This is a genomic window from Oscillibacter sp. 1-3 (assembly GCF_000403435.2).
Classification (GTDB): domain Bacteria; phylum Bacillota; class Clostridia; order Oscillospirales; family Oscillospiraceae; genus Oscillibacter.
The window spans coordinates 328855-431301 of the sequence record NZ_KE159709.1 but is presented as its reverse complement, the minus strand read 5'-3'; the positions used below and the strand labels follow the sequence as shown (position 1 = coordinate 431301).

The 102447-nt window shown below is 53.5% G+C and carries 118 protein-coding genes, 1 tRNA gene and 6 pseudogenes (1 of these 125 only partly in view); 75 read left to right on the top strand and 50 right to left on the bottom strand.

The window, feature by feature from the left end; genetic code table 11:
- The 3 genes and pseudogenes from C816_RS14720 to C816_RS14710 form a co-directional block, all read left to right on the top strand.
- Positions 1-339 (top strand): annotated as a pseudogene (locus tag C816_RS14720) (group II intron reverse transcriptase/maturase); the annotation flags it as partial.
- 92 nt (positions 340-431) lie between these two features.
- A pseudogene (locus C816_RS14715) lies at positions 432-1970 on the top strand (type IV secretory system conjugative DNA transfer family protein); the annotation flags it as partial.
- Between the two features lie 3 nt (positions 1971-1973).
- Complete coding sequence (locus C816_RS14710) at positions 1974-2228, top strand: helix-turn-helix domain-containing protein (RefSeq protein WP_016323194.1); 255 nt, start codon at positions 1974-1976, stop codon at positions 2226-2228.
- Positions 2229-2608: 380 nt separating this feature from the next.
- Here C816_RS14710 and C816_RS23805 read toward each other — a convergent pair whose 3' ends face one another.
- Both C816_RS23805 and C816_RS14705 read right to left on the bottom strand, forming a co-directional pair.
- Complete coding sequence (locus C816_RS23805; RefSeq protein ID WP_016323193.1) at positions 2609-3496, bottom strand: hypothetical protein; 888 nt, start codon at positions 3494-3496, stop codon at positions 2609-2611.
- 12 nt (positions 3497-3508) lie between these two features.
- A complete protein-coding gene (locus tag C816_RS14705; RefSeq protein WP_016323192.1) occupies positions 3509-4879 on the bottom strand; it encodes an esterase/lipase family protein in 1371 nt (456 codons plus the stop codon).
- Between the two features lie 173 nt (positions 4880-5052).
- On the opposite strand from C816_RS14705, the gene C816_RS23800 reads away from it, so the two are divergent.
- Genes C816_RS23800 through C816_RS21960 form a run of 4 tightly spaced genes read left to right on the top strand, consistent with a single transcriptional unit; the run spans position 5053 to position 7366 of the window.
- Positions 5053-5334, top strand: coding sequence for a hypothetical protein (locus tag C816_RS23800; RefSeq protein WP_155979030.1), 282 nt, complete (start codon positions 5053-5055; stop codon positions 5332-5334).
- A 35-nt stretch (positions 5335-5369) separates the two neighbouring features.
- Positions 5370-6080, top strand: coding sequence for a DUF434 domain-containing protein (locus C816_RS14700; protein ID WP_016323191.1), 711 nt, complete (start codon positions 5370-5372; stop codon positions 6078-6080).
- Between the two features lie 34 nt (positions 6081-6114).
- Entirely contained in the window at positions 6115-6789 is a 675-nt protein-coding gene (locus tag C816_RS14695; protein ID WP_016323190.1) for a PoNe immunity protein domain-containing protein, read from the top strand.
- A gap of 19 nt (positions 6790-6808) precedes the next feature.
- Complete coding sequence (locus C816_RS21960) at positions 6809-7366, top strand: SMI1/KNR4 family protein (RefSeq protein ID WP_016323189.1); 558 nt, start codon at positions 6809-6811, stop codon at positions 7364-7366.
- Between the two features lie 265 nt (positions 7367-7631).
- Here C816_RS21960 and C816_RS14685 read toward each other — a convergent pair whose 3' ends face one another.
- From C816_RS14685 to C816_RS14675, 3 genes are all read right to left on the bottom strand, one after another.
- Complete coding sequence (locus tag C816_RS14685; protein WP_016323188.1) at positions 7632-7943, bottom strand: type II toxin-antitoxin system RelE/ParE family toxin; 312 nt, start codon at positions 7941-7943, stop codon at positions 7632-7634.
- Positions 7930-8199 carry a type II toxin-antitoxin system Phd/YefM family antitoxin gene (locus tag C816_RS14680; protein ID WP_016323187.1) on the bottom strand — a complete coding sequence of 90 codons (270 nt, stop codon included), beginning with the start codon at positions 8197-8199 and terminating at the stop codon, positions 7930-7932. Before C816_RS14680 ends, C816_RS14685 begins: the two co-directional genes overlap by 14 nt.
- 112 nt (positions 8200-8311) lie before the next feature.
- Entirely contained in the window at positions 8312-8659 is a 348-nt protein-coding gene (locus C816_RS14675; RefSeq protein ID WP_016323186.1) for a helix-turn-helix domain-containing protein, read from the bottom strand.
- A gap of 132 nt (positions 8660-8791) precedes the next feature.
- Here C816_RS14675 and C816_RS14670 point away from each other — a divergent pair, with 132 nt between their 5' ends.
- From C816_RS14670 to C816_RS14510, 35 genes and pseudogenes are all read left to right on the top strand, one after another.
- The gene (locus C816_RS14670) at positions 8792-9262 is read left to right on the top strand and encodes a hypothetical protein (RefSeq protein WP_016323185.1); all 471 of its coding nucleotides are present in this window, start codon (positions 8792-8794) and stop codon (positions 9260-9262) included.
- A 143-nt stretch (positions 9263-9405) separates the two neighbouring features.
- Positions 9406-9798 carry a helix-turn-helix domain-containing protein gene (locus C816_RS14665; protein WP_016323184.1) on the top strand — a complete coding sequence of 131 codons (393 nt, stop codon included), beginning with the start codon at positions 9406-9408 and terminating at the stop codon, positions 9796-9798.
- A 124-nt stretch (positions 9799-9922) separates the two neighbouring features.
- Complete coding sequence (locus tag C816_RS14660; RefSeq protein ID WP_016323183.1) at positions 9923-10480, top strand: RNA polymerase sigma factor; 558 nt, start codon at positions 9923-9925, stop codon at positions 10478-10480.
- Positions 10477-11103: a hypothetical protein gene (locus tag C816_RS14655; protein ID WP_016323182.1), complete on the top strand. Its 627-nt coding sequence runs from the start codon at positions 10477-10479 to the stop codon at positions 11101-11103. The genes C816_RS14660 and C816_RS14655 overlap by 4 nt, the downstream gene beginning before the upstream one ends.
- Positions 11104-11188: 85 nt before the next feature.
- Positions 11189-11752, top strand: a complete 564-nt coding sequence (locus C816_RS14650; RefSeq protein WP_081646370.1) for an RNA polymerase sigma factor — start codon at positions 11189-11191, stop codon at positions 11750-11752.
- Positions 11753-11901: 149 nt separating this feature from the next.
- On the top strand, positions 11902-12339 hold the full coding sequence (locus C816_RS14645) for a hypothetical protein (RefSeq protein ID WP_040655685.1): 438 nt from the start codon (positions 11902-11904) through the stop codon (positions 12337-12339).
- A gap of 194 nt (positions 12340-12533) precedes the next feature.
- A complete protein-coding gene (locus tag C816_RS14640; RefSeq protein WP_016323180.1) occupies positions 12534-13295 on the top strand; it encodes a DUF4367 domain-containing protein in 762 nt (253 codons plus the stop codon).
- 50 nt (positions 13296-13345) lie between these two features.
- On the top strand, positions 13346-13783 hold the full coding sequence (locus C816_RS14635) for a DUF3879 family protein (protein ID WP_016323179.1): 438 nt from the start codon (positions 13346-13348) through the stop codon (positions 13781-13783).
- 177 nt (positions 13784-13960) lie between these two features.
- A complete protein-coding gene (locus tag C816_RS24325) occupies positions 13961-14290 on the top strand; it encodes a hypothetical protein (protein ID WP_161910675.1) in 330 nt (109 codons plus the stop codon).
- Positions 14287-15285, top strand: coding sequence for a DKNYY domain-containing protein (locus C816_RS14630; RefSeq protein WP_207636933.1), 999 nt, complete (start codon positions 14287-14289; stop codon positions 15283-15285). Before C816_RS24325 ends, C816_RS14630 begins: the two co-directional genes overlap by 4 nt.
- Before the next feature lie 30 nt (positions 15286-15315).
- On the top strand, positions 15316-15849 hold the full coding sequence (locus C816_RS14625; RefSeq protein ID WP_016323177.1) for a hypothetical protein: 534 nt from the start codon (positions 15316-15318) through the stop codon (positions 15847-15849).
- Positions 15843-16517 (top strand): hypothetical protein, encoded by a 675-nt coding sequence (locus C816_RS14620; RefSeq protein ID WP_016323176.1) that lies wholly within the window; start codon positions 15843-15845, stop codon positions 16515-16517. The genes C816_RS14625 and C816_RS14620 overlap by 7 nt, the downstream gene beginning before the upstream one ends.
- 148 nt (positions 16518-16665) lie before the next feature.
- On the top strand, positions 16666-16881 hold the full coding sequence (locus C816_RS23795; RefSeq protein WP_155979028.1) for a DUF7668 domain-containing protein: 216 nt from the start codon (positions 16666-16668) through the stop codon (positions 16879-16881).
- Positions 16878-17630, top strand: a complete 753-nt coding sequence (locus tag C816_RS14610; RefSeq protein WP_242832209.1) for a hypothetical protein — start codon at positions 16878-16880, stop codon at positions 17628-17630. The genes C816_RS23795 and C816_RS14610 overlap by 4 nt, the downstream gene beginning before the upstream one ends.
- A 43-nt stretch (positions 17631-17673) precedes the next feature.
- Positions 17674-18471, top strand: coding sequence for a hypothetical protein (locus C816_RS14605; protein ID WP_016323173.1), 798 nt, complete (start codon positions 17674-17676; stop codon positions 18469-18471).
- Positions 18472-18507: 36 nt separating this feature from the next.
- The gene (locus C816_RS14600) at positions 18508-18912 is read left to right on the top strand and encodes a hypothetical protein (protein ID WP_016323172.1); all 405 of its coding nucleotides are present in this window, start codon (positions 18508-18510) and stop codon (positions 18910-18912) included.
- 5 nt (positions 18913-18917) lie between these two features.
- On the top strand, positions 18918-19184 hold the full coding sequence (locus tag C816_RS14595) for a hypothetical protein (RefSeq protein ID WP_040655681.1): 267 nt from the start codon (positions 18918-18920) through the stop codon (positions 19182-19184).
- A gap of 11 nt (positions 19185-19195) precedes the next feature.
- Entirely contained in the window at positions 19196-19621 is a 426-nt protein-coding gene (locus C816_RS14590; RefSeq protein WP_016323171.1) for a hypothetical protein, read from the top strand.
- Positions 19622-19642: 21 nt separating this feature from the next.
- Complete coding sequence (locus C816_RS14585; protein ID WP_016323170.1) at positions 19643-20188, top strand: hypothetical protein; 546 nt, start codon at positions 19643-19645, stop codon at positions 20186-20188.
- Positions 20185-20952 carry a hypothetical protein gene (locus C816_RS14580; RefSeq protein ID WP_016323169.1) on the top strand — a complete coding sequence of 256 codons (768 nt, stop codon included), beginning with the start codon at positions 20185-20187 and terminating at the stop codon, positions 20950-20952. The genes C816_RS14585 and C816_RS14580 overlap by 4 nt, the downstream gene beginning before the upstream one ends.
- A 66-nt stretch (positions 20953-21018) precedes the next feature.
- Positions 21019-21978, top strand: coding sequence for a helix-turn-helix transcriptional regulator (locus tag C816_RS14575; protein WP_016323168.1), 960 nt, complete (start codon positions 21019-21021; stop codon positions 21976-21978).
- 75 nt (positions 21979-22053) lie between these two features.
- Positions 22054-23361, top strand: a complete 1308-nt coding sequence (locus C816_RS14570) for an SMI1/KNR4 family protein (protein WP_016323167.1) — start codon at positions 22054-22056, stop codon at positions 23359-23361.
- A 151-nt stretch (positions 23362-23512) separates the two neighbouring features.
- A complete protein-coding gene (locus C816_RS14565; RefSeq protein ID WP_016323166.1) occupies positions 23513-23902 on the top strand; it encodes a helix-turn-helix domain-containing protein in 390 nt (129 codons plus the stop codon).
- Positions 23899-24501, top strand: a complete 603-nt coding sequence (locus tag C816_RS14560) for an ImmA/IrrE family metallo-endopeptidase (RefSeq protein WP_016323165.1) — start codon at positions 23899-23901, stop codon at positions 24499-24501. Before C816_RS14565 ends, C816_RS14560 begins: the two co-directional genes overlap by 4 nt.
- Before the next feature lie 46 nt (positions 24502-24547).
- A complete protein-coding gene (locus C816_RS14555; RefSeq protein WP_016317159.1) occupies positions 24548-24766 on the top strand; it encodes a hypothetical protein in 219 nt (72 codons plus the stop codon).
- A 526-nt stretch (positions 24767-25292) separates the two neighbouring features.
- Positions 25293-25679 (top strand): hypothetical protein, encoded by a 387-nt coding sequence (locus tag C816_RS14550; RefSeq protein ID WP_242832208.1) that lies wholly within the window; start codon positions 25293-25295, stop codon positions 25677-25679.
- 572 nt (positions 25680-26251) lie between these two features.
- Positions 26252-26626 (top strand): type II toxin-antitoxin system PemK/MazF family toxin, encoded by a 375-nt coding sequence (locus C816_RS14545; protein ID WP_016323163.1) that lies wholly within the window; start codon positions 26252-26254, stop codon positions 26624-26626.
- Positions 26627-26736: 110 nt separating this feature from the next.
- Positions 26737-26892 (top strand): hypothetical protein, encoded by a 156-nt coding sequence (locus C816_RS24320; RefSeq protein WP_016323162.1) that lies wholly within the window; start codon positions 26737-26739, stop codon positions 26890-26892.
- 111 nt (positions 26893-27003) lie between these two features.
- Positions 27004-28593 (top strand): recombinase family protein, encoded by a 1590-nt coding sequence (locus tag C816_RS14540; protein ID WP_016323161.1) that lies wholly within the window; start codon positions 27004-27006, stop codon positions 28591-28593.
- A complete protein-coding gene (locus tag C816_RS14535) occupies positions 28593-29447 on the top strand; it encodes a recombinase family protein (RefSeq protein WP_016323160.1) in 855 nt (284 codons plus the stop codon). Before C816_RS14540 ends, C816_RS14535 begins: the two co-directional genes overlap by 1 nt.
- A complete protein-coding gene (locus tag C816_RS14530; RefSeq protein WP_016323159.1) occupies positions 29444-31072 on the top strand; it encodes a recombinase family protein in 1629 nt (542 codons plus the stop codon). The genes C816_RS14535 and C816_RS14530 overlap by 4 nt, the downstream gene beginning before the upstream one ends.
- 13 nt (positions 31073-31085) lie before the next feature.
- Positions 31086-31835 carry a metallophosphoesterase family protein gene (locus C816_RS14525; RefSeq protein WP_016323158.1) on the top strand — a complete coding sequence of 250 codons (750 nt, stop codon included), beginning with the start codon at positions 31086-31088 and terminating at the stop codon, positions 31833-31835.
- A 125-nt stretch (positions 31836-31960) separates the two neighbouring features.
- Positions 31961-32347 (top strand): annotated as a pseudogene (locus C816_RS25705) (DUF1016 N-terminal domain-containing protein); the annotation flags it as partial.
- A gap of 94 nt (positions 32348-32441) precedes the next feature.
- On the top strand, positions 32442-32921 hold the full coding sequence (locus tag C816_RS24310; RefSeq protein ID WP_016323157.1) for a low molecular weight protein-tyrosine-phosphatase: 480 nt from the start codon (positions 32442-32444) through the stop codon (positions 32919-32921).
- Entirely contained in the window at positions 32918-34012 is a 1095-nt protein-coding gene (locus C816_RS14510) for a virulence RhuM family protein (protein WP_016323156.1), read from the top strand. The genes C816_RS24310 and C816_RS14510 overlap by 4 nt, the downstream gene beginning before the upstream one ends.
- Positions 34013-34166: 154 nt before the next feature.
- On the opposite strand, the gene C816_RS14505 is transcribed toward C816_RS14510, so the two are convergent.
- From C816_RS14505 to C816_RS14495, 3 genes are all read right to left on the bottom strand, one after another.
- Positions 34167-35312, bottom strand: a complete 1146-nt coding sequence (locus C816_RS14505) for a tyrosine-type recombinase/integrase (RefSeq protein ID WP_016323155.1) — start codon at positions 35310-35312, stop codon at positions 34167-34169.
- A 141-nt stretch (positions 35313-35453) separates the two neighbouring features.
- Entirely contained in the window at positions 35454-37391 is a 1938-nt protein-coding gene (gene mobP3, locus C816_RS14500) for a MobP3 family relaxase (RefSeq protein WP_016323154.1), read from the bottom strand.
- Positions 37379-37801, bottom strand: coding sequence for a hypothetical protein (locus C816_RS14495; protein WP_016323153.1), 423 nt, complete (start codon positions 37799-37801; stop codon positions 37379-37381). The genes mobP3 and C816_RS14495 overlap by 13 nt, the downstream gene beginning before the upstream one ends.
- A 492-nt stretch (positions 37802-38293) precedes the next feature.
- On the opposite strand from C816_RS14495, the gene C816_RS14490 reads away from it, so the two are divergent.
- The 3 genes from C816_RS14490 (at position 38294) to C816_RS14480 (ending at position 40313) form a co-directional block, all read left to right on the top strand.
- Positions 38294-39187 carry an IS110 family RNA-guided transposase gene (locus C816_RS14490; RefSeq protein WP_016323152.1) on the top strand — a complete coding sequence of 298 codons (894 nt, stop codon included), beginning with the start codon at positions 38294-38296 and terminating at the stop codon, positions 39185-39187.
- Positions 39188-39478: a transposase gene (locus C816_RS14485; RefSeq protein WP_256378423.1), complete on the top strand. Its 291-nt coding sequence runs from the start codon at positions 39188-39190 to the stop codon at positions 39476-39478.
- A gap of 406 nt (positions 39479-39884) precedes the next feature.
- Positions 39885-40313 (top strand): magnesium transporter, encoded by a 429-nt coding sequence (locus C816_RS14480; RefSeq protein ID WP_371254391.1) that lies wholly within the window; start codon positions 39885-39887, stop codon positions 40311-40313.
- Between the two features lie 256 nt (positions 40314-40569).
- Here the strand turns inward: C816_RS14480 and C816_RS14470 are convergent, their stop codons facing one another.
- The 13 genes from C816_RS14470 to C816_RS14410 form a co-directional block, all read right to left on the bottom strand.
- Positions 40570-41544, bottom strand: coding sequence for an SIS domain-containing protein (locus tag C816_RS14470; RefSeq protein ID WP_155979026.1), 975 nt, complete (start codon positions 41542-41544; stop codon positions 40570-40572).
- 21 nt (positions 41545-41565) lie between these two features.
- Entirely contained in the window at positions 41566-42573 is a 1008-nt protein-coding gene (locus tag C816_RS14465; RefSeq protein WP_016323147.1) for an SIS domain-containing protein, read from the bottom strand.
- 12 nt (positions 42574-42585) lie between these two features.
- Positions 42586-43323, bottom strand: a complete 738-nt coding sequence (locus C816_RS14460) for an amino acid ABC transporter ATP-binding protein (RefSeq protein WP_040655828.1) — start codon at positions 43321-43323, stop codon at positions 42586-42588.
- A gap of 41 nt (positions 43324-43364) precedes the next feature.
- A complete protein-coding gene (locus C816_RS14455) occupies positions 43365-44111 on the bottom strand; it encodes an amino acid ABC transporter permease (RefSeq protein WP_016323145.1) in 747 nt (248 codons plus the stop codon).
- 36 nt (positions 44112-44147) lie between these two features.
- Positions 44148-45053: a transporter substrate-binding domain-containing protein gene (locus C816_RS14450; RefSeq protein ID WP_016323144.1), complete on the bottom strand. Its 906-nt coding sequence runs from the start codon at positions 45051-45053 to the stop codon at positions 44148-44150.
- Positions 45054-45082: 29 nt separating this feature from the next.
- A complete protein-coding gene (locus tag C816_RS14445; RefSeq protein WP_016323143.1) occupies positions 45083-45985 on the bottom strand; it encodes a PfkB family carbohydrate kinase in 903 nt (300 codons plus the stop codon).
- 6 nt (positions 45986-45991) lie between these two features.
- Positions 45992-46726, bottom strand: a complete 735-nt coding sequence (locus tag C816_RS14440) for a GntR family transcriptional regulator (protein WP_016323142.1) — start codon at positions 46724-46726, stop codon at positions 45992-45994.
- 2 nt (positions 46727-46728) lie between these two features.
- Positions 46729-48087, bottom strand: coding sequence for an MATE family efflux transporter (locus C816_RS14435; protein WP_016323141.1), 1359 nt, complete (start codon positions 48085-48087; stop codon positions 46729-46731).
- Between the two features lie 122 nt (positions 48088-48209).
- Positions 48210-49061 carry a PfkB family carbohydrate kinase gene (locus C816_RS14430; RefSeq protein WP_016323140.1) on the bottom strand — a complete coding sequence of 284 codons (852 nt, stop codon included), beginning with the start codon at positions 49059-49061 and terminating at the stop codon, positions 48210-48212.
- 82 nt (positions 49062-49143) lie between these two features.
- Complete coding sequence (locus tag C816_RS14425; RefSeq protein WP_016323139.1) at positions 49144-49893, bottom strand: GntR family transcriptional regulator; 750 nt, start codon at positions 49891-49893, stop codon at positions 49144-49146.
- Positions 49894-49906: 13 nt separating this feature from the next.
- Complete coding sequence (locus C816_RS14420; RefSeq protein WP_016323138.1) at positions 49907-50677, bottom strand: GntR family transcriptional regulator; 771 nt, start codon at positions 50675-50677, stop codon at positions 49907-49909.
- A gap of 390 nt (positions 50678-51067) precedes the next feature.
- Complete coding sequence (locus tag C816_RS21955) at positions 51068-51856, bottom strand: HAD family hydrolase (RefSeq protein WP_016323137.1); 789 nt, start codon at positions 51854-51856, stop codon at positions 51068-51070.
- Positions 51853-52677: a BtpA family protein gene (locus tag C816_RS14410; RefSeq protein WP_040655676.1), complete on the bottom strand. Its 825-nt coding sequence runs from the start codon at positions 52675-52677 to the stop codon at positions 51853-51855. The genes C816_RS21955 and C816_RS14410 overlap by 4 nt, the downstream gene beginning before the upstream one ends.
- A 110-nt stretch (positions 52678-52787) precedes the next feature.
- Between C816_RS14410 and C816_RS14405 the strand changes: the two genes are divergently transcribed.
- The 6 genes from C816_RS14405 to C816_RS14380 all read left to right on the top strand — a co-directional run bounded on the left by C816_RS14405 (position 52788) and on the right by C816_RS14380 (position 60472).
- A complete protein-coding gene (locus C816_RS14405; protein WP_016323135.1) occupies positions 52788-54464 on the top strand; it encodes a sensor histidine kinase in 1677 nt (558 codons plus the stop codon).
- Complete coding sequence (locus C816_RS14400; protein WP_016323134.1) at positions 54461-55240, top strand: response regulator transcription factor; 780 nt, start codon at positions 54461-54463, stop codon at positions 55238-55240. Before C816_RS14405 ends, C816_RS14400 begins: the two co-directional genes overlap by 4 nt.
- Positions 55241-55461: 221 nt before the next feature.
- Positions 55462-56553 (top strand): extracellular solute-binding protein, encoded by a 1092-nt coding sequence (locus tag C816_RS14395; RefSeq protein WP_016323133.1) that lies wholly within the window; start codon positions 55462-55464, stop codon positions 56551-56553.
- 76 nt (positions 56554-56629) lie between these two features.
- The gene (locus C816_RS14390; protein WP_016323132.1) at positions 56630-57700 is read left to right on the top strand and encodes an ABC transporter ATP-binding protein; all 1071 of its coding nucleotides are present in this window, start codon (positions 56630-56632) and stop codon (positions 57698-57700) included.
- Positions 57701-57705: 5 nt separating this feature from the next.
- On the top strand, positions 57706-59358 hold the full coding sequence (locus C816_RS14385; RefSeq protein ID WP_016323131.1) for an ABC transporter permease: 1653 nt from the start codon (positions 57706-57708) through the stop codon (positions 59356-59358).
- A gap of 13 nt (positions 59359-59371) precedes the next feature.
- The gene (locus tag C816_RS14380) at positions 59372-60472 is read left to right on the top strand and encodes an SIS domain-containing protein (protein ID WP_016323130.1); all 1101 of its coding nucleotides are present in this window, start codon (positions 59372-59374) and stop codon (positions 60470-60472) included.
- A 30-nt stretch (positions 60473-60502) separates the two neighbouring features.
- On the opposite strand, the gene C816_RS14375 is transcribed toward C816_RS14380, so the two are convergent.
- Positions 60503-61288 (bottom strand): histidinol-phosphatase HisJ family protein, encoded by a 786-nt coding sequence (locus C816_RS14375; protein ID WP_016323129.1) that lies wholly within the window; start codon positions 61286-61288, stop codon positions 60503-60505.
- A 133-nt stretch (positions 61289-61421) separates the two neighbouring features.
- Positions 61422-62417: an SIS domain-containing protein gene (locus tag C816_RS14370; RefSeq protein WP_016323128.1), complete on the bottom strand. Its 996-nt coding sequence runs from the start codon at positions 62415-62417 to the stop codon at positions 61422-61424.
- 255 nt (positions 62418-62672) lie between these two features.
- Between C816_RS14370 and frlC the strand changes: the two genes are divergently transcribed.
- Genes frlC through C816_RS14350 form a run of 4 tightly spaced genes read left to right on the top strand, consistent with a single transcriptional unit; the run spans position 62673 to position 66194 of the window.
- On the top strand, positions 62673-63488 hold the full coding sequence (gene frlC, locus C816_RS14365) for a fructoselysine 3-epimerase (RefSeq protein WP_016323127.1): 816 nt from the start codon (positions 62673-62675) through the stop codon (positions 63486-63488).
- Positions 63489-63503: 15 nt separating this feature from the next.
- Entirely contained in the window at positions 63504-64349 is an 846-nt protein-coding gene (locus C816_RS14360) for an amidohydrolase family protein (protein WP_016323126.1), read from the top strand.
- 13 nt (positions 64350-64362) lie between these two features.
- Entirely contained in the window at positions 64363-64788 is a 426-nt protein-coding gene (locus C816_RS14355; RefSeq protein WP_016323125.1) for a secondary thiamine-phosphate synthase enzyme YjbQ, read from the top strand.
- A 44-nt stretch (positions 64789-64832) separates the two neighbouring features.
- Positions 64833-66194 (top strand): MATE family efflux transporter, encoded by a 1362-nt coding sequence (locus C816_RS14350; RefSeq protein ID WP_016323124.1) that lies wholly within the window; start codon positions 64833-64835, stop codon positions 66192-66194.
- Between the two features lie 449 nt (positions 66195-66643).
- On the opposite strand, the gene C816_RS14345 is transcribed toward C816_RS14350, so the two are convergent.
- Together C816_RS14345 and C816_RS14340 are read right to left on the bottom strand one after the other, a co-directional pair.
- Positions 66644-67687 (bottom strand): IS30 family transposase, encoded by a 1044-nt coding sequence (locus tag C816_RS14345; protein ID WP_016323123.1) that lies wholly within the window; start codon positions 67685-67687, stop codon positions 66644-66646.
- Positions 67688-67802: 115 nt separating this feature from the next.
- Positions 67803-68045: a helix-turn-helix domain-containing protein gene (locus C816_RS14340; RefSeq protein WP_016323122.1), complete on the bottom strand. Its 243-nt coding sequence runs from the start codon at positions 68043-68045 to the stop codon at positions 67803-67805.
- 166 nt (positions 68046-68211) lie between these two features.
- On the opposite strand from C816_RS14340, the gene C816_RS14335 reads away from it, so the two are divergent.
- On the top strand, positions 68212-68922 hold the full coding sequence (locus tag C816_RS14335; protein ID WP_016323121.1) for a hypothetical protein: 711 nt from the start codon (positions 68212-68214) through the stop codon (positions 68920-68922).
- 46 nt (positions 68923-68968) lie between these two features.
- Here the strand turns inward: C816_RS14335 and C816_RS14330 are convergent, their stop codons facing one another.
- Positions 68969-69253: a hypothetical protein gene (locus C816_RS14330; protein ID WP_016323120.1), complete on the bottom strand. Its 285-nt coding sequence runs from the start codon at positions 69251-69253 to the stop codon at positions 68969-68971.
- A 499-nt stretch (positions 69254-69752) separates the two neighbouring features.
- Here C816_RS14330 and C816_RS14320 point away from each other — a divergent pair, with 499 nt between their 5' ends.
- The 4 genes from C816_RS14320 to C816_RS25360 all read left to right on the top strand — a co-directional run bounded on the left by C816_RS14320 (position 69753) and on the right by C816_RS25360 (position 71615).
- Positions 69753-70328 carry a hypothetical protein gene (locus C816_RS14320; RefSeq protein WP_016323118.1) on the top strand — a complete coding sequence of 192 codons (576 nt, stop codon included), beginning with the start codon at positions 69753-69755 and terminating at the stop codon, positions 70326-70328.
- 46 nt (positions 70329-70374) lie between these two features.
- Positions 70375-70836, top strand: coding sequence for a hypothetical protein (locus tag C816_RS14315; protein WP_207636932.1), 462 nt, complete (start codon positions 70375-70377; stop codon positions 70834-70836).
- Between the two features lie 217 nt (positions 70837-71053).
- Positions 71054-71353, top strand: coding sequence for a hypothetical protein (locus C816_RS14310; RefSeq protein WP_016323116.1), 300 nt, complete (start codon positions 71054-71056; stop codon positions 71351-71353).
- A gap of 136 nt (positions 71354-71489) precedes the next feature.
- The gene (locus C816_RS25360) at positions 71490-71615 is read left to right on the top strand and encodes a hypothetical protein (protein ID WP_016323115.1); all 126 of its coding nucleotides are present in this window, start codon (positions 71490-71492) and stop codon (positions 71613-71615) included.
- Positions 71616-72007: 392 nt separating this feature from the next.
- Here the strand turns inward: C816_RS25360 and C816_RS14300 are convergent, their stop codons facing one another.
- From C816_RS14300 to C816_RS21935, 19 genes are all read right to left on the bottom strand, one after another.
- Positions 72008-72430 (bottom strand): hypothetical protein, encoded by a 423-nt coding sequence (locus C816_RS14300; protein WP_016323114.1) that lies wholly within the window; start codon positions 72428-72430, stop codon positions 72008-72010.
- Between the two features lie 14 nt (positions 72431-72444).
- On the bottom strand, positions 72445-74079 hold the full coding sequence (locus C816_RS21950) for a glycoside hydrolase family 73 protein (protein ID WP_016323113.1): 1635 nt from the start codon (positions 74077-74079) through the stop codon (positions 72445-72447).
- 10 nt (positions 74080-74089) lie between these two features.
- Positions 74090-74488, bottom strand: a complete 399-nt coding sequence (locus C816_RS14290) for a hypothetical protein (protein ID WP_016323112.1) — start codon at positions 74486-74488, stop codon at positions 74090-74092.
- 17 nt (positions 74489-74505) lie between these two features.
- Positions 74506-74814: a hypothetical protein gene (locus C816_RS14285; protein ID WP_016323111.1), complete on the bottom strand. Its 309-nt coding sequence runs from the start codon at positions 74812-74814 to the stop codon at positions 74506-74508.
- A gap of 6 nt (positions 74815-74820) precedes the next feature.
- Positions 74821-75297 (bottom strand): putative ABC transporter permease, encoded by a 477-nt coding sequence (locus C816_RS14280; RefSeq protein WP_016323110.1) that lies wholly within the window; start codon positions 75295-75297, stop codon positions 74821-74823.
- A complete protein-coding gene (locus C816_RS14275; protein WP_016323109.1) occupies positions 75294-75782 on the bottom strand; it encodes a DUF4376 domain-containing protein in 489 nt (162 codons plus the stop codon). Before C816_RS14275 ends, C816_RS14280 begins: the two co-directional genes overlap by 4 nt.
- Positions 75779-77497 (bottom strand): DUF6273 domain-containing protein, encoded by a 1719-nt coding sequence (locus C816_RS14270; protein WP_016323108.1) that lies wholly within the window; start codon positions 77495-77497, stop codon positions 75779-75781. Before C816_RS14270 ends, C816_RS14275 begins: the two co-directional genes overlap by 4 nt.
- Positions 77497-78615, bottom strand: a complete 1119-nt coding sequence (locus tag C816_RS14265) for an RNA-directed DNA polymerase (protein WP_016323107.1) — start codon at positions 78613-78615, stop codon at positions 77497-77499. Before C816_RS14265 ends, C816_RS14270 begins: the two co-directional genes overlap by 1 nt.
- 368 nt (positions 78616-78983) lie before the next feature.
- Positions 78984-79412 carry a four helix bundle protein gene (locus C816_RS14260; protein WP_016323106.1) on the bottom strand — a complete coding sequence of 143 codons (429 nt, stop codon included), beginning with the start codon at positions 79410-79412 and terminating at the stop codon, positions 78984-78986.
- Entirely contained in the window at positions 79367-79639 is a 273-nt protein-coding gene (locus tag C816_RS23785) for a hypothetical protein (protein WP_016323105.1), read from the bottom strand. The genes C816_RS14260 and C816_RS23785 overlap by 46 nt, the downstream gene beginning before the upstream one ends.
- Positions 79633-80511 carry a phage tail protein gene (locus tag C816_RS21945; protein WP_016323104.1) on the bottom strand — a complete coding sequence of 293 codons (879 nt, stop codon included), beginning with the start codon at positions 80509-80511 and terminating at the stop codon, positions 79633-79635. The genes C816_RS23785 and C816_RS21945 overlap by 7 nt, the downstream gene beginning before the upstream one ends.
- Positions 80512-80514: 3 nt before the next feature.
- Complete coding sequence (locus tag C816_RS21940; RefSeq protein ID WP_016323103.1) at positions 80515-81435, bottom strand: phage tail protein I; 921 nt, start codon at positions 81433-81435, stop codon at positions 80515-80517.
- Positions 81428-82516: a baseplate assembly protein gene (locus C816_RS14245; RefSeq protein WP_242832207.1), complete on the bottom strand. Its 1089-nt coding sequence runs from the start codon at positions 82514-82516 to the stop codon at positions 81428-81430. The genes C816_RS21940 and C816_RS14245 overlap by 8 nt, the downstream gene beginning before the upstream one ends.
- 28 nt (positions 82517-82544) lie before the next feature.
- Positions 82545-82862, bottom strand: coding sequence for a hypothetical protein (locus C816_RS14240; RefSeq protein WP_016323101.1), 318 nt, complete (start codon positions 82860-82862; stop codon positions 82545-82547).
- Between the two features lie 15 nt (positions 82863-82877).
- Positions 82878-83279, bottom strand: coding sequence for a phage tail protein (locus tag C816_RS14235; protein WP_016323100.1), 402 nt, complete (start codon positions 83277-83279; stop codon positions 82878-82880).
- 4 nt (positions 83280-83283) lie between these two features.
- A complete protein-coding gene (locus C816_RS24560) occupies positions 83284-83556 on the bottom strand; it encodes a hypothetical protein (protein ID WP_207636931.1) in 273 nt (90 codons plus the stop codon).
- Positions 83557-83621: 65 nt separating this feature from the next.
- Complete coding sequence (locus C816_RS14230) at positions 83622-84659, bottom strand: phage late control D family protein (protein WP_016323099.1); 1038 nt, start codon at positions 84657-84659, stop codon at positions 83622-83624.
- Positions 84656-84865, bottom strand: coding sequence for a tail protein X (locus C816_RS14225; RefSeq protein ID WP_016323098.1), 210 nt, complete (start codon positions 84863-84865; stop codon positions 84656-84658). Before C816_RS14225 ends, C816_RS14230 begins: the two co-directional genes overlap by 4 nt.
- Positions 84858-88157, bottom strand: coding sequence for a phage tail tape measure protein (locus C816_RS21935; protein ID WP_016323097.1), 3300 nt, complete (start codon positions 88155-88157; stop codon positions 84858-84860). Before C816_RS21935 ends, C816_RS14225 begins: the two co-directional genes overlap by 8 nt.
- 473 nt (positions 88158-88630) lie before the next feature.
- Here C816_RS21935 and C816_RS14215 point away from each other — a divergent pair.
- The 3 genes and pseudogenes from C816_RS14215 to istB (C816_RS14205) all read left to right on the top strand — a co-directional run.
- Positions 88631-88810: pseudogene (locus C816_RS14215) on the top strand (helix-turn-helix domain-containing protein); the annotation flags it as partial.
- A gap of 142 nt (positions 88811-88952) precedes the next feature.
- The gene (istA, locus tag C816_RS23780; RefSeq protein WP_016320838.1) at positions 88953-90158 is read left to right on the top strand and encodes an IS21 family transposase; all 1206 of its coding nucleotides are present in this window, start codon (positions 88953-88955) and stop codon (positions 90156-90158) included.
- Entirely contained in the window at positions 90151-90948 is a 798-nt protein-coding gene (gene istB, locus C816_RS14205; protein ID WP_016320839.1) for an IS21-like element helper ATPase IstB, read from the top strand. The genes istA and istB (C816_RS14205) overlap by 8 nt, the downstream gene beginning before the upstream one ends.
- Before the next feature lie 144 nt (positions 90949-91092).
- Here the strand turns inward: istB (C816_RS14205) and mobC are convergent, their stop codons facing one another.
- Both mobC and C816_RS14195 read right to left on the bottom strand, forming a co-directional pair.
- Positions 91093-91422 carry a plasmid mobilization protein gene (mobC, locus tag C816_RS14200; protein ID WP_016220880.1) on the bottom strand — a complete coding sequence of 110 codons (330 nt, stop codon included), beginning with the start codon at positions 91420-91422 and terminating at the stop codon, positions 91093-91095.
- Between the two features lie 243 nt (positions 91423-91665).
- A complete protein-coding gene (locus tag C816_RS14195; RefSeq protein WP_016323095.1) occupies positions 91666-92022 on the bottom strand; it encodes a helix-turn-helix transcriptional regulator in 357 nt (118 codons plus the stop codon).
- Between the two features lie 164 nt (positions 92023-92186).
- Between C816_RS14195 and C816_RS14190 the strand changes: the two genes are divergently transcribed.
- The 8 genes from C816_RS14190 to C816_RS14160 all read left to right on the top strand — a co-directional run bounded on the left by C816_RS14190 (position 92187) and on the right by C816_RS14160 (position 98536).
- Positions 92187-92795, top strand: a complete 609-nt coding sequence (locus C816_RS14190) for a class I SAM-dependent methyltransferase (protein ID WP_016323094.1) — start codon at positions 92187-92189, stop codon at positions 92793-92795.
- A 74-nt stretch (positions 92796-92869) separates the two neighbouring features.
- Positions 92870-93430, top strand: a complete 561-nt coding sequence (locus tag C816_RS14185; protein WP_016323093.1) for a TetR/AcrR family transcriptional regulator — start codon at positions 92870-92872, stop codon at positions 93428-93430.
- Between the two features lie 76 nt (positions 93431-93506).
- Positions 93507-94121 (top strand): methyltransferase family protein, encoded by a 615-nt coding sequence (locus C816_RS22885; protein WP_016323092.1) that lies wholly within the window; start codon positions 93507-93509, stop codon positions 94119-94121.
- Between the two features lie 87 nt (positions 94122-94208).
- The gene (locus C816_RS14180) at positions 94209-95534 is read left to right on the top strand and encodes an MATE family efflux transporter (protein ID WP_016323091.1); all 1326 of its coding nucleotides are present in this window, start codon (positions 94209-94211) and stop codon (positions 95532-95534) included.
- Positions 95535-95935: 401 nt separating this feature from the next.
- Positions 95936-96379, top strand: coding sequence for a sigma-70 family RNA polymerase sigma factor (locus C816_RS14175; protein ID WP_016323090.1), 444 nt, complete (start codon positions 95936-95938; stop codon positions 96377-96379).
- On the top strand, positions 96360-96611 hold the full coding sequence (locus C816_RS14170) for a helix-turn-helix domain-containing protein (RefSeq protein WP_016323089.1): 252 nt from the start codon (positions 96360-96362) through the stop codon (positions 96609-96611). The genes C816_RS14175 and C816_RS14170 overlap by 20 nt, the downstream gene beginning before the upstream one ends.
- Before the next feature lie 435 nt (positions 96612-97046).
- A complete protein-coding gene (locus tag C816_RS14165) occupies positions 97047-97250 on the top strand; it encodes an excisionase (protein ID WP_016323088.1) in 204 nt (67 codons plus the stop codon).
- An 89-nt stretch (positions 97251-97339) separates the two neighbouring features.
- Positions 97340-98536: a tyrosine-type recombinase/integrase gene (locus tag C816_RS14160; protein WP_016323087.1), complete on the top strand. Its 1197-nt coding sequence runs from the start codon at positions 97340-97342 to the stop codon at positions 98534-98536.
- A gap of 233 nt (positions 98537-98769) precedes the next feature.
- Here the strand turns inward: C816_RS14160 and C816_RS14155 are convergent.
- Positions 98770-98845: transfer RNA gene (locus C816_RS14155), tRNA-Pro, on the bottom strand.
- A 134-nt stretch (positions 98846-98979) separates the two neighbouring features.
- Here C816_RS14155 and C816_RS14150 point away from each other — a divergent pair.
- From C816_RS14150 to C816_RS25700, 4 genes and pseudogenes are all read left to right on the top strand, one after another.
- A complete protein-coding gene (locus C816_RS14150; RefSeq protein ID WP_016323086.1) occupies positions 98980-99693 on the top strand; it encodes an ISAs1 family transposase in 714 nt (237 codons plus the stop codon).
- A 189-nt stretch (positions 99694-99882) separates the two neighbouring features.
- Entirely contained in the window at positions 99883-100071 is a 189-nt protein-coding gene (locus tag C816_RS24555) for a hypothetical protein (protein WP_207636930.1), read from the top strand.
- Between the two features lie 401 nt (positions 100072-100472).
- A pseudogene (locus C816_RS22880) lies at positions 100473-100954 on the top strand (ATP-binding cassette domain-containing protein); the annotation flags it as partial.
- Entirely contained in the window at positions 100955-101245 is a 291-nt protein-coding gene (locus tag C816_RS25700; protein WP_016323084.1) for a hypothetical protein, read from the top strand.
- On the opposite strand, the pseudogene istB (C816_RS14140) reads toward C816_RS25700, so the two are convergent.
- Both istB (C816_RS14140) and C816_RS14135 read right to left on the bottom strand, forming a co-directional pair.
- A pseudogene (gene istB / locus C816_RS14140) lies at positions 101208-101874 on the bottom strand (IS21-like element helper ATPase IstB); the annotation flags it as partial. The gene C816_RS25700 and the pseudogene istB (C816_RS14140) overlap by 38 nt on opposite strands.
- Positions 101867-102447: the 3' portion of a Mu transposase domain-containing protein gene (locus C816_RS14135; RefSeq protein ID WP_081646363.1), read on the bottom strand. 271 nt of this gene lie beyond the right edge of the window; only the last 581 of its 852 coding nucleotides appear in the window; its start codon lies beyond the right edge, outside the window; it ends in the stop codon at positions 101867-101869. The pseudogene istB (C816_RS14140) and the gene C816_RS14135, both read right to left, overlap by 8 nt.

The window sequence follows — 102447 nt, the reverse complement described above, 5'->3', positions numbered from 1 at the left end:
GGGAAATGGAACAAGCTCAATAATTTTGAGTTTATCATGAACAGGGCTTATGCCCTCAACCGCGACAAGCTTAAATGCCGTGTCTGCGGAGGGTGGCTCATTTCTGGTACTCCATATGCCCATCGCATTAACCCTAATCTCCCATTGAACAAGGTAAACAGGGTCAACAATCTGGTTTCACTCCATAAGAAATGCTTTATGGCGGTAAATGACCCCAACTATGATATTAACCAATTTGATGTAAAAGCTCAAAATAAAATCATCGGTTATAGGGAAAAACTGGTTATTTCACATACACGCAACAATCAATCTGCATTGATGGAGCGCCGTGTGCGGTGAAAGTCGCATGCACGGTGCGAAGCGGGGGAAAATCCGCTCTGACTGCTGCTCTCTCATGAGGGCAGTAAAAGCGGCGGATTACCTATCGCTATCTGATGATCGGCGCGTCCGGCGTGGGCAAGACGGCGTTCTTTCTCTACCCAAATATGGAGTACGCCTGCGCCAGCGGGATGAGCTTCCTGGCCCTTGATACAAAAGGGGATTTGGCCCGGAACTATGGCGCTGTGGCCTTGCAGCACTACGGCTACAAGGTGGCGGTGATCGACCTGCGCAATCCCACCAGGTCAGACGGGTACAACCTCCTCACGCTCATCAACCGCTACATGGACATCTGCCGGGAGCAGCCCACTAATCTGGCGGCGAGAGCCAAAGCGGAGAAGTACGCCAAAATCTTAGCGAAGACCATTATAAACCCGGAAGGAGACGCTTCAAACTACGGCCAGAATGCGTTTTTCTACGATGCCGCCGAGGGACTGCTCACAGCGGTAGTCCTCCTTCTGGCGGAGTATCTGCCGCCTACAGAGGAGGCTCCCCAGGAGCGGCGGCACATCGTCAGCGTGTTCAAGCTGGTGCAGGATCTGCTGGCGCCCAGCAAGACCGCCAAGGGCAAGAACGGCTTTCAGGTCATGATGGACACACTCCCCGACACGCACAAGGCACGGTGGTTCGCCGGAGCCGCTCTCAACTCGGCGGAACAGGCCATGGCCTCGGTCATGTCTACGGTGCTGTCCAGGCTGAACGCCTTCCTGGACTCCGAGCTGGAGCAGGTGCTGTGCTTCGACAGCGCCATTGACGCGGAAGCCTTTGCCTCCCAGAAGTCCGCCATCTTCCTCGTCCTGCCGGAGGAAGACCCCAGCAAGAACTTCATGGCGGGCCTGATAATCCAGACCCTCAGCCGGGAACTGTTCTCTGTTGCGGATGAGAACGGCGGCAAACTGCCCAACCGAGTAGTGCTGTTCTGCGACGAGCTGGGCACCATGCCCGCCTTCGATATCCTGCCCCTGTTCAGCGCCGGCCGGTCCCGCAAGCTGACTCTGGTTCCTATCATCCAGTCGCTGGCCCAGTTGGAGAAGAACTACGGTAAGGAGGGCGCAGAGATCATAGTAGATAATGTGCAGGATACGATCTTCGGCGGCTTCGCCCCCAATTCCCAGACCGCTGAGGTGCTGTCCAAAGCCCTGGGCAGCCGCACGGTCATGAGCGGATCGGTGAGCAAGGGCGGTGGGAAAGACAGTGCCAGCCGCTCCCTCCAGATGATGGAGCGGCCTCTCATGACGCCGGATGAGCTGAAGTCCATCCCCAAGGGCCAGTTCGTGGTTATGAAGACAGGGACACACCCCATGCAGACACGGCTCAGGCTCTTCCTGGACTGGGGCATCTCCTTCGGTGATCCGTATCTGCTGCCGGAGCGGGCCGCGCGTACCGTGGCCTATGCCAACAAGCAGGAGCTGGAGCAGGCGATCTTCCGCTGTCACCACGCACAGCCAGCGGAGAGCGATACCCCTCCCGCTCCCCCGGTTCCTCCGAAAACTCCAACTGCCAGAGGCGGCGCGTCCTACGCTCAGGCCAGACGCACCAGGCGGGAGCCGCCTCCCCCCGTGGTTGTCCGCACAGATGGGGGGCAGGAGTAGTCTATGGGATACTTTGAGAAGATCTATCAATCCGATCTGAACCACCGGGCCAGGGCTGTGTATATGTACCTGAAGGATCATGCCGACAGCGAGGGCAAGTGCTGGCCGGGGATACGGACCATCTCCGCCGAGCTGCGGCTCTCACGTTCCACTGTCAAGCGGGCCCTGGATGATCTGTGCAGGGCGGAGCTAATCTCCAAGGAGCGGCGCTTTCGTGAGAATGGAAGCCTCAGCTCAAATTTGTACCGGCTGAAGTAGCTGCAAAAATAATAAGTTCTCCGCCAGGGGGTCATTGCGCCCTGGCGGAGAACCGAGGGTGGGTCCACTGTGAACCAACCAGAAGGGCCCACTCTAAGGGAGAGTTTAAGACAGAGAAAATGACAAACACGCTCTAAGGGTCGTTAGGATAGACACTGCTCTGACAGAAAGCCGAGCAAAGCCGACAGGGAGTGGCAGAACTGAAAGCCATACATACCCCAAAATCCCGCAGCCATGAAATCACCTCCTATGGGGCGATTTTACGGCATCAGGCCGTGTTGCTGCTACCAACTATTCCGCAACTATGGGTTGCAAGCTGTGTTTGAGCCGGTTTTCGCAACAATCTATGTGACAAATTACCGAACTTTCAACGTCAAAATTTAATATGACCTCCACTTTTTGTAATCAATACATTTATATCCAATTAAAGAAAAATCCTCTATAACCTTTTGAATGCTTCCCAAATCATACGCACAGATCTGTCCAAGTACAGTGTCAAACATATCATTTGGGTCAAAATCTCGTGATATTGAACAAAAGCTATTTATTCCGAGCCATACTTGGTCAAGAGGCGTGCTGAACCATGCCTCCTGGTATCCATGTTTTAATAAGATGCTTTGAATTTTTTCAACTTGTATTTTGAAACCTAATTCTTCCAAATCCTTATCTGATAGATTGCTGTCGTTCCAAACCTTGGCTTCAGGAGAGAGATTATATGGAGGTTTGTGCATATGGAACTCCAATTCATATGCCAACTGACAAGGAAACTGTTTCCAACCAAATGCTAAAAATGCTTGGCAACATAAATACTGGCGAAAGCTATCAGCCATTTTTATGTCATTGTGATACGGCCTGATAAGTATAAGAGAAATATCATCGGAAGGCAAAAAAGAAAAAGAAAGTTGTTCTGAATTATCAATATCTTGACTACCAATCGTCAAGTAAAGATTATTTGAAGAATCACATAAAAGACAGTCTTTATGGAGCATGTTATCTGCTGAATAATATGCGATTGATATTGGCTTATCAGGGAAAGAAACATAAGAGTTCCCACCCCATCGACGAAGAAATATTTCATAGTCAACTGGTAGACGTTTTCCGTCACCATTCAAATCATAACATTTTTTTATGGCGGTAATCGTTTTAGCAGATGCTCCTTTCATTCCCTGTAGCCATTCGGGTTCTGTCATAGAGATAAATTCTTCTAATGCTTCAATCCATCGTTCAGAACTATCATTTTTAGGGATGATAATAGAATGTTTTTCCATACTTTTTACACCTCAATACCCCCGGCGTTTCAAATCCGCCGCCAGCTTTACATAGAACTCCCGCACATCGAAGCCCCGGATGTTCTCCCGGTTCAGATCCACCACATCCCCGTGGGAGATGCCCCGCTTCCCCTGGGGCTCCAGGAGGGTGAACCGCTCCCCCCACTTGGCCGACTCCACAGATACCAGCCCATCGTTCAGGCCGTCGAAATGCTTTACGATGGGATAGGTCATGTTCAGCGGGAACTTGCCATGCCGGGCCTTCTTGCAGTAGGACATGACGCTCTCATACACCACGCCGGGAGCGTCGAGCGTCACCTCGTTCCGGGCAAGGCAGGCGCTCTCCGTCAGGTCGGTCACCGCCGCCAGGAAGTCTGGGTTGGGGTCGCCCACCTGTTTCATCGTGGCGTTGTAGGCTGCGGCGATTTTCAGCCGGGCGGCCTGGGGGACCTTGCCCAGCAGATACTCGGCAAAGATGCAGCCCCGGTGCGGGGTGTTAATGGTGGTCAGGGTCGCCACATAGGGGGCCATCCCGCAGTGGGCGATAGCGGCCCGGCTGTCCAGCCCGCCCTTGGAGTGGGCGATGATGTTCACCTTCCCACAGCCGGTTTCCTCCACGATCTGCCGGATGCGCTCCGCCAGCTCCTTCCCACTGTCCTCCACCGCCGCTGCGGACTGCTGCTGGCCGTAGTAGACCGTGGCCCCGTTGCGGATCAGCTCCCTGGGGATGCGGCCCCAGTAGTTGAGGTAACGGAAGTCCCGGAAGAACACGCCGTGGACCATCAGGAGGGGATACTTCGTCTTGCAGACCTCGCTCTCCGCCCGAACCGCGTCCAGCTCCCACTTCTGGGTCTCAAACTCCACTTCGTCACTGCAAAGGCGGAGAATCTTTGCCAGATACCAGAGGTTCACCAGGGGAATCCACCCGCACAGCGCCGCCAGAACGCGGTGCTTGATGCCCAGCTGTACCGAGGTGAGGTAGACCCGGACCATGCCGTTCCAGAAGACCACGGCCAGCAGGAGCACTGCCAGCAGCACGCCCATCGCGCCCCCAAAATACCCCCACCAGTCAAGGAAGCTGTCCTTCGCAATATCGGCACGCAGTACGTTCAGCCAGAGAAGCTGGAGCAGGACAGTGGCCGTGGCGGTCACGCAGAACAGCCACAGCAGCTCACAGCCCTCCGCCAGCCGCTGGATGCGCTTGGTGGGGCCGGACTTCGGGATAGGCCGGAGATTCACCCATAGGAACGCCGCCGCCAGAGGCAGAAACAGCCACCCGGCGCCGGGAACCGACCATTTAGCGTACAGCAGCCAGACCAATGGCAAGGCGTTCGCCGCCGCCGTCAGCAACAGGCCGTAGATGATCCGCCTGACATATTTCATAGAGCCGCCTCCCGTTCAACAGCGCCCACTGGCGCTTTTCTGCGTTTATAGTAGACCTTGCCAACGGGGTTGTCAAGTTGGGAGGCCGGACGGTTCTATCAGAAATCGGATTGAATTAGAACTGGGATGATGGTATAATTAGGGTGATAAATAGGAGTTTGGGGGAAAGGAAAATGGATACATTGGCATTTTATATATATCCGCTGCCACAAGGAACTTCATTTACTGCTAATGATCTTTCCGTTTCCGATAATGTAAGAATACTGTTTGATTATATGCAAATCTTTTTAGCTGTAATTTCAAAAGAAGGATGGGAGTTTTTGATACAGCAATATGGATATGATGGGCTTTTTGAAATAAACAGCAAATCAGGCTGGATAGATTGCGAAAGATTAGATGAGTTTATAGAAGTATTGGAATATGAAAAAGAAACATCACCTGATACATTGAAATGACTCAGAAGGAACAAATATAAAGGGCTGAAACCACCATGGAAACCGTCAAACGCGGCTATGTGCCGAAAGATACCGTTGAATTTGGCCCCAAGGCCACAGCCAAGCTGACCGCCGCCGCCCAGGATCTGGCGTTCCTGCTGGACCGGGGCTACGACACCAAATCCGCCTCCACCTTCGTGGGCAACCACCACCTGCTCTCAGAGCGCCAGCGGCTGGCCCTGGCCCGGATCACCTCTCCCCGCGCCGCCCTGGAGGAGCGGGAGCGCAAGCGGATCCGGGAGGCCCCGGCGGCCCTGGTGCTGGACGGCTTCAACACCATCATCACCCTGGAGGTGGCTCTGTCCGGCTCCCTGCTCCTGGCGGGCATGGACGGCACCATCCGGGATCTGGCCGGACTGCGAGGGAGCTACCGCATCGTGGACAAGACGGTGCGGGCCGTGGAGCTTCTGCTGGCCCGGCTGGAGGCCCTGGAGGTCAAGGAGGCCCTGTTCTATCTGGATCAGCAGGTGTCCAACTCCGGCCGCCTCCGGTCGCTGCTGCTGGACAAGGCGGCGGAGCGGGGCGTCCAGGTGCAGGTGGAGCTGCACCCCAGCGTGGACGGCGTTCTCTCCCGCCTGGAGAACGTGGTTACTACAGATGCCATCATCCTGGACAAGTGCGGCAGCTGGTATAACCTGAACCGGAAGCTGATCGAGGAGACCATCTCGGAAGCGTGGGTGTTTTGGCTGGAGACATCAAGCATCTGAAATTGCCATTGACAAAGTTGTGGGAGGAACAATTATGCGAGACACGATAAAACCGCAAGATTATTTTCTGGCAAGAATACAGGCAGATACTGCACGCATAAAGAGATTTGAGGAAACCCTCAAAAACACAGAGCCGTCTAATGAGCGAGGCATTCGGCTCGGGAAATCTCAGCTATCAAAATTGTACTTGGATTGTGCGAAAACCTCATATTCTATGGGTGCTGAGCTGGGCGAAGTGTATTCGTATTACATTCAGTCCATAAATTATTACAAGGACACCTGTACGCCGGCAGACAGCTTGTATGGTGTAATTGATTATTTGTCGATTGGCGTGTTGTTCCATAGATCAAAACAGGAATTTCTCTCTGCTTTAGAAATAATGGCAGAAAAATTCAATTCCCAGGATGGACTGATTTGCTGCTTGATCCAATATTTACAGGACAAGCCTCTGGAAATGCGGCAATCTAAACTCGGCTATTTCAACGATCTGGCGGAGAGTGATGACAAGATGGCGGTACTGTCCTCGGAGTTATCACATTGGTATCAGCATCACAAAAGCGCATCCTGGTACGATTCTCATAAATCTAAGAACAATACATATCGCGGGTACTGGTGCTTTGAAATCGCCGCACTATCAAAAATATTCGGAATTGATGACAAAGACTTTGCGCTTAATCCATACTACCCGTATGATCTGGCACACAAGTAAAGTAACAGGAGACGAGGATATGCTTATCGCTAAGTTTGGAACTGATGGCGTTTCTGACGAAATATCAAAAATCGAGAGCCGATACAGCATCACATTCCCGAAACAGTACAAGGATTTTCTGCTGCGCTATAATGGCGGCTACACCCCAAAAACCAAATTCAGAGCAAAAGGGATCTCGTCAGACATCAAAGGGTTTTATGGTTTAGGTGCAGTTGGCCTGTCCATAAGCCAAGAAATGATTTCGGCATGGATACCTCAGAAGTTGTTTCCGATTGCCTGTGACTCTTTTGGGAATATCCTTTTTATTTGTTTCGCCAGCGACAACTATGAAAGCATCTTTTTTGGCGACCATGAAAAAGGCATGAAACTTTCGCTGATTGCGAATGATTTTTCCTCATTTATTCGTGCATGTAAAAGCGATAAACTACCAGAAGCGGCCCTGCGTTCCATTGAGGAGCGAAAAGCCGCGTTGATTGAGAGAGGGCGGGGCCACATTATTACTCCTGCACTGATTGAGATGTGGCAAGTAGAACTTGATAAGTATGGTAATATGCGGCAGGAAGAAGTGGTGGTATAGTGTTGGCGTTATAACTTCCGCTGGAGGGAAACAAAAAGCAACCCCCCGCTGACAGGCCCTTAATAGGCTTGACAGCGGAAAATCCATTCTTGTAGACTGTCCTGGAGGTGTGAGGCTTGCGGCTGGAGGTATTAAACATCTAAAATTGCCTTTAGGACTGTTCAGCAACTTCCGGTTCGCTGTGGTGCCAATTGGAAAACCGAAATGCCTATATTTACATTCAAAATAAAAGTACGGATATCCGTCGGGATATCCGTACTTTTATCTATTTAAGCAGTTTGGGATAGTCCGTTTTCCCGTTTACCACACGATAGATGGTCACCGTATCATCAATGAGCCGGTAAACCGCAACATAGGTCTTTGTCAGCACCAGCTTCCGGTAGTTCAGCGCCGCCAGCTCCGGATCAGGGTGGATCGGCCCCAGCATCGGAAAGTCCTGAAGCCGTCCGATCTGCTCACGGATGGAACGATAGATCTCCCTGGCAGACGCCGGGCCGACCTGTTCGGCGTGGAACCGGACGATCCCCAGAATGTCCGTCTCCGCCGGATGCAGATACGCCAGCTTATACTTTGCCATTCAGCAGCGCCTCCACCTTGGCGTCCAGCGCCTCCTGTGTGACAGCCGGCACCCCAGCCAGACGCGCCGCCTCAGCCGCCAGGATGCTTGCCCGGTGCGCCAGCATCTTCTCCCGCTCCTCATACGCCTCAATGCTCATATAAACGCCATCGGCCTCGCCCTTGTTGGTGATGAAGATCGGTTCGCCGGACTCACGAGCCAAAAGTGAGATCTGCAAATATTCGTTGCGCAATGCGGTGGACGGTCTGATCGTCATATCTGCTCCCCCCTATGATTTTTATGCCCTTAGTATATCATCTTCCTGATAGATATGCAAGCCCGTAAAGGGACGATCCGAAACAGCGGGATGAAGCACAGAGAAAAGAGATCTACCGCTCCGTGATGTTCAGCCGACGCAGGGAGGCTTTCAACGCAAGAACGGTGTCGGTGATCAGCTTGACTTCCTCATCGCTGCAATCCGCTACCAGCTCCCCCAGCCAGCTGTCCCGCACAGGCCGGGCCTGCTCCACGTCCATGCACAGCAGCTCGTCCATAGAACAGCCCAGTGCGTTGACAATATCCACCGTGACCTGAAGGCTGGGGATGCTGTTGCCGGTCTCAATGTGGCTGATATGCGTGACCCCTACCCCAGCGGCCTCCGCCAGCTTTTCCTGCGTCAGTTTTTTCTCCAGGCGTACCGCACGAATGCGCAGCCCAACCGTTTTATAGTCAATCATACCGCAAGTATCCCCCGAATTTTTAGATACTTGTATTGTAAGTGCAACTTGGCTATGTTATAATAACCCGTAAGTGCAACAGACTTTATAAGCATAGCTGCGGAGAAAAATCTGACAAGGATATGGAGAAAAATGAGTACCTGCTTTTTCATTGGTCACCGGGATGCTCCAGACAGCATACTCCCCTCCCTGTCCGCCGCGATAGAGACACGCATCGTGGAGGATGGCGTGGATCAGTTTGTGGTTGGCAATTATGGTAGGTTTGACTTGCTGGCGGCACAGGCCGTCCGGAAGGCGAAGAAGCAGCACCCGGATATCCTGTTGTTCTATCTGCGGCCCTACCATCCAGCGGAGCGGTCCTTTACTCCCGCCGGTTTCGACGGCTCCTTTTATCCGCCAGGGATGGAGACAGTCCCGCGGAAGCTGGCAATCGTCCGAGCCAACCGATACATGGTGGACAACAGCCAGTTCCTCATCGCCTACGCCCGGTACACGGTCAGCAATGCGTGGGAGCTGGTGGAGTACGCCATGAAAAGAGAGAAAAAGGGGCTGATTCATGTAAAAAATCTGGCGAGGGTGTCTGAGTATAGTGTCCTTGTATAGATACTTTTTCTCGATTTTTGTATTCCATTTCTCGTTGCAACCAGCAAAGTTGCGCGATAGTTGGTAGAAAAAGCAGAGTGAGTTTGCTATAGTATAATCGCTGATAGGCCTATCGCAAATTTGTAATCAGAAGGAGTGTCACTATGAAATTCTTACCAGCGAAGATTGCTATATGTGTTCTCATTCTTTGCATCATTGTTGCAGGATGGGGCGTTATCATCCCTTACGGAATCATTGTGGGAGTTCTCTATATTTCCTATTTGCTGATAAAAGCCCTAAGAACTTATAACAAATCAAGTGAGGTGCGCGAAGAAAAGAGAGTATCCAAGAAAGCATTGGGAGAAGTAATCAAAAATCATCGGACCAATAACAAAATGACACAGGAGTTTGTGGCGGAATATTTAGGGGTCAGCCGACAGGCGGTGTCAAAATGGGAAGGCGGTATTTCTGATCCCAGCACATCAAACCTGATAGCTTTGGCGAAGCTGTTTGATACCACTCCAGAAGACCTATTAAAAGAAGCAAGAGAGTCGTAGGTTTGGCGGATTGGTTTGGTTATACCATCTGTAGAAAATTTTTTGAAAACTGATGTAAGGTTTGCCTGCCTTTTGCTGTCTTATAGGGTGAAGGGACCTTCAAAAGGCAGAGAGGTGGGATCGCATGGAAGATCGCCAGATTATAGAGCTGTACTGGCAGAAGAACGCGGACGCTATATCCGAAACATCCAGCAAATACGGGGCCTACTGCTTCACCATAGCGGATCACATTCTGAACAATGCGGAGGACTCCGAGGAGTGCGTCAACGACACCTGGCTCCACGCCTGGAACGCGATGCCGCCCCAGAGGCCCAATGTGTTGCGGATGTTCCTGGCAAAGATCACCCGCAATCTGTCCGTCAACCGCTTCAACGCCCGCAGCGCGGAGAAGCGCGGCGGCGGGGAGATCATCCTTGTGCTGGATGAACTGGCGGACTGTCTGGCCGGCGGGACGGACGCGGAGGCGGCATACGAGGTCAAGGAGCTGGAGGAGTGTATCCGGCGCTTCGTCCGGGGCCTGCCGGAGCGGGACGGGAATGTGTTCGTGCGCCGGTACTTCTTCACGGAGCCGGTGGCCTCTATCGCCGGGCGGTATGGCCTGACAGAAAACAATATCTCAGTGATCCTGAGCCGGACACGGAAGAAACTCAGAGTAAAACTTGCGAAAGAGGGGTATTCATGAGAAGCATAGACATATACACCGCTGTTCGTGCAGTGGATGACGATATTCTGGAGCGTAGCGAGGATACCATTTGTGGACGCAAGGCGGGACCATATAGCCGTCATAAATGGATGATCGTTGCGGCAGCAGTAGCGGTACTGATGCTGGTGGGCTATACTGCCATGCCAATGATTTTTGAGATGTTGAACGGCAGCTCTGTAGAGTGGGACGACAACCACTTGTTTGTGTCGGGAGTTGCCAACGACATGGCCGAGGTAAGAGACGGGCGAGTTTACTTCACCCTTGATAATTCAGATATTACGGAATACTGCTCTGAAACGACCTATTTTCGTTATGATTTTGTTGATGAGCAACATATTGCCCATGTTATCTTGGTTGGAGGCGAGATAGATAGTATTGGATGGACGGAAATTCTCTTTTTCGAGGGAGGCAAGCGGCTCAGCCATTCTGCGCTCCAGACCCAGGACGGTAACGAGCCTGCATGGTATGTTACAGGCAATGCCGAAGTAAATAGGGACTACGGGTACGTTGATCCACACAGGAACACAGAACAGGGTGAAGAGTATTCCGCAGATATAGAAAAGGTAATTCCAGACGAACCCAGCGAACCGGATGCGCCATAGGTGCGCATAACCTCCCCTTAACCCCGCAAATCTTAACTTTTCGCCCCATTTGCCGATAATAGATAAGAGGTTATATACCTGAACCATGCCCAGATTCCGGGAACGGGAGGGACTGCCGATGCTGGTCTATTATCTGCAAATGCTCGACACGCCGGAGGAAAAGATTCGGTTTGAGCAGATTTATCTGAAATACCGGGGCCTCATGTACCATGTGGCGGAGGACATCCTGCACAACCGCCAGGACGCGGAGGACGCGGTGCATAACGCTTTTTTGCGAATCATCAAAAAATTTTCCAGGTTTCAGAACACTCCGGCAAAGGATCTGGCCCCGCAGGTTGCGGTCATCGCCAGAAATGAAGCCATTTCGCTCCAGAGAAAGCAGAAGGGAGAAGCCCCGCTGGAGGATTGGGACGGCCTTGCCGAGCCGTCGGAGTCCATCAGCGACTACCATGCGCTGGTGGACAGCTTTGCCCGGCTTCCCCGGACCTACCGGGCCGTCATGGAGATGAAACTGCTGTCCGGGTACTCCGATGGAGAGATCGCCGCCAAGCTGGGCCTGAGTAAAACGGCGGTCAGTACCCGGATCAGCCGGGGACGTCAGCTTCTGCGGGATATTGTGGAGCGGGAGGGGTTCTTGTTGGAGGCGTAGAATATCCTCCGCGCCAAAAGGCCGCAAAAATTTTTCAGATACTTTGGGTTTTTCTGTGAGAATCCGCCTCCTCACCGCGTTAAGCATAGTGAGGGGCGGATTTTCGCTTTTGAGATTTTACCGAATTATTTCAAACTGTGAGGTGCGATATGAAAAGAAAACATCTTGGGATATTCTTATGTGTTATTGCTATCGTTGGGGTTCTATTCACAGTGGTATTACAGAAAAAAGACTCAAAGTCGGAAATTTTTAGTTATGTCCGAGAAAATCAAGCGCATTTATCACAATTCGTTAGTGACACTATGGAAGTAGGCAAAATAGTTTCAACATATAGGAATTGGTCGGTGGACTACTATGAAGATGTTGGAGCGATGGAGTTTTTGACAAATAGTTTTGGTATAGGACCCGCAACCACATACGAAGGATTTTATTATTCTGAAAATGATATACCAATCGGTTTTCAAGGGGTAAAGTTAAATTTTATTCAGAATGAGGATGGATGGACATGGCAGGAAGCAGACGGAGATAACTATGAGCAAACTGAGAGGATTATAGCACATTGGTTCTGGTTCAAAATAAGTTTTTGACGTTTCAAAAGGTGCATACCTATGAAAATAATCAGACCCAGTGCGATAACATTATCGTAAAAAATTTTTCTCAAAAATTTTTGAAAATCCTGTGAGAATCCGGCCTCTCGCTGCGTTAATCATAGTAGAGGGGGATTTTGTGGCTGCCGGGCAGTCACGCCCCAGTGCGATACAACGAGAGAGGAGGGATTCCCGTGACAGATCAGGCATTGGACGACCTGGCCCGCCGGGTAATGCTGGACGCGGCCCGTCTGGAGTACGGTAATCTTCTGGAGGAACTGCCGGAGCATGACTTTTCCCCGGAGTTTGAGCGAAAGATGAAGAATCTGATTCGTCAGGCTGACCATCCTGCCCGGCACAGATTGCTGCGGACCGGGCAGCTTGTCGCGGCGCTGGTAGCGCTCCTGCTGCTGCTCACAGTGGCAACCGCCGCCGCTGGCTATGATATATGGCGGATGCTGGCCGAGTGGACGGCGGAGCAGATCACCCTCGCGCCGGGGCAGATCGAATACATAGACCCGGACGACCTACATATCCCAGAGGAGCCGGGAGAGTACACGGATCTCCAAGAGGCACTGACGGCTTACGGCTTAAACCGTTCTGTAGTTCCCAAATGGCTACCAGAAGGGTTTGTGCTGTATGATCTGGTGATATATGGTGATGAGGCCAGTAAGGATATCGTATTTCACTCCTCTTATCAGCGGAGCGAGGATTTTTTGATCGTTCAAGTGAATATCTATCTGGAAGACGAAAATCAAGGACCGGATAATTTTTGGGATTTTCAAAAGGATGAAGGAGACCCTATCCCTTACGAAGCGGGGGGCATCACACATCTGCTTACTACCAATGCTGGACGCCCTGTGGCACTCTGGGCCAACGGTCCGGCAGAGTGTTATATCGGCGGAAATATTACCATGGAGGAGCTGAAGCAGATGATAGATTCTATTTATGAGTAATGGGTAACATCAGTGAAACGCAATCATCAAATCATCAGGAGGTTACTTTTATGACAATCACACAGATGGTACAGAACCGCCAGCAGCAGCGCATCGGGGAGCTGGCCCAGAAGCAGCAGGGCAAGCCCCATGTCAACCCCTACGGCACGCCCGGCATGAGCCTGAACGACGCCGGCGACTTCCGCAAGATGGTCCCCGTGGACGAGGGCGTGGTGCAGCAGGTCAAGCAGATTGCCTTTGACCATATGAAGAACGGCTACGGGGTCAGCGACGGCGAGGACATCAGCAAGGTCATTCGGGACTATACCATGTCTCTTGCGCCGGAGCAGCGGCTCAGCGCCTCCTGGACGCTGAATGAGATCTTCCACAGTGAGGCCACCCGGCTGGGCGAGTACGTCCACCAGCAGGACCCCAGCTGGGACTGGGGCAAGCCCTTTGATACCAGCATCCTGGACGGCTACCGGCAGGGCGTGGATATGCAGGCGTAACGCCGATAGACATCATTGATTCCCTGATTATTGAATTAGAACAATCTGCCAAGCACAGTATACAGGCTACTACAAAAACAATCGTCCATTCATTTCAAACTTTCAGAAAGGAGGATGGGATCATGCCTAACAACAATAATCAAAGGAAAATTGAAATTAAAGGGAGAACAAACAGCTATGGCAGATATTCAGCTTCAACCAGGCGAGTCAGTAGTCGGCCAAGGGATGATGGCCTACTGGGAGCCAGTTTTGGGGAGTTCATGCGATGTATGGCGTGGAACAATTTTTGTTACAAACCAAAGGGTGTGTTTTCAAATTTCCTGGACAACCCACATGGAAATTGAATTGAGACGGTCAGAAATCAAAGGCTTTATAGTTGGAAAACATCTGTTTGCAACCAAAGTGACGATACATAGCAGATCAGGAGAAAAGTGTACATTTACTGGTTTTCCTGTGAAAAAACTGCAAGGCTGGCTTCGGAGTTTGGGCATCCCCCAATTAAAATGATTGGAGATAAAGAGGTTAATTCCATGGGATATGCGCGTATTTTGAAAGACAACGATGGAAAACCATCCGGTTACCGCGAGTGTGACGGCGAAGTGGCTTTTATGCCGAAACAGCAATCATATGAAAACATTTTCCGCCGTGTCAAAATTGAAGTTGACACAATGGAAGTCCTCAACCATGATTTTATAAAAGACAAGCAGCGTGTCTACCGAAGAGGCGTGCTACTGCGCGGTATCACGCCGGAGGGCTTCCACGTCTTTAATCCGGCCTATATCGGCAACCACCAGGTTATTTATACTCCATACGGTGATGCAAAGATCGCGCATCCAGAAGCCTTTGAGGTGTTGGATGATGGTGTTGGCATGTATGGCCCGGCGGGTTATGGAAGAGATTCTGAATTTGTGTATTTTTTTACTCACTCTACTGAAACCAGCTATGCTGTCCGGCTGAAAACGTGTAAAAATCCGGTTGCCTTTACAATCCTGTCTGACGGTTATACAAAAGATGATGAACGTGTATATTATTGTCAAGTAACGGTAAAAAGGGCAATTCCGCAGTCCTTTACTGTACTTCGTGATGGATATGCCCGGGATGATAAGCACATCTTTTGGAGAGATCAACTATTAAAAACCAAGGTGCAGGATTTTACGATATTAGGGGATGGCTATGCCAGCGATGGCAAGAAGGTGTTTTACAATGGCACACTGCTTGACGCAGATGGTGCGGCATTTACTTTGCTGGGATATTCCTATGCCAGCGATGGAGTGCGGGTATTTGGGGAGGGGGAACTCTTGGATACCACACCGCAGGCATTTACCCTGTTAAGTGACGGATACGCCTGTGACGATAAGCACGTCTTTTGGAGAAACCGCTTATTGAATGTAGATCGGAACTCTTTCAAAGTGCTGGAAGATGGTTATGCAGAGGACAAGTACCATTATATTTACAGAATGGTAGTAACAAAGAAGAAGGATGTGGAGGCGAATCACTTATGAGTATTGTTAATGTTTTCCCAGGAGGTACTTATGCGCAGACTGAAAACCATCATCCCCGTAGCCGGGATATTGCTGCTGATCCTCTCGGCGGCATCCTTGTACGTTGCCGTGCAAGCCTTGTTGGAAATCCGCCCGGCGGAGGACTACGAAGATATAGGAGTCCTCACCTTCCAGCCCTATGACGTTCTGCCGGTCCAGGTGAAGAACACCGGGGCCAGCAGCCGTGACCGCCGCATGAACTCCACCAAGACCGTCTACATGGTCTACTACCGGGCCACGGACGGCAGCGGCTACAATTGGAGCAATGAGGCATTTTCTAAGGATCACGGCCAGCGGGTCGTGGAGGCCGGGGAGACGGTGCAGCGCCGGGTGCTGCGTATCCCGGCGAACGGAACTTACATTACCGTGGAGCCGGAGCAGAGCGCCGGGAGCTACACCGCCGGACTCCGGCAAAAGTACACCACTATCTTTGCGCTGGCGGGGGCCTATGTCCTGCTGTATGGGTTAGGGTGGTGTGTCTTGATATTCACAAAAAAATCAAAGAGAGGTTCGCAGGTATGGTAAAACAGAAAAGGCAATTACAAAAGGGGGCCGCGCTTGCCCTGTCGCTTTTGCTCCTGCTCGGTTCGCTGGCAGGCTGTGGGGGCAAGCCGCAGAAGGATGCGTCCAGCGCGGACGGGCCGACAAATACATACACGCCCCCGGTGAATGAGGATGGGTATATTGTTGTTACAATGCCCATTACGCTTACTGGTGGAAACACCGCAGAAGAATTAGAGGCACAACATCAAGCACTGATTGTTGGAATGAGCGAGGAAGAAATCGCAAAGCTCTATTGGACGAATATCACCGCAAATGAGGACGGGAGCTTTAATTACATTCTCACGCCCGAACAATTCCAGCGGATAAAAGAGACATCCTATATGTCGGGGAAACTGATTGATGCCGCAACAAATACTTTCCCGGCGGAGTTTATCAAAGCTACAGAATATGCAGACATCGACAAGGACGGAATACCGTGGGCGCTGGCCGTATCCGTTGATAAAAAACTGTACGAAAGTTCGGAACTGGTAAATTCTCTCTATGTAACGGTAGGTCCGTCTATCTACATCGGAATGTATCAAATTCTCTGCGGCGTCCCCGGTGATGAATGGGCCGCCCATGTGACTGTGAAAGACGCTGATACCGGTGAGGTCATTTCAGAACACGACTTCCCCACCCGCGGTGAGTGAGCAGATGCGGAAGGAAGAAACGTCTGAAATCAGAAAGAGTGCTCAGATATGCAAAATCGCAATGGAGTGCATTGTCAGCGGCCATTATAGACCGCTGGAAGATCGCCACGCTCTTACAAGAGTATCCGAACAGGATATCAGGCGCGTTTTGAAGGAGTACAACTCCAAGGAGCTGCCCGTTATGCCCCCGGACACCTATTTTGAAGAATCGGCGTATGTAGGCGAATACCGGGACGGCTCCGGCTGGTATGTCGATATTAACCTCTGGTATCCTGATGGGGAGAGCGACCTGACACTGCAACTGGATATTAGGAAACGTGGAAACCATCTGGCGTTTATCATTGATGATCTTCATGTGCTTTGAGCACCAAGAAAGAGAGGTTTGCAGGTACGATGAAACAGAAAAGACGATACCAAAAGGGGGCTGCGCTTGCCCTGTCGCTTTTGCTCCTGCTCGGTTCGCTGGCAGGCTGTGGGGGCAAGCCGCAGGAGGATGCGTCCGGCGCGGACGGGGCAAATACCCCCTCCGACAATAACACCGAATACAGACCCTCCAGTGTGAATTATGTGTCGCCCACAAACAGCTATACCCCAGACACAAATGCGGATGGATATATTGTTGTCACGATGCCATCCTCTATTATCTGGATTTCTGGTGCTACGGCATCAGAGTTAGCCGCAGATTTCCACAGCACAAATCCCCCTGATGAACGTATTACGGACATCGTGGCAAATGAAGATGGAACAGCGGACTATCTTTTTACCCCAGAACAATTTGAACACTTCAAAAAAGACACTTATGATACTGGATGTTATGCGTATGGAGTGGGCAATTTTCCGCAGTCTATCAAAACCGTAGAGTATACTGAGATTGACGAAAATGGAATACCTTGGGCCGCTGTTGTTACTATGGATGCTGCGCTTTATACTGCCAGCGACATGGACGCGCTGCTGGGATATTCATACGGTGTAGCGTGGCCCGCAAACTATATAGGCCAGTATCAAATTTTCTGCGGCATCCCCGGTGATGAATGGGCCGTCCATGTGACCGTGAAAGATGCTGACAGCGGCGAGGTGATTTCAGAACACGACTTCCCCACCCGTGGCGAGTGAGCCAAAAACATGGGAGCATTTCTTTCGATAGGGGAGATCGGTTATGAAGAAATTTCGCAAATGGATACCGCTGTTTTTATTTCTGGGGCTGCTCCCGGCCCTGCTGACCGGCTGCAATCCGGAGTCGGGCACATCTTACGAGATCATCTACCCATCCGGCCTGTCCCGCGGGCCGTGTGACTGGGAAGACGTTGTGCCGGTGGAAGGTGCGCCCTATCAGTTGACGAGTGGGAAATCAGAGAATTTTGAGAAAAACCGCTCCTATGATTTATGGGTTCTGGATGAAAACGGCGAAGTGTTGTATGAGTACCCGGAGCTGGGCCATAGTGTGGTCCGCGGTGAGGCGGGTGATCAGGAAAATACCGTTTGGGTGAGCTGTGAACTGTGGAACACACCCCATCACTCTGGATACCTCGATGGCTGTCTGAAAGAAAGTACGTTGCTGCTGCTGGATATGGAAACCGGAGATATTCTGTTCCAGGCCGAGGTGGGGGAAAACGAATGTTACATCACTTCAAGGGAAACGCGGTGCTATTTTTACAAGCCGGGTGAGCCGGAGAGCGAAAAACTGTTTGGCCTGCTGAAAACGCCTGCCCAAAGTGCGGAACTCTACTACCGGGACACTGGGGACTGGGCAGAGCCGCATACCGTTTACACTTTTGACTATGTGGACGAACCCAATATGGATGGCAGCGGCGTAGAGGATCGTGCCAAGTTTTATCTCTCAGAAAATCAGATCAGGGTAGCCTGGACATCCTATGAATCAGTTGGGAACAAAAACTGGGAGTATTTAGAGAAAAAGGTTTATGAGATCCCACTTGCCGAAAGTGCTGGCGAGTGAGCCAATTCCAATAGTGCGGACGAGGAGGATTTGGGTATGGAAAACTTGGAGTATTCAAGACTGAAATTTTCAACGCGCTATACTTCGGATGAAGCTCAGGCCATTTTGGTAAGATTTATGGAGCGATATGTTGACAAAGAAAAATTCAAACGATATGTTTTGATGTGGAACTCATTTATTTGTAAGCCCATATGCCTGCCATTGAAGGCTGTTCAAGATATAGCACTCCCATCTGATAAAGAGGTTTTCTTTTACGATGAAAGAGAAAAGATGCTCTATGGCACAACAATAAAAGATGTTGTATGCTTTGTAGAAAATCTTGAGCCTTGGGATCAGGTCGATGCTTGCGTTTTCGATGGAGATATGAATTGGGTTGTAGCGGTTACACACGAAGACGCGATATTATGTTTGGGAAACATTAACATTGGAAAGTTTGAGTAAAGCACATGGATATTTTTGAGCGGTACAAATATGAACACCAATTCAAGGTGGGATGGTGTCCCATTTGCAATCAAGGCTGGCAGGTTATTATGAAAACGGCGGATGGAACATTGGCGGTCTGTTGTGAAGAATGTATGTCAGCGTGGCCGTCGCCAGAAGACATCAACGATCCTGCTAAAGCCACCTTTGACGAATTTGGACTGGAAGGAATGCCTACACATCAAGAAATTCTTGAACAGGGATGGGACAAATTTCTTACCACAGAGAACTAAGGGGGACAAATATGTTTGAACATAGGTATGGTATCAAGTTAAAAACAGCCACTGCGGATGCGGCGATTCTAAAGTTGCTCCGCAAGCACTTTCCCAATCAGTCCCTATCAGAACTTCGAGGCAAGATCCAGGCCCGTGATTATGTATTCCTCTCCGACATGGAGAAATATGACGGTGAGCGCCGGATGGCAAAGCTGTTGAGGGAATTTGACAAGGCCGGTATTGAAACGGAGCTATTTGAGGAACACAGGTACACTCCTGCCCCATGGCAGTCAGAGCCTATGAGCCGTGAATTTTTTCATAATATACTCCAGCGCAACCGGGAGATTGAGCGGGAGACAATGCTTGGCATAGAGCGTGAGGTGGAGGGCTTCGTCAGTCCGGAGGCCATGGCGGACATTGAGGAAGAACTGCGAAATCAAGACGAGGAGTACTGACCTTATGAGGGAACAGAGCGTATGAAACGCGAAGAAGACGATTTTGCCGCTTATAGGTGGCAGCAGAAGAACCAGGCCGCGCCCTTTTCCTACATATACCCGCAGATGCCGCCCCGGTTCCGCTGGTGCCGCCGCTTCGCCCAGGCGCTGTTCCTGATAGAGTGGGGAGGCTTTGTGGCGCTGGTTCTCAGCAACTTTCCAGCGGGTGTTGTGGCGTTGCTCTGGGGCAAGGAGGCTCTGCTGGAGGGAGTTGGAGCCATGGCGTTCCTGCTCTCTATGGTATCCTTTGCGCTGCTGCCCCTGGCCTTCCTCGCCAGATGGCTGAGGCATACGGCGAAACTCTTTTGGCACTGCCCTTGCTGCGGACAGCCTTTCCCCTACTACGCCCCGGATGGTAGGCATGAGGAAATGCGGAACAAGGAGTGCTGCTATACCCTCCGGCAGATGCGGATCGGATGTGTGAAGACAAAGCTCTGCCCGCTGGTGATCCCATCGGAGTGCCCGGCGTGCAGACAGAAGTTTTTTAAGATGGAGCAAAGTAATCTAAATGGAGGAAGAACATTATGAGCTTTCGGTATGATTTAACCGCAGTTGAAATCCTAAAACTATTAGGCTATACAGAACCAGTTGGCAAAGATACTCTTTTGCAGGCAGAGCGTGAAAAGAATCTGAAGCTGCCTCCCGCATTGTTTGAATTTTGGAGTTTGGCGGCGGACAGCACCTTATTTGAGACCGCCGACATCTGGACAAAAAGGCGGGACTTTTGCTGGTTCTCGTATGACAGTATCCAGGAATGGATCGACGGAGATAAGGAATATTGGGAAAAGGACCCCCAGAAATATGCCGATAACGAGTATTATCAGCTTTACAAACTTCCCAAAGTAGAATGGGGCAGTTATGTCCCTAACTATTTGCAGATCGGAAGCGACTATGGTGCCGGAATATCAAAATTCGGAATTTGCCTCGGAGAGATCGAACAAGTTGATCCCCCTGTCTACATTCTAATCGAAGAAAATTCCATAACGGAGTGGAACATGCTTGATAGTCATTTGTCTGCTTTTTTGATGCGCTCCATTTGCGATGTCTTATGTTGCGGGGAGTATGATACAGCCACTCTCGTTCTGGAAGAAATGGGCTGGACTGTGGATGAAGCATATCAAGAGGATTTTCCCACTCTTGACATGGATGCTTTATTAAAGCAGAAATCTGAGTATGGAGCGGATGCCGTTTGTGGCTGTGCATACGACGAGGAAAAGCATCTGCTGATCGTTGCCAAAATTGATAGAGGCGACAGTAGAAATAGCCGAATTATGACATATCAAAAGCAGTAGGACGGTTGAGCTTAACGCCGAGAAAAGCCATAGCTGAAAACGCATTCCAACAACCGGAGGTGACCTATGAAGAACGAAGCGCAAATTCGGATATTGCTGCTCCAGCAGTATCTTTGCACCCTTACAGATGAGGAGCACGCCGCCTCCGTTTCAGACATCCTCCAATTCTGGGAATCCCACGGTATCCAGGCCGGCCGCAAGAGTGTGTACAGCGACATCCAGATCCTGATTGACCAAGGCGTGGACGTTGTCTGTGTCAAGAGCACCCAGAACCGCTACTTCGTCGGCTCCCGCCTGTTCGAGCTGCCGGAGCTGAAGCTGTTGGTGGATGCGGTGGAGTCCTCGCACTTCATCACCAGGAAGAAAAGCGCCAGCCTGATCCGCAAGCTGGCCTCCCTCACCAGCCAGGAGCAGGCCAAACAGCTCAACCGCCCTGTCTACATGGAGGGCACAGTGAAGCAGGACAACGAGGCGATCTACTATGCGGTGGACATGATCCACACCGCCATCCAGGAGAAGCGGCGGATCGCCTTCCAGTACATAGAGTACACCGCAGAGAAAGAAAAAGTCCTCAAGCACGACGGCTATCGGTACGAGTTCAGCCCCTATGCCCTGATCTGGAGCCGGGACTATTACTACGCCGTGGGCTGGTCGGAGAAACACGGCAAGCTGGCCCAGTTCCGTGTAGACCGCATGACCGCTGTGGAACTGCTGGTGCAGGAGGCCATACCAGCGCAGGACTTCGATCCAGCAATGTACGTACACCAGGTGTTCGGGATGTTCGGCGCTGACATCCGGAGGATAACACTGCTGTGCGAGAACAGCACCATGCGCAGCGTTGTTGACCGTTTTGGAGAGGAGGTGCAGACAGAGATCGTAGACGGGGCGCACTTCCAGACCACCGTGGATGTTGCGCCCAGCCCGCCCTTTTTCGCCTGGGTCTTTACTTTTGGCGGGAAAATCCGTATCATGGAACCGGAGGAGATTGCGGCGAAAATGAGAGAGATGGCAATGTGGCTACAATGATAAGTCTCCATCCAAATTTACAGTTGAATGGAGATAAGAGCATTGAGCAGTTAATAGAAAGGAGATCACTTAGTCATGCAATACCAAGTCAGTATCCCAACATTGATGGATTTTTTCTGTCAAGGGGAACATCAAGGTTTCTCTGAGGCGGATATTCAAACAGCAGAGAAAACTATCGGTGTAGCTCTTCCAACTATTTACCGGGATTTTCTGAAAACGTATGGCCTCGATCCCATCAACAACCGACACAATCATATCAACTGCCCACCGAAGGGAATTGTCACTTCTTATTCTTATATTCAAGATACCTTGGAAGATTGGGTGGAGGAATTTCAGGAGGCTAAGGAACAGGGCCAGGAAAATCGTTATAAAGACAACGGCTATTTTGCTCTATGGCAACTTCCACAAGAAAAGTGGTCTGCAATCACAGATAATTATGTCTTGCTCTGGTGTGAAAATCAGGGCGTCTGGAATGCTGGCTATCGGTTGAGCGACCTGCAAGCTGGTTTATCTGACCCGCCGCTGTATATCTCCACCAACGACGACTACATCTCTTTTGCAAAGTGCGCCGATAATCTGGATGCCTTCCTGCTGTCCATGCTTTGGGATGCAGCCTATGGCTACAACGGAGGCGTTCGGCTGACAGATTCTACTCAGATTAATTCCGCTTTGTCTCAGGCGGGGATTGACCGCAAGCTCCTGGAGTTTCGGGGCCTGTTATCTGCCTGCCTGGATGATAAGCGGGAGACGTTGTACCTTTATTACAACAACGGGGAATATCAGGAATTATGCACCGCCAATCGGAACAAACCCGCACCGCAGGCAAAGCCTGTTTTTGAAAAGCCAACCCTGAAATATGTTCCCAAGGGTCCATATCATATTGAAGTGACCTTTGATCAAGGCATTGACCCGCCAAACAGCACCCACATTCATCCTTTGATTGCGCGGGTAATAGAGAGAATGTATGGAAAGAGATTATTAGTTCGCTACGACTGGATGAAGGCGATAGGAAAAACAAAGGGACTAACTCTGGATTTAAGAGATGTGATTATAGAACCGGACGGTACAGCCCACGCTCCAATTCCTGTCAACTTACCATCGAGTTTTTATCTGGACCCGGCGGATTGGTCTATTATTGAGGAAATGCCTAATCTGCAAACCCTTCGTATTGAAAACCTCATTGTAGATGACTTTTCTTTTCTCTCTAAATGTAAAAATCTTAAGATGCTCTCCCTCTACAACACAAATTTCACAGATTGCCGAATGTTGCTGAAACTGCCAAAGTTAGAAGAAGTTGATCTTCGTTTCTGCCCATTAGAGCACGAAGAAGTTCTTCAAACATTGGATATCCGACAGGTTGGATTGGCAAAGGAACAGCAGTAAGAAATAAAAACGTGACAAAATTTGTCGAAACCTCGTGAGGTGTTCCCAACTGGGGACACCTCATTTTTGCCCTCTTGCCAATCGAACAGAGACACGATATACTATGGTCAAGCCGTTTACTACCGGGTAAACGATAAAGGGGGTATGCAAAATGAATCAGACATTCGGCGCCTTTGTCCGCCAGAAGCGGATGGCGCTGGGAATTTCCCTCCGGGGGCTGGCCGCACGGCTGGGCCTGTCTCCCGTATATATGAGCATCATCGAAACAGACCGTAAACCTGCGCCGGCCAAGGAACATCTGGACAGGCTGGCAGAGGAACTGCATCTGAGCAAGGAGGAGCGGGAACTGTTTCTGGATCTGGCAGCCGCATCCCACAAAATGAAGGTCCCGGCAGACCTGCCGGAGTACATCATGGAGCGGGACATCGTCCGCGCCGCTCTGCGCACCGCCAAGGAGGTGGATGCCACTGACGAGGAGTGGCAGGAGTTTATTGACCGTATCACTAAACGGACGTCCAAGAACAGGAGGGATGGACCATGACAAATATCTATTATCAGGAACAGGTGCTTGAAAATATTGCGCGAAAGGTGCTGTGCGGCTATGATTCCGCGCTGTACTACGGTTCCCCTGCCGCCGTCCCCATTGAGGAGATGATCGAGGCCCACGGCGTATCCCTGGAGTACCAGTATCTCCGGAAGAATGGCCGCATCCTGGGCAAGACCATTTTTGACGAAGGGCTGGAGGCGGTGTATGACATGGAAAACCGGGAGTACACCCTCTTCCCTGTCCGAGCCGGCACCATTCTCATTGACGCCTCGCTCTGTGAGGAGGACGCCAGCACAGGCCGTCTGCGCTTTACCTGCGCCCACGAGCTGGCCCATTGGATACTCCACAAAAAGCTGTACACCGGCACAGGCCGGAGCGCGGCTATGATTACAGAGCAGTCCGAGACTATTTTGGAGATACAGGCCAATATGCTTGGCTCCGCCATCCTTATGCCCATCGCCCAAATCAAGCGGTGCTTCTACCAGCTCCGGGGAGGCCGTCAGGACGGCCAGCTCATCGACGATATGGCCGATGTGTTTCAGGTGTCCAGGCAGGCCATGCGCATCCGGCTCACCAACCACCGACTGCTGTAAAGTTTTATCGTTATGTTCACTAAAAAGGGAACAGCAGGAGGTGGAAATGAAGGAGAAGGAATCCCGCACGATCTACTGCCCGGTTTGTCACCGGGGCCGTATTCTGGACGCGGCAAGCCAGACAGATCCCGCGCACCTGCGGCTCTTCGGGCCACGGCAGTCCGCCAAGGCGGAGTGGTTCACCAAATGTCCAAAATGCGGGGCACAGATCGGCATGATATTTCAGAGAGAAGTAAATATTGAGCAGCAGCAGGCGGGAGCGTGATCCCGTCTCTCCCTCAACCCCAATACTTAGTCAAGCGCACCAACCGCCCGTCATCACCGAGCAGGCAGCGTATCACATCGCACTACACTGCCTCTCCTGACCGGCCCCGCCCGATACTCGGGCCGCGGCAGGCCGGGATATCAGGGATGTAACTACGGGAGCCATCGCGTTCGGAGCCTTACAGGTAGCTTTTTAGCTATGTGTAAGGCTCCTTTTTTGTTGTCCTTTTCGCCAGCTGAAAGGCGGAAAGGATTTTTATGTCTCTGCACTTTTGGCAGCCCTATACAGCGAAATACCCGTGACCTCCAATCTCAAAACCGCACCTTTCCCCCAAATTTTGAGATTGGAGATCACCCAAATGAAATTTACATATTTGGTCTATAAGCAGGTCAACGGTACCCGGCAGCTTGCCGCTGCGACACAAGAGGAGTGGGACGCCATTCTGAAGGAAAACAGGCGGCTGCCGTTGGAGAGACGCCGGCTCTTTGTAAAAGACTGCTTTGAAGACGGCGGAGAACTGGACTGCATGTATATTGAGGCAACCGCCGCTGAATATCGGGAGTGGAACAGCAAAAATACGGTCAGCCAGAAGAAACGCAAGATTGGTATGAGTTATACGCATCAGTCTCTGGACACAGGAGTTCCGGATACTGATGTAGAGACGCTGCATGAATGTGTTCCCTCTGAATTCAATCTCGAGGGCATTGTAGCGGATCAGGTTCTCATCGAAGAATTGAAGCGCGCGTTACGGGCCTGGAAGCCCTGGGCGGAGGAGCTGATGGATCTCTACATGGCCGGGGCAAAGCGTTCCTGCACAAACGGTTTATGTAAAAAATACCAGCTCACCGACCGGGCTGTTCAAAAGCGAAAAGCGGCCTTCGAAAAATTTGTTTTAGATTTTTTGAAAAAATAAGTTCGGTTTCAGGCTCCGGAGGTTGTAGTAAAGGGATGAGAGGGCAAACTCGGCTCCTCTCTCTGCTCTTTGACAAATACCGCAGCCCTGCGGTCATATCCGGCAACTGGAATACGTTCCCTGACGGTCCGTGTGAGAAACGGAAAGCGATATGGAGGATGCGCCAAGACCACCTGTAGGAGAAAGCGAATTGCAGTGAATTTCACTTCTGCTATCAAAGACGGCCAAATAAGGTGCCCAGCGGTCCCCATCCATCCCAAAACAGCCCTGGCAAGCTGTTTCGCAATGACCCCGTCAGAACACAATGATACTCCTGCCCAGCCACAGCCCTGCTACGCAGGATCACGCAATGGGGGCAGCTCGGAGAGAACCTCGGAGGGGTGAGACGCCCGTGATGTGCGCCAGCACAGTTCCAGACTGCCGCCCAAGGCTCGGGAAGTAGTGTCGAATAGAGCCAGCAAATGATCAACGATAAGAAAGCGGGGCCGCTCTCCGCAAAAAGGATAGCAATATCTTTGCGCCAACCTGCGCAGGAGCGGCCCCGTCTTTTCAAAACAGAGGAGAAAACGACTATGGATTTCAAGAGGACCCGTCCCATTCAGCGGGGCGATATCTATTACGCCGATCTCACGCCGGTCACCGGCTCGGAGCAGGGAGGCATCCGGCCTGTCCTGATCCTCCAGAACAACGTGGGCAACCACCACAGCCCCACCGTCATCGCCGCCGCCATTACGGGGTACGTCAAGGGCAAACGCCAGCCCACCCATGTGCGGCTCAAGGGCGCGGCCTGCGGCCTGTTCCGGGATTCCACTGTCCTGCTGGAGCAGGTTCGGACGCTGGACAAGTCCCGTCTGGGCGAGTACATGGGCAGCGTGGGCGAGGACAAGATGCGGGAAGTGGACGCCGCGCTGCACGTCAGCGTGGGGCTTGCGGAAACATATTGCTAAAATATATACATAGCGGAGACAGTGTGTCTCTGCTGTTTTATTTATCAACTCATTGGGGCCGCTCACGGCTCCCGATGAGCGGCCCTCATACGAAGGAGGGCGCTAATATTATGACCACAAAGGAATTGCGGGACAACGTCACCTTTCTCTCCGCTCTTCGGATGCTGGAGGGCATGGCGGAGCGAAAGCTCCTGTCGGAAGCGGAGACGGAGCGGGCCAGGACCGAGCTGAAGCGGCGGCTCCGGCCCACCTTGATTTTTGCTTGAGAACAGGTACATTCTGCTTGGTTTTGGGGGCTGTTTTTGGTTGGTATTGGTGAATAGCTGTTTCAAAAAACTTGTGATATTGTGTGTCGCAGAAAGGAGGTCAAAAAAGATATGGTACAGACAAACACTACTGCCGCAAGGCGTCCGAGAATTACCGTCATTGACCCCAGGAAGCCCGAGGCGGCGAAGCTCCGGGTTGCGGCATACGCCAGGGTCAGCAGCGACTCGGCTGACCAGCTCAACTCCTACATGGCCCAGGTGGACTTCTACACCAAGTTCATCTCCTCCAGGGAGGACTGGGAGCTGGTAGACGTCTACGCCGACGAGGGGCTGTCCGGACTGGAGGCCCGGAAGCGTGAGGAGTTCAACCGCATGATCGCGGACTGCCGTGACGGGAAGATCGACCGGGTGCTGGTCAAGTCCACCTCCCGCTTCGCCCGGAACACCACGGACTACATCCGGTATGTGCGGGAACTGCTCCGGCTGGGCATCTCCATCTGCTTCGAGAAAGAGAACATCGACACCGGGAAGATGACCACCGAGCAGATCGCCCAGATCTACGGCGCTTTCTCCCAGATGGAGTCCACCAACCACTCCAACAATATGAGGGTCAGCGTTCGGATGCGGATGGAGAAAGGGATCTTCGTCCCTCCCTCCACTCCCTACGGCTACCGGCTGGCGGGACGGGAGCTGGAGATCGTCCCCGAGGAGGCGGAGATCGTCCGGTATATCTACAACGCCTACCTCAAGGGCCAGGGGACGGCGGATATCGCCCATGAGCTGAATGAGCTGGGGGCTGTCCGGGGCCATGGCCGGGAGGGATGGCATCCAAACACGGTGCAGTACATCCTGACCAACGTCTCCTACACCGGCGATATGCTCTGGCAAAAGAGCTTCGCCACCGATACCATCCCCTTCCGGCAGGTGCCGAACCGGGGACAGAAGCCCCGGTACTTCGTGGAGAACTGCCACCCGCCCATTGTGTCCAAGGAGGACTTCCAGAGGGTGCAGGACCTGATGGCCCTTCGCCGGACGCAGTTCGCCGGTAACGCCTCCAAGCCGGAGGCGTCGGTCTACAGCAAACGGATTGTCTGTGGAGACTGCGGCTCCGTCTGCCGCAGGAAGGTCACCAACGGCAAGACCTACTGGGTGTGCAACCGCCATGACGACGCCAAGTCCCGCTGCCCCGTCCCCCAGGTGCCGGAGGCGGAGATCACAGCGGCTCTGCTTCGGCTTTACCACAAGCTGAAAGCGGATGGCGGCACGATCCTGCGCACCGTGCTGGAGCAGCTCCGGGAACTGCGGGAGCGGGAACTGCGCACAAACTGCAAAATCAGCGACATCGACAAAGAAATCGCCCGTCTGTCTGAGCAGAATCTCGTACTGGTTCGACTGAAGTCGAAAGGGTACGTTGATCCTGCTCTTTATTTATCCCAGCAGGGTGAGATCGAACAGAAGCTGAGGACGCTGAGACGGCTGCGCCGGCGCATCATGGACTCCACCGGCGAGGACACCCAGATCCAGGACACCGAGATCATGCTGGACTGCCTGGAGGACGGCCCCCAGTGGCTGGGGGAACCCAGCCAGGAGCTGTTCGAGTCACTGGTCAGGCGGATCGTGATCGTCTCGGCGGACACCCTGAAATTCACCCTGCTCAACGGCCTGGAGCTGACAGAGCGGATTGGAAAGGCGGTACGGTAATGGCATGGCAGAGAAAGACCCCCTTCGGCTACATGGTGCGGGGCGGCGAAACCGTCCCCTGCCCCACGGAGGCTGACGCAGTTCAGAACATCTTCACCCGTTACCTGGCGGGGGCCTCCTTCGGCAGGATCGCGGAGGAGATGAGCAGAGGGAACATCCCCTACCACCAGCATACCAGCCAGTGGAATAAGCACATGGTCAAGCGGATTCTGGAGAATGGGAAGTATCTGGGGACAGACGTCTATCCCCGGCTCATCAGCGATGAGGAGTTCCTCGCGGCGCAAATCCAGAGGGAGGACAAAACTGACTACGCTCCCTGCCCCGCTGCGCTGAATCCTGTTCGGGAGAAAGCCGTGTGCGCGGTATGCGGAAGCAGAATCGCGCGGGACACCAAGTCCCATGGACGGCCCCGCTGGGTCTGCCCGGACTGTGGTGCCATCGTCCACATCAGCGATGAGGAGGTGCAGAAACGGATATCCCATCGGCTCCGCCATCTGGCGGACACCCCCGACCTGCTGACCCAGCCTCCCATACCGGAGGCTGTCCCCTCCACGGACGCCCTGCGCATCCAGAATGAACTGAACCTGTGCTTCAACCGCCCGGACATCAACCCCGACTACACGAAGACGCTGATCTTCGCCGCCGCCGCGGAGCGGTACGCCGTCCTGCCGGATCTCACGCCAGTCCATGACATGGAGGCACTTCGGGAGCGCCTGGAAACCGGTCCCGTCAGTGACAGCAACCTGCGGGAACTGCTGGCAAAGGCGGTAAAGGCCATCCGCATCGGCGGACAGGATTACATAGAACTGGAACTGACCAACGGAACGATGATAGGAAAGGAGCAAACCACATGACTACACAACAGACTCCCCAGAAGCGGCGGATCACCGTCATTCCTCCCAATCCCCAGCTTACAGAGCGGGACATTCACAAGAAGCACCTCCGGGTAGCTCCCTACTGCCGGGTATCCACGGACAGCGAGGAGCAGCTCAACAGCTACAACGCCCAGATCGCCTACTACACCGAGAAGATCGCCGCCACACCGGAGTGGACTATGGTCCGCCTGTACGCGGACGAGGGCATCACAGGCACGTCCATGAAGCGGCGCAAGGAGTTTTTGAAGATGCTCCGGGACTGCGACCAGGGTAAAATTGACCTCATCATTACCAAATCGGTGTCCCGCTTCGGACGCAACACCCTGGACGGTCTGGACACCGTCCGGAAGCTGAAGCGGAAGGGAATCGGCGTCTTCTTCGAGAAAGAAAATGTCAACACCCTCTACATGGACAACGAGATGATCCTCACCTTCATGATGAGCCAGGCCCAGGCGGAGAGCGAGTCCCTCAGCGGAAACGTGAAGTGGGGCCACCGGAGGAACTTCAAGGACGGCAAGGTTTACTACCACTACGCCAGCTTCCTCGGCTACCGCAAGGGGCCGGACGGCCTGCCGGAGATCGACCCCGATGAGGCGGCCATCGTTCGCAGGATCTTCGCCCGATACCTGCTGGGCCAGAGCGTCCACCAGATCTGCCGCGACCTGATGTCGGACGGCGTCAAGACCGCCCAGGGCAGTGATTCCTGGCATGACAGCGTGGTGAGGAAAATGCTGCAAAACGAAAAATACATCGGGGACGCCCTGCTCCAGAAGACCTTCATGGCGGACCTCTTCACCCATGAGCAGAGGAAGAATATGGGGGAGCTGCCCCAATACTACGTCCACGAGTGCCACCCCGCCATCATCGACCGGGACACCTTCCAGCGGGTGCAGGAGGAGCTGGCCCGGCGCTCCAGCCTGCGAAAGACCTCCTCCAAGGCCAAGACGGAGCTGGGCAAATACTGCGGCAAGTATGTCCTCAGTGAGCTTCTGGTCTGCGGTGAATGCGGCAGCCCCTACCGCCGGGTGGTGTGGAGCCGGCCCGAGGGTAAGCGGATCGTCTGGCGGTGCATCAACCGCCTGGAGCATGGGAAAAAGATCTGCAAGAAGTCCCCCACCTGGAATGAGACGGACATCCAAGCCGCTGTGACCGCCGCCATGAACGAGCTGTTCCACGCCCAGACCGCAAAGGAGGCGCTGGAGGCCAGCATCACCGCCGCCCTCGCCGGGGAGGATGGGGAGCTGTCCCTGCCGACGCTGGAGGCGCAGATCCGCAGCCTCACGGAGCGTCAGCTGGAGCTGTTCCAGCTGGCCGTCAGCGCCGGCCCCGACTGCCTGGAATATGACGAGGAGATCCAGCGGGTGAATATAGCGAAGACTTCCCTGATGGCGAAGAAAGCGGAACTGGAGCGTGAGGGCCGAACCGCCGCCGCGTTCGACCGGAGGATGGAGGACATCGCCAACGAGCTGGAGCAGACGGCTGGGACCATTACGGAGTTTGACGAGGTCACCGTCCGCCAGCTGGTCAGCAATATCAAGGTGGTCAGCGAGGACACCCTGCTCATCTGCTTCAAGGATGGGACGGAGATCACCCAGACGATATAGGGAGGGAGACAGCATGATCTATATCACCGGCGACACCCACGGCGGCTTCCAACGGTTTAACACCAAAATTTTTCCACAGCAGAAGCAGATGGGCCACAGCGACTATGCAGTCATCACAGGAGATTTCGGGGGCGTGTGGGACGATTCCCCCAGGGAGGCATACTGGCTCAACTGGCTGGAGGAAAAGCCGTTTACCACCCTCTTTGTGGACGGGAACCACGAAAACTTCGATAGGCTCGGTGAGCTTCCCGTCCACCAGTGGCAGGGAGGGAAAGTCCACTACGTCCGGCCCCATGTGCTCCACCTGATGCGTGGGCAGGTCTTCGAGATTGATGGCACATCCTTCTTCACCATGGGCGGCGCTGCCTCCCACGACATCCAGGACGGCATCCTTGATCCGGCGTCCCCCGATTTTGAGCGGGAATACTGGTTCAAGCGCCGGACACGGCAGATGTTCCGGGTGAAGGGAGTCTCCTGGTGGCCCGAGGAGCTGCCCTCAGTGGAGGAATATGAGGAGGCCGTCAGGAACCTGGAAAGGGTCACCTGGAGGGTGAACTGCGTCCTGACCCACTGCGCCCCCACCAGCATCCAGCAGAAGCTGGATCGAAACTACACCCCGGACCGGCTGACGGACTTCCTCCAGATGGTCAAGCGGCGGTGCCAATTCGATTACTGGTTCCTGGGCCATTACCACCGGAACTGCGTGGTGGATGACCGCTTCATCATCCAATGGAAACAGATGGTGGAGTTGCAACGGGAATAACAGCGGCATCACCGCCCGATACCGCTAAGGAGCAAGCCCTCGGATGACCGAGGGCTTGCTCGTTGGCGATTTCAAATAACAGAGGATAAAAAACAGGCGCACCCGCGCCGGAAAGGAGAAGCTGAATGAACGTCAGAAAGCCTGTCGACTACAGCGCCATGTTCGCGGCGCTGGACACCCTGATGGCGGCAAACCTGCCACAGATGGAACTGTACTGTGAGATTGGCCGGCTGGTCAGCGGCAGGCCGGAGAAAGGCGCCGCTGTCGCCGCTGCGGAGTATCTGTGCAGCGCATACCCTGACGCCTCCGGCTTCTCCCCCCGGAACCTGCGTCGGATGCGGGAGTTCTACCGCGCCTATGAGAGCGCACCGGAAGTGCTGGGTGAGGCCATGACCATCGGCTGGACACAGAATGTGGTCATCCTGGAGGCGGAATTGTCCATCCAAGAGCGGGCGTGGTATATCCGGGCCGCTGGACAGTTTGGCTGGTCGAAGCTGGAACTCCAGCAGAGAATCGTGGATCATGCTCATCTGGAAATCGTCCTCGACTTTGCGGATGAAGTGTGCTATACTGAAGAAAACACCGCCAGCATGGAGTGTATAGCCAATGACAAAGATCCTGTTTGTGTGCCATGGAAACATCTGCCGCAGCCCAATGGCCGAGTTCGTGATGAAAGACCTGGTAAAGAAAGCGGGGCTGGAGTCGGAATTCCTCATCGAGTCCGCAGCCACCAGCACCGAGGAGATCGGCAACCCAGTCTACCCTCCGGCCCGCCGCAAGCTGGCCGAGCATGGTATCGACTGCGCTGGCAAAACAGCCCGCCAGTTGAGGAACGAGGACTACGAGCGGTACGACCTCCTGATTGGAATGGATCGGGCCAATCTGCGAAATATGCACCGCATCTGCGGTGGCGATTTCGATGGCAAGCTGCATCTGCTGATGGAGTTTACCGACTGCCCCGGCGATGTAGCCGATCCTTGGTATACGGGTGACTTCGAAACTACCTGGCAGGATGTGTCAGTTGGGTGCAGCCGGTTGCTGGGTTGGCTCATAAGCCGGGATCAGAGCGGGGAGATCGTAAAATGAGCGAGCGGATAAAAAAACAGAAAGATAACATCACAATTCGCTCCAGTGCCGCTGAATATCTTACTTTTGTAGCGTCCACAGGCGATAGCGCAGAAAGCATCGAAATGCGTTACGAGGATGAAAATATCTGGCTTACACAAAAGATGATGGCGGAGCTGTACAATGTAGATGTACGAACCATCAATTACCACATCGGCAAGGTGTTCAAGGATTCCGAGTTAGAGGAGAGGTCAACTATCCGAAAATTTCGGATAGTTCAATCTGAGGGGAGCCGTCAGATCAGCCGCGAGGTAAATCACTATAATTTGCAAATGATTATTGCCGTGGGCTTCAAAGTGAACAATGAACGTGCTGTTCAGTTTCGCAAATGGGCCAACGCCATTGTGAAGGACTACACGATTAAAGGCTGGGTCATGGACGAGGAACGGCTGAAAAATGGCGGTACCGTTCTGACAGAGAAATATTTTGAGGAACAGCTGGAAAAAATCCGGGAGATACGGCTGTCTGAGCGGAAATTCTATCAGAAAATCACAGACATCTATGCCACAGCTCTTGACTATGACAGAACGGCAAAAACGACTAAGGATTTTTTCGCAAAAGTCCAGAATAAGATGCATTTTGCTGTTCATGGACATACCGCCGCTGAAGTGATATACTATCGGGCTGATGCGGACCAGCCGCATATGGGTCTGACCTCCTGGAAAGAAGCGCCTCTTGGCAAGATTATGAAAAGCGATGTATCTATTGCCAAAAACTATCTGACAGAGGATGAATTGTATTCATTGGAACGTATCGTGTCCGCCTATCTTGATCTGGCAGAAGACCGGGCGCGGCGGCGTATTCCCATGACAATGGAGGATTGGGCAAAGCGGCTGGACATTTTCCTGATGGCCGATGACCGGGAAATCCTGACGAATGCTGGAACAATCACTGCCGAGATTGCAAAAGCTCATGCCGAAAGTGAATTTGAGAAGTATCGGATCATTCAGGACAGATTATATGAGAGCGACTACGACCGCTTTCTTGCTATGGAACAAGGTGCGGCCTCCGATGAGGATGGGCAATCCGGTCAAGGGATGACATTGCTTTGAAATATGAAAAATCGATTTTGTCGCCTTAGTCCAAAACCACGGAAATTCGTTGAATTTCCGTGGTTTTGGTCTTGTTTTCTATGCTTTTAGGGGCGGTTTGATTTTACGGTGCCCATCTGACCCAAGCCGTGACCCATACGGGAATTCGGAGCGGTTAGGGCTGGAGAGTACCGGAGAGGAAATTCCCCACTGCGTTCGCCGCCCGCTTCTGCATGGAGGTGGTGACGTGGGCGTAGGTGTCCAGGGTGAAGCCCGCCGAGTAGTGGCCCAGCATGGCGGAGAGGGTTTTGACATCTACTCCGTTTTGCAGGGCCAGCACCGAAAATGTGTGACGAAGGTCGTGGAAGCGTATCCGCTCCAGTCCTGCCCGTTTCAGAACCCTTTGGAGCATGTGCAGAACGCTGTCCGGGGACATCGGGCCTCCGTATGGAGAGGGGAATACGTACTCGTCTTTCTGCTCCATGCCCTTGAGGACTTTGATGGCGTCCGCTCCTATCGCTATGCTACGGTAGGAGTTTTTTGTCTTCAAGGGCGCTTCTATCACTTTTCCGTTTTGACGGAGGATCTGCCGCCGGACATGGATGATGCCCTTGTCCAGATCAATGTCGCTCCATTTCAACCCCAGCAGTTCTCCCCGCCTGAGGCCAGTTGCGAGGTCGATGTAGTACAGCTCAAATACACCGCTGCGCCGTGCCTCCTCGAAGAAGGCGCCCAGACTCTCCAGCGGCAGGATTTTCATTTCCTTCCTCTCCAGCTTTGGCAGGACACAGCCTTTCGTAGGATTAGCGGGGATCAGGTATTGTTCTACGGCGCAGTTCAGGGCGGAGGAGATCATCTGGTTGATGTTGCGTACCGTCTTGACGCTGAGGCCCTTGGGCTTGCTGCGGGACTCCGTGCATTCCACCCTGCCGTTCTCCAGCAGGTGTTTGTATAACCTCTGGAGGTTCATCGCCGTCAGCTTTTCCAGAGGAATATCCCCGAGGGCAGGCTTGATGTGGTTTTCAATAAAACCCTGGTAGGTCTTGTGGGACGAGGGGCGAACTTGCAGCTTGGCATAGTTCTCCATCCAGGTGTCCAGCCACTGGCCTACAGTGTAGCGCTCTGTCCGCAGGGACTGGACGCCGCTCTTCTCAATTGCCGACTTGAGTTTTGCCTTGACTTCCGCCTGGGTCTTTCCCAAGACATTTTTGTAGATCGTCCTTCCGGTCACCGGATCACGGCCCGCAGTGTAGCGTCCCTCCCAGCGGCCATCCTTTCGCTTGCGGATACTTCCTTCTCCATTGGCACGCCTTTTCGACATAACGTATCGCCTCCTTTGTCAGCAACACACCATACCAGCACCTTGCAGAAATATCCAGCCGCTACATGCGGTATTATCAAAAAATTCACATTTGCTGGTTTGGAACTTCTCTTTGTTTATAGCGATGCAATTTTTGAACAGTCACATAGACATCGACGGACCTTGGTACTCCTCGTGATCATCTACCTTGTGACCCATGGCGATTTTCTTCTCACGGATTCTCCGCATGAGTTTGCTCTCTACATGACTACCCGACGGGTTGGGCGGTGGAAGCGTTTCCCAAAAAATATTGCTGACGTGACGGAGGAGCCCCAAAGTACAGAGGAGAACAGACGGATCACGCTGCCGATGGTCCAGGAGGAACTGTGCATAGCTGTTGCCTTGAGCGGCAGACTGCGTCAGCCAGTATTCCGCTGTGCCTTGATCTTGTCCTACTTCTTTCCCCTGGAGGTATAGCTTGCCGAGGACATACTGAGCGTATTGATTTCCCTGACTGGCGGAGGTGCTTAGCAGCCGAACCGCCCTTTCAATATCTTTTGGAACCCCATCGCCCAGAAGACACATCTTCCCGAGGCGGTATTGAGCGTACTGGTTTCCAAACTCACAGGCACGCTCATACCACGAGACTGCTTCACCCATTCGTCCTTGTCTCTGGAGAAACCTTCCCAGAGCGTACTGTGACTGTACGCCCCCTATCGCGGCAGAGCGTCGGAACCATTTCTCCGCCTTTTCATCATCTGGTAGCACGCCAAGGCCATCCCGGTACGCCTTGCCCAAGTGATATGCGGTCGTGGCAACGCCCTTGTCCCACAACTGCTCCAACGTTTTTACCGCTTCTCTTTTTTCCGCCCACGTGACATTGTCATCGCAGAGCAGTGCTGCCGCTTGGCGGTATTTCAGCACTTCGCCGTATTCAGCGCCTCGCGGCAGAACTTCAAAAACCGCTTCCGGCTCATCGTTTATCTCCGCATCCTCAAAGGTGAACATGCCCAATCGTAGATTCTCTGCCTCCTGGATTACCAGATTCTTGATCGCGCGGAACTCTTCCTGCTGTGAGAGCGGCAGCCGCCGGCGAGGCGTGTCCTTGTAGTAGTTCTCCAGTTCATCACGCAGACCGTTCCAGACCTCATAGCACTCCGCTACCTCCGGGAGTTTTGCTATCTCATCCACGACAGCGTCCACCTGAGCCTTGACGGACTTTTTCAAATAGCCGTAGACCTTTTTGCCCTTGGCAGCTTCCAGAGACTGCGCCAACTCCAGCATCTTCATTTCGATCACAGGGCTGTCGCAGAAGCCTGTTTGCATCTTCTCTATCAACTCTCTCATAGACCGACGAGCTGCGGCGACCAGGTTCTTGTAGGAGATGTCCTTCTCCTGATAGAGTGTGTACATCTCATCCTGGAAAATATCATTCGTGAGTCTGGAACGGATCATCTTGACACCCTCTTTGGTCAAGCGGCCCTGACTTGGATCGACAGACCAGACCATGGCGTGGACATGAGGGTGGTGGCCTTCGTCGTGGAACGCAGCGCACCAGCGGAGCTGGTCCAGCGGAATCTTCATGGCCTCCGCTAGCTCGACTTGATGAGCTTTGATCAGTTTTCTCCAACTCTCCGCACAGTCATAGCCAAGGCGGGTCGCGTCCTCCCGCCGCAGGGACCAGATAAACGTCCACACGTTTCCGCTGTGCTCTTGAACTTCCTTGAGAGCAGCGTCCAGTGACACTGGTCGATTGCTGAACAGGCCGTGTTCACCATGACGCTCCACTCGAGGCCGGGTTGCGATGTACTTCATATAGCCATCTCTGTCCGTGAGCTTGTGCGCGTTAGCGTCCAGCACCGCGGAGATTAACGAGGAGGCGCTGCCAGTGGTCGGTGCTGAACGATAGTCATTGTACTCTTCCAGCTCAGCGGTGTCTGGAAAATCCCGGAGCAGATTTTCGATGAGCTGCCGCTGACCCTTCGTCACCGGGCTACTTCCTTCCAGCTTCTCTACCCGTTCGCGTGTGGCGATGTACTTCATATACCCGGAGGCGCCGCCGGCCTTGATATAACCGCTCTTTTGAATCAGCCTGACCATTGTTCACTCCCGCCATTCTGATACCTGATCGCATCCTCAAGATCAATCACACCATTGGTTTGCCGTATCTCCCTGATGCACCGCGCTCTCAGACGTTCCACGTCATCCAGGTGGACCTCATTCACCGCCGCCGTGATATTTGCGATCATATCCTGCTCCACGGCCAGCTTGAACAGCAGCTTGCCGATTCGAGTACCCAAAGCGCCCAGCTTGCCCTCTAGCACATCCGCAAGGACGCGCGGGAGATAGCTGGCGGCATTTTGCGTATTCAGGTAGCCAGTGTAGAACCGAATCGCCTTTTCGATGTACTCATTTTTCGTGGTGCAGTTGTCCTTTGTATAGCTATCTTCCACCTGACTCCATGCGCCCGAGGTGAGCCAGACAGTGTGCCGTGTTTTTTCTCCGTTCATACCGAAATCTCCTCCTTATTTTGAATTAGCGTCATGCGGAAGCAGTCAACAGTAGGGCAGAAACGTGCTCCTGAAAATATCAGCGTCAATCGCTCTGTTCCCCCGTCAAAAAAGCGTCAGCTTTCGTCTCCGCAACTGCCCGCACTGCGGGCAGAAGTCCCGCCCTGGCGCACGGAAAGCGCCAGGGCTTTCTCCTGCTATAATTTCGACCGGTGGGTTCAGCGGAAGAATAGCCACCAGTTATACACCGGCTGATCCAACAGTTTCGGTATCCTCGCCGGGTACGGCGGTGATATACTTTCCCCGCAGACAGAGGTTCCCTTCTTTTATCCCTGCGGCGTTAGTCTGCTTGTGCAGCATGGGACCTCTATCTTATGAGGGTTCATTGTTGAGCCGGATGCGGGAGCGGCAGCTCTCCGCTCATCTCGAAGCAGGATGTGACTCATAAGAGCGCGAGGACTGTCTGCAAATTTCAGCAGGATGGTGTTTGCCATGTTTATCGTAGGAATCGACATTGCCAAGCGTAGCCACATGGTCCGTGTCATCGACTCGGAGGGGCGGACCGTGTGCAAACCCTTCTCCATCCGCAACAGCTGCTCAGGCTGCAACGCGCTGCTGGAGCGGCTGCGGAAACTCACAAACCGCAAGAGCGATTTCCTCTTCGCCATGGAATCCACGGCCCACTATTGGCTGGCCCTCTATACCCGTCTGCGGAAAGAGGGATACCAGGTGGTGGTACTCAATCCCATCCAGACGGATGCCATGCGGGAGATGCTGATGGAGGAAAATAAGACGGACGAGATCGACACCCTGGTCATCGCGGAGACCATTCGGTTTGGCCGGTACAAGACCAGCAGCGTGCCGCAGGAGAAACTGCTGGCGTTGCGGGAGCTGTGCAGAAACCGCTTTTACCTTATCGACATGGGCAGCGATCTCAAACGGAAAATCACCGCTCTTCTGGACCAGGTATTCCCCGAGTTCGAAAGCCAGTTCAGCTCGATCTTCGGGAAAACGGCCCTCGCCGTTTTACGTCAGTATCCTACACCGGAGAAGCTGTCCAGGGCGCAGACCGGGAAGTTGACTGAGGTACTCCAGACCACAAGCAACGGTCGTTTCGGGGAGTGGAAAGCCAGACAGCTCAAGGAGCTTGCCGGGGACAGCTTCGGCATTCCGGACTGCGAGGGCGCTTACTCCGCGCTGCTCCTGATGTATCTGGACCAACTCCAGTCCCTTCAAAACGCGGCGGCCGCATTGGAGAAAAGGATCGCGTCGCTCTTCTCTCAATTTGATTCTACGCTTACCTCTATCACTGGCGTCGGCCCCGTGCTGGGCGCCGTCATTCTCAGCGAGATCCGGGACATCTCCTGCTTTGCTTCAGCGGATTAGCTGGCGGCCTACGCGGGACTGAATCCGAAGGTGAAGCAGTCCGGGGATATGAAATCCAGCGCCGTGCATATGTCCAAGCGCGGCTCGCCATATCTGCGCAGGGCCATCTGGATGGCCGGCGCCATTGCGGTGCAGTTCGATCCGATGTTCAAGGCCTATTACGAAAAGAAGTCCGCAGAGGGACTGCGCTATATGAACATCATTGGCCACGTGTCCAAGAAAATGACATCTGTTATTTTTGCGGTCATGCGGGACAACAAAATTTACGAGCCTGTCCTGCCCGCTGCGTAACCGGAGAACGGCATATTTTCTGACCGCCCACTAAGGTGGGCCTGGTTTCCTGTGCTCGTTTTTCTCTCTGCCCTATTCAACTCTTTCCGAATTTTTATGTTTGACAAAGCCTTAGCCGGCTGCACTTTTTTCGACCCCCCGGTTCACCTGCCACTTTCGGCTGTGCTGAATTCGCTGGATGGCGCACACCGGCCACACGCTTTTGCCACGGCTGCGTCTGCGGTGAGCGGCGGCTTGTTACCCTCCGGACACCATCGAGGCCACACAGCGGCGCACAGGTTGTCACGCTGAGTGAGCACTGTTGCTGCGGAGTGCGAGTGACTTTGCGACTCGCTGACGCTCAGTTGCCACATCCATCCGCGCCAGTTGCTGTTCGTAGAACTGATCCAGCGCCAGCTTTCAATCTCTGATTCTGGATATGTCCGGCAATGTGGGCACGCAGTCCCTTGCCGTGACCATCCGGGTGCTGATGGACGAGCAGATCAGCGGAAGGCAAAAACGGTTCCTGATCTGGAAAGAAGTCCGGGTAGGGCTGGTCAACGGCTGTATTCTCGGTCTCCTGTCCACCATATTCGTAGGGGCCTACATGGTGATTTTCAAGGAACAGCCTCCCCTGTTTTCCTTCTCCGTGTCCCTCTGCACGGGGCTTGCGCTGCTGCTCTCCATCCTCCTCTCCAGTCTGTCAGGAACCGTCGTTCCGATAATCTTTAAGCAGCTGAAGGTCGACCCCGCCGTCGCCTCCGGGCCGCTGATTACGGCGATCAACGATCTGATTGCCGTCGTCTCCTTCTATGGTCTGGTGTGGATATTCCTAATTCGTCTGCTGCATTTTTAACAGGGTTTTATTCGACCCATATCTTGATCCAGAACAGGAAATTTTCCTGCGGGGTTAAGCGAAAGCTTGTCAGGATCAACATCAAATAGAGCGGAAAACGCCTGCCGTGATCCCTCAGACAGGCTGCGGACCGGAAGTCCGGGGCAGATCCAGCCGGACATACCGGGAAAACAGAGGCGGCAGGGCAAATGCCCTGCCGCCTCTGTTTTCCCGGGGACCTGTGGTCCATTAGAAACGATTCCTGTCCGGCCGTCTCTCAATATGCCACTTTTCCCATATACCGTCTGGTGGACAACGGATGATTCCTCAGTTTCGCCAGCTCCTCCCGGTAGACGCACATCACCTTGTAGAACATCAGCGGCGTGAAGTAATCCACCACCTTTTCGTCAATGATGTCCGCTCCCAGTTCCTTCGCATCCACGACCTCGTACTTGGCGCCATACCGCTTCAGGAAACGGATGGCTCTCTCATCCATGCACCGGGCGGGACCGTTGCTCTCCAGCACCACATAGGCCGTGTTCTTGTCCGTTACCTCGAAAGGACCGTGGAAGTACTCCGCCGAGTGAATGTAGGCCGCATGCTGCCACTGCATCTCCATCATGGAGCAGATGGCAAAGCCATAGACATTGCCGAAGGCCGGACCGCTGCCCAGAATATACATCATATTTTCCCTCTCGCAGGCCTTTCCCCAAATCTTGGCCCGCTCGGAGACCTGGTCCATGGCGTTATAAATCACTGTGTCGATTTTGGAAATCCCATCCATCACTTTGTCGAGATACGGATAATCCTCCGTAACGGCAAGGAGCTCCGCCATCAGCCGCAGGGACAGGAGGACAGGTGAATCGCCATAGTGGCTCCCCTCTTCCGTGCGGTCTCCATAGACAATATGATAGTCTCCTGCCTGGTTCACCGGCGTGCCGGCCACACCCGCGTAGGTGATGACCACCGCTCCCCGCTCCTTCGCCAGCCCGGCCGCCTCCAGGACCTCCGGTGTTTTTCCGCTGTGGGAACAGAGCAGCACCAGGGAATTCTCTCCCAGAGACGCGGGGGCGGCACAGACAAATTCCTTGCCGCTGTAAAGAAACGCGCCGCAGTGCTTGGATTCCGCGTCCATAAAATACTTGGGGGGATAGAATTCCACCAGCGACCCGCCGCAGGCCACGAAAAAAACATTCTGAATGGAATCCCTCTTCGCCAAAATATCCTTGATCATCTCTCCCGGATTCATCATATACCTCCCGAAAATCAAATCTCAATATTCGAATTGCCGATAGTAACGCCGAAAATCCAGATCGTGTCCGGTATATTTCTCCATATGCGCCGCCAGCCTGTCTACCAGGAGTGTGGACACATACAGGGGGGCCAGCAGCCAGCGGAAAGCCGCCGCCTCTTCCGCCATATACTCCAGCGGGTCAATAACCGTCAGCTTCCTGGTGTACCGCTCCAGGAAGCGGTTCGCGCGCTCATCCAGCGCGCGGCACGCTCCGGCCCCTTTGATGAGGAACACACAGGTGTCCTCCTCCACCAGTTCCAGGGTGCCGTGGAACAGCTCGGCGCTGGTGACAGACTTTGTCCGCTTCCACTGCATTTCCTCCAGAATACACATGGAGAACAGATAGGTCTCCCCCCACAGCTCTCCACCGCCCACCCAGAGCATATAGGGCTCCTGGTGGCAAGCCTTCGCGATCGTGTCGGCTCTTTCCTCAAAGGCCTCTTTCGCGGCCAGAAGTTTTTTGGGAAGCTCCTCGAGGCGCCGCGCGAAAACCGGATAATCCGGAAAGTCTCCCCGGTAGTACAGCAGACTGAAAAACAGCCAGTACAGTAAAATGTATTCATACTCCACCCCATTGGTGTGGCGCATTGGGATGTAGTAGTCCGCCTCCGCGCCCAGGGGAGAGCACGGGTCCTTGGTCAAGGCGATCACCGGAATCCCGCGCTCTTTGCAGCTCTTTGCAATGGCGACCGTCTCCTTGGTATCCCCCGATTTGGACATGGTGATGACGACCGAGTTCTTCCCCAGCATTTTATGGCCCCTCGCCAGGAGTTCCGCCGCCTGTTCCACATAAACCGGAAGGTCCGTCACCTGCTTCGCGATCTCACCCACGGCCATCATCGGGCTCAGACTGCCGCCCACCGCCGTCAGAAAAATGTTGGAGAAACCCTTTTCCCAGATCGCTTTCGCGGTCCGCTCGGCGGCCGGACGGGCCGCTGTCACCGCCTCTTCGCTGGCTGCGTATTCCGCATAGTCGAACTTTAACATCGCTGTCTCCTTCTATCGATTCATAAAGCGCCCTAAAAACTCCTTTGTCCGCTCGCTCTTGGGATGCTCGAAGATCACATCCGGAGTTCCCTCTTCCTCGATTACACCCTTATCCATAAAGACCACCCGGCTGGTGACCTCTTTGGCGAAGGCCATCTCATGGGTTACGATCACCATGGTGAGCCCCTCCCTGGCCAGCTGCTTGATGACCTCCAGCACCTCTCCCACCATCTCGGGGTCCAAGGCGCTGGTGGGCTCGTCAAACAGCAGGATGTCCGGTTTCATCGCCAGGGCCCTGGCAATGGCCACGCGCTGCCGCTGGCCGCCGGAGAGCTGATGGGGCCGCGCCTTGACATAGGCGCCCATTCCCACTTTTTTCAGGTATTTCAGCGCCAGCTCCTCGGCCTCCTGGGCGCTCTGCTTCTTCACCTTCTCCACGCCGATCATGCAGTTTTTCAGCGCGGTCATATTGGCGAACAGGTTGAAGGACTGGAACACCATGCCCACCTTTGCCCGGTAGCTGCTGACCTTTTTCGGCGTGTTCTGAAGCGGCTCACCGCGGTAATAGATCTTTCCGGCGGAGGGCTCTTCCAGCATGTTGATGCACCGGAGCAGCGTGGACTTTCCGGAGCCGGAAGCGCCGATAATGCTGATGACCTCCCCCTTGTTTACCCGAAAGTCAATATCCTTGAGCACCTCGTGACTTCCGAAGGATTTTCCCAGATGCTCCACCCGCAGGGTTTCCGTCATCTCCTGCGCAGACTCGTTTTTTTCCAGCTCTGCGGACATACTCACACCTCTCCCTCTTCCAGCAGCTCATAATTGCGCGATCCATCCATCTTGCGCTCCAGGAACTTCAGCAGTCTGGACATCACAAAAGTCAGGATCAGGTAAATCAGCGCGATGATGAAATAGGTCTCGAAGTACCGGAAATAGACGCCGCAGGCGGTACGTCCCGCGAAGTACAGCTCCGACACCGTGATGACATTCAGTACGGAGGTGTCCTTGATGGCGGAAACGAAGGCGTTGCCAATCTGGGGAATCAGGGTGCGGAACGCCTGGGGGATAATCACATACAGCATGGTTTGAAAATGCGTCATGCCGATGGCCTTGGCCCCCTCTGTCTGCCCCGGATCGATACCGGTAATAGCTCCCCGAACGGACTCCGCAAAGTAGGCGCCGGTGTTGAGGCTCAACACCAGGATACCGGCTGCCAGCGGCGGCATATCCAGATCAAATACCTGCATACTGCCGTAAAACACCACAACAGCCTGGACCATCATAGGGGTCCCCCGGAAAATCTCCACATAGATGTTGACGATGATATTCAGAAGCTTTACAACGACCTTCCGCAGCATGCTGCTGCCGGACTCCACGGGAATCCCCTGGACAATTCCCACAACAAAGCCAATCAGGCTTCCCAGTATCGTGCCGGTTATGGCAATCACCAGTGTGATCTGCGTTCCATAGAGGAACATTCCGCTGTAATTCTCCCAGATGAGACTGACCCACCCCAAAAAACTGGTCGGTAAATTCACGGACGCTTACCCCCTTCCGTCTTCCCTCAGCTGGGTTTACTCCGACACCATCGGCTGAATCTCCAGCATATGCTCCATCAACTCGGAGCGATCCTCAGGAGCCGTCTCCGCCAGGGCCGCGTTGATGGCCTCCGCCAGATCCGTCTCCCCCTTGCGGATGGCCGCCGCCGCGGAGGACTCCTGCTCGCTCACGTCAAAGCCCTTGCCCTTCTCGAACTTCACCATCGCCAGATCGGGGTTGGCCAGGATGGCGGAATAGGCCTCCGTCTCACCCAGAATGGTGCCGTCCAGCTTGCCGGAGCGGACCGCCACCAGAATTTCCGAGTTGCCGCCCAGGCCCGGCTGTTCATCCACATCCGGAATCTGGCTGATCAGGGCCATCCACATGGAGTTCAGCTGACTGGTTACCTTGCAGCCGCGGAAGTCCTCCAGGGAGGTGGCACTGGCCAGCTCGCTGTCGCCCCGGACTATCATACAGGTGTCGGAGGTCCAGTAGTAGTCGGAGAAATCGACACTCTTTTTCCGGTCCTCCGTCACACCCATACCGGCGATGATGGCGTCAATCTTGTTGGAATTCAGCGCCAGCACCAGACCGTCCCAGTCGATCTTGTAGATCTGCAGCTCCCAGCCGTTCTTTTCGCAAATGCGCTTTGCCATCTCCACGTCGTATCCATAGGCATAGTCGGAAGTCCCCTCAATGGGAACCGCCCCGTTGGAGTCGTCGCTCTGGGTCCAGTTGAAGGGGGAGTAGCTGCACTCCATACCCACGCGGAACACCTTGGTCTGGAACACCTCGGAACCGCCGGTCTCGCCGCCGCTCTCCGATGCGCCCTGCTGGTCAGAAGAAGAACCGCCGGCACTTCCGCTCTTCCCTCCGCAGCCCGTCAGCAGTCCCAGAAGCAATACGGCTGCCATCACTCCCAATACCATTCTCTTTTTCATGTCCGTTCCTCCTTACAATTTTTATAACGTTATATAACGTCATATTTTGATTCAAAAAAATTTCTCCTGTATTCTATTCCATACCCGAAAGAACCCTCTGTGCCGCAGGTGGCGGCCGCGAATTCCGACGCTCTCCGCAGGCTCTCACGAATTGCGCCGTCCGTATCCCGGCCCTGTTTCCGCTGATCCAGATAATGCACCAAAAACGAGGTAATCAGCGAATCCCCCGCCCCCATGGTATCCACGACTTCCGTGAGGGGCTCGGATTCCTGCCGGTAGAAATGTTCCCCGTCGTAGAGGATGGAGCCCTTTTCACCCCGGGAGGCCATCACCAGCTCCGGCCCCAGGCTCTTCATCCAGCGCAGGTGGTCCATCACCTCGTCCTCGCCGCCGCTCTTTGAGCAGAAGGCATAGGTGATATAGGGGGCCACCCTCCGGTAGTACTCCGGCTTGGAATCGTCGGAGAAGTCAAAGGAAATCGGCACCCCCAGGGCCTGAATCCTTGGCAGCATCGCCTCCGTAAAGCTGTAATTACCCGAGTGTACCAGGTCAAAACCGCTTATGTAGGCAAGTTCCTCCTCCCCCAATCGATAGGGGACCTTTCCCCGGATACCGCCGTGATTCGATTCCAGGAATATCCGGTCTCCCTCCCGGACAGTCACCCTCGCGAAGCCATTCTCACCCGCCAGTCTCCGGCTGCAGCGCAGATCAATCCCCAGCCTTTGAAGCACGTCCTCCACATACCGTCCCGCGGGGTCGTCGCCGAAGTAGCCCATATAGGCGGCACATTCCACCTGGTGTGCCTTGGCGAAAACCGCGAAATTCACACAGTTCCCGCCGGGGTACATCCGCTTCCTGTGCTCATAGACATCCACCACATTGTCGCCAAACCCCAGCACCTTCAGGTCCCGCGGTCTGCTTCTCGCCTCCATATTTCATCACCTCGTCTTATAATAATCTACCAGCCCGAACCGGTACCGTTCGCACACGATATACTCCACACCGACATGGACCAGCCGGTCTCTGCTGTCAAATATTTTGGCCGTCATGCAGAACAACGGCTCGCCGCATCCAAGCTCCAGTACCCGGGCCTGTTCTGCGTCTGCCTTCACCACATCCAAGTAGGAATCCCGGGAGGACTCAATCATCACATGGTACTTGTCCTCCAGCAGCTGGTACAGGGATCCATCCAGGCTCTCCTCCATCAGAAAGGTGAAATCCTCCCGCGGATAGTAATTGTTCTCCAGCATCACCGGTATCCCGTCCGCCTTCCGCAGGCGCTGGATCATAATCATCGGAAGTCTTGGCCGCAAGTGGAACTCCTCAGCCAGCCGCGGCTCCAGCTGCACGAATTCCCGCTTCAGCACGCTGGTGGAGGGTTCCATCCCGTTGTTTTGGCAGGCCTGCGTAAAACTCATCAGATGCTCAATCTTCCGTTGGATCTTTTTCGGCCGGACAAAAGTCCCCTTTCCCTGCTTCTTTACCAGGAACCCCTCCTTGCAGAGCTCCTCCACGGCCTTGCGGACAGTAATCCGGCTGACGCCGTATTTCTCGCACAGCTCCGGTTCCGTGGGCAGCTGCTCACCGCTGCTGTATTCCCGGTCAAGGATGTCTTTTTTGACCAGTTCTTTCATCTGTAAGTACAGGGGTATGGTGTTGTTCGCATCCAGCATTCCTATACTTCCTTTCCTCTAATCCGCTCTCGGGGACCGCCGAACCAATAATACAGGAAAAACATCACAGCAGTCACCGACCAGCTGACGGGATACCCCAACAGCAGTACCTTGATCTCATGAAACGCAGGTGACACCGCAAGGCTCCAAACCATCCGCACCGCGCAAATCCCCAGGCAGCATATTACCATCGGCTTTACAACATCTCCGGTACTGCGGATTGTCCCGGAGAACACCTCGATAAACACATAGATAAAATACCAGGGCATCATAAAATACAGAATCGAGAGTCCTGTCTTCTGTACGGCTGTGTCATCGGTAAATATCCGAAAAAACCATCTTCCGCCCGCCATAGAAAGTCCGCTTAAAAGCAGCGCTGCGGCCACACCGGCCGTCAGGGCCGTCTTGACACCCCGGCGCATCCGATCTGCTCTCCCAGCGCCGTAATTCTGGCCCATGAAGGTGAGAACCGCCACGCCGTACGCGTTGAAAAACATCCAGAAAAAGCCCTCCAGGCGCTCAAACGCGGAGGATGCTGCGATGGTGTCGGTTGAAAATGTATTGACCTGGGACTGCACTACCATGTTGGAAACCGAGTACATTACTGCCTGCAGGCCCGAGGGAAGTCCAATCGCGATCATACGTCCCGAATCCCCCGCCGGACACTTCCAGAGAGTGACGGACAGCCGATAGCTCTCCCGGCTGCGCACCAATACCCACAGGACTAAAACGGCGCTCAGCGTCTGCGAGATCACCGTAGCCAGCGCCGCGCCCAAAATCCCCCAGCCAAAGGCTGCCACAAACAGCAGGTCCAGCACCAAGTTCACCGCACAGCAGCCAATCAGAAAATATAGGGGACGCCTCGTATCCCCTACCGCTCGCAGAATCGCCGCCCCCGTATTGTACAGCGACATGGAGAGCAGCCCGCAGAAGTAGGTCCGCAGATAAACCCGCGCCATTCCCGCGATCTCCGGCGGCGCATTGAGCCACCGCAGAAGCACCGGCGCCGCCGCAATCCCGACAATCCCCAGAACCAGCCCCAGCACGGCTCCGATCCAGACCGCCGTCCCAACACTCTCCCGAAGCTCCTGTTCCCGCCCCGCGCCATAGTTCTGGGCAATTATCACAGCCGCTCCGGAGGAGATTCCCACCAGGAACTCCATCATCAGGTTCGTCATGGTGGAACTGGTTCCGCCCACAGCGGCCAGCGCCTCTTTTCCCAGATAGTTGCCCACGATGGCCACGTCAATGGTATTGTAACACTGTTGGAGCAAGGCCCCCAGCATGATCGGCCAAAACAGATAAAGCAGTCCGGAAAAAATGGGGCCTTCCGTCAGGGAGACCGTTCTTCTCTCTAGCATACATCCCTCCTTGTCATTCATTATATAACGTTATATAATGAATTGTCAATCTGGCAGGATTCGCAAAGAATCCTGCCAGATTTTATGCACTATAACGGATTCTGCCATCAAAGCCGCGTATCTTACCAGGCGCCGGAATAGCCCAGTGTCACCGCGCTGTTTTCCGCGCCGGCCCGCATGGCCTCCGGAATGGTCTTTCCCTCAAGAACACCGTATAGAAAGCCCGCGATAAAACTGTCGCCCGCCCCCATGGTATCCACTACTTCGCACTCCACAATCCCGCAGCGGTACAGCTGGCTGCCGTCCCATGCCAGGCTCCCCGCCTTGCCCCGCGTCACAATGACGGCTTTCGGTCCCAGTTTCCACATGGCTTCCATGAATCCCGCCAGCATTTCCTCATCGCTGGATGACTCCCCAAGCCCCAGCTGGCGGCAGCGTTCCGCGAAGTCCTCCCGCGATTCCTCGTCATAGGAAAAGAAGGCGTAAGTCACATAGGGGATCGCCCGGTCCACAATGGGACTTGCAAATTTGTTGGCGAAGTCAAACGCCACCGGCACCTTTTGGGAGATTGACGGCAAATCGCCCTCGATCATCCCCCAAATACCGGTCGCCACCAAGTCCTGGGCGCACAGGAAGGAGACATCCTCGGGGCGCAGTTTAAAGTCGGCTAGGACCCCCTCTTCGTATTCTCCAAATACCCGATCGCCTTCCACCAGCCGCACATGGCTGACGGCTGTTTTTCCCTCCAGCACCTGGACATGGGAGGTGTCCACGCCTTTTGCCGCAATGGCCTCTATCATCTGCCTGCCGCTGGGATCGCTGCCAACGGCGCCCGTATAGGAGGCCTGTCCCCCCAGACGCCGAATGTACACAGCCACATTTACCGGGTTTCCCCCCGGAAAGCTCTGGCCCAAATCGTCGTAGCAATCCATACAGTTGTCCCCGACTGCCGCCACACAAATTCTCTTTTCCACTTTGACGCCTCCTTTTTCCACTGTAAACCCATATTCAAATTCTGGCAACTCTCACGTCCCCAAGTCGAACACAATATGCTCTTTATACTCTTTTTGAATTTCTATCTTCGGAATAGTGAACATTAAAGCTGCACCGGTCTCCCCTGGTATAGGTCCGTGCATATTCAATGATTCTCCCGTTTTGGTCACAGCTCACGCTCTGAAATTTCAAAACCGGCGAGGAGGGATCTATGTCCAGGAGGCGGGCCTCTATCGGATCTAACTGAGTCACTTCCAGCGACTGGTCTACCCTTGTCACCTGAATTCCGTAGAACTCATAGATCTCATAAATCGAAAAAAGGCCCAGATCAATATCTGGCAAAGTGGGGATCACACTCTGCGGGATGTAGATCTCCTCAAGAGAATAGGCGTCGCCGTCACTGTAACACACGCGTTTAATGTAGTTGACCAGCGCCTCCGCTTCCACCCCCAGCGATTGGGCATAACACGGTCCCGCCGGCCGCAGGGCCTTTATGATTACTTTTGTGGACGGAGTCCGCCCCAGCATCTGCATGGTCTGCTTAAATCCGCCAATGGTCTCCAGATCCCGCTCGTCTTTCCCGCCGATGACAAACACGCCCTTGCCCTGAACACTCCTCAGCAGACCCTCATACTCCAGAGCCGAAATCGCCGAACGCACGGAGAGCCGATGGATGCCATAAATCTTGGACAGTGCGCTCTCCGAGGGAATACACGTCCCCGGAGGATATTCTCCACTCTCGATTTTCCCGCGGATGACCTCCCGCAGCTGCAAATAGAGCGGTGAACGGTATCCCACGCTTTTCTCTGTCATAACGCCCCCCTTTTCAAACCACTCCATGCCCTCTTTCTCTCTCAGCCGCCTCTCCCAGCTCCCTCCGCTCCAAAACACTGGTCAAAATCAGCCGGTCCGCCCGAGCGACCGTGCGGCAGTACTCCAACAGTTCTCCCTGTCCATCACGGGTCTGACTGACAATCCAAAACGCCGGGCTCCCGTCGGGTGTGTCCAGCAGATCCGCCTCCTCCGTTGTGATCTTCGTAATGGAAACTCTCTCGTCTCCAAACACCGGCTTCGCGTGGTATTCCACCGCAAATACACGGAAAAGGGAGTCCTGGCCAAAATCAAACCGGCTGATCTCCGGGAAGCGATCCCGCCTGAAAAACGACGTCTCAATCGCCACCGGGCACCCATCGATGATACGCAGACGGGACAGTCTCCAAAGCGGCGTGCCCAGCATCACCTGAAAACGCCGGGAGAAGTGCTTGTCGCACTCTATCTGCGAAAGGGAGAGAACCCTGTTCTCCAACCGAAGGCCCTGGCAGCCGCTCTCCTCCGTGAAAGACTTGAGATTTTGAAGATTTCGCCTGAATTTCGGCCTCGCAACAAAGATACCCGCCCCCTGCCTAATATCCAAAACCCCGTCCCGTTCCAGACGGGAGAGCGCCGAGCGCAGCGTACTGCGGTTAAGCGACCACATTTGACACATCTCCCGCTCCGCGGGGAGACGGTCTCCCGGCTGGAGATTCTGTGCCGCGATGTATGCGACGATGGTCTCCAGCGCCGCCTCCCGAGGCCGCACCTTATACTCCTGCGCCATAGCACAGCTCCTTTCCAGGTGTTATTCCCCCATAGTCAAGCAAGCCAAAGGTAAAATAACAAAATACCCGTCTCAAAAATACCGGCGTCTATGCCCGCCGGCTGTAAGCCGCTCCCGGCGCTCCGCCGGAGGCGGAGGACCGACCATGTCCAACGCCGCAGCCGACCATGGATATAAGTGAGTATACCATATCCGCCAAGCCGGCGCAACAAACCCGTTATATACTATTTTATTTTCGATGTGCCGTTTTTGATATTGCGGGAACACCAGCCGCACCCCGCCTCAGACCAATGAGACGGGGTGCGCGTTCAAATGGTTCAAAAATATAATTAACTTATCTGTTATTTTTGTTGCAGAATCAAAATTCCTGTGCTATATTTTTTGTATGCACTATTCCAGATCCAGAAAAACCGACGCAATCTCCACCAAAGCGTCTTCATTATTGGTGCGTGCCGTAACATAGTCCGCCGCGGCCCGCACGTGCTCCAATGCGTTTGCCACCGCCACACCGACGCCCGCTCCCCGGATCATGTCAATATCATTGTCGTAATTCCCAGCCGCCAGTACATCAGATACCGGTATCCGCAGCATTTCCGACAGCTTCCGCACCCCCTGCCATTTTCCAACTCCGACGGGAAGAATATCACAGCAGCCCGGCTCAGAGGGCACACACAGCAGCGGTAGCGCCTCTTCCTCCACCAGTCTGACCACCGCCTCCTGATCTCCGCTGACCATGAAGCTCTCCACCGTCTCCAGGTCGATCTCACCGACATGGGAAAAAAGCCTTGGATAGACGCCGATCTCCTCCGCATACTGTCTTACGCCCGGCGTGATCTTATTCACGGCATATTGAGGTCCCATCATCACGTAGAGATGCAGATCCCGTTTCAGACAAAATTCCATCAGTTTTTCGGCCGGTTCCCGGGGCACAGTCTGCCGGAACAGCATCCGTCCGGAAGACGTCTCCAGCAATTTCACGCCGTTGCCCATCAACATATAATCCGCGCAGCGATACAGGTATTGACAGCGGAACATATCGATCTCACCGCGGCCAGTGACAAAGCTGACCACGTGTCCCCGCTCCCGGATGCGTCTCAAAACCTCCGTGGTGGCCGCGCCCAGGCCTCCGTCATCCCTCAGCAGCGTCCCGTCCATATCCAGACACAGCAATCGCCTCATCCGGCGCCTCCCGTCCGGCGCAGCCCGCGGACCACAGACATGAACTCCGCCACTCTGCCGGCATCCACTCTGGCCCGAAAAGATCCCCCCGCCTTAAAGGTGGTGCCCACCACGGCTCCGTCGCAGACCGCCAGCTTATTTTGAATGGTCTCCATACGACAGCCGGTGTTGCAGAACACCGCCGCCCGGCCCCGGGCTTCTTTCCAAACCTGGTCGAGCGCCTCCACAGCCACATCCTCTCCCGCCGCAGATGCGGAGACACACAGTCCATCCGGTGCCGTCTTGGCGATGAGGGAGCGGGCAATCTGGGGCAGCGGCCGGGTATCCAGGTTCCTGTCCGACTCCGGGTTCAGAAAGTAGAGCATCCGCAGCCGATCCAGCCCCAGAGCCGCTTTGCGGCGCAGGAGCTCCGCTATATCGTTGTTATAAAATCCCCCATCCCCCGCATAGACCCCGGAGAAGGTCCCTCGGACGAAAGCGGCATCTACCGCCGCCGCCAGCTCGATGGAGGCCAGACCGTCTGAGATGCAGTCCACCCCCATGGGTACCCGGAAGTCCCCGCGCAGTTCTCCGATTACCCGGGCCATCGCCGCCGGAGTGACAAAGGACATATGCCGCTGATAGGGCAGGCTGAACTCGTTGGAGACCAGAACGGCGTCCACTCCCCCGTCCTGAAGGGCCCGCAGATCCTGCCGAGCAAGCTCGACAACCCGCTCCATCCGGCTTTCGGGCCTCCATTCCGGATCACCGGGCAGCGGTTCCAGGTGCAGCATGGCAATGATGGGCTTTTCCACCCCGAAGAGCTCCTGTATCCAAGACATCAAATCACTTCTTTCCACCGTTATAACAGATGAGTTCACAGTAAATGCATACCATTTTTCGCTATTATAGCAACTGAGCGAAAACCTGTCAAGAGGAGCGGAGAGACATCATGGTCAGAGAATCCTATCAGGAAAAATTAAGCCGGCAGTTCGCCCGGTACGCGGCCGGAATGGCCCTTGTCTTTTTTACGGTCTTCACCGTGATCCTGCTGATATATACGCTGGGATTCAACACCTATCTGAACGCCAAAAACAACGAACTTCTCTCCCACGCCTTTCTGGAAAGCTATCAGCAGTACACCGATTTTCTCACCTCAAAAGATACGCAGACGCTCTTCCTCCGCCATCTGAACGGCGAGGTCAGCGACAACTATATCTCCTACTGGTTCAACAGCTTTGTCCTGACTACCGGTCTTTCCAGTGAGCTGATTCTCACAGACAGGGAAAATGAAATTGTATACGCCAACGTGGACGGCGACGGCCCCAACACCCACCAGCAATACTTTGACCAGCTGGTCCAGCAGAATCTCGACAAGAACAACGGGGTTTACATTACCACCTATCACCTTTTCAGAAATACCGGAAAATACGTACTGTCCGCGCCCCTGTTCCGGGAGGACGGCTTCGCGGCCGGAGCGGCCTCCATCTACATTGACGGCTCCGGGTGGGAATCCATCATGCTGCAAAACCAATTCGACGGAGTCATCACCGACGAGGAGGGCTGGATCATCGCGGCCAGCAACCGGACGCTGATAGACGGCGTACACCGTTTTCAGCCCGACTCCGGAAGCACGCTCTATGAGGGGCGGCAGTACTGGATGGCGCGCACCTATCAGCCTCGCTGCGGCGTATACATCTACACGTTTGTCAAAAACAGCGGTCTGACCTCTTACTACGCCATCGCCCTGTGCGCCCTGATCGTGCTGGTGGCGGCTCTGCTGCTCACCGGACGCACCTTTGCCCGGCGCATCGCGGACCTGAACTCCCGCTCATTGGCAACCCTGCACTCCGAGCTCACCGCCATTCAATTCGGAGATGGCTCCCACCGGGTGGAACTTCACACCGGAGATGAATTTGAGACCATCGCCGATCACATCAACACCATGCTGGATCATCTGGAATCCCTCAGCAGCCGAAATCTGGAACTGGCACAGTTGAACAACCAGATGGAGCGACTTCAGCTGGAAGCCCAGTTCGACCCCCATTTTCTCTACAACACGCTGGAAAGCATCCGCTACGCCATCCGCTTGGGAGACAGGGACGCGGACTTCATCATCCTCAAACTCACCTCATTGCTGCGTTACAGCATCGACGCCCCGGAGGGAATGGTGTCCCTGCGGTCGGATCTGCTCCACCTGCGGGACTATCTGACAATTATCCAATACCGCTTTCAGGGGCGTTTTCACTACAATCTGGACATTCCGGACAGCTGCCTGGATCACCCCTGTCTCCGGCTGTGCCTCCAGCCCATCGTGGAAAACAGTGTAAAGTATGTCCTGCAGCGGCAGCAGTCCCTGACCGTCACCATCCGGGCCTGGGAGGACGAGGATTTTCTCTACCTGGAAGTGGTGGACGACGGTGCGGGGATGTCCCAGGAGCTCCTGGAGGAAATTCGGCATCTCATTGCTGCCAAAACAGCGCCCCACAGCACACACCATGGGCTGAAAAACATTGCCCGCCGGCTCAATCTTCAGTTCGGCGCCGGCAGCGGGATGGAACTGGACAGTGTCCCGGGACAGGGCACCCGGGTACTGCTGCGCATTGCCCATATGGAGGAGGCATCATGAGTTACAAACTGCTGGTAGTGGAGGATGAGGCGGTCATCCGCCGCGGACTGATCTACTCGATGGATTGGCAGGCTCTGGACTGCAGTGAAATCCTGGAGGCGGCCGACGGCCGGGAGGCAGTGGCTGTCATTGAGGCGGAAAATCCGGATATTGTCATTGCGGACATCAATATTCCCTTTCTGGATGGTCTGGGTGTCCTGGAGGCAACCAGAGACCGCTTTGATTACAGCGCCATCATCCTCACCGGTTACCCGGAATTTGCGTACGCCCAACGGGCCGTGAAGGTGGGCGCCGTGCGCTTCCTGCTCAAACCCGTGGATTTCGGCGAGCTGGCGGAGGCCATTGAGGACGCCAAGGAATCCCGCCGCCGCAGGCTGGCATACAGCGAATACCGGAAAGAGGAGGACGGCCTGCGCGGGATTGATCTGCTCTCCAGCGTTGACCGCACACAGGTCAAAAGCGGCGCCGTCCGCCAGATCTTGGAGTATGTGGACCGGCACTACGCCGAAAAACTGACCATGCACGACCTGGCGGGAGAGCTCCATTACAGCGAGAGCTTCCTGATTCGCAGATTCAAGGAGGAGATGAAGCTGGGCTTTAGTGAATACCTCACCCGCTACCGCATCCAAAAGGCCATTGTCCTGCTGCGGGAAACCGACAAGCGCACCGAAATCATCGCCGAGGAATGCGGTTTTCTCAACGCCAAATATCTGAACACCGTGTTCCGAAAGCACGTGGGCTGCTCCCCCCGGGAATATGTCAGGCTCTTCCACTGACCCCTGCCTGAACAGCACGACAGAGCCGGCTCCGAAAGCGCCGTAGACATATCCATGTTCTGACACAATTGGTGTTTTTCCATCATAAGAGCAGTTTTTTATCTCAAAAGTGCAGGATTTCCTCCTGTGTTTTCAGAGTGAGGATGCTACAATATAGACAATCCCACTGGGAAGGACACCATGGAAAACAGTCAAAACACCAAAAAGGGAGGATACTCAAGATGAAACATCGCGTAAAAGCACTCTCACTCCTGTTGGCGGGGATTATGACCCTCAGCCTGCTGGCCGGCTGCGGCGGCAAGCCCTCAACCGATACCCCCGCTCCGGCTCCGGACGCCGGTGCCCCCGCAGACACCGAGCAGCCCAGCGGCAGCGACAAGCTGGTAATCTACTCCCCTGCTACCGAGGGGCAGATCAACGCCATTATTCCCCTGTTCGAGGAAAAGACCGGTATTGAGGTCGAGGTCATCACCGGCGGCACCGGCGAACTCCTGGCCCGCGTGGACGCCGAAGGCGCCAATCCCTACGCCGATGTGATCTTCGGCGGCGGCGAGTCCTCTTACACCGAGTACAAGCACATCTTCCAGGACTACGTGAGCCCCGAAAACGAAAACGTCATCGAGGAATTCCGGAACACTCTGGGCTATTGCACCAACTACTGCCTGGATTCCTCCATCTTCATCGTCAATACCGATCTGGTGGGCGACATCGAGATCAAGGGCTACATGGACCTGCTGAACCCCGAGCTGAAGGGCAAGATCTCCATGCCCGATCCCACCGCCTCCTCCTCCGCCATGATGCACATCGAGACCCTGCTCAGCGACTTCGGCGGCCTGTCCCTGGAAAATGAGGAGGGCTGGGACATCGTGCGTCAGCTGGTGGCCAATCTGGACGGCAAGCTGGCCTCCGGCTCCAGCGCCGCCTGGAAGGCCGTGGCCGACGGTGAGATGGTGGTCGCCCTGTCCTACGAGGAGGCCGGCATCATCCTCTCCCGCGACGGCGCGCCGGTCGAGATCGTCTATCCCGAGGAGGGCACCGTGTTCACCGGCTCCACTGTGGGCGTGATCAACAACTGCAAAAACCTGGACAACGCCCGCCGCTTTGTTGACTTCGTCCTGAGCCAGGAAGTTCAGAACATCTTCTGCAACGACTTGGACGTCCGTCCCGTCCGCGACGATGTGAGCTATCCCGATTACTTCCGCCCCGCCACCGACGTGAAGACCGTCACCTTTGACCAGGCCTACGTCAATGAGCACAAGCAGGAGATCACCGATAAGTATATGGACGCCTACATGGACGTCTATCCCGGCTGAGAAACACCAAAAGGGGACCCCGGGCCGCCGGGGTCCCTGTGATTTATCAGGACAACGCCGAAAGGAATGGTCACCCATGAGCAAGATCACCATCAAAAACGCCGTAAAACGCTATGGCAGCACCACAGTTATCTCCGGACTGAATCTGGACATCCGGGACGGTGAACTCTTTACCCTGCTGGGACCCTCCGGCTGCGGCAAAACCACTCTGCTCCGCATGATCGCCGGCTTTAACTCCATCGAGGGCGGCGACTTTTATTTCAACGAAGAGCGGATCAACGACAAGGACCCCAGCAAACGGAACATCGGCATGGTGTTCCAGAACTACGCCATCTTCCCGCATATGACCGTGCGGGAAAACGTGGCCTTCGGCCTGAAAAACCGGAAGCTGGACAAGGCGGTCATCAAGCGGGAATGTGACCGCTTTTTGGCCATGATGCAGATCGATCAATACGCCGACCGACTGCCCGAAAACCTCTCCGGCGGCCAGCAGCAGCGGGTAGCGCTGGCACGCGCTCTGGTCATCAAGCCCGATGTGCTCTTGATGGACGAGCCCCTGTCCAATCTGGACGCCAAGCTGCGTCTGGAAATGCGCCAGGCCATCCGCAGCATCCAGAAAGAGGTTGGCATCACCACGGTGTATGTCACCCACGATCAGGAGGAGGCCATGTCCATCAGCGACACCATCGCCGTCATGAAATCGGGCAGCATCCAGCACCTGGGCGCGCCCCGGGACATCTATCAGCGGCCCAGCAATCTGTTTGTTGCGACCTTCATCGGCCGGACCAATGTGCTCCCCGCCGTGCTGCGGGGCGGAGAGCTGGTATTCCCCTCCGGCTATACCGCGGCCCATGCCAATTGGAGCGCCGCGCCGGATCAGCCGGTAAAGGTCTCCGTGCGCCCTGAGGAATTCATCATCGGCCCCGAGGGCGGTGAGGGCATCCCCGGCACCGTGGTAGACAGCATCTACCTGGGATTGAATACGCATTATATCGTGGATGTGGGCCTGGAGGAAAAAGTGGAGCTGATCCAGGAGTCCGCCATCGACGACACTGTGGTTCCCGGCTCCCGCATCACGCTGACGGTAAAGCGGGAAAAGATCAACGTCTATGATGAGCAGGGCGACCACAACCTGCTGCGGGGGTAAGCGGCATGAAGGACAATCACCGTTTCCGCCTGGACGTCTGGGGCGTTATCACCCTGGCGATCCTGGCCATGTATCTTCTGTTCATGGTCTATCCCCTGAGCAATCTGATCAAGATGGCCTTTTACGGGGACAATGGCTTTACCCTGGACCACTTCATCAAATTCTTCTCCAAGCCCTACTACTCCTCCACCCTGGTCAACAGCTTCAAGGTCTCCTTCTGGGCCACCGTCACCTCGCTGCTGGTGGGCGTTCCCATGGCCTATTTCTTTGCCCTGTACAAAATCAGGGGAAAGCAGACTCTCCGCATCCTCATCATTATCTCCTCCATGTCCGCTCCCTTCGTAGGCGCTTACGCGTGGATTCTGCTGCTGGGCCGCAACGGCGTCATCACAAATTTCATCAAGGCCCTGTTCGGCGTCACTCCCCCGGACATCTATGGGTTCAATGGCATGCTTCTGGTGTTCACCACGCAGCTGTTCTCCCTGATCTTCCTCTATGTGGCCGGGGCCCTGAGCAAGGTGGACAACTCCCTTCTGGAGGCCAGTGAAAACATGGGCTGCACCGGAGTACGCCGGTTTTTCAAGGTAGTCCTCCCCCTGATCACGCCGACCCTGCTGGCCGGGGCGCTCCTGGTCTTTATCCGGGCCCTCTCGGACTTCGGCACTCCCATGCTCATGGGTGAGGGATACCGGACCTTCCCCGTGATCCTCTATACGGAGTTCGTGGGCGAGGTCTCCCAGAACAAGGGCTTCGCCTCCGCTATCGCAGTGATTGCTATTGTGATCACCACGGTGGTGTTCTCTGCCCAGAACATCGCCAGCAAGCGCAACAGCTTCTCCATGAACTCCCTGCATCCCATCGAGGAAAAACCCCTGCACGGCGCAAAGGGCGTGCTGATTCATGTATTCTGTTATGTGGTGGTATTTATCGCCATCCTGCCCCAGCTGTACGTTTTGTACACCTCTTTCAAAAAGACCAGCGGCACCATCTATGTGGACGGCTACTCTCTGGACAGCTATCGGGAGATGTTCAGCCGCCTGGGCCGCAGTGTGCAGAACACCATCGTCATCCCGGTGATCGCCCTTGTGGCAGTGGTCCTGCTGGCCGTTCTCATGGCCTATCTCTCCGTCCGGCGCCGGAACGTGCTCAGCTCCACGGTGGACGTACTGAGCATGGTGCCCTATATCATTCCAGGCACCGTGGTGGGCATCGCCCTGGTCACCAGCTTCAACCGCCCCCCTGTGGCATTTACGGGCACCATGTTCATCATGGTCGTCGCCCTTATTATCCGCCGTCTGCCCTATACGATTCGCTCCTCAGTGGCGATTTTACACCAGATCCCCATCACCATTGAGGAGGCCGCCCTGTCCCTCGGCAGCACAAAGATGAAGACCTTTTTCAAAATCACCGTGCCCATGATGTCCTCCGGCATCGTAGCGGGCGCCATTTTGAGCTGGGTCACGATGATCTCCGAGCTGTCCACGGCCATGATCCTCTACACCGGCCGCACCCAGACCCTCACCGTGGCCATATACACGCAGATCGTCCGGGGCAATTACGGCATTGCCGCCGCCATGGCCAGCGTCCTCACCATCCTCACGATCATCTCCCTGCTGATCTTCAACAAGCTCAGCAAAAACGGAGAGATCACCATGTGAGGAGGCGCCGGAGATGAAAAAGACCATGCTGGACTATGTGGCCGAGACCCCGGTGGCGCTGGAGAGAGCTTTGGACCGCTCCGAAGCCCTCACCGCGCCGGCGGTGGACCTGCTCCGCAGGGAAGATTTCCGAATCCTGCGGATCGTGGCCTCCGGCTCCTCCCGCAACGCCGCCTGCGCGGCCCGGCCCCTCCTGCGCCGGCTGCTGGGAATGGAGGTGCTTGTCACACCTCCCCACACCTTTGCCTGTTATGAGCACGAGCTGCCTCCGGACGAGCTGACCCTGGTGGTCTCACAGAGCGGATACAGCACCAATGCCCTGGAGGCCCTGGAGGTCATCCGGCGACAGGGCGGAACGGCGATTGGCGTCACCAGTGACCCCGCCAGTGATATGGCCCAGGTCTCAGACCTCCTGGTGGACTACGGCTGCGGACAGGAACAAGTGGGCTATGTCACCATGGGAGTATCCACCCTCATCCTGTTTTTCCAGCTCCTGGCCCTGGAGGGCGGAAGGGCCCTGGGGCGTGTCTCCCCCGCCGAGGCGGATCAAATCCGCTCCTCGCTGGCCGCCGCCGCGGCGGCCAGCCGGGACTGCATCCGGCAGACACCTCCCTTTCTTGAGTCCCATTACCTCGATCTATCCTCCATGGGCACCGTATTTCTCTGCGGCGCCGGCGCGTGCTGCGGAGCCGCCGCCGAAGGGGCGCTGAAACTCTGTGAGACGCTCCAGATCCCCGCAATGGCCTGTGAGACCGAGGAGTATCTCCACGGGCCGGAGCTTCAGCTCACGCCGAACCACACCGTGTTTTTCCTGGACGGCGCGGGACCTGACACGCTCCGGGTCCGGCAGCTGTGGCAGGCCACCTGCCAGGTGACCCGCCGTGCCTATCTCCTGACCTGCGCCGACGCTCCGCCCGCGGACAGCCGGGTCCTTGCCCTGCGTAACCCCGGGCTGGAGGCCGCCGCTCCGCTGGTCCTGCTGCCGTTTTTCCAGATCCTGTCCTATCAGCTGACGGAGGACAAACATCTCTGGCACAAGCACCCCCTCTGCGCCAGGCTGGAGGCAGCCGTTAACGGCAAAAGTCAGAACTATGTCCATAAAGAAGTGCTGTAAAAAAGGAAACCCCTTCTGGGGTTTCCTTTTTTACAGCTTGTGCATCCGCGGCTCTCCGTTTTGAAAGGCGGCCACATATCGGATTCCGGCAGCCCGGGCCAGTTCCATCGCCTCGCCGATCCGGGCACCCACCCGCTCCGTCCCGTGGGTGTCGGAGCCCACGGTAACATATTCACCGCCCAGCTCCCGATACCGGCGCAGAACATCCATACCCCAGGGAGCATCCTCCTGCCACGACGCGGTATTAATCTCCATGGCCTTTCCGTTCCCGATCAGGAAACGGAATATCTCCTCAAAGGCATCCAGCGCGTCCTCGAGTGTGACAGAGCGGTCCGGATACGGGGCGTATTTTGCCACGAAATCATAGTGCCCCAGCACATGAAAGTGCGGAAACGCGGGCAGCATGCGGGCAACGGCCTCCAGATAGCGGCGATAGGCCTCCGCTTTATTTTGGCCCTCGTAATAGCGGTCGGCCCACACGTCAACGCCATCCACGACATGGACAGAGCCTATCACAAAATCAAGCTCCACATCCCGAAGCGCCGCCCACGCCGCCTCGGCGCAGGCCTCATCTCCCAGACTGACCTCCGCTCCATGGCGAATGGCCATCAACGGGTACCGGCGGCCAAGGGCCTCCAGTTCTCTCCGCCGGGAGGCAAAGTCCGGCAGATGCCGCCGCCCGGGAAAATCAAAATCCACATGGTCGGTAAAGCAGATCTCCTCTATCCCCCGCGCAGAGGCGGCGGCCACCATATCGGCGGCAGCCTCCTCTCCGTCAAAGGAGTAATGGCTGTGGGTATGATAATCAAAAAACACAGACTTTCCCGCCTTCACTCTATTTTTGTTAAGCTCCGCTGTACCGGATCGACGCGCCGCGCATCTCCGCCCCCAGACTCATACGCCGGGAATACCTTTGTTCACACAGTCATCCGTACAAAATCGGCCGTCCTCAATAGCTGAACTGGCGGTAATAGCGGCGAATCTCCATGGGGTGGCAATTGATGGCCTCCATGTGGGCGTCGATCCGCTGTGTCACCGCATGGGTCACCAGATGAGACAGATTCCCACGGAACCCCTCGTCAATGCCGGGCAGGTCGTAATCCCTGGAGTCAATGACTGTGTAGTTGGCGCACACTCTGGGCAGGAAGCGGACCACCCGCTCACTGAGAGGCCGCTGCGCATCCTCGCCCACAAACACAGTCACCGGGGTGTCCCGCTCCACGATTTCCAGCATACCGTGGAAAAATTCGGCAGAGTGAATGCTCTTGGTGCGGATCCAATGCTGCTCCTCCCAATAGCACATCGCGTAGGAATAGGTGGAGCCGTACTGATTCCCCGCTCCCACAAAATAGTGGAGCTTGTCATCGTGGTGCTTCTGCGCAAAAGCCAAGCCGAAGGCGTCGGCGGCCTTTTCCACCTCTACCAGATCGCGGGCCAGATGGGCGTCCAGCTGGGCGTAATACACATCATACTCGTCAAACTCACCGTGGCGATAGAGGAAACGGTCCGCCACCATGAAAAACTTGAGCTGTTCATTGGCCGGATAGGCAATCTCCCAGTCCACCATCCGGGCCAGCTCGGTGGTCTCCACGTCGATGAAGCCCAGGACCTTCGCGCCGGCGGCCTGTGCCTTTTTCACGCCGTCCACCATCTCCACCGTGCTGCCGGTGACCGAGGAGACCACAACAACCGTGCCCTCGCCCACACGGCGGTCACCGGTGGTAAGATACTCCGCCGCATTGACCGCAAAGACGTCCAGCGCCGTGCGCTCCCGCATATGGACCTCCGCCTGGAGGCAGGACGCATAGGTGCCGCCGATGCCCAGCCAGCAGAGATTCCGGAAGCCCTCCCGGCATACGCCGTCTACGATGGCCTCGATCCGCGGCCGAAGCGCCAGAGCGCCCTGGACACTGTCCAGCTGCTTTTTTTCGTCAAACTTGATCATGATCTGTTACCCCCTGTAATAAGTATCGTTCACTGGTCCAACGCTGTCTGCCGCCAATGATTATAATCGAAAGCAGATATGTTGTCAATTTATTTATACCATTTTTTGCGTTTGACACAAAATAATTTTTTTTATAAATCTTTTATTTATGATATTTTTTTCAAATCTCTTGACGTATTTTTACACAAGTGATAGGATGAGCTTAAATTGGTATGTAATTATATCAAACTCATCGAATCCAAAAGGAGGTCCTTCATGAAACTGGGGCTGTTTACCTCGGGCTACCAGCGTGAACCGGCGGAGCACATGTTCCAGGACGCCGCCCGCTTCGGATACGATTACATCGAGCTGTGGGGCGGGCGCCCCCACGCTTATCCCCCGGACCTGAATCAATACGGCGTACGGGAGCTCCGCAGCCTCTCGGAGCGTTATGGCATCCCGATTCCCATCTTCACGCCGGAGATCAACGCCTATCCCTACAACTTCATGCTGGGTACGGAGAACCAGCGCCAGGACTCCGTACGGTACATCAAGCGGTGTATGGACGCCGCCTCCGCTCTGGGCTGCGAGGCCACGCTGATCTCCGCGGCACACGCCGGAAATTCGGCCTCCCGGGAGGAGATTTGGGACAGGCTGGTACGGACACTTCAAGAGCTGGTCTCCTATGCGGAATATCTGGGCCAAAAGCTCATTCTGGAGCCTCTCACCCCCTATGAGAGCAACACCGTCACCAGCGCCAACGACCTTTCCAGCGTCTTTCAGGCTGTGCCGTCAGAGGCCTTAGTGGGCATGTGTGACGTGGCGGTCCCCTTTGTTCAGCACGAGAGCATTCTGGCCTATTTCGACAAACTCGGTCAGAAAATGTACCACATGCACATTATAGACAGCTCCGGCAACGACGATGTCCACCTTGTTCCCGGCGAGGGATGTCTCCCGCTGCCCGAGCTCATGGCTGAGCTCAAAGAACGGAATTATCAAGGCTCCGCCACCATTGAATTGGTGACCAACTATCTCAACGAGCCCCGTTTCTACGCCCGGCGGGCCATTCAAAACCTGCGGCAGATGATGTAGGAGGGAAGGAATTTTATGCGGATTGATATTCATGTCCACCCCGCTTTTTATGCGGATATAAACGGCGATTCCCATCGGGAGGGCCTGCGCCACCGTGTGACAGACATCCATAAAAATGGCCTGGCCGCACTTGAACATATCGAAAACAAAATGGCCTGCGCCCGGTTGGACCGCCTCACCCTGCTGGCTCAGGTCTATCCGGAGGCCCGCGGAGGCGCCATTGTCTCCAACGAGGAGGTCCGCTCACTGATTTCCCTCCGGCCCGACCTCTTTTTCGGCATGGGGTCGCTGGACCCCGGCGACCCGCATTTGGCCGAGACCGCGGAGCACGCCCTGGGAGATCTGGGGCTGCTGGGTCTGGCCCTCTACCCCTGCGCGGGGGAGTTCCGCCCCGACGACCCGCGGCTGGAGCCGGTGTGGTCCCTGTGTGAACAATACGACCGCCCTGTCTTATTTCACCTCGGGATGACCTGGGAGCCCGGCCAATCCATGGCCTGGGCCCATCCGCTGTCGGTGGAGCCCCTGGCGATGTCCCACCCCAAACTCCGCATCGGGATCACCCGGTTCGGCTGGCCCTGGGTGCGGGAGACCGCTGCCCTGCTCCTAAAATATCCAAACCTCTACGCCGATACGGGGGTCCTCTATTTTGACTGCGCCCGGGAGTTCTACCAGCAGACCTTTACAAAGGACCTCCCCATCACTTGGCTGGACCGCTCCCTGCGGCACCAGGTCCTGTTTGGCTCGGATGATCCCCGTTTTGAACAGATCCGCATGGCCGCAGCCATGGAGACGCTGGGCCTGCGGGAGAGCTCTGTGGAGCTGATCATGGGAGAGAACGCGCTCGTTTATTTGGGTCTTTGAAAGGAGCCTGTCTATGCACTATTATGAGGAATTCACCCTGCGGACCAGCCGGTATGAACAGCTCATCCTGATCACCCGCCAGGTTTTGGAGATCGCGGCCAGAAGCGGTATCCGGGACGGTCTGGTCACCGTTCAAAGCAAGCACACCACCACCGGCATCACTGTGAACGAGTCCCTGGAGTGTCTGGAGAGCGATATTGAGACCTTTCTCTCCGCGCTTGTCCCGGAGGACCGTCCATACAGCCACGCGCGGATGCTCCGGGATTATGGCTCCACCGCCGGCAACCCCACCGGACATCTGAAAGCCCTGCTGGTGGGGAACCACTGCCACCTTCCCCTTCAAGGGGGCGTCCCTGTCCGGGGCGGCGCGCAGGAGATTTACTTCTGTGAATTTGACGGTCCCGCAGTGCGGACCATTACGGTCACGGTTACAGATTAGGCGCGGCCTTTTTACAGAGAGGGGGGACTTCCACGGTTCGCGACATGACACAGGGACGGGAGTGGCGGCAGCTCCTGTTCTTCGCGCTGCCCATGATGGGCGCCCAACTGCTCCAGGTGGCCTATTCCATCGCGGATGCCGTCATAGTGGGCAACTTTGTCAGCGCCCAGGCTCTGGGCGCTGTCAGCGTCCCCGGACCGATCCTGTGGATCGCCAGCTCCATAGCCTCCGGCATGGGGGCGGGGACCAACATCATCATCGCCCAGTACTTTGGGGCAAGGCAGCATGAGAATATCCGCTCCTCGGCAATCTCTTCGGTGTGGCTGGGTGGAGCGGCCGGCCTCGCTGTCACTCTGCTGTGCATTGTGTCCGCCCGCCCTCTGCTCCAGGGATTTCTCCACACCCCTCCGGAGATGCTCTCCGATGCCTCGGCCTACCTGACCATATACAGCATTGGATTTCTCTTTCAGATGCTCTACCACATTTTTTACGGCATCACCCGGGCCTTTGGAGATTCCCGGGCCGCGCTGCTGTTTCTGCTGGTGGCCGCCATGCTCAATGTGGTGCTGGATCTGTTCTTTGTGGCAGGACTGGGGATGGGCGCCGCCGGGGCCGCACTGGCTTCAACGGTCTCGCAGGCCGGTTCCGCGCTGGCCGCGCTGCTCTATCTCCTGAGAAAATTCCCCCAGCTCCGCCCCTCCCGTCAGGATTGGAGGCCCCAGCGGGAAAAACCGGCTCTGGTCCTCCGCTTCAGCGGACCGGTAACACTGCAGATGACCCTGCAGGCCGCCGGATTCCTGCTGCTCCAGCGTCTGGTCAACTCCTTTGGTCCCGCCAGCATCGAGGGCTTCGCGGCCATGGGCAAGACCGAGGAGCTGATTCACATCCCGGTCAACTGCATGGCCTCAGCCCTGGCGTCCTTTGTCGGACAGAATATCGGCGCGGGGCAGATTGAGCGTGCCCGGAAGGGCTGCCGGGCCGCTCTGGCCATAACCTTGGGCGCAGCCCTGATTCTGGGAACCGGAATGCTCATGTTCGACCGGCGTATTCTGGGCTTCTACAACATCACGGCCGACGCCCTCCTGCGGGGGACCGAACATCTGGACGTAATGTGTATTCTCCTCCCAGTCTTCACAGTGCAGCAAGTCATCAACGGAGCCCTCCAGGGAGCGGGGGATGTCCAAATCCCGGTGGTCTCCAGCTTCACGGATCTGGTTCTTCGACTGGCGGGTGCGAAGCTCCTCTCCCTCACCGCATTGTCCTTCCGCTCCATTTATCTGAGCAGCCCTCCCGCCTGGATCATCGCCTGCCTCATCTCTGTCATCCGCTATCGGCAGGGTACTTGGGCCAAGCAGCAGTTAACTGAGAATCATCGCAAAAGCGTCTGTCCTTCCGAACCGCGTTAAACCGCTCAGACCGCGTTAAACCGCTTTACGGAAACACATCCCTATCGCGCCCAAACGTATGCCGTATCTCCCGCGCAGCAACAGGCATGACTCTTATCTGAAAGATCCCCCTCGGGGAAACGACCTCCTCTCTGCAACTATGGCATAGGCCGCCAAACTTTTGGCGGCCTATGCCCATTTGACAGATCACCTGCGTATATGGTTAACAAATATGCGTTTCGCATACAGACGGAATACGAGGGGGGCTGCGTATGCCCCGTCCCTGTGTCGTCAGAAAACTCCTTCTGTCCCCGCTCCCTTCCATACTCTCCGAAGATTCTTTGCCGTCAACTTCTCCAGTGAGGCATAGCCAGAGACTCGATGCATTTCACACTCAAGTCCGTGTATTTATCTGAGATTGGAAATGTCAAGAGTAAATGCGAAAAAAATATAAAAAATTTTTGAGCGTGTCAAATCAGGGCGGCGACGCACTCCCTGAATAGCATTTCAGACGTTTTCCAGCCCAATATTTTACGCGGATAATTGTTCATCCATTGTTCGGCCTGTACAACCTCCGCGTCGGTCACATTGCCGAAATCGGTTCCCTTTGGGAATGATCGCCGAATCATTTTATTTTGACATTCATTTGACCCGCGTTCATAGGACGAATACGGGTGGCAGAAATAAACCTTTGTCCGGTTCAAAGTCTTTCGGAGGGCGGACCGCTCCAGCCGGTCCACGTCGGCAAATTCGCCACCATTGTCAACGGTGATTGTCTGAAAAATCTTCCTGAACAGAACCGGCCCGTATTTCCGCTCGATACGGTCCAACGCCTTTATCACGCTTTCTGCGGTTCTGTCTTTTATCCGCATAATGATTTCCCGGCGGGTCAACCGCTCTGTTAAGACGAACAGGGCCTTTGACCCGTCCTTTTTGCTGTAAACCGTGTCCCCCTCCCAATGCCCGAACGTTTCCCGCGTGTCAACCTCCGCCGGACGCTTTTCGATACTGTCCCCCCGCGGCGGTCGCTTCATGGTCTTAACTTTTTTATAGGTCCGTTTCCTTTTCGGCTTTTCCGGCAAGTCTGCATTTGTCAGAAAGCGGAAAACGCCCTTTGTTATGTAACTGTAAAACGTGCTTACGCAAATAGAGGTTGAAAACGTCTTTTCCTCCAGCTTGATCGACGCAAGCGCGGCGGCGGGGGAATATCCGTCCTCCAGCACCTTCTTTTCCAGATAGTCCGCAAGTTCGCGGTCGTTCCCGATTTTCAGGCCAGCGCCCTTCCGCCGCAAATTCTCCTGATACTTCCGTTCCGCTTCGTCCGGGTTGTACCGCTCCTCTTCCGTCCAGTCCGAATTGCGGTGAATCATACGGGCGCGTTTCTTCTCCCGATAGATCGTACTTATATGTACGTGTAATCTGTCCGCTATTGCCTGCGGCTTCTCCCCGGCCAGCAACGCGGCTTCAAGTTTGTATCTGTCCGTTTTTGTCAGGTGACTAAAGCAATGTCCCATAATATACCCTCCATGACAGCAGAACCCGCCCCGCCGCAAAGCAAGGGCGGGTTCCTGTTTTTTCGACATGGAAAGTATAACATTTTGCCTATACTAACGCAAGTATAAATTCTGATTATTCGCGCATTAGTAACCATTCGACGGAAACGCCCAGCACGTCTGAAAGCACCGAAAGTTCATAATCTGTCACAAATCGCGTTCCGATCTCAATTCTTGAAATGCTGTCCCGCTCCATGATAACCCCCGCCACTTGCAGACGGGCCGCAAGGTCCGCTTGTGTGATTTTTGTTCTGGCGCGCGCTTCCCTCACCCGGTCGCCGCAAAGGTTCTTCCGCCCCTTGTAATCATAAATTTTCATTTGTTGCCCCTCCGATGTGTGTTAAAGTTCAGATTCATTCTTGACATTAGCACGCATTCCAGCAATAATTGTGTTAAAGGTCAGAACGCCAGCGGTCCTGGCGGTCCGGCCTCAAAAAACAAAAATGCCGCCCGCTGTCAATGGGCGGCGGAACGGAGGATTCCACATGAAGCAGTTTCTTTCCCTTTTCCTTTTGGCGGCGCTGGTTTTATCCCTTGCCGCCTGCGGCGCGGTGGTCGATTATGACACTCCCAAATCCGGCGAATTGTCCGCCGAATACGATTTTTACCGGGATTCTCAATCGCCCCTTGCTTCCGGTATGGCAATCACCCCCGAACAGGCCGACGACGTTTTTCTTGTCCTCGTTTCCTGCGGCATGGACAGCAAGGTTTCCAACGTGACCCGCAAGCAGGGCGACGACGGACATTGCACCGTTTCCAGCGGGTTCAGCACATATGACGTATATTACACGAACGGCGTTGTTGACCGCGTGGACAAGGGCGGCGAAACGTTGTACCCGGCCCCCGCCGTTCCCGCCGACGACAACCCCTTGACGGCCTGCGCCCTGATCGTGAAAGGCGTTGAAAGCGGGACCGGCGAAAAAATCGGCGAATATGCGTTTATTGAAATCAGCAAAGGCCAGCTTGAAACTGTTACGGCGGAACAATACAAAGATTTCGCCGAAACTGTTGTAAAAGATAGCGGTTATAACTGGGTGGCGATTGTCTGCGACGACGGAACGGGGATTTGCTTCCCCGGCTCCATGTACTACGTCGCCCAATATGGAAAACAGGACGCGGACGGCGGAATTCTGGAAGTCGCCGGAACGATCACGCTTGACGAAAGCGGCGGTTATACTTACGAACCGGTCGAATGATCTTACATACGGAAGAAGCGGCGGGCATTGCGCCCGCCGCTTCTTTTTACGATTCAAACGCCCGCCCGATAATAAAGCGGGCGTATATATCCGCTATATCCTGCAATGATTCCACGCGGGAAAAGTCCTGTCCGGCGCACGTCGCTTCGTAAATGGTCCCATAGAACGCGGCCCGCTTCCTTGCCGGTTGCGCTTCTATGATTTCCCGGACCCGCTCGAACGTGCCATTTTCCATAACCGTTTGAAGCCGTGTTCGCTCTTCTTCCAGTTCCGCCGCGTCTTTTACAGCTTCCACGAAAGCCGGGTGAAAGGTCACTTTGCATTCGTTCACGCCTGTTCCCCCCAATTTTCCCCGATTCCCGCCGCCGCGTCAAGCGTCTTTTCGACCCACTCATTCAAGGACATTCCCGCCGCTGTCGCCGCGGCAATATAGAGTTCCTTTTTTCCTTTCTTGACCGCCGGATAAATTCGATCATAGCTTTTTTCGTAATACCGGCGCTTTGCGTCTGTCGCGGCTTTCCCCCGCGGAGTTTCATATTTTCCGGGCATTTTTGCCACCTCCGTTTCCGCCCTCCATTATAACACGCTTTTTATACTAACGCAAGTATAAAAATTACACATACTAACGTTAGTATATTTGTGCAATTTCCTATCTTGTGTTTATACTAACGTTAGTATATAATCATAATCAGAAAGAGGGAAACACAAGCCGCCCACCTGCCTGGGCGTTAAGAATACGGCGGGGGTCAACCTTACGGACCAACACGAAAAGGGGGCCGACACGGCACAAGGTAGCTTCAACAATTCGTTTAATATATGGAGGTAATCACATGAACACTTTTGAAATCGGCAAGGAATATTATTCCCGTAGCATTTACAATCACGATTGCGTTTTCACCATCAAGATCACCGGGCGCACCGCTAAAACCGTTACTTATGAGTATATGGGCGAATCCCGGCGTTCTAAAATCCGGGTTGATGATTCCGGCGAATATATCCAGCCTGATCGGTACAGCATGGCCCCCATTTTCCGGGCCGAACGTGAGATTCAGGCGGAGGAAGCCCCCGCCGCCGCGGAGGAAACTGCCGCCGCTCCCGCTCCCGTCGCGGAGGACGCGGCCCCCTCCAAAGTCGTGACAATCTCACAGCCCGCCGACGACGGTTCCGTGATCGTGATGATCGGTCAATCCGTCGAACGGAATTGCGGCGCTTGCTTCCCCATCGAAAGCGGAACGGTCGTCGGTTTCATCGACGTTCCCGACGGCGTAGTTATCCGCGGCGGCGTGTATGCCCTGATTCGCTGGGACAACCGCCGGGACCGTCCCGAACGGGTCCGCCTGTCCGACATTCACCGCCGCGGCTGGCGCTCCGCGAACGGTTCCCCGCTGGGCGTGTTCGTCTGCTGATACTTTACCGGGGCGGCGGCTCCCGCCGCCCCTCTATCAATTATCAATGGTGGTTTATGAAATGTGGATTGATTGCTATACACTTCCAAAGAATCAGGGTATTCGTTGCGAACATTGCGGCACATATATTCGGAACGTCTTTGTCTTTCATTTTGACGACGGTTTTTCCCTGAAATGCGGGGTCGATTGCTTTAATAAGCTTGTGAAGAAAACCAACCTTTCCCAATACGGCGCAAAAGCCCTAAAGAAACAGGCGGACCGCATAAAATCTTTCAATGATATGCGCGAAAAATGGACCCGCTGGCAAACCCCGGAGGAAGCGGAGGCCGACGGCTGTTTTCAGCGTATAGAGGACCCCGACAAGCCCGGTTTTTGGCGCGTCCGCACGCAATCGGAATTTGAAGAGGAAAAAAACTTTATTCTGAACGATCTTATCCCGTACAGAATCAGCGAAATTCAAAAGGAAACAAAAGCCCGCTTCAAAAATATTCGCATGAAGCAAGATTGACCGCCGCGCCGGGTCCACACCGCCCGGCGCGGAAATTTTTTTGAAAAACTTTTTGAAAACCCCTTGACTTTATACTAACGTTAGTATATAATAATAGACAGAAAGAGGGAAGCACAAGCCGCCCGGTTGCCGGGGCGTAAAGTTCGGCAACGGCCAACCTTACGGGCCGACACGAAAAGGGGACCGACACGGAATATCTTTATAGGGGGTTCTTCTTATGACCTTACGCGAAACCGCTTCCCAGCTTCATTCTCTTTCTGTTGACGGATTCTTTAACCGTCAAAAAGTCACCGTCCGTTGGCTTGAAGATTATATTTCGACAATGCTTGTTCGGGCCGGTGGTGATTCCCTTGTAATGGAAATCGCCCTTCCCGACGGCTGGTGGCACTTCACGATTCACAAATTCAAGAGCGGCGGCAAGATCGGCTTTGACTATACGATTCCTGATACCCGCGAACAGGAAGCGCGCATTCTCTCCGATTTGTGGGACCGCTACAATCAGGGTTCCCACAAGTAGCATTCAGCGCCGGGCGGCTTCGTCCGGCGCAAATTTTTTCAAAAAATTCTGGATTTCTCTTGACATTATACTAACGTTAGTATATAATAATTCTTGTAAGGCAAGGGAACAACCCTTTACGAAAGGAAGTGAGGTAATGGAAGAGGGCATGACAAACGCCGAATTCGACGCTTTCCTTGAAACCCTCGCCCAGCTTATTGAAGCAAAGGCGACAACGGTTAAGGAAGCCGCTGATCTTGTCAGGGACAAGAAAAGCAAGTAAAAAGGGATAGCGGCCCCGGTCAAGGTTCCCGCTATCCCAGCGCAAAAGGTAGGCCGGAAGCCTTACTCCGGCCACCTTGATAATAACAGGGTAGTGTGAAAAAATCAAGGCTTGCAGAAAGAAAGGGCTTATAATTATGTTCAAGATTCCGAAAAAGTATCAACCCGCAATCAAAGAAGTTTACAAAGATGAAGATGGCGTGTGGTGTAATCTAAATGACGGGTGGGTTCACGGTGTCGATGGAACGCACGTTATCCATTGCGAAACCTATACCGAACTTCTTTCCGAATTCCCCGATATTCGGAAAGACGACGCTTGACCCGCCAACACAAAAAGCCCGCCGGGGCGAATCCCGGCGGGCTTTCATTCTGTCCGAATCGGACAAGTTTATTTCAGGTTCCCGGCAAAATGGTTCCGGGTTCGGCGTTCAGCTTTGCGGCGATTTCGTCCGCTTCCTGCGGGGTCAGGCGAACGACGTATTCCGGTTCGATGTACGCCGCAAGATTTCCGTTCGTCCCCCACGCCTTTTTTGCTTCCTCCAGCGCGCTTTCGATCAATCTTTCAATATCCTTTTGGCTGAAAAGCAGTTTCAGCACGGCGGGGATTCTCTGATAAATCCAGTCAGACACGGCGGCAAGTTTAAGTTTGCCGGTTCCGCCGCCGAATTCCTTTTCAGCCTTCGTCACAAGGCCGAAAAGAATCTTTTTCAAAACCGCCGTTTCGCCGCGCTTGACAAGAACGACGATCAGGGCAAGGAACGTAAGGACAACCAGCACGCTGTCCCAATTTGCCAGCAGAAACGCAATAATCTTCATGTCACTTTCTCCTTTCAGCCAATAACGGAACAGGCGGATTCAAGGACCCAGCCCAGCCCGTCAATATGTACGCCGCATTTGCGGCCCGGATAGTAATATTTAACCGTGAACGTGCCGTTCACGGTCTTTCCCTGCCCGTTCCCGTTGCTGTCCCGGTACAGGTGGCCGGAATACTGGACCCGCGCACCGACGCGCATTTTCGCCGCCGTGGTCCCGCTCCCGGCGGAGGTTCCGCCGATGGCTTGCACGTCCGCCGCGTCAACCCAGCCGTAAACCGTGGACCCGCCACCGGGTTCCGCTTTAAGCTGGTAAGGGTGTTTCCCTTTATATGTCCCGATCACCCTTGCCGTTCCCGGCTTGCAGGCGGGGCCGGTCGCCGCGTTTGCGCTGGTGTAGTGTTTCGCCCCCGTAAACCGCACCACGTCGCCCACGCTGAACGCCAGCGCCGCGGAGGTATCGGAGGACCCCCCGGACGCTCCGGGCCGTCCTGCGGGCGCTGTGGCGCTCCCTGCGGGCGTTTCCACCGCCATGTCATAGGTGATATACGGCAACTTTCCGTGTTTCGTCCATTCCCGCCCATTCATACCGGCAATTTCTCCGATATTCAGGCACGCCGTCACTTGAACACGGTTCAGGAAAGCGGGCGAACATTCGATCACCTTTCCGCCGCCGATGTAAACGCCGATATGACCTTTCAGCCAGACAGCTTCCCCCGGAACGATCTTCCTGAAATCGGTTGAAACGTCCTTGCAAACTTTAATCATGCCGTCGGCCCCAATATCAGGCACGCCGTTTTCCTTGTATTTTGCGCCGCCGTAGGTTTTGGACGCGTCGCCGGTCCATCCCCAAAGAATCCCCTTGATTAAGCAAACGCAATCGAACCCGAAAACGGGCGGGTTTTTGTTTGCCGCGGCTTTAATCATTGCGGTTCTTGCAGGATTCTTGTTATAGCTGTGATTCTCGCAATACCGGGACACGTTCGCGCCGGTCAGGGGCGCACCAAAGCACCCCATAACGTACAGGGTCGCGTGATTGTTCACAACGTCCTGCAATTTCTTGATGAATTCAGAAGCGTTCATTTTCCCCGTTCCTTTCCCGTCTGCGGGGCTTCCAGCCCCGCCCGTGTCATTTGACCCGCCGGACGCTCCGGGCCGTCCTGCGGGCGCTGTGGCGCTCCCTGCGCCGTCGTATGCGGTCAGACTGTAAGATTCTATAATCTGAATCAGCTTTTCCGCGTATTGCGGGTCTGTGGCGTAGCCCGCCGCCTTGATCGCTCTGCAAGCCGCTTTATAGTCCCGCTCCCCGATAACGGCTTTATACCGGGCCGCGCCGGTCAGCAAAGCCGAATGATCGGCGACGCTCTCCGCCCAGCTATCGTAGGCGCGAAAAAGCGCCGTGATCGTGGTAAATGTCGCGCCGTCGTAACATTCTTTTGTTTGCGCGCTGTAAACCTTGCCTTTCCAGCTTTTACCGGCCTTGATACCGAAAAGGGCGTTTGCCTTGACGGTCAGGCCGGATTTCCCCCAGCCGCTTTCAAGAATCGCCTGCGCGATTGTCAGCGACGCAAGAACGCCGCTTTTCTCCATGTCTGCGGCGGCAAGCGCGCCCACCCGCTCGATGAAGTCTTGATGTTCCTTTGTGATTGCCATTGTTGCCCTCCTATGGCTGAATATTGTTCAGGTCAACGGGGATTCCGTCGGTTTCTTCCGGGTTTGCCTTTTTGATCTTCACGACGTTTTCGGCCTTTGCTTTCCACGAATAAAAGCCGATTGCAACCGCCGTCGGCGTTCCGATATACGCAAGGAAAACCCCTAATTGCGAAATGTCGATTGTCACCGCCCAAAAGCCCAGCCCGAACCCGGCAAAATAGGTCAAGAGGACCGCCGAAAGAAAGAGTTTTGAAAACTCGATCTTTCCGGCGGTCCTCTTTTCATCCCCTGCGGCGTTCGCGGCCCGGCTCCGCGTCCTGCGGCGCTTATTGCTCCGCCGCCGCTCAATCAGCACCACGGCGGCAACTCCGCCGATCAGCCCGGCGGCAACGCTGAATAGATAGCCCATGCCGCACCGCCTTTCCGTCAATCCGGGTCGTTCTTGTGGTCCGTGATTTCGTCCAGACGGTCCAGCCGCTTGTGGGCCTGCTTTGCGGATTCTTCAACGGCGGTCAGGCGGGAAATGATTTCCGTATTCGTCCGCCGCTGTTCTTTTTGCTCCGCCTTGATTTCGTCCGTGTTGGCCTTGATGTACCCAATTTCTGTAAGAACGGTTGCGTCGTTCTTTGCTTCGTCCGCCGTGTCCGCGTGCTTGTTCCTGTTAAAAGCCGCATACCCGAACACGATAGCGCAAACCGTAGAAATCACGCTGATAACCGGCAAAAGTTCGTTCATGGTCGTTTACCTCCCGCAAAAGAAATCTTTATACACGCTTTTCAGGGAATACGGGGCCGGGTCAGGCGGTTCCCCGCTTTTCCCGAACACGGCGCATTCATACGCCCAAATCAGCCAGCTGGCCGTATCCTCCGCCCAAATCGCAAAGGGCATAATAAAGAACCACAAAAGGCCGAACGCCGGGCAAATCTGCCCCAGCACGTTCCCCGGCTGATTTGTATAGTCCCAAACCCCCAGCCCCAGCCAAAGGTTCAGGACGCACCCCGAAACGAATTCCACGGCAAGCACGATCAGCGCCCCGATCACCGCTTGCACGATAACCGGGGCGCGGAAGAATCCGGGCCGCTGATTGATTGCCCCCACAAGGACCCCGCAAAGCCCGCCGACAATCAGCATGGACGGGTGGGAATAGCCGCGGAACATGGTTTCAAGGGCGACGTAAGCCGCCCCTAAAAGCGCCCAAAGGGTCAAAACGCGTTTCATGCGCCGTCGCCCCCTCCCGCCGCGGCAATGATCGCCGCCATGCTCTTTTTCAGGTCCGCGGGCAGTTCTGCGCCGTACTTGATGGAATCCAGTTCGGCAAGGTCGGCCCGCGAAATCCACGCGTTTACATGGTTGCAATAGGTCCGGTGATAAAACACGTGGGCCGTCGCCGCCTGCGCCAGCGCGGTGAATTCCTCCGCCGGATACATACGGCAAAGTTCCCCGTCGGCGTGGTAAGGGACCGCCGCGGCCCCCTCCTTTACCGTCTGCGCTTGTGCCATCAGTTCTGTTTGGTCGTGTTCGGTCAGGCTGTAATGGGACCCGCCCACGTCAACCCCGGCGTAAATCGCCGCGGAACACTCCGCGCCGATCTCCTGTTTCTTCACGGCGCGGACCTGTTCAACGTCGTTCCAGTCGGCGGGCGGCTGGATTCCCAGCCGCTCCAGCCGCATTCCCCGGATACTGTCCTCTCTGTGCTGAATCATTCAAAGTTCCCCCCTACCGACGAAATAAAACAGTCGCCGACGGCCTCGTTCCGCTTTACCTTGATACGGAAGTTAAAGCCCCATTCGGCGGCGGTCTTTGTGGTGTTGCTGAAAAAGAATTTGCTTCCGCTGTTGACGGCCTGCGTCACGTCCTCCCACGTGGGGGAAGCGTCGTTGCCGTTGTTGCAGGCTTCAACGGTAAATTCGGCCCCTGCGGGAATCTGCCGGGCAACGCTCATGATCGCCTTTGTAACCGCGTCGTCGGTCGCAAGCGGGGTCGCAAGCTGAAATTCGATTTCCGAAACGTTCTTGCTGAACGTGTATGTCCGGTCAGCGGTCCCGCCGGTCCCGTCGTCTGCGGTGATCGTCAGCGTGTGGGACCCGTTAGCAAGCTTCACCCATTCCGCCGCCGTCAGGCTGAACGAATATTCTTTGCCGCTTGTGGCGGTATAGGTCCGCTTTACGGTCCCGTCGATTTTTTCCGTTACGGTCAGCGTTTGCCCGCTGTCCTGATCGGTGACGGTGTACGCCTGCGAAAACGCCCCGGTTTTCTCTCCAAGGTTCGTATTCGCCCCGCTGATCGTGGGCGGCGTATTGTGGGTAACGGCCCGCGCCGGGCTGGTGGTGTATGCGGATTCCGCGCCGTTGTTGTCGTATGCCTTGACCCGGTATGCGACGGTTTGCCATGTCGCGCTGGCGGTATCGGTATAGGTCCGGTTGATTCCCTTGTAAACCTGTCCCCAGCTTCCGTCGTTGGTTTTCCGCTCCAAAATGTACCCGGACACGCTTCCATCTTCATCCGTGGAAATTCCCCACGTAACCGCAACGTTCTGCCCGCTCAAAATCTGCGCCGGTACGCTGATACTTCCGGGGGCGGACGGCGCACGATTCCAGATGATTGTATATGCGCCGTCAGAATCCGGGTTATCAGATACCAAGATTTCAGATTTTAGATTACAAAGCGGGCGCGCGCCCCCGCTGCCGCCGTACGCGTAGTTCCAGTTCAACGCGCCGGAGGAATTGACGCCGCGGACGTCGGACGAATTCGACGCGTAAGCGTCGCAAAGCCAATAATACCACGCCGAATTGACGTTGAAACTGCTGTTCGTGTACTCGCTTTTCGATACACATTCCGCCGTCGGCTTTGCCTGCCGGGAAGCGTCGTTCGTGAACAAGGCCAGCTTGCTTCCGCACGTTACGTCGCCGGTCAAGCCCGCTTCCGTGCTGGACATGAAAAAGATTTTGTCAACGCAAGTTTCCGTTCCGCCGCCGTCCACGCTTGCCTTGCCGACGGTGTGCGTGGTGTTCAGCAAGGCCGCAAGGAAATTCGCGGAGAACCCCGCGAGAAAGCCCGCTTCCGCGTCGTATTCGTTGTAATTGCTCCATACGTTGGCATTCGTGGGGGCCGCGTCCGCGCTGTGCTGTGCGCTGTACCATTTACCCGCCGCCGCTTGACTGTTCAGCCATTGCCGGATATTCGAGTAAATCCAGCGGTTGTTGCCGTAAGAACGCCGGTTGCTGTCACTGCTTCCCGCTTCGATAGCGTCAAAGCATTTCAGCGAAATAATGCGTTCCGTAATCAGGGTGACGGAATTCGCGGGATAGCCCGCGTGGTTCTTGTCGGCAATCTTCCAAATGATCGGTTTGCCGTTGTAAAGCGTGCCGGTGTCCTTGACAAGCGCGCCGACGGCCAGCGTGCTAAGTGCTTGTGCCATTATGCCGCACTCTCCTTTGAATAGATTTCCGGGAATAGGTTCATGTAAAGTTCGTCCATTTCCCGGATAAGGTGATAACAGTTGCCTTTTTCTGCGTGGCTCCGCCAGCTTCCGTAAGATTGTTCAACCTTTTTCAAGGTGATTTTCCCGGAATCCAGCAAATACCGTTGTTTCTTTAACTTTTTCTGTTCATTGCTCTTGCTTGACCTCCTAACTTTCCGAATCACCTTGCCCGTTTCGGTCAAATATGTATGGAATCCAAGGAAATCAATACCGTTCCGCAACGGGAAAATGTTCGTTTTCTTGTTCAAAGAAAGCCCCAGCCCGGCAACATACTTTTCAATCTCTTTCCGGCAATACTGCAAGTATGCTTTGTCCTCATGTATCAAAAAGAAATCGTCCATGTAGCGCCCGTAACACTTGATTTTTAGCTTTTCTTTGATGAAGTGATCTAACCCGGACAGATACATAACCGCGAACCATTGTGAAGTTTGGTTCCCGATATGAATTCCGGGGTCCGGCGTGCTGTCAATGATTAAGTCGATCAGCCACAAAACGTCCGGGTCCTTTATGAACCGCCAGACCATCTTTTTTAATGGGTCGTGCCGAATCGAATAGAAATATTTTGAAATGTCGCATTTCAAAACCCATCCGTCGGCGTATTCGGCGGGCGAAAGCCGCGGCAACCCCTCCTCCCGGCTTTCCTGCTCCGCCTGTGCTTTTCTGGAAAAGTAATAGGACCGCATGAAGCTTTCCAAACGGTAAAGCCCGTCATGGGTCCCGCGCCCGCGTTGTGAAGCGTAATTGTCACGAATGAAACTGCTTGCAAACGCGGGTTCTAAAACATTGTCACATAAAGAGTGCTGAACAACCTTGTCTTTGAACGCGTTTGTCATTACAACGCGTTCTTTCGGCTCATACACCTTGAAAACGAAATATTCCGACATGGTGTATGTTTTGGTTTTCAGCAATTCAGATAAAAGGGAAAGGGCCTCCAGCAAATTCGCTTCAAACTTTGCAACGCTGGGTTTCCCGCGCTTTCCCTTGCGGGCTTTCAGGAACGCCGCGTAAAGGTTCCCGAAATCGTACACCCTTTGAAAATCGCTCATTTGCTCCATAAATGGAAACTCCTTGCCGTGTATAGAATCAGCGTTGCGGCGGGCGCAATGCGCCATGACAACGCTTCATCATCGGACCACGCGGCGCGCCCGCCGCGTGGCGGAAGCCGGTTCCCGTGGGCCTTGCTTCACCAATCTTGTATTTACCCCCGCTCTCTCACCGCGGCGGCGGGATATACCTTCCTTTGATAGTGGTCCTCTGCTTTCGGCCCTGCGGCTTACTCGTTCGCGGTGTTCCACCAAAGCGGGCGCGCGCCCCTGTTGCCGTTGTACGCGTTGTTCCAGTTCATCGCGCCGGAGGAATTGACGTTGCGGACGTTGTACGAATTCGACGCTACAAGGCATACCCCAAGAAAAGCGCCGCCCCGTTAGTAGGGCGGCGCGCTTCTCCGTTGTGTTGTGACCCGCTCCCGATCTTTCTTCCGCCAGCTTGCCGCCATCCGCTTTACTTCGACGACGTAATTTGTCCATGCTTCGCATTGCGCTTTTGAAATCAGGTTGTTTTCAAAGGAAATTTCAATCAGAAACAGAACCGTTTTACACTTTGTAAGCGCCTTTTTCTGTTCGTACCGTCGTTCCCTGAATTCCTGCGGGTCGGATAGATCAAGTTCGTTCGCTTCCTGTATGTGCTGGAAAATATCAATCACAAGGTCTTGCAGGCGATTCACGACGGTAAACCGATACTTTTTCGGAAATCGCCGGTCATTCGTCATTAAAAACGTGTGCTTGACTAAATCTTTCGCCTTTGTGATTAAAATAAATTCGTTTTGCTCCCCGTTCCGGGGCGGATTCCCCATTGTAAGCACCGCCTTTCGCGGATTTCTTCAACCTCCGCCGGGTCGCCCTCCCACGTGAACCCGTGTTCGGTAACGGTAAGAACCGCCCGGCTCCCGGTGTAGGTGGTCCCGCTGATCGTCAGCACGTCAGCGGCCCCGCACCGTTCGCAAGGCGGTTCTATTTCCGTAAACAGGTTCCCGATCAGGCAGGATAATTCCCGCCGGGTACACGCGTATTCCGTCAACATTCAATCCGCTTCCTGTCCGCGTTCCAAATGCCCTTCGTCAGAACGATTCCGTCCAGAGAATCAAAGGACACAAGATACGGATTGCCGGTGATATTGTTAAAAATACCGTCCTCCACGCGGGCAACCCGGCTTTCAAGGCTTGCAACCGTGGCAAGCGCCGCCGCCGCGTCCGCCGCCGCCTGTGCCGCCTGTGCCGCGCCCGCGGCCCACGCTTCCCGGTCTGCCGGTGTAATGTGTACGTCGGTATCTTCTTTATGTTCAATCAGGCCGGAAATAGCGGTGTTGATATTCTCCATATTTGCGTGGCTTACGTGAATATCGCTGTTGTTGACGTGATTGTTCAGGTCGGTTAAATCGGCCTTTTTGTCAAACGCGGTCTTGTGGGCCGTCTGCGATTCATCGTGTTCCCGCAAATCCTTTTTCGTCGCGGTGATCGCGTAAGGGTCCACGATAAAGGTAATTGCGCCGGTGTTGGAAATCTCAATGTGCATAAGCATTTCGATTTCTCCCGCCGCGCCGCTGGTAATGATAACCTTTTCCGTGTCCGGGGTATTGCAAACGGCAATCATGTTTCCCTCTTCGTCCTTTACGCACATTTCCCGGATAGTCCAGCCGCCTACGTCCGACGGGATCACCGCCAGAACGTCAATGATGTTCGGGGAATCCGGGTTGACGGTTACGCTGTTGACTTTCCCGCTCCACCGCTCATTCTTCAATTCCGTCATGTCCGCCGTGGGCTGGTAGTAGTAGCCGCCGCCGTCGCCCACCGCAAGGGTCGTCAAATTGATTTGCTTCCCCTCCAGCACCGCGTCCCGAATCAGGAATGTTCCAAGGTCGGTTACAATGGTTCCGAATTTCTTTTCATCAGGCATTTTTTACCCCTCTTTTCTGAATGGTTGAATTTCCAGTTTCCACAAATGCCGGGTATATGCGCCGGTCAGCACCCCCGCACCCGCGGTCAAATGGTTAATTACGAACGGTTCGACCTCGATTCTCTGTGCGCCCTGTGTGTATGCGCCGATCAGGGTTTTCCCGTTTGCCGCGACGGATTCAACCAGCTTCGGCCTGATCTCCAGCCGCCGGGCGTACTGCGTATAACCGCCGATCAGGGACCGCGCTTCCGCCGTCATGTTCCGGGTCAGGAACGGGCGGATTTCAAGCCGCCGCGCAAGGGTCAGCGCGCCGCCGACAAGGATTGTCCCGCTCGTTTCGATGTTCTCCGCAAGATAAGGCCATACCTCCAGCCGGGTTCCGATAGAGTGAATTCCGCCGACATGAACCGTCGTTTTTTTCTCCATCTTGAACCGTACAGCTTCCAAATGGGACCGCAAATTTTTATAGAATATGACCCGCTCCAAAACCGCCGCTTGCTGTGCCGCGGTTACGCCGTTTTCTGTGGCGTTGATAATGACCCGGAACGTGTACGGGTCGCCGCCGTACTCAAACCATTCTTCAACCTTTGTTCCGGGGAATACGGCCCCCAGCGCGGTTTCGACGGCGTATTTTGTCCCCAGCCGCCGGTGAATCTTCACGCTGTCCTTGATTGTCTGCCGTTTTACCTCTATCGGGTATGAATGGTCGTACCAGTCAACGTGTAAGTCATAGGCCAGAATATCAAGGGTCTGTTCGTCCAGTTCGTCAATGCGGGCGTAAATGATATTTTGCCGGATTTGCTTTGCGGTGATCTGTAATTGCTCCGCTATGGCCCGGCCCAGCGCGTTGATCTCCGGGTCGTCTTTCAGCGGCGGAGGAAGCGAACGGGTGAAGTCAACGGAACAAATGTCGTAATCATTCACGTTCCGCACCCCCGTTCCGAACCGTCGTTTCACCGATCACCGCAACGGCGTTATCGGCGACGGCGGCGAATACGGGGGACCGTACTTCAACGCGCTTTGCGCCCGTCTGCATAAGCAGGGCGGTTAAATAGGACGGGTTCACGTCCCGCCCCATCTTTGCGGCCTGCCAGCGCCGATACTCGGCGACGGCGGCGGCGACGTTCTGTGCCACCGCTTCCGGTCCCAATGCTCCGCCCGTCTGCGTGTAGTATGTCACGTCGATGTTATACGGGACCGTTTCAGGGGCCGCGACGGTAACATGATCGGTCAGGGGGCGCACCTTGTCCGCGCTCAAGGTTTCCGAAACGGCTTTCAATGCTTCTTCTCCCGGCAATTCTCCGCCTGCCAGCAGAACCCGCACATCTACTTCTCCCGGAACGGGGGAAGTCGCTTTCACGTCCACGATCAGCGCCGACGCGCTCTTTGCGTAATACTCATATCCCCCCAGCGGCCCGGCGGTCGAAAATGTTTCCATGCTTTCGCGGATACGGTCATAAAAGGCCGCGTCGCTTTCCCGGTCGGCTCCGCCCGCGCTTTCGGTGATGTTCTCGACCCGCTCGAAATACGGGAAAATATCAACCAGCTTTGTAATCTGCCCCGGAACAAAGCCGTTCCCGATCTGTCCGGCGGTCAGGCATTCCGCCGCAACGTCCCCGGTCAATTCCCCCGCCGGGATGGTCAGCGCGTTCAGCGTCGCAAATACAATTTCTTCCCCCGCCGATACGCGGGTTCCTGCCGGAACAACGGTCGCCGTGTCCAGCGCCATTGACCGCGTGAACCGAAATGTCGTGCGGGCCGCTTCCGGCTCCAGCCGGTAAACGTCCTTGAAGAGTTCAGCAAGGGAATCTAAATATTCCCCCTCCGCATACCGCGGCAAATTCTGTTTTGCTGAAAAGTCGATGTTGACCCGCTCTTGAATGATAATGTCGGCAATCCACAAAATGAAAAGCCGCGCCGGGTCTGCCGGGTACAGCGTCCGCCCGGTGAACCGCTCAAACGCCCGAATCAGGTTGTTTGTCAGCGTTTCCGTGTCCGTGTCCACAAAGGAAATTTCCGGGTAGCCCCTAACGTTATCCGTCAATTATGTTCACCTCCACAATCGGAATCAGCGCGCCCGGCCTGTCGCCCAGCATAAAGTCCACGTTTTCAACCTCCGCCCGCGGCTCGTATTCCTCTATTGCGTCTAAAACTTCCGAAATCAGGATAGGCTGGGCGGATTGAATCGGTTTGTCGATAAATCGTTGTGCCAGCCCAAAGCCCCGGTCAAGGGGAACGGAGAATTTCGGCGTTGAAATAATCATTGCGACGTTTTGCAAAACCTCTTCAACCGTGGATTCCGGCGCAAGGTTTATCTTTTTCAGGCTGAACGCCTTTACCACATAGGCCATATGTCGCCGCACCCCCTATCGTGCCGCATAAGAATTCATTGTGACATTGACCGACGCAACCAGCAGATTTCCCCGGTTGTCGTACCGTTCAAGGGAATTTGAAAGCTTCGTAATGACCCATTTGTTGGTTCCGTAGGCTTTCGGGCCGATCACAAGGCGGTGGACCTCTCCGCGGCGCATAGCTTTAAGCAAATTTGAAACCTCTGTAATCGGGTTCACCCCTAAAAACACGGAAAAAAACATGGAAAACGACATGGATTCCGTATCCTGTCCCGTGAATTCTAAAAGCGGTTCTTTCAAATGCCGGTCGTGGGTGGAGTATTTCACCCCGCTTTCCCATTTCAGGCCGTCAAAGGTTTTGACCGTCTGCCGCGAAACAGAAAAGGTAATATCCCCCCAGCTTCCGATAATCGCCATTCGCTCAAATCCCCCCTATCACGAAACCGTCGCCGTCGTCCCGCGGAATGTAAATGCAAAGCACAAATTCCCCTTTCTGCGGCAACCACGGCTTTACAATCAAGTCGTGTTTATGGCTTTCAAATGCCGGGTATCCGCTCCCGCCCGATTCAAATTCCGTTCGGTATGGGGCGTAATATTCGGGAATCCAAGGCGGATTTTTCAGCACCTTTAATTCCCCGGAAACTATCGTTTCTCCTTTGTCCTCAAAGATAACGCGGGCCGTCCGTTCCTCCACATTGACAGAGGAAACCCAGCCCGTCCGCACATATTTTTTAATACGTTCAAATTCAGGTCGTCCATTTAGTAACCCTCCAGCACCCGGCGCAAGGTAATATCGGTCTTGTAACCTCCGCTTTTGGAAATGCTGTGCGTCGCGGTTTCGATGATGTACTTTCCGTCGAACGCCCCATAGCCGGAAACCTCCACCGTTACCCCGGCAACCAGCCGCGGGTCCCCGGAAAGGCTGAACGACGCTTTATACTCCGATTTGTTCTTTTGCCGTAACCGCTTCATAGCAAGCTGGCGGGCTTCCTCGCGGGTCGAAACCTTTTCGTTTACCTCCAGCACTTGCCCGGATTTATCCGCCCCCCGCGGCGTGTATGTGTATTCTATCGTCGTTTTCTGTTTCGGGTCCGTATAGGACACGTGACAGCTACTAAAAGCCGCGTCGTGCAAACTGGTGGAAAAGGACCAGCGCGACACGTTCGCCGCTCCCTCTTGAATCACCATGACCGCGCCTTTTTGCTCATAGTCTGCCGCGTCGAACAGGACGATCATTTTTACGGTGACTTTCAGGGAAATTCCCGCGTTTTTACAAAGGCGCTGTAAAAAGATTATGTCGGATTCCTGCATTTGCTCTTTCCGGTCGTAAAACGGGTCTGTTGATGATTCAAACATACAGGCAAGCCCGTTTTTCCCCGCGATTTCATTTGCAATCGCCGAAAGCTTGATTTTCTCCCACGCCTTAGTTTTTTTCTGCGTCCGGGCGGCTGTCTTATAAGGGATTGACCCGGCCTTGATATTGACTTTCGCCGGGGGGCCGGACCCCTCCACCGTGTCAACCTCGAACGTTCCGCAATCCAGCACCCGGTCTTTCCCGGTCGATTCCCAATTTTTTTGAATGATAACGGCGGAAACCTCCGCGGATTTCCCCGCCGTCGCATTATTCAGCCAGTTTCCCAGCCAAATCCATTCACGATCTGCAAGGGATAGTTGCAAATCGTCCGCTTTGTCCTCTTCGTTGTCCGTGTAGGTCATGGAAAGCAAATCCCGGTTAATGTCCGCGGTTACGTCCGTACCGTCCAGAATCAGCTTGATTTCTGTTCTTCGTGCGTTCATCCCTGCCCCCTCTTCCACGGCGGCAAGCCGCCAGCAACCCGCGGTTCGGGGTCAGGGATGTTCAGCACGATTCCCGCCGGGAAAACGAAAAGGCGGCGGAATTCCGGGTTTGCTTTTATGATCTTGTCGGTGTATGTTTCGTCGCCCAGCGTTTTATAGGCGATACCGTCCCACATATCCCCGGCAATGGTCGTATAGTTAGTCATAGGCCCGCCGCCTTTCGTCGTCCGCCCTCTGGCGGTCCCGTTCCTCGATTTCCTGCAAAAGTTCTTCATCATGCTTCCGCAAGATTTCTTCAATGTCCTGCGCCTGTGCGTCGTTCCCCACGTGGAAAACCGGCGCGCTGTGGATGACAACCGATCTTTGACGGTCCGCCGTCGAAAGCGTCGGCGGGTTCACGTCCGGGGCTTCCGCTCCCACGTTTGCCAGCCGGTACTGCTGGAAACCGCCGTTCCCCGTCAAGGTTTTTGCCATGCCTGCAAGGTTCGTGAATATTTGCCCGGTTTCTGCCGCCTTGAAAACGGTTCGGTTCCTGGCGTTGGTGATAAGTTCCGCGCCCTGTTCGCCCGCTATGAACGTGTCAGGGGTCCGGGGCGTTCCTTTTGCGAATTTCGGAATCAACGGAATATTGATACCCTTCCCGCCAACGCCGGGGACCCAATCGGGGATTTTTAGCTTGTTCAGCCCTCCGATCAGGCCGTTTATAATGTCAATAATTCCGTTCATTGCACCCTTTGCAATGCCCTTGATCGCTTCCCATACGCCGGAGAAAATGCCTTTTACGCCCTCCCAAACGCGGGACCAATCGCCGGTAAATACCCCAGCAAACACGTTCAAAAGCCCTTGAATCGCGGTCAGCACGCCGCCGACAACGGTTCGGATAGTTTCAAGGCCCGTTCCAATCAGCCCTTGAATCGTAGGCATAAGGGCTTGAATTATCCCCATGACGGCGGTTGCCACCGTCTGAAAGATTTCCCAAATGCTTTGAATAACCCCCGTGATCGTGGGTCCCCACTCGACAAAGGTTTGTGCAATTTGCGGAAGGACTGTCGTTACAATGAATGCGAACAGTTCTTCAATAACAGGTTTTACGCTGGTGTCAATGAACGAAATAAACTGCCCGATCACGCCGCCTACCGTCTGCATGATAGAAACGAACGTGTCGAACACGGCAACGCCCTGTTCGCCGAAAATTCCGTTGATAAATTCCCGCGCGCTTGCAAGGTTGCCGTCGCTGAAAATGCCCTTGATCGTGTCGCCGATGTTGGTTATTACACCAACGATATTATCAAAGACAGCAACGCCCGCCGGACCGAAAACCCGTTCAATCAGGTTCCGTATATCGTCTAAATGGTCCCGGAAAATCTGAACGGCGGCAATAATCAGGCCGATCACGCCGACGACGGGCAGAATCTTTCCAGCAATTCCGCCGAACGGCCCCAAAATGGCCCCGCCCAGCTTTTGGAGCGGCGCAATCAGGTTTGTTACCTTGCCGAACCCCTTTGCAACCACTCCGCCGATCTTCCCCAGCGGTCCGGCGGCAATCTTGCTTCCCGCTCTTGCGAAAATGCTTGTCACCTTGCCTGCGGCTCCGCCTGCAAGTCCGTCGATACCGGAAAACGCTTTAGAAAATAGCCCGCCTGCGGCTCCGCCGATACCGGAAAGCAGATTTCCGATCTTCGTTCCGCTGAACAGGCCGGTAAAGGCGCGGCCCACGCCGCCCACCGCGTTCCCGATTCCGCCGAAATAGCCGATCACATTTTTTGCAACGCCTTTCAGCGCGCCGGAAAAGCCCCGCGAATTGACGCTTGCAAGGGCGAACATGGTTTTCAAGAGGGTAAAGCCCTTTTGAACGGACAGAACGCCGCCTTTCAGTTCCAGAAACGCCAGCTTTCCGGTCAGTGTCGCCGCCTTGAATGCCAAAAGCCCGGCGGTGATCTTCACGATTTGTTGAATCAATTCCGGGTTTTCGTTGATGAATTGTGTTAGTTTCGTTACAAAGTCCGTGATTCCTTGCGTTCCCGCTCTGAATGTAGGTAAAAGCGCGTCGCCGATTGCAATTTGCAGGCCGTCAAGGGCGGATTTTAGCAAGGTTATGTCGCCGTCTAAATTGTCCAGCTTGATTGCCGCCATCTGCTCCGCCGAACCTCTTGCGTTATTGATCGAATCGGACAGCTTTTGAAAATCTTCGTCGCTTGCATTGACAATGGCCAGCATACCGGCGAACGATTCCTTGCCGAAAATTGCGGTTGCCGCCGCCACCTGTTCATCTTGAGATAAGCCGCCTAAACTCGACCGCAAATTGTCCACCAGTTCGCGGAACGTTTTCATTGACCCGTCGGAACGGGTCAGACTGATTCCGTAGCGGTCCATATAGGTTTTCATTTGCTTTGTCGGCTTTGCCATGTTCGCAAGGGACGTTTTCAGGGAAGTACCGGCAACGTCTGCTTTGACCGTCGCGTTCGCCATAAGGCCGATTGCCAGCGACATATCTTCCACGGAATACCCTAAAGCACCCGCGACAGGGGCAACCTTTTGGAAGGTTGCCCCCATCATTCCGACGTTTGTATTCGCATTACTGGACGCTTGCGCCAGCACATCTGCAAACCGTTCTGCGTCGTCTGCTTTCATTCCAAATGCAGTTATCGCGTCTGTCACAATGTCGGACACGGCCCCCAAATCTTCCCCGGAAGCGGCGGCAAGGTTCATAATACCCGGCAATCCGTCAAGCATTTGCTTTGTTTCCCATCCCGCCATAGCCATGTATTCAAGGGCTTTCCCGGATTCAACGGCTGTAAACTGCGTTGTTGCGCCCATTTTTTTAGCAAGGTCAGTCAGTTCCGCCATATCGCCCGCAGACGCGCCCGAAATGGCCTGAACCGACGACATTTGCGCTTCAAACTCTGCGGCTTTCTTGACCGGCCCGGCGTACAGCGCCGCACCCAGCGCCGCCGCCGTCCCGATCACCCCGCCAAGCTGGGCTTTTGTCTGTGAAATTGCTTCGTTGTTTTTCTGAATCGCTCCGTTCAGCCGCGCCAATTCCTCTTGACCGTTTTTCAGCCGGTCATAACTTTTCGCCAGCCGTTCGTTTTCCTGTGCCAATCGGGACGTATCAACGCCCGCGTCGGAAAGTTCGTCGCCCAGTGTCCGCAAGCGGGCTTCCTGTGCTTCGATTTTTGCGGTTGTATCGGCAATCTGCCGTTCGTTCCGCTCCATAGCGGCCCGCAATTTCTCCGACGGCTGTTCCGTTTGACTTAATTCGCGCTGTAATCGGTCATGCTCTGCGGTCAGTTGTGCCAGCTTTTGCCGGTTCGATTCAAGGGCGGTTGACTGTTTCTTGAACGCGTCGATCTTGCCGGTGGTAGAATTTAGCTTCTTCATCGTATTTTGCAGTTGCCGCGTGGTACTGATCGCACCCTTGAACGCCGCGTTGAAGTTTCCGCCCAAAGACGCTTGTAATTTGAAGAGTAGTTCGTACTCTTTTCTTGAACCAGCCAAATTCTCACCCCCATTTTGGACATAAGAAAGGGAACCACCCGCACTGGGTGATTCCCTTAAATAATCATCTCTTAAATTTTACGGCCTAAAATGGTTGATTATCTCAAAAAAGCCTTGATTTACGGGCATACAAGCAGGATTTCAAGCAGAATTTACTACCAATTTACTACTTTTGAGGGAAAGAGCCTTGATATGCCGCCCGGAACCCTGCAAGCCCAAACACCAGCACACAGCATTGAGAAAGAATAAATGAAAACTGAATACGACGCAAACGCGGCGTTTCTCTATCCCTACACGGGAGAACAGGAACGCCGCTTTTTTTATGCCCTCATGTTACGCAGTAGGGGCAAAAAGAGCCTTGCTACAAGCGGCTTTACGGGCGCGTTTTTAACAGGGACAGGGATTTATACCTAAACCCGGCAAAACGGCGTTCTATCGCGTAACAAATCCACAACCAAAGGAGTGATGAAGCTATGGCAGTTTTCCGAGTGGAGCGCAACAAGGGCTATACCGTTATGAGCAACCACCATTTACGCAACAAGGAACTGACCTTAAAGGCAAAGGGGCTTTTGTCGCAAATGCTGTCACTTCCCGAAGATTGGGACTACACCCTTGCGGGGCTGTCACAGATCAACCGGGAAAGTATCGACGCTTGTCAGCGCCAGTGATAAAATGTAAGAAAACGCCGAGGAAAAAATGTAGTTTAGTGGCGGAGGTGAAGGGAAAAAGATAGACTCCCAATCAGGGCGAGAAAGAGCCCGGAAAGGGAGTCAGAAAATGAAAGGAGCACAGTGGATGGATATCCGAAGCGACAGACAAAAAGGGCTGAGCTATGTGGAGCTGGGACGGAAGTACCACATGGACCCGCGGACGGCAAAGCGGTACGCGGAATCGCCGCAGAAGCCGGAGTACACATTGAGCGAACCCAAGCCAACAAAGATGGACCCGTACAAGCAGATCGTGGACGAGTGGCTGGAAGAGGCGCCGTATTCAGCGTTGCGGATACTGGAGAAGCTGCGGGAGATGGGGTTTGACGGAGGTTACAGTATTGTCAAGGCGTATGTGAGCAGCCGGAAGATGGACTTGAATGAGAAAGCAACGGTGCGGTTTGAGACGATGCCAGGAAAGCAAGGGCAGATGGACTGGGGATTCTTCGAGGATCACCTGGTATACGAGGACGGAAAGTGGAAGAAGCTGTACTGCTTTCTCATGATTCTGGGGTACTCAAGGATGCGGTACATCGAATTTGTCACAGATATGAGCACAAACACGTTGATACGGTGCCATCAGAACGCGTTTCGGTATTTCGGAGGCTACCCGGAGGAGATTCTGTACGATAACATGAAGCAGGTAGTCATCAAGCGGCTTTTGAAGCAGGAGGACTCCACACTAAACCGGCAGTTTGAGGACTTCGCGGGATTCTATGGATTCAAACCCATCCTGTGCCGGCCATATCGTGGTCAGACGAAAGGAAAAGTGGAGCGGACGGTGCAGTTTGTGCGGGACAACTTCATGGTCGGGATCAAGTACAACAGCCTGGCAGATTTGAATGGACAAGCCTTGGCTTGGTGTAATAAGGTCAATGGCAAAGTCCATGCCACCACCAACGAGATTCCCTTTGAACGGCTGCAAAAAGAGGGGCTGAGTCCTCTTTCCCGTGAGTACATCATCGACAAGATCAACCTTAGGCGGGTACAAAAAGACTGCCTCATCTCATACGCCGGGAATCAGTACTCCGTGCCAGCGGAGTACATCGGCAAAGATGTGGCAGTCGTGGCCCTCGACAGTATGCTGGCCGCCTACTATGAGGGAAAGCAGATCGCTCTGCATCGAATATCGTATCAAAGGAAGGACATGGTTGTCAATCCTCAGCACTATAGAAGGATTACGCTGAAACAGACAATAGATGCGGAAAATGTTCTGCTGGAACAGGGCAAAGTAATAGATTTCCCCTTGAAGCCCTCCGATTTATCCAGATATGACGAGGTGCTGTATGACTGAATTTACTATGGACAGGCTGAGGGAAAACCTGGAAGCCCTTAAAATGAAAAACACCCTGGAGATTCTGGACAACTACCTGGAACGGGCGGTGGCGGACAAGCTCAACATTGTGGAGGTTTTGGATCACATTTTCTCAGAAGAAGCCAAATCCAAGCGGAGACGGGCCTATGAGAAGCAGATCCAGATGTCTGGCTTTCCCATTAAGAAAACCCTGGACGACTTCGATTTCTCTTTCCAGCCCTCCATCGACAAGCGCCAGATCGATGAGTTGGCTACCATGCGCTTCCTGGAAAACGGGGAGAATGTGGTCTTCCTCGGCCCGCCCGGCGTGGGCAAGACCCATCTGGCCTCCGCTTTGGGCCTGGTGGCGGCACAGCACCGTTTCTCCACCTACTACATCAACTGCCACCAGCTCATTGAACAGCTCAAGAAGGCCCATTTTGAGAACCGTCTGCCGGACAAGCTCAAGGTTCTGGCCAAGTACAGGATGCTCATCATCGACGAAATCGGCTACCTCCCCATGGACATCCAGGGTGCAAACCTGTTCTTTCAGCTCATTGCCAGGCGGTACGAGAAAACATCCACCGTCTTCACCTCCAACAAAACCTTCTCCCAGTGGAACGAGGTCTTTGCCGACGTCACCATCGCCTCCGCCATCCTGGATCGTGTACTGCATCACTGCACCGTTATCAACATCAAGGGTGAGTCTTACCGCCTGAAGGAGCGCAAGGAATTTATGCGCCAGAAACAGCAAATCGTAAATACTCTTTTCCTGCAAGGAAATAACTGATTCTGTTACCCCCCCCCCGCCGAAAAACTACAAAATTTCTTCGGCGTTTTCTTACAATTTCAAATTGGCGTTGACACCCGAAAGAGGATATGAGCATTTGATTGTCTGTCTTGTCCGGGTTTTCGATATAGTCAAGGGCTTTGCTCAAAGTGCTTTTAACAGGCTTAATCTTTGTAACCGCCATATTTCCGCAAGCACCCCCTTGATTTCCTCTATATCCTCTTTGTAGGCGTTCCCCGTCGCGTTTACGCGACGTGCGATCTGATTGACATTGACCCCGATCTTCTGTATCTCCGCTGTCATTGCCTTTATGTCCGTGTGGTCTACTTGGATAATGTACCCATCAATGGCGATTTTGCGCAGATATGCCGCCATGTTGTTTGTAGGGACGAGCTTCATTTTTTCCTCAATCAATTTTCGTTCTTCCTCTGTCACATAGAATTTGACTTGTACCGTCCTTTTCCGTCCGTTCATGGGTTTTCGCTCCTTTCCGTTCTCATAGAGGGTTTGGGACACTTCCCAACAAGCCATTTCTGACCGACAGGGCGGGCAGAAATACGGAAAAGGGTACTCTTTTCCTATGCTTGCTACGAAAGTTTCTCCTACTACCTACAACACCCAAAAAACGGTTTTGCCAAACTTCTACAAAAGAAAAACGCTGCAATCTTCAAAAGATTACAACGCTTCTCAAACCGTATTCAGTTGTGCGCTGGACGTTTATTCGTCCCCTGTTTCGACTTTCTTAATCTCTTTTGCCGTTGCGGTAATAATCTGCAATCCCGTATCACTTATACCGTCAAGCAGCGTTTCAAGCTGTCTGCGCTGCGTGGACTTACTTGCGACCTTATCCGGGAAAAAGAACTGATCTACCGAAATGTCAAAAAAGGTGCAAAGCTCATACAGCACTTGCAGACTTGGGTGTTGCCCCTCATTTTCTATGGAAACAAGGTAACGGGGAGCTAAATTCAGCTCATGCCCCAATTTCTTACGGGAATATCCCGCTGCTCTGCGTGCTTTCTTTATGGCTTGCCCGAAAGCCTTGAAATCGTACACAAATTCGACTTCTCTTTTCATTCAGACATCACCCTATATGAGTTTACAACTCCTATTCTTGTATTGAAATGAGTGTACATAGCAAAGAATTTACCTAAATATAGCACTATATCAATGAGTGAATATCATTCATTGACTTTTCGGAAAGGCGGTGCTATAATTTTCTCTGAAAGGAGGCTGTATATATGAATAGCGCAAAGCAAAAATCAAAAATAGCCTTTAACCAACAAGCTCCAACCTATGACTGCGATATAAAAGGGCAGCACGCCCGCACATTATATCCTGTTATCATCAATAGGCTGAAAAGCATATCTTATCAAACGGCATTAGATTTAGGGTGCGGAACCGGGGAAGTAATGAAGCTCATATTGCAGCAAGATAATAGCAAAATACTGTATGGGCTTGACTTATCTGAAAAGATGTTAGAAATTGCACAGAAGAAATTAGAAAACAGGGCAACGCTCATTTTAGGTGATAGCGAACAACTCCCTTTTTCCGACTGTTTCTTTGATGTTGTGTATTGCAATGACTCTTTTCACCATTATCCTGCGCCGGAAAGAGTCTTATCAGAAATTGATAGAGTGTTAAAGCCTAATGGAACTTTTATTTTGTGCGATTGTTGGCAACCCACAATCGGGCGAGCTATTATGAATTTCTATATGAAGTATAGTAAAGAGGGGGACGTAAAGATTTACTCTGAAAGTGAAATTTGCAAATTGCTTTCAAGGCACTTTTCAAATGTTACATGGGAGCGTGTAGGAAATACGGCTTGTATGGCTTGCGGAACAAAATAATACCGTAATATTGACTGGTATTCACTCATTGATTTTTTACATTGCTATGCTATGATAGGGAAAGGAGGTGTGTCATGCGTATTACGAAAGAGCCAGAGGAACGGAAGCAAGAAATATTAGATACTGCTATGCGACTATTTTATGAAAAGGGATATGAAAAAACGTCCATTGCCGATATTGCAAAAGAGATTGGCGTAGCGCAAGGGCTATGTTATCGTTATTTTCCCTCAAAGGAAGCCCTTTTTGACTGTGCAATAGAACAGTACGCAGACGAGATAGTAAGTAAATTTACTATTTCAAAAGGCAATGAAAAACTGACCTTAAAAGAAATTATTGAAACTATGCCTATTATGGTAGAAACGGAGGGGACAGACTATTACAACGCGCTTCATGTTGTAGAGAACAAAAAGTTTCACGATCAGCTTGCATTGAAAGTCTGCGAAAAGCTCCTAAAACCTGTCACCTATTTACTGGAAAAGGCACAGGAAAACGGCGAAATTCAACTTGATAATATTCAAACCGCTGCTAAATTCTGCGTGTACGGGCAACTTGGGATTTTATTAGACACGAAATCCAGTACAGAAGAAAAAGCGAAGAATATTCGCACTTTTCTCATTTATGCTCTAAGACTTTGAAATTATCCCCTGCTATTTAGTAGGGGAATTTCAAAAACATCTAAATGAATGAAGTTCATTCAAGAAAGGAGATTTTATGAATGACCCTACCTGTTTTGTAAATATGCAAGAGTATTATCATTTTATATATGCTATATCCTATATGATGATAGCAGAAATAGTTATATGGTTATATAACTTCAAAGGCTGGATAAAGAAACCTCAAATATCCAACAAGGATTGCGGAACTTTACTTCTTGTAATTTTTGCTTGTTGGAGCAGCTTTTCAATAAGCACATTTTTTAGATGTGGCTATATAACAGAACTGATAGGAGAAATACTTATCCCACATTGCTTTTTCTATTTAGGTCTGTTTTTGCTGGTACTTGGAACTACATTGCGATCATGGGCAGTTTGGACATTAAAACACTCTTTTACATTATCAGTGAAAATAAATTCAACACAGGGCTTGGTAACAACGGGAATTTACCGTTATGTCCGCAACCCGGCTTATGTCGGAACTATCCTTTGCCTATTAGGAACAGCGTTTTGTTTTCGTTCTGCAATAGCCCCAGTATTAGTTTTGATTATTTGCTTTGTATGTTACGGAATAAGAATACAAATTGAGGAAAGAGCCTTGCGGCTACGCTTCGGAAGCGACTTTGATAATTATTGTGCGCACACATGGCGACTAATTCCTTTTATTTGGTAACTGCTGTAAATCTATGGCTGCCCTTATCGGCAGCCAAAAAAATAGTATATAAATGAATGATATTCATTCATTAGAAAGGACTTAACAATGACAAGAAAAATTGATTTTATCAATGGAAATACAAAAAAGTGTTTAATGGCAATGGTTTTGCCAATGATTGCGGCTATGTTTCTTAATATGGCTTATAACCTTGTAGACAGTTTATGGATTGGAAACCTTTTAGGGGAAACAGCTTATGCGGCACTCACAAATTCAACTCCGCTAATCCTGCTTTTAACCTCTGTTGCTATGGGGGCAACAAACGGTATTTCTATACTGCTATCACAAGCAATCGGCTCCAAAGATAATAAAAAGATTGAAAGTCTGATTGCTACCTCGTTTGCTGTTGCAATTATTTTTTCTTTGATTTTGACAGCTATTTTTGAATTATCCCTGCCAGCTATTTTGCAAATTATGAATACCCCTACTGAAACCTATGAAATGGCATATAACTATTTATCAATTTATCTTTTGGGATATTTAGCTGTTTACTTATTCTTATATTTTACTGCTGTCCTAAGAAGTTTTGGAAATGCAATGTTTCAAATGATTTCCATGCTGGTATCAACGATACTCAATGCGGTTCTTGACCCTATTTTTATTCATTTTTTTGGTTTTCATGGTGCTGCAATAGCGACCTTAATTTCACAAAGTATTTGCTTGGCATTTATGATTTGCTATCTCAATAAAAAAAGACTGTTTAATATGCGGCTTAACCTGTTTGACAAGGCTTTCATTTTACCGCTTATACAAAAGGCTGTCCCGGCAATAGTCCAGCAAAGCATACCCGCAATCAGCACTACTTTTTTAACTGCCCTTATCAGCTCTTACAGTATCACAGCAATAGCGGCTTATGGAATTACTGGAAAACTGGAAACCATATTATTTTATCCGGCAATGGCATTAAATATGGTTCTAACAACAATTATCGGGCAATGTGTAGGTGGAAAGAGGACGGACAGGGTAAAAGACTATCTGAAATGTGCTTTGAAATATGGCAGTCTATTTCTGTTTCTGCTCTCTGCAATTATCGTTTCCAGCTCAAAATACCTTTCCATGCTATTTGTAAGAAGTTCTGATGTAGCGTCAATCGTAAGCGGTTATTTTCTGATCGTGGGGATAGGTTACATATTGAACACCATAACAAATTGCTTCCTCGGTATGCTAAATGGTTTGGGGCAGCCCTCTAAAAGTATGCTCCTAATGATTTTTTATTACATTATAGTCCGTATGCCTTTAGCTTATCTTTTTTCATATTTAGGACTTGGGCTTAACGGGATATGGATAGCTGTATTGATTAGTCATATTTGCGCAGCTATCGCAGCAATGCTTTTTTCTATGCTTCAACTGAAAAGGAAAACAACCATTTCATAAGAAAATTATGCCGCTGTTTTCTTTTCAAGTAATGGAGCTTATTAAAGTTACCTTTTTTTGAGGATATGGCGGTATTGGAGAAATATCGCCATGTTCTTTTTTATGCTTTTATGGCTATCGCCTTATGGTGAACAATTAAAAAAATCTTCTCCAGCGTAGAAAACATTTTTGCCTACGGTTTTACCTTCACACATCACAATATAAGTGTTAATAATTCCTCTTTACCCGATTGCATTATGCAATCGGTTTTTTTTGCGCTTTTTAAGACGCACTTTTTGAAAATTTCGACAAAAAAGTTTGCCGTTTTCATTTGGCAACTCTCAAAAAGCGGTGGTGTGGGTACTGAAAGGGGAAGTCATAAAAAATCACCCGCTTTCGCGGCTGCGAAAGGAGGTGAGAACATGAATGAGCCTAATCGTACCGAATGGGAAATCCGCTGCGCTTTTAATAGCTTTTGCAAGAAAGCCATTAAATGTGAAGCCAGCAACGCCCACCGCGACGTAAGACGACACCAACTGCGTGAAGTTACGTTATCAAGCCTATCCCCACAGGAAGAAAGCCAGCTTTATACCGTTGACCGCTATTTTGTCAAGGAATACGCTGACAATTCAATCTGCGTGGCGGGTAAAAGAATTACGCCGAAGCTGTTAGCCGAAGCACTCCGCACTTTGCCGGAAGAAAAACGTAACGCCGTCCTGCTGTACTATTTCGAGGGCATGACTGATAACGACATTGCAAAACTCCTCAACATTTCAAGAAGCACAGTACAGTATCGCAGGACAAGCTCTTTTGAGCTGCTAAAACGCTATTTGGAGGAACGCGCTTATGACGACGAAGAAATTTGACAGCGATTTTGACGAGCGCGGCTTGTTACCTTACCCGGTAATTGTTGCCGCGACCAAAGGCGACCCGGACGCAATGAAGATTGTGTTGCAGAACTACGACGCACAGATTGCCGCCCTGTCTGTCCGAAAATACCGTGACGAACGCGGAAATACATATTTCGGAATTGACGAGGACATACGCGACCGTTTGCGTTCAAGGTTGATACGGGCTGTCTTGGACTTCCAGTTTTGATGTAAAGCCGCTGCCTATGTTCCCCTTTCCGTAGGTGCGGCACATCAGAGCTTTTTGAACCTTGACAAAGAAAGCGGCGCAAGATAACGGCGGCGCAGCATAGGGCAGATCGGATACGTCCCTTTTGCGCCGAGCCATACGGCGGGTGCGCCACGACGCTATCCGGCGGGGTTTTCTTTCCCTGCCGGGACAGCCGAGCGACCAACACCACGCCGGGGAACAAGTTAGCAGCTTGCGGGCGACGACCGCGCAGAATATATAATGATACTCCCTTACAGCCACAGTCCGAGCGTTAAGAGCGTCGCAGGCAATGGGTAGGGCTGCATGAGAACCATGCAGGGGTGAAACTCTCGTGAGGTTACGCTATTAACCGTCCGATCACAGCCCCTTTTCACTATTAACCTTTTACCCATTTTTGAAAGGGGGATTTATAGAATGAACAATGCTGATGTGCCTATTTGGGAAAAGTACACGCTTACCATTGAGGAAGCGTCAAAATATTTCCGCATTGAGGAAAACAAGCTGCGCAAACTTGCAGAGGAAAACCCCACGGCGGGCTGGGTGATCTTGAACGGCAACCGTATTCAGATCAAGAGGAAACAGTTTGAAAAAATCATTGACTCACTGGACGCGATTTAGCGAAAAAGATAGTGAAAAAGAGCCTTGAATATGCTATAATAGATATAAGCATATCAAGGCTCTTTCCGACACGGAAAGGAGCAAAAACAATGTCGGACAAAAGACGTGATAATAAAAACCGCATTTTGCGTTCGGGAGAGAGCCAGAGAAAAGACGGGAGATATGCTTACAAATATACCGATACTTTTGGTAAAGTGCAATTTGTCTATGCTTGGAAGTTAGTACCTACGGACAAGACCCCTGCCGGGAAGCGTGACGATATATCCCTTAGAGAAAAGGAAAAAGAGATACAGAAAGACCTTGACGACGGGATAGACACAATCGGTAAGAAAATGACCGTCTGCGAGCTTTACGCGAAGCAGAACCGCCACCGGGGAAATGTAAGGCATAACACCACAAAGGGGCGCGAACGGCTGATGAAGCTGCTGGAAGCGGATAAACTTGGTTCCTGCCCCATTGACAGTGTGAAGCTGTCCGACGCGAAAGAATGGGCGTTGCGCATGAAAGAAAAGGGAATATCCTATAAAACCATAAGCAACGACAAGCGTTCCTTAAAAGCCGCGTTCTATACGGCGATACAGGACGATTGTATAAGGAAGAACCCCTTTGACTTCCAGCTAAACACAGTGATCGAGGACGACACAGAGCCGAAAGTACCCCTCACAGCGGAACAGGAAGAAAGCCTTTTATCCTTTATGCAAAGTGATAGCGTCTATCAGAAATACCGTGACGAGGTTATCATACTGCTGGGGACAGGGCTTAGGATTTCCGAACTCTGCGGATTGACTGAAACCGACCTTGATTTTGAAAACAGGATAATCAATGTAGACCACCAGCTTTTACGGAGCGCAGAAACAGGCTACTACATAGAGAAGCCCAAAACGCAGAGCGGTATCAGGCAAATTCCAATGAGTGAAAAAGTGTATGAAGCGTTGGGGCGTGTGTTGGAGAACCGCAAAGGAACGAAGCAGATCACCATTGATGGTTACAGCAATTTCCTTTTCCTCAACCGGGACGGTTGCCCGAAAACGAATGTGAATTATGCTACCATGTTTCGGGGGCTTGCAAAGAAGTACAACAAGACCCATGAGGAAGCCTTACCCAAAGTAATGACACCCCACACCCTGCGTCATACGTTCTGCACCAACTTAGCCAATGCCGGAATGAACCCGAAAGCGTTACAGTATATCATGGGACACTCCAATATCACCATGACGCTGAACTATTACACACATGCAACTTTCGCTTCCGCAAAGGCTGAAATGGAAAGGCTGATTGCAGCATAGCCGCAGAACAATTTACTACTTCTTTTACTACCATTGAGAGGGAAAACCTAAAAGGTTATGAGGGTATATAAGAACTTCTCCCCATATCTAAAATGCCGGGAAAGCCCGAAAATACGGGCTATACCGACATATAAGAACTTCTAAAGAGATAATCTAAATTCACCAATAATTTTATTCGAAAATAATGCGGAGTGTCCTCCAAGGATACTCAAATCCTATAAGGACACTCCGCATGGTCCGAGTAGCGGGATTTGAACCCACGGCCTCGTGGTCCCGAACCACGCGCGCTACCAACTGCGCTATACCCGGATTTTGCAGCACTTAGTGGCTGACGTTTCTAAATTTCTTATTTATTATACTGAACTTCTCCAGTAATGTCAAGTACCGCTTTGGGCAGGAGCAGGGCAACAGTACTTTTTTGATAGTGACGAGAAAATAGGAACATGAAGATAGAAAAGCTGGTGAAAAAAATGAAGAGGGTAAAAGACCCACGGCGGCGGTGGGGAAAAAAGCGACAAAAGCAGGAAGACATCCTGGTCATTGGATTCTGTACCATTGTAAGCGGAGGCGAGGATTTCACAGATATGGAGGATTTTAGTAGAGAACGTGAGGAATGGCTGAAGGATTTCCTTGAACTGCCAAACGGAATACCGGACGCAGATACATTTCGGCGTGTATTCGAGAGAGTCAATCCGCAGGAATTGTCAAAAAATTTGCGTGGGTGGGTGGAATATCAGCGGGAACGGAAGGAAATCGTCGGCGTAGACGGGAAAACGATACGCAGCAGCAGCGCAAAGCACAAGGCATACTATGTAGTCAGCGCATTTGTGGCCGAGAATCATATCACACTGGAAGAATTGAAAACCGAGGAAAAATCCAACGAAATCACGGCGGTTCCAGAACTGTTGGATATGCTGGACATAGAGGGGGCGATTGTTATCGCCGATGCGATGAGTTGTCAGAAGGACATCGCGCGAAAAATCGTGGAGAAAGAAGCGAATTATGTATTGAGCGTAAAAGGGAATCAGCCAACCCTGCTAGCAGATATACAGGAATACTTTGATACGTTTTCGAAGGAAACGTTCAAGTCACGCACGCTGGAAAAGGGACATGGCCGAATTAAAACACGCGAGTATTTTCTGGAAAGCGACGTGTGATGGCTTGCGGACCAGGCAGACTAGGCGGAGCTGAACGCGATTGGAGCGGTTCGTTCTAAGATGGAGGAACATGGAGAAATCCGCTGCGAAACGCGCTGTTTTATTACCTCGCTGTTTGATATTACCACTTTTTCAAAGGCGGTACGCCGGCATTGGGGAATTGAAAACAATCTCCATTAGCGCCTGGATGTGGCATTTGGAGAGGATGCTTCCCGCGCCATGATGGATAACTCCCCACTGAACCTCAATGTGATGCGCAAAACTGCGCTTCCTCTGCTGAAAAACGTGGATTTGGGCCGAATCTGCATTAAAAAGAAGATGTTCCGGGCCACCCTGTCTGTTGATACTCTGCGTTTTGTTTTGACCAGCCATACGTAAATGCTGTTGCCCTGTGGGCAGGCGTTAATATCACCAATAGGAAAGGCAAGTTATATGGCTGGAAAACTGCTGGGGAATTTCTTGTTTGCGCTCACGCTCATGTATTCTTGCTGTTCATATCGTTATTCGGATTTGTAGCCACAACTCCAACAGAACTGGTACTTGCTGACTATATGAATGCCATTTTCAGCATTTCCATTTATATCATACTTCCTGGGACATTTTTTGTAGTGGCAAGTAATGTAATGTTTCTAGTACTTGTTGACATCAGGCTGGTGTATCTGCTCTATTCGATTTTGTTCCTCATTAATGCCTTTTCAACTCACACGCCAGAGGCAAAGCTGCTTTATATTCTCACGCAAGGTGATTTGGCACAAGCAATTTGGCAACATCCCAAATACAAGGAAAATATCCGGTTGGGAAACCCGAGTGCCAGCGATGACGAGGTGTTTGCCGCCGCCCGTGCCGCCCAGTGTGAGGAATTATCATGGAAAAGCTGCCCCAGGGCTATGACACCCCAACGGGTGAGGCGGGAAAACGACTGTCCGGTGGGGATAAACAGCGCATCGCCATCGCCCGGATGATTTTGAAAAGCGCCCCAGTGGTGATTTTGGACGAGGCTACTGCTTTCACGGCCCCAGAGAACGAGGAAAAAATTCAGCAGAGCATTGCAGCCTTGACAAAGGGTAAAACTCTGTTGGTCATCGCGCACCGGCTGTCCACCATCAAAAACGCAGATAACATCGTGGTTCTGATACAAGGAGAAATCGTTGCCCAAGGCAAGTAGGATGAACTTTTGAAGGCCTGTCCTCTCTACCGTCAAATGTGGCAGGCCCATATCGGAGCCAAAGATTGGGCAGTATTGGGAAAGAAGGTGGTGTAGATGTTCCAAACGGTCAAGCGCATCATCCGCTGGTGCGGAGAATTTCGCGGAAATCAGTGGGCAGGACGGAGTCTGTTTGTAATTGCGGTGCTGGTATTGCTCTGGTTCCTGTTCAGCTATCTTCAGGCTCGTTTTCAAGAGGCCATCAGCTTTGAGCTGGTCACACGGGACCAACTGGCAATCGGTGAGGCGCTGAACCTGGTATCCCTGGGCTACTTTCAACAGGTAGACACTGGCAATATTCTAATGCCAGATGTAGGACGCGGTCCAGAATGGCGGAGGCGATTGTAACGTCGGCAACGACCTCATTCCACTGAGAGAAGGTCTTGTTTGAAGTGAAAACGGCAGACGTTTTCTCGTACCGCCTGGCAATGAGCTGGAAAAAGAGATTTGCGTCTTGGATAGCCGATTTCGTCGATGATGAGCATCCTGTACTCGGTCAGGACCTTGAGCTTGTCCGGCAGGCGGTTCTTGAGATGGGCCTTCTTGAGCTGCTCAATGAGTTGGTGGCAGTTGATGTAGTAGGTAGAGAAACGGTGCCGCGCCGCCACCAGGCCTAAAGCGGAGGCAAGATGGGTCTTGCCCACGCCGAGTGGGCCGAGGAAGACTACATTCTCGCCGTTTTCCAGGAAGCGCATGGTGGCCAGTTCATCGATCCGACGCTTGTCGATGGAGGGCTGGAAGGAAAAGTCAAAGTCCTCCAAAGTCTTCTTGATGGGAAAACCAGACATCTGGATTTGCTTCTCATAGGCCCGTTTCCATTTGGATTTTGCCTCTTCTGAGAAAATATGATCCAAAACCTCCACAATAGTGTTTTCTGCTACCGCCCGTTCCAGGTAGTTGTCCAGAATCTCCAGGGTGTTTTTCATCTTAAGGCTTTCCAGGTTTTCCCGCAGCCTGTCCATGGTAAATTCAGTCATACAGCACCTCGTCATATCTGGACAAATTGGACGGTTTCAAGGGGAAATCAATCACTTTTCCCTGATCCAGCAGAACATTTTCCGTGCCCATTGTCTGTTTCAATGTAAGCCTTCGATAATGCTGAGGATTGACAACCATGTCCTTTCTCTGATACGATATTCGGTGCAGAGCGATCTGCTTCCCCTCATAGTAGGCCGCCAGCATACTGTCGAGGGCCACGACTGCCACATCTTTGCCGATGTACTCCGCCGGCACGGAGTACTGATTTCCGGCGTACGAGATGAGGCAGTCTTTTTGTACCCGCCTCAAGTTGATTTTGTCGATGATGTACTCTCGGGAAAGAGGGCTTAGGCCCTCCTTTTTCAGCCGCTCAAAGGGAATCTCATTGGTGGTGGCGTGGACCTTCCCATTGACGTTATTGCACCGGCTTGTCCATTCAAATCTGCCAGGCTGTTGTATTTGATCCCGACCATGAAGTTGCGCCCAAGGGCAGGCTTCGCACTCCCGCACAAACTGCACCGTCCGCTCCACCTTTCCCTTCGTCTGTCCCCGGTAAGGCCAGCACAGGATGG

Bases quoted from the DNA above. Each gene is read 5' to 3' on its own strand.
- C816_RS14595 (WP_040655681.1), top strand. From the start codon at position 18,918: ATGGATATTTTTGAGCGGTACAAATATGAACACCAATTCAAGGTGGGA.
- C816_RS14290 (WP_016323112.1), bottom strand. From the start codon at position 74,488: ATGGGCTATCTATTCAGCGTTGCCGCCGGGCTGATCGGCGGAGTTGCC.
- C816_RS14465 (WP_016323147.1), bottom strand. From the start codon at position 42,573: ATGTTAAAGTTCGACTATGCGGAATACGCAGCCAGCGAAGAGGCGGTG.
- C816_RS14535 (WP_016323160.1), top strand. From the start codon at position 28,593: ATGGCATGGCAGAGAAAGACCCCCTTCGGCTACATGGTGCGGGGCGGC.
- C816_RS14340 (WP_016323122.1), bottom strand. From the start codon at position 68,045: ATGAAAATTTATGATTACAAGGGGCGGAAGAACCTTTGCGGCGACCGG.
- C816_RS14460 (WP_040655828.1), bottom strand. From the start codon at position 43,323: ATGACGGAAACCCTGCGGGTGGAGCATCTGGGAAAATCCTTCGGAAGT.
- C816_RS14550 (WP_242832208.1), top strand. From the start codon at position 25,293: ATGTATATTGAGGCAACCGCCGCTGAATATCGGGAGTGGAACAGCAAA.
- C816_RS14405 (WP_016323135.1), top strand. From the start codon at position 52,788: ATGGTCAGAGAATCCTATCAGGAAAAATTAAGCCGGCAGTTCGCCCGG.
- C816_RS14310 (WP_016323116.1), top strand. From the start codon at position 71,054: ATGACCTTACGCGAAACCGCTTCCCAGCTTCATTCTCTTTCTGTTGAC.
- C816_RS14710 (WP_016323194.1), top strand. From the start codon at position 1,974: ATGGGATACTTTGAGAAGATCTATCAATCCGATCTGAACCACCGGGCC.
- C816_RS14565 (WP_016323166.1), top strand. From the start codon at position 23,513: ATGAATCAGACATTCGGCGCCTTTGTCCGCCAGAAGCGGATGGCGCTG.
- C816_RS14650 (WP_081646370.1), top strand. From the start codon at position 11,189: ATGCCCAGATTCCGGGAACGGGAGGGACTGCCGATGCTGGTCTATTAT.
- C816_RS14685 (WP_016323188.1), bottom strand. From the start codon at position 7,943: ATGGCAAAGTATAAGCTGGCGTATCTGCATCCGGCGGAGACGGACATT.
- C816_RS14410 (WP_040655676.1), bottom strand. From the start codon at position 52,677: ATGTCTTGGATACAGGAGCTCTTCGGGGTGGAAAAGCCCATCATTGCC.
- C816_RS14530 (WP_016323159.1), top strand. From the start codon at position 29,444: ATGACTACACAACAGACTCCCCAGAAGCGGCGGATCACCGTCATTCCT.
- C816_RS14540 (WP_016323161.1), top strand. From the start codon at position 27,004: ATGGTACAGACAAACACTACTGCCGCAAGGCGTCCGAGAATTACCGTC.
- C816_RS14175 (WP_016323090.1), top strand. From the start codon at position 95,936: ATGAATGAGCCTAATCGTACCGAATGGGAAATCCGCTGCGCTTTTAAT.
- C816_RS14425 (WP_016323139.1), bottom strand. From the start codon at position 49,893: ATGACAGAGAAAAGCGTGGGATACCGTTCACCGCTCTATTTGCAGCTG.
- C816_RS14180 (WP_016323091.1), top strand. From the start codon at position 94,209: ATGACAAGAAAAATTGATTTTATCAATGGAAATACAAAAAAGTGTTTA.
- C816_RS14505 (WP_016323155.1), bottom strand. From the start codon at position 35,312: ATGTCGAAAAGGCGTGCCAATGGAGAAGGAAGTATCCGCAAGCGAAAG.
- C816_RS14355 (WP_016323125.1), top strand. From the start codon at position 64,363: ATGCACTATTATGAGGAATTCACCCTGCGGACCAGCCGGTATGAACAG.
- C816_RS14585 (WP_016323170.1), top strand. From the start codon at position 19,643: ATGAAACGCGAAGAAGACGATTTTGCCGCTTATAGGTGGCAGCAGAAG.
- C816_RS14150 (WP_016323086.1), top strand. From the start codon at position 98,980: ATGAAGATAGAAAAGCTGGTGAAAAAAATGAAGAGGGTAAAAGACCCA.
- C816_RS14570 (WP_016323167.1), top strand. From the start codon at position 22,054: ATGCAATACCAAGTCAGTATCCCAACATTGATGGATTTTTTCTGTCAA.
- C816_RS14625 (WP_016323177.1), top strand. From the start codon at position 15,316: ATGCGCAGACTGAAAACCATCATCCCCGTAGCCGGGATATTGCTGCTG.
- C816_RS14380 (WP_016323130.1), top strand. From the start codon at position 59,372: ATGAAAAAGACCATGCTGGACTATGTGGCCGAGACCCCGGTGGCGCTG.
- C816_RS14580 (WP_016323169.1), top strand. From the start codon at position 20,185: ATGAGCTTTCGGTATGATTTAACCGCAGTTGAAATCCTAAAACTATTA.
- C816_RS14240 (WP_016323101.1), bottom strand. From the start codon at position 82,862: ATGGCCTATGTGGTAAAGGCGTTCAGCCTGAAAAAGATAAACCTTGCG.
- C816_RS14600 (WP_016323172.1), top strand. From the start codon at position 18,508: ATGGAAAACTTGGAGTATTCAAGACTGAAATTTTCAACGCGCTATACT.
- istB (WP_016320839.1), top strand. From the start codon at position 90,151: ATGACTGAATTTACTATGGACAGGCTGAGGGAAAACCTGGAAGCCCTT.
- C816_RS21945 (WP_016323104.1), bottom strand. From the start codon at position 80,511: ATGCCTGATGAAAAGAAATTCGGAACCATTGTAACCGACCTTGGAACA.
- C816_RS14635 (WP_016323179.1), top strand. From the start codon at position 13,346: ATGACAATCACACAGATGGTACAGAACCGCCAGCAGCAGCGCATCGGG.
- C816_RS14630 (WP_207636933.1), top strand. From the start codon at position 14,287: ATGATTGGAGATAAAGAGGTTAATTCCATGGGATATGCGCGTATTTTG.
- C816_RS14680 (WP_016323187.1), bottom strand. From the start codon at position 8,199: ATGACGATCAGACCGTCCACCGCATTGCGCAACGAATATTTGCAGATC.
- C816_RS14160 (WP_016323087.1), top strand. From the start codon at position 97,340: ATGTCGGACAAAAGACGTGATAATAAAAACCGCATTTTGCGTTCGGGA.
- frlC (WP_016323127.1), top strand. From the start codon at position 62,673: ATGAAACTGGGGCTGTTTACCTCGGGCTACCAGCGTGAACCGGCGGAG.
- C816_RS14385 (WP_016323131.1), top strand. From the start codon at position 57,706: ATGAAGGACAATCACCGTTTCCGCCTGGACGTCTGGGGCGTTATCACC.
- C816_RS14705 (WP_016323192.1), bottom strand. From the start codon at position 4,879: ATGAAATATGTCAGGCGGATCATCTACGGCCTGTTGCTGACGGCGGCG.
- C816_RS14270 (WP_016323108.1), bottom strand. From the start codon at position 77,497: ATGGCACAAGCACTTAGCACGCTGGCCGTCGGCGCGCTTGTCAAGGAC.
- mobC (WP_016220880.1), bottom strand. From the start codon at position 91,422: ATGAACGGACGGAAAAGGACGGTACAAGTCAAATTCTATGTGACAGAG.
- C816_RS25360 (WP_016323115.1), top strand. From the start codon at position 71,490: ATGGAAGAGGGCATGACAAACGCCGAATTCGACGCTTTCCTTGAAACC.
- C816_RS14470 (WP_155979026.1), bottom strand. From the start codon at position 41,544: ATGATGAATCCGGGAGAGATGATCAAGGATATTTTGGCGAAGAGGGAT.
- C816_RS23800 (WP_155979030.1), top strand. From the start codon at position 5,053: ATGGATACATTGGCATTTTATATATATCCGCTGCCACAAGGAACTTCA.
- C816_RS14420 (WP_016323138.1), bottom strand. From the start codon at position 50,677: ATGGCGCAGGAGTATAAGGTGCGGCCTCGGGAGGCGGCGCTGGAGACC.
- C816_RS14440 (WP_016323142.1), bottom strand. From the start codon at position 46,726: ATGCTGGATGCGAACAACACCATACCCCTGTACTTACAGATGAAAGAA.
- C816_RS14370 (WP_016323128.1), bottom strand. From the start codon at position 62,417: ATGATCAAGTTTGACGAAAAAAAGCAGCTGGACAGTGTCCAGGGCGCT.
- C816_RS14280 (WP_016323110.1), bottom strand. From the start codon at position 75,297: ATGAAACGCGTTTTGACCCTTTGGGCGCTTTTAGGGGCGGCTTACGTC.
- C816_RS14445 (WP_016323143.1), bottom strand. From the start codon at position 45,985: ATGGAGGCGAGAAGCAGACCGCGGGACCTGAAGGTGCTGGGGTTTGGC.
- C816_RS14575 (WP_016323168.1), top strand. From the start codon at position 21,019: ATGAAGAACGAAGCGCAAATTCGGATATTGCTGCTCCAGCAGTATCTT.
- C816_RS14695 (WP_016323190.1), top strand. From the start codon at position 6,115: ATGCGAGACACGATAAAACCGCAAGATTATTTTCTGGCAAGAATACAG.
- C816_RS14400 (WP_016323134.1), top strand. From the start codon at position 54,461: ATGAGTTACAAACTGCTGGTAGTGGAGGATGAGGCGGTCATCCGCCGC.
- C816_RS21955 (WP_016323137.1), bottom strand. From the start codon at position 51,856: ATGAGGCGATTGCTGTGTCTGGATATGGACGGGACGCTGCTGAGGGAT.
- C816_RS14490 (WP_016323152.1), top strand. From the start codon at position 38,294: ATGTTTATCGTAGGAATCGACATTGCCAAGCGTAGCCACATGGTCCGT.
- C816_RS14435 (WP_016323141.1), bottom strand. From the start codon at position 48,087: ATGCTAGAGAGAAGAACGGTCTCCCTGACGGAAGGCCCCATTTTTTCC.
- istA (WP_016320838.1), top strand. From the start codon at position 88,953: ATGGATATCCGAAGCGACAGACAAAAAGGGCTGAGCTATGTGGAGCTG.
- C816_RS14235 (WP_016323100.1), bottom strand. From the start codon at position 83,279: ATGGCGATTATCGGAAGCTGGGGGGATATTACCTTTTCTGTTTCGCGG.
- C816_RS14170 (WP_016323089.1), top strand. From the start codon at position 96,360: ATGACGACGAAGAAATTTGACAGCGATTTTGACGAGCGCGGCTTGTTA.
- C816_RS22885 (WP_016323092.1), top strand. From the start codon at position 93,507: ATGAATGACCCTACCTGTTTTGTAAATATGCAAGAGTATTATCATTTT.
- C816_RS14450 (WP_016323144.1), bottom strand. From the start codon at position 45,053: ATGAAAAAGAGAATGGTATTGGGAGTGATGGCAGCCGTATTGCTTCTG.
- C816_RS14545 (WP_016323163.1), top strand. From the start codon at position 26,252: ATGGATTTCAAGAGGACCCGTCCCATTCAGCGGGGCGATATCTATTAC.
- C816_RS14675 (WP_016323186.1), bottom strand. From the start codon at position 8,659: ATGATTGACTATAAAACGGTTGGGCTGCGCATTCGTGCGGTACGCCTG.
- C816_RS23805 (WP_016323193.1), bottom strand. From the start codon at position 3,496: ATGGAAAAACATTCTATTATCATCCCTAAAAATGATAGTTCTGAACGA.
- C816_RS14165 (WP_016323088.1), top strand. From the start codon at position 97,047: ATGAACAATGCTGATGTGCCTATTTGGGAAAAGTACACGCTTACCATT.
- C816_RS14230 (WP_016323099.1), bottom strand. From the start codon at position 84,659: ATGAACGCACGAAGAACAGAAATCAAGCTGATTCTGGACGGTACGGAC.
- C816_RS14265 (WP_016323107.1), bottom strand. From the start codon at position 78,615: ATGGAGCAAATGAGCGATTTTCAAAGGGTGTACGATTTCGGGAACCTT.
- C816_RS14555 (WP_016317159.1), top strand. From the start codon at position 24,548: ATGAAGGAGAAGGAATCCCGCACGATCTACTGCCCGGTTTGTCACCGG.
- C816_RS21950 (WP_016323113.1), bottom strand. From the start codon at position 74,079: ATGGCAATCACAAAGGAACATCAAGACTTCATCGAGCGGGTGGGCGCG.
- C816_RS14395 (WP_016323133.1), top strand. From the start codon at position 55,462: ATGAAACATCGCGTAAAAGCACTCTCACTCCTGTTGGCGGGGATTATG.
- C816_RS14620 (WP_016323176.1), top strand. From the start codon at position 15,843: ATGGTAAAACAGAAAAGGCAATTACAAAAGGGGGCCGCGCTTGCCCTG.
- C816_RS24320 (WP_016323162.1), top strand. From the start codon at position 26,737: ATGACCACAAAGGAATTGCGGGACAACGTCACCTTTCTCTCCGCTCTT.
- C816_RS14360 (WP_016323126.1), top strand. From the start codon at position 63,504: ATGCGGATTGATATTCATGTCCACCCCGCTTTTTATGCGGATATAAAC.
- C816_RS14190 (WP_016323094.1), top strand. From the start codon at position 92,187: ATGAATAGCGCAAAGCAAAAATCAAAAATAGCCTTTAACCAACAAGCT.
- C816_RS14560 (WP_016323165.1), top strand. From the start codon at position 23,899: ATGACAAATATCTATTATCAGGAACAGGTGCTTGAAAATATTGCGCGA.
- C816_RS24310 (WP_016323157.1), top strand. From the start codon at position 32,442: ATGACAAAGATCCTGTTTGTGTGCCATGGAAACATCTGCCGCAGCCCA.
- C816_RS14195 (WP_016323095.1), bottom strand. From the start codon at position 92,022: ATGAAAAGAGAAGTCGAATTTGTGTACGATTTCAAGGCTTTCGGGCAA.
- C816_RS14525 (WP_016323158.1), top strand. From the start codon at position 31,086: ATGATCTATATCACCGGCGACACCCACGGCGGCTTCCAACGGTTTAAC.
- C816_RS25700 (WP_016323084.1), top strand. From the start codon at position 100,955: ATGTTCCAAACGGTCAAGCGCATCATCCGCTGGTGCGGAGAATTTCGC.
- C816_RS14350 (WP_016323124.1), top strand. From the start codon at position 64,833: ATGACACAGGGACGGGAGTGGCGGCAGCTCCTGTTCTTCGCGCTGCCC.
- C816_RS14605 (WP_016323173.1), top strand. From the start codon at position 17,674: ATGAAGAAATTTCGCAAATGGATACCGCTGTTTTTATTTCTGGGGCTG.
- C816_RS14700 (WP_016323191.1), top strand. From the start codon at position 5,370: ATGGAAACCGTCAAACGCGGCTATGTGCCGAAAGATACCGTTGAATTT.
- C816_RS14335 (WP_016323121.1), top strand. From the start codon at position 68,212: ATGAAGCAGTTTCTTTCCCTTTTCCTTTTGGCGGCGCTGGTTTTATCC.
- C816_RS14495 (WP_016323153.1), bottom strand. From the start codon at position 37,801: ATGAACGGAGAAAAAACACGGCACACTGTCTGGCTCACCTCGGGCGCA.
- C816_RS14590 (WP_016323171.1), top strand. From the start codon at position 19,196: ATGTTTGAACATAGGTATGGTATCAAGTTAAAAACAGCCACTGCGGAT.
- C816_RS14275 (WP_016323109.1), bottom strand. From the start codon at position 75,782: ATGATTCAGCACAGAGAGGACAGTATCCGGGGAATGCGGCTGGAGCGG.
- C816_RS24325 (WP_161910675.1), top strand. From the start codon at position 13,961: ATGGCAGATATTCAGCTTCAACCAGGCGAGTCAGTAGTCGGCCAAGGG.
- C816_RS14390 (WP_016323132.1), top strand. From the start codon at position 56,630: ATGAGCAAGATCACCATCAAAAACGCCGTAAAACGCTATGGCAGCACC.
- C816_RS14225 (WP_016323098.1), bottom strand. From the start codon at position 84,865: ATGACTAACTATACGACCATTGCCGGGGATATGTGGGACGGTATCGCC.
- C816_RS14285 (WP_016323111.1), bottom strand. From the start codon at position 74,814: ATGAACGAACTTTTGCCGGTTATCAGCGTGATTTCTACGGTTTGCGCT.
- C816_RS14260 (WP_016323106.1), bottom strand. From the start codon at position 79,412: ATGGGGAATCCGCCCCGGAACGGGGAGCAAAACGAATTTATTTTAATC.
- C816_RS14510 (WP_016323156.1), top strand. From the start codon at position 32,918: ATGAGCGAGCGGATAAAAAAACAGAAAGATAACATCACAATTCGCTCC.
- C816_RS14345 (WP_016323123.1), bottom strand. From the start codon at position 67,687: ATGGGACATTGCTTTAGTCACCTGACAAAAACGGACAGATACAAACTT.
- C816_RS23785 (WP_016323105.1), bottom strand. From the start codon at position 79,639: ATGTTGACGGAATACGCGTGTACCCGGCGGGAATTATCCTGCCTGATC.
- C816_RS14670 (WP_016323185.1), top strand. From the start codon at position 8,792: ATGAGTACCTGCTTTTTCATTGGTCACCGGGATGCTCCAGACAGCATA.
- C816_RS21960 (WP_016323189.1), top strand. From the start codon at position 6,809: ATGCTTATCGCTAAGTTTGGAACTGATGGCGTTTCTGACGAAATATCA.
- C816_RS14645 (WP_040655685.1), top strand. From the start codon at position 11,902: ATGAAAAGAAAACATCTTGGGATATTCTTATGTGTTATTGCTATCGTT.
- C816_RS14320 (WP_016323118.1), top strand. From the start codon at position 69,753: ATGAACACTTTTGAAATCGGCAAGGAATATTATTCCCGTAGCATTTAC.
- C816_RS14185 (WP_016323093.1), top strand. From the start codon at position 92,870: ATGCGTATTACGAAAGAGCCAGAGGAACGGAAGCAAGAAATATTAGAT.
- C816_RS14660 (WP_016323183.1), top strand. From the start codon at position 9,923: ATGGAAGATCGCCAGATTATAGAGCTGTACTGGCAGAAGAACGCGGAC.
- C816_RS14300 (WP_016323114.1), bottom strand. From the start codon at position 72,430: ATGAAGATTATTGCGTTTCTGCTGGCAAATTGGGACAGCGTGCTGGTT.
- C816_RS14655 (WP_016323182.1), top strand. From the start codon at position 10,477: ATGAGAAGCATAGACATATACACCGCTGTTCGTGCAGTGGATGACGAT.
- C816_RS14315 (WP_207636932.1), top strand. From the start codon at position 70,375: ATGGTGGTTTATGAAATGTGGATTGATTGCTATACACTTCCAAAGAAT.
- C816_RS14665 (WP_016323184.1), top strand. From the start codon at position 9,406: ATGAAATTCTTACCAGCGAAGATTGCTATATGTGTTCTCATTCTTTGC.
- mobP3 (WP_016323154.1), bottom strand. From the start codon at position 37,391: ATGGTCAGGCTGATTCAAAAGAGCGGTTATATCAAGGCCGGCGGCGCC.